Origin of the sequence: Dactylosporangium siamense, assembly GCF_016862795.1 — a bacterium.
Lineage (GTDB): Bacteria > Actinomycetota > Actinomycetes > Mycobacteriales > Micromonosporaceae > Dactylosporangium > Dactylosporangium siamense.
The window spans coordinates 1-114,138 of the sequence record NZ_BONQ01000137.1 but is presented as its reverse complement, the minus strand read 5'-3'; the positions used below and the strand labels follow the sequence as shown (position 1 = coordinate 114,138).

Below are 114,138 nucleotides of genomic sequence, written 5' to 3'. Positions count from 1 at the left end.
CGATCTCGCCGTCGCAGCGGGGGCAGCGGGCCGGCGGCTCGAACGGCACCGAGTCCGCCGGGCGCTCGTCGAGCTTGGCGCCGGTCACCTCGGGGATGACGTCGCCGGCGCGGCGGACGAACACCACGTCGCCGGGGCGGACGTTGCGCCGGACCAGGTCGTCGAAGTTGTGCAGGGTCGCGGAGGTGACGGTGACCCCGCTGATCTGGACCGCCTCGAGCACCGCCACAGGGGTGATCACACCGGTCCGGCCGATCTGCACCTCGATCTGCAGCAGCCGGGTGGTGCGGGTGTCGGCCGGGAACTTGTACGCCACGCCCCACCGCGGCGCCCGGCTCGACGAGCCCGCGGCGTCCCGGTCGGCGGGCAGGTCCGCCTTGATGACCGCGCCGTCGATGCCGAACCCGAGCGCGCCACGGCTCACGCTGAGCGTGTGCACCGCGGCGAGGACCTCCTCGATGGTGCCGCACACCGGCGTCCCGGCGACGGACCCGCCGGTCGTGGCGATCCCGAGCCGCTCCAGCTCGGTCATCGCGTCCGAGTTGGCGACCGTGGCGAAGGCCTCGCTGTGGACCGAATAGGCGAAGAACGACAGCGGCGCGTCATACGTGCGGTCCTGCGCGCGCAGCGTGCCGGCGGCGGCGCTGCGCGGGTGCGCGAACGCGGGCTCGCCCGTGCCGGTGCGCATCACGTTGGCCTGTTCGAAGTCGGCGTCGGTCATGAAGACCTCGCCGCGCACCTCGAGGGTCACCGGCTCGGCGAGCCGCTCGGGCAGCCCCGACGCGCGCCGGGCCTGCCCGGTCACGTCCTCGCCGGCGCGCCCGTCGCCGCGGGTCGCGACCTGCACGAGGCGGCCGTCGACATAGCGGGCGGCGATCGCCAGCCCGTCGATCTTCGGCTCCACCGTGAACCCGCCGGCGGGACGGCCCAGGATCCTGTCCAGCCGGGCCGCCCACTTGCGCAGCGTGTCCTCGTCGAACACGTTGTCCAGGCTGAGCATCGGCGTGCTGTGCACGACGTCGCCGACCACCCCGCCGCCGGCACCGACGACCTCGGTGGGGGACTCGTCGGCCTTCCACGCCGGCTGCGCCGCCTCCGTCGCCGCGACCCGCGCCAGCAACGCGTCATACACGGCGTCGTCCATGTCCAGATCGGACCCGCCGTAGTACGCGGTGGCGGCCTGCCGGATCGCGCCGATCGCGGCCCGATACTCCTCGACCGCCGCGAACGGCTCAGCCTTCGCAGCGTCGACGACCAGACCCGCACCCGGTTCCTGCACAACAGCCTCCATGACCTCAACGACTATGAGCAGCCTAGTCAGCGGGTACGACAATTTTCGGCCGTACCTTTAAGCTTGATCGATGTCGGTTTTCGATGATCCGGGGCATTTCGGCAAGTTGTCGGCCGCCACGTACGACAAGCGGTCACGGTCGGCGACATGGCGGACGTAGGAGTCAAAGGCCCCTACAGCCTCGTGTACCTCGTCTTCAACACTCTGTTTCAACCTCGACAAGGCGGACCGGCAGCGCGTTCGTCCCGGGGACTCCGCCACGATCCGGCTGCACCAGTACGACCGCGCCGCCCGACGCTGCATCCGCCAGACGATCACGTCAGCGTCTACCGGCGGCCGGAGTAGGGTGCCGCCCATGGCTGCCTACATCAAGTCGGTGACGTTCGACAGCGTCGACGCGCTGGTGCTGGCCCGGTTCTGGGCCGCGGCGCTCGGCACCGACGTCGACGAGGAGTCCACATCGGACAAGGCGTTCGTCGAGGCCGCCGGGTGGGGCGGGCCGAACATCTGGTTCGCCCGGGTGCCGGAGGGCAAGACCGCGAAGAACCGCGTGCACTTCGACCTACGGGCACCCGGCGCGGTGGCCGACGAGGTCGCCAGGCTGGAGGCGCTCGGCGCCACGGTCCTGCAGCCGGGCGATGAGCTGACGGTCATGGCCGACCCCGAGGGCAACGAGTTCTGCGTCGAGTAGCGGCTCCCGGGTCATCCGAACGGCCATTCCGGCCCCCAGAGCGCGGCGTACCGCCCGGCACGGCATATCGTGGCAGCGCTAACATCAACATGGGGGGAGGGCGATGCGTCCAACGAGCCAGGGCCGGGCAGCGGTCATGAACGACGTCGCGCGACTCGCCGGCGTGTCCCACCAGACCGTCTCGCGGGTGCTGAACCAGCACCCGAGCGTCAGCCCCGCCACGCGTGAGCGCGTCCTGGAGGCGGTCCGGCAGCTCAACTACCGCCCGAACGCGATGGCCCGCGGCCTCGCCGGCCGCCGGTCCCGGGTGATCGGCGTCGTCAGTTTCGACACGATCCTCTACGGGCCGGCTTCGACCCTCCTGGGCATCGAGCGCGCCGCCCGCGCCGCCGGCTACGGCGTCAGCATCGTCACCCTCGAGCAGCTCGACCACAGCGGCATGGTCAACGCCCTCGAGGCCCTCGCCGACCAGTCCGTCGCCGGGGTCGTCGTCATCGCCCCGCAGACCGCCGCCGCCGCGGCGCTGCACAGCCTCCCGCTCGGGGTCGCCGCGGTCGCCGTCGAGTCCAATGTCGGCGGCGAGATCCCCGCGATCTCCGTCGACCAGGTCACCGGCGCCCGCCTCGCCGTCCAGCACCTGCTGGGCCTCGGCCACCGCAAGGTCTGGCACCTGTCCGGCCCGCGCGACTGGCTGGAGACCCACGGCCGCATCGAAGGCTGGCGCGGCACCCTCGAGGACGCCGGCCTGCCCGCCCCACCGCTCATGACCGGCGACTGGTCCGCCCGCTCCGGCTACCAGGCGGGCCTCGAGCTCGCCCGCCGCGACGACGTCACCGCCGTCTTCGCCGGCAACGACCAGATGGCACTGGGCATGATGCGCGCCTTCCACGAGCACGGCATCCGCGTCCCCGACGACGTCAGCATCGTCGGCTTCGACGACATCCCGGAGGCCGAGTTCCTGTCGCCGCCGCTGACCACGATCCGCCAGGACTTCGACGAGGTCGGCCGCCGCTGCATCGCCGCCCTGCTCCGCGCCATCGAGGCCGACCTCCCGGAAGGCCCCGACCGCCCCGAGCCCGACCCGCACGTCGCGCCCACCCTGGTCCTGCGCCGCAGCACCGCCGCCCCGAAAAGCTGAACAGCAAGAGCACGAGCATGGCTCCGGTCCGTCGTGGGCGCGGCCGTCGCTCCCGTCAGCCACCGGTCGGCCGTGAACGGCCTCCCTGCCAGGTCCGCGGACAGTTCCGCAGCCACGACCTGCGGTCGTGACAAGCCCGCGCCCGCGATAAGCCGGCGGAGGGGTGCGACGCCGACAGGCGGGTGGCGAGCACCCGCGCCCGTGAGTAGCCGGCGCCCGTGAGTAGCCCGCGCCCGCGACAAGCCGGCGGAGGGGTGCGACGCCGACAGGCGGGTGGCGAGCACCCGCGCCCGTGAGAAGCCCGCGCCTGTGAGAAGCCTGCGCCCGCGACAAGCCGGCGGAGGGGTGCGACGCCGACAGGCGGGTGGCGAGCACCCGCGCCTGTGAGAAGCCCGCGCCCGTCAGTAGCCCGCGCCCGTGAGAAGCCTGCGCCCGTGAGTAGCCCGCGCCCGTGAGAAGCCCGCGGCCGCGACCGGTCGCCTCGCGACTTGCGGCCGCGGCGCAACCAACCCCCCGTAGTGGGCGAGACCGAAGTCCGCGCGCCGTCCGCCTCGCCCGCCGCAAGCACGCCCGTCCACCTTCCTTTGCCGGACCCGTTTCGCCACCGGCACCCACGCGGCACTGATCGAAGTCGCGTGCGGGCAGCGGGCAGCGGGCAACGAGGCTGACCCGGACCTCGGCGGTGCCGAACTGGGCGTCGACCCCGCGGCGTCGTTGCCGGAGTTCCGCAGTCCGAAGGATCCCCGCCCACCCGGTGATCCTTCGGACCTGTGGGAAACCGCCACTACCTGGTTGATGACTGGCCTCCCGCGACCACCGATCAACCAGGTAGTCGCAAGATCGCTGATCCGGTCAGAGACTGCGCGCAAGGCCGGGAGCAACGGGCGTCGGGTCAGCGGCGGCAGTCCCAGCGGAACGGTTCGATCGAGCCGCCCGTGTTCTTCGTCGCGGCGCCGCCGATGACCCGGCCGTCGGCGCTGATCGAGGTCACCTGCACATGGTCGTACCCAGGCGGCGCAGGCAAGGGCGTCAACCGGGTGCCGTCCCAGAACACCGCGTCGGTGAACCGGTTGATCACCAGCGTGCCGTCGGCGGCGACGCGCCCGGAGCCGTTGAAGACGTCTTCGGCCTCGAGGATCTCGACCGTGCCGGAGGACAGTTGCCAGCGGGCCGGCTTCGGGTCGCCGGTGCCGGCCCGCCGCCCCGTCGTCGGGTCGAAGTTCTTGACGGACAGGTAGTTGACCATGCCGGTGACCCAGTCGCCGGCGATCTGGATCGGGTGGCCGCCCGGCATCCCCGGCGGGGTCGGCAGCGCCGACCCGGTGCCGTCGGCGTTCCACAGGTACGGGGTGGCACCCTGGTCCAGGTCGCCCAGGACCCGGCCGTCGTCGGTGATTCCCCGGGCCGAGGAGGACTGGCCGGACGGGGTCGGCAGCAGCACCGGCGCGTCAAGGGCGGTGTGCCGCCACAGCACCGCGCGGAACTTCTTGCCCGGCATCGCCGCCTCGCCGACGACGTCACCGGCCGCGTTGATGCCGTACGCCCACACCCGGGCCGCTCCGGACGGCCTGGGCAGCATGGCGAGGGCACCGTCGGTGGTGGTCCGGTAGGCGTCGTTGTCCACCGCGCCGACCGCGGTCCCGGAAGCGTTCAACGCCCACGTCTGCAGCCGCCCGCCGGTGGTGTACCGCCGCACGACGACGCCGTCGCGGTACACGATCAGCAGCCCGGGATCGGGTGCGCGGGAGAACGCGACGTACCTGCCGCTCGGGTCCGTGAACGCGGCGCCGATGTCACCGTCGACGTCCACCCTCGCGACCGTGCACCCCGACGGATGCGCACTGACCGACGGCGACGGCGACGGCGAGGGCCGGGCCGGGCCGTCGTTCGGTGGGCGGACCGCGAAGGCGACGCCGGCCAGGGTGACGAGGACGACCGCCGCGGCACACCCCGCGGCGACGGCACCGCGCCGCCGGCGCACCCGGACCCGCCCGGCGGCGATGACGTCGTCGACCCGGACCCGGCTGTCCGGGACGGCCTCGCCGGCCAGGACGGAGAAGGGATTCTCGGTCATGCCTCGCTCCTTGCGAACTCGTCGAACAGCCGGCGCAGGTTTCCCAGCCCGCTGAACGTCTGCCGCTTCACGGTCCCCTCCGAGCGGTGCAGCAGCCGCGCCACCTCGGCGACCGGCAGGTCGCACAGGAACCGCAGCACCAGCACCGTGCGCTGTCCCTCCGGCAGGCGACGCAGCGCGGCCCGCAGCACCATCCGCTGCTCGACGAGCGGGTCATCGGCGGCGACCGGCACGTCCGGGGTGGTCTCGCGCAGCTGCACCTTCGCCCACCAGCGCCGCCGGTCGCTGAGGCAGGAGCGCACGAGCATCGTGTGCACGTAGGCGTCGAGGTTCTCCACGTCGTGCATCCGGCTCCAGCGCTGGTACAGCACCGTCAGCGTGTTCTGCACCGCGTCGTCGGCCCGGTCCCGGTCGCCGAGCACCTGGTACGCCACCCGGTGCAGCCGCGGTATCCGCGCCTGCGCGTACTGGCTGAAGTCATGTTCCCGATCCGGGCGCACGTGGTGGGTCCCTTCGCTGGACGTTCCACCAAGGTGATGCCACCCGGCCGATCCGGGGTTGACCGACGCGACAAGAAATTTCGGCGAGCATGGTGGCGCGGATGCGGTCCACCGTCCCGGGCGACGCGTCCACCGCGCTGACCGCGATCCCGTTGACGGTGAACACGATCGGCGGTGCGTCCGGCCGGGCCCGGCCGGACCGCGGCACAGGCGATCACAACGTTCCGCCGCCACCGCGCACGGCATGCGCGTCGGACCCGGCCGGCGTGGTCACCGAAAGGATCACCCGGCGATTCGAACACCTCCTGGAGATCAATCGGTGGCGCCGCCGTTACAGATACTGCAAAAGCCGACGGTGGCGCCGCCGGGCGGCCGGGAATAGCATCGACCAGTATCTTCGCGGAGGGCTGATGCATTCCTGCACCAGCCCACCCGCGGATCAATGATGTTCGGGATTGAGGAAGCCGGGAAAAGCGTCAGTTGGTCATATCAAAAGCGCCGTGCTTGGCGTCGGACACAAACGACTCCCAAGCCGCCGGGCTGAACCGCAATACCGGTCCGTCCGGATTCTTGCTGTCGCGGACGCCGACAGCGGAGTCAGCAACTGCGACTTCCACGCAGTTGTTGCCGCCGTTGCCGTTGCTGCGACTGCTTTTGTGCCAGCTGGCATCGGTGAATTGAGCAGACAAAACGTGCACCTCCTTCCGTTTGCGCTGAAACATGCGACTGAACGGTGGAACGCTGAGACGGCGCGCGGACAGCTCAGTCGAGCAGGCGTTCGATCAACGATATCGATGACGACTCGCTGAGGGCTCTGCTCCTCAGCCGTTCGAACTCGTCGCGGTAGCGCTTGACCTCCGCAGGCTGCTCCTCGTAGTAGTCCCCGGCAAGCCCCTCAAGGTATATGACATCCAAGTGGGCGACGTCGGGAAACTCGAGCAGCGCGACCGAACCACCCATGAAGGGGTGCTCGCCGGCGCCGTACGGCACGATCCGCATCGACACGTTGGGCAGCGCCGCGACGTCGATGAGCTTGCGCCGCTGCTCCTGCATCACTGACGGACCGCCGACGACACGGTGGATCACCGACTCGTCGATGAGGGCCACCAGCTGCAGCGGGGACGGCGCGGTCAGGCGCGCCTGGCGCATCCTGCGCAGCGCCACCCGCCGTTCGATCGTCTCCTTGCGGTCGTGCCGGCGCCCGGTGCCGATCAACGCCCGCATGTACGCCTCGGACTGCAGCAGCCCCGGCAGCACGATCGGCTCCCAGACGCGGGTGATCGAGGCGTCGGCCTCCATGCCGACGAAGTTCCCCGGCCGCATGACGTCGCGGTAGTCCGTCCACCAGGTGCGCTGTTTGCCCTGCCGGGCGAGCGCCAGCAGCGCCTCGCGGTAGTCCACGTCCCGCACCCCGTACAGGGTCAGCAGGTCGTTGACGTCCCGCGCGGTCACCGGCACGCGGGCGTTCTCAATTCTGGTGACCTTGGCCGAATGCCACTCGAAGTGCCGGGACACGGATTCCTGCGTGAATCCGGCCTCCTCGCGACTTTTCTTCAGTTCCGCTGCCAGTCGACGGCGGCGAAGCGTTGGTCCCTCGTCCTTGGCGGCGTCAATGTCCACAGCAATGATCCTATGCAATTTGCGGGATGCGCATACCCCGAGTCTAGTACTCGTTGCACTACGCGCCGTGTTGGGTACATGATGCTCGGGGACATCGAAGCCAGCACATGCGCCTGCTGGCCCGTTCACTGATGTGCTCGAGGTGCCTCGAGAAAGCGTGGTCACGATGCTTGCCAACAGCTATTACCTGATTGCCCACGACGATCGAACCGGCCGTTCCCGGCTGCACCCACGAGCGTCAGGCCTCGGCCTGGCCTCGTCCCTCCTCGGTGAATTGATGTTGTACGGGCGGCTGCGTGCCATGACCGGCGACCTCTACGTCGTCAGCCAGGAGCCGCCTGGCGACTCGCTCGCGCACCGGGTGCTGGACCTGCTGATCGCGCAGCCACAGCACCGCGAGATCCGCACCTGGCTGGCCTACCTCGCCGCCGACGCGACCGACCAGGTCGGCGAGCGGCTGCTGCGGGCCGGCGTGGTCGAGCCGGTGACCCGGCGCAAGCTGCTCAGCGCGCAGACGCTGTACCTGCCGTTGAGCGCCGAGCAGCGCAACGCCGCCGCGTGGGAGTCGATCCGGCTGTCCGAGGCGCTCGCGCACCGCCGGTCGATGGGCCTGGCCGACCGGGCGCTCATCGCGCTCGTGGTCGCCACCGGGCTGACCCGGCACGTGTTCGCGGGCGTCCAGGAGCAGCGCGAGTGCATGCGCCAACTACCGGCGATCATGGCGTCGCTGCCGGACGACGTCGTCCAGCTCGTCCAGTACACCGAGGCCGCGGTGGGCTCAGCGCTCGCCGTGGGTCGTCGGTGACATTCGGTGGGCCGCCACCACTATCACCGCGGCGCGTTGCGCACCAGCACGACTGACCGCGTGAGGAGACCGAACATGGCGCGGAGCACCGCGAGCGGGCCGGACATCGTGACCCGGGGCCTGGCCAGCAACCGCCTCGGCGTGCCGTCCGTGGTGTTCTTCGGGGTCGCGGGCGCGGCGCCGCTGACGGTGATCCTCGGTGCCATCTCGACGATCTACGCCGTGGTCGGCAACACGGCGGTGCCGCTGGTGTACTTCGTGGCGGCGCTGATCCTGTCGATCTTCACCGTCGGGTTCGTGGCGATGAGCCGGCACATCGTCAACTCCGGCGCCTTCTACTCCTACATCAGTCATGGGCTGGGCCGGGTCGCCGGCGTGGCAGCGGCGTTCGTCGCACTGCCGGCCTACGCGGCGATGCAGATCGGCCTGTTCGGCCTGCTCGGGAAGGTCGCCTCCGGCGTCCTCGAGGCGAGTGGGATCAAGGCCAGCTGGTTCGTCTGCGCGCTCGTCGGCTGGTTCCTGATCGCCGTGCTCGGCGTGCTGTGGGTCGACCTCAGCGGCAAGGTCCTCGCCGTGCTGCTCACCGCCGAGATCACCATCGTGCTCATCTACGACGCGATCATGATCGCGCACCCGGCCGGCGGCCGGGTCAGCACCGAGACCCTCGCCCCGGCCCAGCTGCTGACGCCGGAGGTCGCGGCGATGCTGGTGCTCGCGATCGCCGGCTTCGTCGGGTTCGAGGCGACCGTCGTGCTGTCCGAGGAGGCGAAGGACCCGAAGCGCACCATCGCCCGGGCCACGCACTGGGCGGTCCTGCTGCCGGGGCTGCTCTGTGGCGTCTCGGCATGGGCGATGTCGGTGAACACCGGCGCCGGCAACATCGTGCAGGCGGCCAAGGACCAGGAGACCGACCTGGTCTTCGCGCTGGTCACGCCGTACGTGCCCGAGGCGTTCATCAACGTCGGCTACGTGCTGTTCCTGACCAGTGTGTTCGCCGCGGCCCTGGCGTTCCACGCGGCGGTCGCCCGCTACCAGTTCGCCCTGGGCCGGGAGCGGGTGCTGCCGAGGCTGTGGGGTGTCGCGCACCCGCGCACCGGGGCCCCGATGCTGGGCTCGATCACCCAGAGCCTGCTCGCCCTGGTGGTCCTCTTCGTCTACTGGGCGACCCAGACCGATCCGTTGATCCACCTCTTCGCCTGGGGTACGACCGTCGGCGGGCTCGGCGTCCTGATGCTCATGTGGGGCGCGTCCGCCGCCGTCATCGCGTTCTTCATCCGGCACCGCCGGCGGGAGAACGTGTGGCGCGCGCAGATCGCCCCGCTGCTGGCGTTCCTGCTCCTCAGCGCGGTGCTCGCCGCGACCGTCATCGGGCTCGGCGACCTGCTACAGGTCGAGTCGGACTCGATCTTCAACTGGGTGTTCTCGGCGGCCTATGCCGTCTTCGCCGTGGTGGGCGTCCTCTGGGCGGTCATCATGCGCGCCGCGCGGCCCGAGTCCTACGCCGGCATCGGCCGGGGCGCCGAGCAGCAGGTCCTGCCGGAGAGCCCGAGCTTCCCGGTGTCGCACTCGCTGCCGCGCACGTCCGACGTCGCCCACCACTCCTAACCTTCCACTGTGGACACCGAAAGAGGATGGTCATGACGCATGCCATTCAGGATGTCGTCGTCCGTGACATCGAACCGGTCGACACCGACGAGATCACCGAGGTCCTCACCGCCGCGATGTGCGACGGTCCGGTCGCCCGCTGGATGGCGCCCGACCCCGATGTCCGCCGCGAGTACAGCCCCGAGTACTTCACCATCTTCACCGAGCACGCGGTGCGCTTCGGCGAGGTGTACGCCACGCTCGACCCGATCGACGGGCGGCTGTCCGGTGTCGCGCTGTGGTTCCCGCTGACCCGCGCCATCCCGCCGCCGATCGACTACGACCGGCGGCTCAAGGAGGCCTCCGGGCCGGCGTTCGACCGGGCCTGCCAGCTCGACGCGCTGCTCGACGAGGAACATCCGATCGTGCCGCACCACTACCTGGCGTTCCTCGCGGTGCGTCCGGAGCGGCAGAACCTCGGCATCGGCAGCGCCATGCTCGCCCGCCACCACAGCCGTCTCGACCGGGCCGGCCTCCCGGCGTACCTGGAGGCCAACGATTCCCGCAACCGCGAGCTGTACCTGCGGCACGGGTACCAGAGCCGCCCGCCGATCCTGCTGCCGCAGGGCCCGCCCGTATGGCCGATGTGGCGCCCGCCGTGGACGTGAGCGTCAGGCGGTAGTGCGAAAGTTACGATGCGCAATATCCTGACCACGCAGGACGAAGTGGACGGGAGGACCGGGTGGACCACCGCCGCCGAACACCGGAGCTGCTCATCGACCTCGATCGGGTGGCCGCGCAGTACCACGAGCTCACCGCGGGCCTGCCGGGCTGCACCGTGCACTACGCCATGAAGTGCAACCCGCACCCGGAGGTCCTCGCCGAGCTGCACGGCCTCGGCTGCCGCTTCGAGGTCGCCTCCGCCCCCGAGCTCGACCTGCTCGCCGCCTCCGGCGTCGACCCGGCGGACACGCTGTTCAGCAACCCCGTCAAGCCGGTCGGCCACATCGCCCGCGCGCACGCGAAAGGCTTGTGGCGCTTCGCGTTCGACTCCGAGGACGAGCTGGACAAGCTGGCCGCCGCGGCCCCCGGCGCGGCCGTCTACGTGCGGCTCGCCGCCCACCAGATCCGCAGCGGCGTGCCCAGCGAGGGCAAGTTCGGCGTCGACGTCGCGACCGCCACCGCCCTGCTGCTCGGCGCGCGGGACCGGGGGCTGCGCCCGTTCGGCGTCGCCTTCCACGTCGGCTCCCAGATGCTGCTCCCGCAGGCCTGGCGGGCCCCGCTGCGGGCCGTCGCGCAGGTGATGGACAAGCTCGCCGCGGAGCAGGTGTTTCTCCAGATGGTGAACGTCGGCGGTGGCTTCCCCGCCCGCTACGCAAGCACGGTGCCGCCCTTGTCGGATTACGCGGCGGCGATCACCACCGGCCTGGCCGGGCTGCCCTACGAGGTCCCGGTCGTGATCGAACCGGGCCGGGCGGTGGTCGCCGCGGCCGGCACCCTGCGCGCCACCGTCATCGGCACCGCGCTGCGCCACGGCCGGCGCTGGATCCACCTCGACGTCGGCGCCTTCAACGGACTGATGGAGAGCCTGGAGACCGGCAACCAGCTCCGCTTCCCGGTCACCGACTCCCGGGCGGCCCTGACCCGGGAACGCTGCCACCTCACCGGCCCGACCTGCGACAGCCAGGACACCATCATGTTCGACGTGGAGCTTTCCGCCGGCCTGCGCACCGGCGACGAGGTGTACATCGCCAGCACCGGCTCCTACACCAGCGTCTACGCCTCCTCGTTCAACGGCTTCGACCCCCCGGTCGTCCGCTGCGTGCGGGCTGTGCTTCCTTCGGCCGGCTGACGCCGGAGGCGGCCGGGGGGTTCCCACCCCGGCCCCCCATGCTCGCTTCGCTCGCACGACCTACGCCCTGACGGGCGCGGTCGCTCGAGCGCTTGCGCGTTCCCATCCGAAAGGCCGGGGGTCCAGGTTCGAGGCACTCAAGGTCTGTCGTCTTCCTCGCCCGCCATGCGCGCGAGACGACGGGGGCGGGCCAGTCCCTCCCGAAAAACCGTCGATCACCAAAGTGGGCACCGGCCCGTTCCCACAGACCAGGAAGCACGGACAGCGCCCGCGCCAATTGGACGGGCCCGCCTCCGTCGTCTCGCGCGCACAGCGGGCGAGCTGGACGAAGGACCTTGAGTGCCAGGAAACCTCAACTCCCGGTCCTTCAACTGCCACGCGCTAGCGTGTGAGTCGGCCGCGCCCGCCAGGGCGCAGGTCGTGCGAGCGGCAGCGAGCATTGGGGGTCCGGGGTGAGAATCCCCCGGCGGGACCCGCCGCGAAGCGGTGGGGCGGCGAGCCTGTAGCGAAGCTACCGGCGGGTGACCGTGCTGGCGCGGACGACCAGGGATGGGGGGAGGTGGACCGGGGCGGTGGGGGCGGGGGTGCCGGCGAGCCGGGCGACGAGCAGGTCGACGCTGCGCCGGCCGAGCTCGGCGAAGTCCTGGTGCACGGTGGTGAGCGGGGGGAGGAAGTAGCCGGACTCCGGCATGTCGTCGAAGCCGACGATGCTGGCGTCGTCAGGGACCGAACGGCCCGCCTCGTGGAACGCGCGCAGGACGCCGAGGGCGATGTGGTCGTTGCCGCAGAAGACGGCCGTGACGCCCGGGTCGGCGGCGAGGAGCTGGCCGCGCAGGTATCCGGAGCGGGCGGACCAGTCGCCGGCGGTGACCGGCGGGACCGGGGCGCCGGCCGCGTGCAGGGTCTGCCGCCAGCCGTCGATGCGGTCGCGGCCCTCCGGCCAGTCGGCCGGGCCCGGGACGTGGTGGACCGTGCGGTGGCCGAGCTCCAGCAGGTGGCGGGTGGCCAGGCAGGCGCCCCGCACGTTGTCGACCCGCAGCATCGGCACCGCGCCGTCGTCGGCCCCGCCGACCCCGACGGTCGGGGTGCCCGGGGGTGCCTGGGCGAGGGCGTCGGCGACGGAGTTCTTCGGTGCGATGGCGATGATGCCCTCGACGGCCTGCGCGCAGAGCTGCTCCACGGCGTCGAGCACGGCGTGGCGGTCCAGTGAGCGCACGGTGGCGATGCTGACGTAGTAGCCCGCCTCGCGGGCGGCCTTCTCGATGCCGTAGATCATCGAGGCGGGGCCGGCCAGGGTGGTCTCGAAGCCGATCAGGCCGATCGTGCGGGAGCGGCTGGTCACGAGGGTGCGCGCGGCGAGGTTGCGACGGTAGTTGAGGATCCGCACGGCGTCCAGGACCCGGCTGCGGGTGCCGTCGCTGACGTTCGGCAGGTCGTTGAGGACCCGCGACACGGTCTGGTGCGACACGCCCGCGAGGCGGGCCACGTCGCGCATCCCGACCTTCCGCGGTGGTGGGACGGGCACCGCGTCGGGGACGGCGCCCCCGGCGTGCGCGACCGGCCCCCGCCGGCTCCGGTCCGGCCCGGTCGGCCCCGGCACCCCCGCCCGCCGCAGCGGCGCCGACGACCCGCCACCCAAGGACCCGCCACCCAAAGTTTCGCCATCCAAAGCCCCGCCACCCGAAGACCGACTGCCCGTAGACGCGCCGCCCGAAGACCCGCTGTCCGAGGACCGTGCCGGCGACTCGGTGCCGGTCGCGGAACGCCGCCTGGCGTCCTCGCCGCCCGGGGACGGCACGCCGCCCGTGCCTGGCACCCTCGTCGCGGGCCCCCCGATGTCCGGGGACCGCCCGCGGTTGTCCGGGGACAATGCCTGGCCAGACGGAACATCACGCTCGGGAGGCGCAGTGTCACGGTCTGTGGAAGGACCGTCGCCGCGACCCCCGAAAGCGATACGTTCCGTAGGCATGACGACACGATCGGTCGAGTTTGCGGTGGCAGAGGCGGCGCGAGCGGAGGCTCCGCGGTCCCGCCCGGAGCGCGCGGGGTGGGCCAACGAGCACCTCCGGTCACGAATCGACGTCACAGACTTGACGCCGGGGATGAGAACGCTAACACTCTCGACATACAACCGCGACGGCCAATGTAACCAAGGCCGTAGCAAGGCACCCCTATCGCCACACACCCCGGCGGTGGGGCGGTCCGCCCTTGAATGTGAACGTTCACGCGAACTGCACCAGACACCCCGTTAGGAGAAGGCGTAGTGCTGAAGAAGTGGTCCGCGGCCGTGCTCAGCGGCCTGTTGGTGGTAGGCGCGCTCAGCGCGTGCGGCGGCGAGTCCGACGACGCGGGCAGTGGCAAGAAGGACGACGGCAAGATCACGATGGGCTTCGCGCAGGTCGGCGCCGAGTCCGGCTGGCGCACCGCGAACACGAAGTCGATCCAGGAGGCCGCCGCGGCCGCCGGGATCGAGCTGAAGTTCTCCGACGCGCAGCAGAAGCAGGAGAACCAGATCAAGGCGATCCGCAGCTACATCGCGCAGAAGGTGGACATCATCGCCTTCTCGCCGGTCGTCGAGTCGGGCTGGGACACCGTGCTCAAGGAGGCCAAGGACGCCAAGATCCCGGTGATCCTGACCGACCGCGCCATCGACTCCAAGGACACGACGCTCTACAAGACCTTCATCGGCTCCGACTTCGTCGTCGAGGGCAAGAAGGCCGGCGAGTGGCTGGTCAAGGAGTACGCCGGCAAGACCGACACGGTGAACCTCGTCGAGCTGCAGGGCACCACCGGCTCCGCCCCCGCCAACGACCGCAAGTCCGGCTTCGCCGACGTCATCAAGGCCGACCCGAAGTTCAAGGTCATCGCCTCGCAGACTGGTGACTTCACCCGGGCCAAGGGCAAGGAGGTCATGGAGGCCTTCCTGAAGGCCAACCCGAAGATCGACGTGCTGTACGCCCACAACGACGACATGGGTCTCGGTGCCATCGAGGCGATCGAGGCGGCCGGCAAGAAGCCCGGCGTCGACATCAAGATCATCACGGTTGACGCGGTCAAGGACGGCATGACCGCCCTCGCCGCCGGCAAGATCAACTACATCGTCGAGTGCAGCCCGCTGCTTGGCCCTCAGCTGATGGACCTCGCCAAGAAGGTGCTCAACGGCGAGACGATCCCGCAGCGCGTGCTGACCGTGGAGTCCGCGTTCACGCCGGAGCAGGCCAAGACCGAGCTTCCGAACCGTAAGTACTGAGAGGCGCAACCATGGGGACCGCACTGCTGAGCATGAGCGGCATCAGCAAGCAGTTCCCCGGCGTCAAGGCTCTAGAGGGTGTGGATTTCCGCCTGTACCAAGGGGAAATCCACGCCCTCATGGGCGAGAACGGCGCCGGGAAGTCGACGCTGATCAAGGTGCTGACCGGCGTCTACGACATCGACGAGGGCGAGATCGCACTGGATGGCCGCCCGGTCCGGTTCGCCGGGCCGCAGCAGGCCACCGAGGCCGGGATCAGCACCGTGTACCAGGAGGTCAACCTCTGCACGAACCTGTCGGTGGCGGAGAACATCTTCATCGGCCGCGAACCGACGAAGTTCGGCCGGATCCAGTGGGGCGTCATGCGGCGCCGCGCCACCGACCTGCTGCAGCGCCTCGAACTCGACCTCGACGTCACGGCCCAGCTGTCGACCTACTCCCTCGCGGTCCAGCAACTCGTCGCGATCGCCCGCGCCATCGACGTCGACGCGAAGATCCTCGTCCTGGACGAGCCGACCTCCAGCCTCGACGCCGGTGAGGTCGCCCAGCTGTTCCGGATCATGCGGCAGCTCAAGGCGCAGGGCATCGCGATCGTGTTCGTCTCGCACTTCCTCGACCAGATCTACGAGATCTGCGACCGGATGACGATCCTGCGCAACGGCCGGCTCGTCGGCGAACACCTCGTCGCCGACATCAGCCAGCTGCAGCTGGTCAGCCTGATGATCGGCAAGGAGCTGGCGCTGCTGGAGCGCCTTGAAGACGCCGGTAAGCGCTCCTTCGACGCCGCGCCGGCCGTGGCCCAGGCACACGACCTCGGCCGCAGCGGCGCGGTCGAGCCGTTCAACCTCACCATCCACCAGGGTGAGGTCGTCGGCCTCGCCGGCCTGCTCGGCTCCGGCCGCACCGAGCTCGCCAGGCTGTTCTTCGGCGCCGACAAGGCCGACACCGGCCACCTGGAAATCGACGGGAAACCCGTCACGATGCACGGCCCGCGCGCCGCCATGAACCACGACATCGCGTACTGCTCGGAGAACCGCAAGACCGAAGGCCTCGTCGAGGAACTGTCGGTCCGGGAGAACATCATCCTCGCCCTGCAGGCGGCCCGCGGCTGGACCCGGCCGTTGCCCCGCCGCAGGCAGGACGAGCTGGTCCAGAAGTACATCGACGCGCTCAACATCAACCCGAAGGACCCGGAGCTGCCGGTCCGCAACCTCAGCGGCGGCAACCAGCAGAAGGTCCTCCTCGCCAGATGGCTCATCACCGAGCCGCGGCTGCTGATCCTCGACGAACCGACCCGCGGCATCGACATCGGCGCCAAGGCCGAGATCCAGCGCCTGGTCGTCGAGCTGTCCGACGGGGGCATGGCCGTGCTGTTCATCTCCGCCGAACTGGAGGAGGTGCTGCGGCTCAGCCACCGCATCGGCGTCCTGCGCGACCGGCGCCTGGTGACCCAACTGGAGAACACCGACGCGGTCGACCTCGACCGCCTCACCGAGACGATTGCGAGCGGCACCTGATGGCGGCGATCATCAAGCACAGGCTGTTCTGGCCGGCGGTGATCCTCGTGGTGCTGCTCGTCACCAACGTGTTCTTCTCCGGCAGCTTCTTCAAGGTCGAGTTCCGCGACGGGCACCTCTACGGCAGCGTCATCGACATCCTGCGCGCCAGCGCGCCGCTCGGCCTCGTCGCGCTCGGCATGACCCTGGTCATCGCCACCGGCGGCATCGACCTGTCCGTCGGTGCCGTCGTCGCGATCGCCGGGGCGCTCGCCTGCCTGCGCATCAGCGGCCTGGACGACCAGAACAGCGTCACCGGCGTCCTCCTCGCGGTCGGCCTCGCCCTGCTGCTGTCCCTGGCGCTGGGCGTCTGGAACGGGTTCCTCGTCGCGACCGTCGGCATCCAGCCGATCATCGCCACGCTGATCCTGATGGTCGCCGGGCGAGGGCTCGCCCAGCTCATCACCGACGGGCAGATCATCACGATCAACAGCAGCCCGTACAAGATGATCGGCGCCGGCTACTGGCTCGGCCTGCCGCTGTGCGTCATCATCGCGGTCGGCGTCGCCGTGGTGGCCGGCCTCATCGTGCGCCGCTCGGCGCTGGGCCTGCTGCTGGAGTCCGTCGGCGGCAACGCCGAGGCGTCCCGGCTCGCCGGGATCAAGTCGCGCTGGCTGATCCTCATCGTCTACGTGTTCGCCGGCCTGTGCGCCGGCATCGCCGGGCTGATGATCAGCTCCAACGTGTCCAGCGCCGACGGCAACAACGCCGGCCTGCTCATCGAGCTCGACGCGATCCTCGCCGTCGTCATCGGCGGCACCTCCCTGGCGGGCGGCCGGTTCTCCATCGCCGGCACCATCCTCGGCGCCGTCATCATCAAGACCCTCGACATCACGATCTACACCGTCGGCATCCCGCCCGAGGTGACGCTGCTGTTCAAGGCGGTCGTCGTGGTCGTCCTGTGCCTCGCGCAGGCGCCGAAGTTCCGCGAGAAGTTCCAGCGCCGCCGCCCGTCCGCGCCGGCCACGCAGGCGCCGCAGCAGAAGGTGGAGGTGACGGCATGAGCGGCCGCTCATCGGGATGGCAGGTCGGCTCAGGCCGGCGCCGGAGTGCAGCGGAGGTGACGGCATGAGCACCACCTTTGAGAGCCTGCAGAAGCGGGTGATCCGGCGGCCGCAGCAACGGCACATCCCGGTCCTGGCGACCCTGGCACTGCTGTGCGTCATGTACGGCGCCGGCGTCGTGCGGTACACCGGCTTCAGCGACACCCAGATCGTGCTCAACGTCTTCATCGACAACGGCTTCCTGCTCGTCGTCGGCGTCGGCATGACGTTCGTGATCCTGACCGGCGGCATCGACCTGTCGGTCGGCGCGGTCGTCGCGCTCACCACGATGATCTTCGCGTCGCTGGTGCGCGCCGGCTGGTCGCCGATCGCGGTGCTGCCGGTGGTGCTCCTCGTCGGCGCCCTGATCGGGCTGGCGATGGGCAGCATCATCCACTTCTTCGACATCCAGCCCTTCATCGCCACGCTCGCCGGCATGTTCCTCGCCCGCGGCCTGTGCTACGTCATCAGCACCGAGGCGATCCGGATCGACAACGCGCTGTGGACCTCCCTCGCCGACTACAAGATCCGCTTCGGCGGGTTCCACATCTCGTGGAGCGTCGTCATCGCACTCGTCGTGGTGCTCGTCGGCGCGTACGTCCTGGCGTACACCAGGCTCGGCCGCAACATCTACGCCATCGGCGGCAACCAGCAGTCGGCGCTGCTCATGGGCCTGCCCGTCGGGCGGACGAAGATCGCGGTCTACACCATCAGCGGGGTGTGCTCCGCGCTCGGCGGGGTCCTGCTGACCTTCTACACCTCCTCCGGCTACGGGCTGCACGCCCTCGGCATGGAGCTCGACGCGATCGCCGCCGTCGTCATCGGCGGGACCGTCCTCACCGGCGGCTCAGGCTTCCTGTTCGGCACCGTGCTCGGCGTCCTCGTGCTCGGCCTCATCCAGACCATCATCACGTTCGAGGGCACCCTCAGCTCGTGGTGGACCAAGATCGTCATCGGCGCGCTGCTGTTCGCGTTCATCGTGTTGCAGCGGGCCGTGGCGCGGAGAACCTCATGACGAAATTTGTAGTCGGGGTCGACTACGGCACCCTGTCCGGCCGGGCCGTCGTGGTCCGGGTCGACGACGGGACCGAGGTCGGCACCGCCGTCCACGAGTACCGGCACGGCGCGGTCGAACGCACGCTGCCGGCCACCGGTGAGGTGCTGCCGCCGCACTGGGCGCTGCAGATGACCGAGGACTGGGTCGACGTGCTGCGCCACGCGGTGCCCAAGGCCCTGGAAGGTATCGACCCGGCACAGGTGGTCGGCATCGCCACGGACTTCACGGCGTGCACGTTCCTGCCGGTGCTCGCCGACGGTACCCCCCTGGGCGACGTCCTCCCCGACAGACCGCACGCCCACCCGAAACTGTGGAAGCACCACGCCGCGCAGCGCCAGGCCGACCGGATCAACCGGATCGCCGAGGAGCGTGGCGAGGCGTGGCTGGCCCGGTACGGCGGCAAGCTCTCCTCGGAGTGGCAGCTGGCGAAGGCGCTGCAGGTCCTCGAGGAGGACCCGGAGGTGTACGCGCGAGCCGACCGCTTCATCGAGGCCGCCGACTGGATCGTGTGGCAGCTGACCGGGGTGGAGACCCGCAACGCCTGCACCGCCGGTTACAAGGGCGCCTACCAGGACGGCGGGTACCCGTCCCGGGAGTTCTTCGAGGCGCTGCACCCCGGCTTCGGCACGTTCGTGGACAAGGTCGACGGCCCGCTGTCGCCGCTCGGCGGGCTGGCCGGCCGGCTCACCGCCGAGGCCGCCGCGTGGACCGGGCTGCCGGAGGGCATCGCGGTCGCCGTCGGCAACGTCGACGCGCACGTCACCGCCCCCGCCGCGCAGGCCGTCGAGGCGGGCCAGCTGGTCGCCATCATGGGCACCTCCACGTGCCACGTGATGAGCGGCGCGACCCTCGCCGACGTGCCCGGCATGTGCGGCGTCGTCGCCGACGGCATCATTCCCGGCCTGTACGGCTACGAGGCCGGCCAGTCCGGCGTCGGCGACATCTTCGGCTGGTTCGCCTCGTTCGCATCCGCACAGCACGACGAGCTCACCGCGGCTGCCGCCGCGCAGCGCCCCGGCCAGCACGGCCTGGTCGCGCTGGACTGGCACAACGGCAACCGATCGGTGCTCGTCGACCACCACCTGTCCGGCGTCATCGTCGGGCAGACCCTGGCGACGAAGCCGGAGGACCAGTACCGGGCGCTGATCGAGGCGACCGCCTACGGCACCCGCACCATCGTGGAGACCCTCGAGACCGCCGGCGTGCCGGTGACCGAGTTCATCGCCGCGGGTGGCCTGCTCAAGAACACGTTCCTCATGCAGCTCTACAGCGACGTGCTGCGCCGCCCGATCAGCGTCATCGACTCCGAGCAGGGCCCGGCGCTCGGCTCGGCGATCCACGCCGCGGTCGCCGCCGGCGAATACCCGGACGTGCGGGCCGCCGCGGCCGCGATGGGCAAGGTCAAACGGGCCGTCTACACGCCCGACGAGACCGCCGCCGACGTCTACGACCGACTCTATGCCGAGTACCAGCAGCTGCACGAGTACTTCGGAAAAGGCGGCAATGACGTGCTGCACCGCCTCCGCGACCTGCGCGAGGAGGTGGCCCGGTGATCGAGGCGATCAAGAAAGAGGTGTGCGAGCTGCACCGCGAGCTGATCCGCTGGGGCCTGGTCACCTGGACCTCGGGCAACGTCTCCGCCCGCGTCCCCGGCGAGGACCTGCTCGTCATCAAGCCGTCGGGCGTCTCCTACGACGAGCTGACCCCCGACGCGATGGTGATCTGCGACCTCGACGGCAGGCTCGTCGAGGGCGCCCACGCCCCGTCCAGCGACACCGAGGCGCACGCGTACGTGTACCGGCACATGCCGCACGTCGGCGGGGTCGTGCACACGCACAGCCCGTACGCGACGGCGTGGGCCGCCCGGGGCGAGCCGATCCCGTGCTCGCTCACCGCGATGGCCGACGAGTTCGGCGGCGACATCCCGATCGGGCCGTTCGCGCTCATCGGCTCCGACGCGATCGGCCGCGGCATCGTCGAGACGCTGACCGGGCACCCGTCGCCGGCGGTGCTGATGCTGCAGCACGGCCCGTTCACCATCGGCGCCACCGCGAAGGCCGCCGTCAAGGCGGCGGTCATGTGCGAGGACGTCGCCCGAACCATGCACTACGCCCGCCAGCTCGGGTCCGTCGACCGGCTGCCGGACCAGGCCGTCGCGTCGCTGCACGACCGCTACCAGAACGTCTACGGCCAGCCCCAGAGCGGGCAGAGGAGCACATCATGACGCACGAGGTCTGGTTCCTGACCGGCAGCCAGGGGCTGTACGGCCCCGAGACGCTCGACCAGGTCGCGGCCCAGTCGAGGCAGCTCGCCGCGACCCTGGACGAGTCGCCGGACATCGCGGTGCGCGTGGTGTGGAAGCCGGTGCTCACCAGTGCCGGCGACATCTTGAAAACCTGTCTGGAAGCCAACGCCGACCCGCAGGTGGTGGGCGTCGTCGCGTGGATGCACACGTTCTCGCCGGCCAAGATGTGGATCTCCGGCCTGGACGCGCTGCGCACGCCGCTGCTGCACCTGCACACGCAGGCGAACGTCGCGCTGCCGTGGGCGGACATCGACATGGACTTCATGAACCTGAACCAGGCCGCGCACGGCGACCGCGAGTTCGGCTACATCCAGTCCCGGCTCGGGGTGGCCCGCAAGACCGTCGCCGGGCACGTCACCGACCCCCGCGTCACCGCCCGGATCGGCGCCTGGACCCGCGCCGCTCTTGGTTACTGTGAAATGCGGTCGCTGCGGCTGGCCCGGTTCGGCGACAACATGCGCGACGTCGCGGTGACCGAGGGCGACAAGGTCGAGGCGCAGCTGCGCTTCGGCGTGTCGGTCAACACGTACGGCGTCAACGACCTCGTCGAAGCCGTCGACGCGACCCTGGACGCGGACGTGGAGAACCTGGTCAAGGAGTACCACGACACGTACCGGGTCTCCGACGCGCTGAAGACCGACCGGGCGGACTCGCTGCGCTACGCCGCCCGCATCGAGCTCGGGCTGCGCGCGTTCCTGGACGCGGGCGGGTTCAAGGCCTTCACCACGAACTTCGAGGACCTCGGCGGGCTGCGCCAGCTGCCGGGCCTGGCGGTGCAGCGGCTCATGGCCGACGGGTACGGCTTCGGCGGCGAGGGCGACTGGAAGACGTCCGTCCTGGTGCGGACGCTGAAGGCCATGTCCCCGGGCGGCGGCACGTCGTTCATGGAGGACTACACCTACGACCTGACCCCGGGCAACGAGGTCATCCTCGGCGCGCACATGCTGGAGGTGTGCCCCAGCATCGCGCTGGACACCCCGTCGTGCGAGATCCACCCGCTCGGCATCGGTGGCCGCGAGGACCCGGTCCGGCTCGTCTTCGACGCCACCCCCGGCCCCGCCGTCGTGCTCGGCCTCGCCGACCTGGGCGAGCGGTTCCGGCTCGTGGCCAACGAGATCGACGTGGTCGCCCCGACCGCACCGCTGCCTCGCCTGCCCGTCGCCCGCGCCGTGTGGAAGCCCAGGCCCGACCTGTCCACGTCGGCCGAGTCGTGGCTCACCGCGGGCGGCCCGCACCACACGGTGTTGTCGTTCGCCGTGGGTACCGAGGAGCTGCAGGACCTCGCCGACATGACGGGCACCGAGCTGCTCGTCATCGACGCCGACACGACGGTCCGGCAGTTCGCCAAGGAGGTCCGCTGGAATCAGGCGTACCATCGCCTCGCGCGGGGCTTCTGAGAGAAACCGGTTGCCGGATCTGGTGAGGTGGGTGCATGACCGTACGCATCAGGCACATCACCGTCGACTGCGCGAAGTGCTACGACCTCTCGCTGTTCTGGAGCGCCCTCACCGGCTTCCGTGAGAACCCCGACGACCCGAACCTGCCGGAGCACACCGAGGCCGTGATCGAGGCCCCGGACGGCTCGGCCGCGATGCTGTTCGTCCAGGTGCCGGAGGGCAAGGCCGGCAAGAACCGCATCCACCTGGACCTGCAGCCCACCGACGCCACCCGGGACGAGGAGGTCCAGCGGATCCTCGGGCTGGGCGCCACCGTCGTCGGGGACTTCCGCAAGGACGACGGCTCGGGCTGGGTCACCATGGCCGACCCCGAGGGCAACGAGTTCTGCGTGGAGCGCAGCGCAGCCGAGCGCGCCGCGTCCTGACCTGTCCCTGCGCCGTTTCTTGCGGGCGGCGCAGGGACAGCCGCCGCAGCCGGCAGTGGCGCAGCGGCTTGCTTCACGTTCGTTCAGGGCGGACGATGCAGCCATGCAGCGCGAGGAGCACAGCCTCACCGGTGGCGGCGGGGTCCGCATCGTCTACGACGCGTGGACGCCGGCCGACGTCGAAGGTGTCGTCGTGCTCTCCCATGGCATGGGGGAGCACGCCCGGCGCTACGACCACGTCGTGGCCCGGCTCGGCGAGCTCGGCCTGGCCGTCTATGCCCCGGACCACCGCGGCCACGGCCGCTCCGGCGGCAAGCGGATGTATGTGCGCGGCATCGACGAGTACACCGCCGACCTGCACCTGCTCTTCGGTGAGGTCGCGACCCGCCACCCCGGTCAGGTCCCGTTCCTGCTCGGGCACAGCATGGGCGCCATGATCGCGCTCGCCTACGCGCTGGACCATCAGGCGTCGCTGCGGGCCCTCGCGCTGTCCGGCACGCCGGTCGTGCCCGGCTCGGGCATCGGCAAGCCGGCGATCGCGGTCGCGAAGGTCCTCGGCCGGATCGCGCCCGCCACCCCCGTGCAGGCCCTGGACTCGAAGTTCATCTCCAAGGACCCGGCGGTCGTCGCCGCTTACGACGCCGACCCGCTCGTCTACCACGGCAAGGTCCCGGCCGGTGTCGGCGGCGCCATGCTCACCACGATGGGGATGTTCCAGCGCCGCCTGCCGGAGCTGACCCTGCCGACGCTGGTGCTGCACGGCGCCGAGGACCGCCTGGTCGACGCCGCGAGCAGCCGCCTCATCGCCGACACCGCCGGTGCGAAGGACCTCACCGTGCACATCTACGAGGGCCTGCACCACGAGGTGTTCAACGAGCCCGAGCGGGACCGCGTCCTCGACGACCTGGTCGCGTGGCTCAAGACGCACTGACGTCCCGGTCGGGCAGCGGAGGCGACGGAGACGGTGCCCGACCCGGCCGCCGCAGGACCACCGCGGCGGCCCCGCCGAGCGGGATCAGCAGCCAGCAGGACAGCAGCCGGTAGAGCAGCACGGCCGCGGCCGCGGTGATCGCCGTCGCGCCCGACGCGGTCAGGCCGGCCACCAGGGCGGTCTCGATCACGCCGATGCCGCCCGGCGACAGCGGCACCTGCCGCACGATCTGGACGCCGAGGTAGATGCCGGCGAGGGCGGGCAGGTTCACCGGCAGGCCCAGCGCGTGGGTGCACGCCGCCAGGCAGGCCAGGTCCGTCAGCCAGTTCACCGCCGCGTACCCGACCACGGCCCACCAGTCCCGCACGCGCAGCCCGGCGCCGGCCCGCCACGCGTCCCGGGCCGAGGCGAGCAGGCGCTGGACGTACCGTTGCAGCCGCCCCTGTCGCTCCGGCTGCTCGCGCTGTTCGGCGGGGCCGTCATCGAACAGCCGGCGGCCGACGACGACCGCGAGGGCCGTCAGCGCGACGATCGCCACGACGATCACGAGCGGCCGCCAGGTCAGCGACGTCGTGGTCCCGTACGCGAGCAGCGCCGCCCCACCTGCGGCGTAGACGAGGGCCAGGCCGCCGATCGACGCCAGGCCGGACACGATCGCGGTGACCGCGCCGATCTCCTTGGGCGCGCCGGCCCGCTCGTATTCCCGGATCGCATACCCGGTGGAGACCGCCGCGCCGGCCGGCACGGAGATCGAGATGGCAGTGCGGGCCAGGGTGATCGCCAGCACCCGGCGGCGGCGGATGCGGGTGCCGAGGACCGCGAACAGGTACTGCTGCTGCCCGGCGAACGCGGCGATCGACGCGGCCTGCAGCAGCACGGCGAGCACGACCCAGCCGTAGCCGGCCCCGCTCAACGCGGTGAGCAGCTCCTGCGGGTCCGGCAGCCGCCCGCGCAGCCCGATCGCGGCCAGGACCAGCACCGCGACGACCACGAGCAGCAGGCGCAGCCAGCGGCTCCGCCAGGTGCCGGGAGGCGTGGCGTCCGGCGGGTGCATCGTCTGATCCTCCCAAACCGCGCGAAGTGCACGGCCCGCACCCCCTTCGTCGGTGACCTGCAACGATCATCGAGTGACACTGACCGATCAGCTGCCGTCCGGGCGGCCGCCGGGCGACGACCACCGCGATACCGCCCGGTCGGGTCGCCACTCGGGACGGCGGCCTGGCCGAGCGCTGCTGTAGCTAATCGGTTTAGCTGCTGTCAGGCCACGGACTCGAACGTTAGGCTCGGTTGCATGCAAGTGCTGCGATCCAATGCAACAACGGGTTTCTCATGACGGCGGACAGAGCGGTCACCGTGCTCGACGAACGCGACTACCGCTACGGCACCGGGCCGCTCCGGCTGCGGGTCGAGGCGGTGGACCGCGCCGGCGCGGTCACCCTCGACGGTGAGGCGTGGCTGCCGGTGCGCGGCGTGCGGCTGCGCCGCGACGGGACCGAGGTCGGCCCGGTGCAGGTGCTCGTCCGGGCGGCCCAGCTCCCGCCGGGGTGACCTCCGGGACTTGCCGGAACGTCGATCCACCCTGATGATCATCGTCATGCCGTCGCGTGCCCGCTCCTCGGCGATGAAGGTCGCCGCCGTCCTGCTCGTCCTGCCGCTGCTGCTCGGCTGCGGCTGCTGCTCCCTGCCGGGCCTGCTCTTCGACGAGATCTTCGGCGGGCAGCGGCACACGTTCACCGAGCAGGACCTGGTCGGCGACTGGACCAGCGACTGCGGCGGCACGGTGAGCATCCGCGCCGACGGCACGGCCACCGTCATCGACCTGCCGATCCACCGCACCCGCAACGCCGCCGACGACATGGTCGAGACGAAGGCCGCCGGTGAGTACAAGTGGCACATCGAGCCGGAGACCGACGACACCGACCAGGAGGTCCGCTTCACGACCACGCTGTCCGACGAGGAGGTCTTCGCCGCCCACGCGGAACGTGACTGGACCGGTTTCGACGACCTCGAGTACTACCTGTCCACGCCGAGCGAACCCATCTACTGCGTCCTGAGCAAGTGACGTCAGGGCCGCCAGGTGAAGGTGGTGCGGTCACCGGCCGCCCGCCCGGCTTCAGCACCCGCGCCGCCGCGCTGAGCACCCGGGCCGGCTCCGGTGTCTCCCCGAGCGCGGTCACCAGGTAGACGCGAGGGACGGCTGATGAGCGGCATCGGTCTTCGCTTCTCGGTGACGCGCGACAGGGCGCGGACGGAACGGATACGCGGCGGCCGGTCAGCCGCGCGGGAACGGGGTGCGCAGGACGTGCGCGGCGAGCACGGCGTAGAACGGATACGCGGCGGTCGGTCAGCCGCGCGGGAACGGGGTGCGCAGGACGCGCGCGGCGAGCACGGCGCAGAACGGATACGCGGCGGCCGGTCAGCCGCGCGGGAATGGGGTGCGCAGGACGCGCGCGGCGAGCACGGCGCAGACCAGCGCGATCGGGATCTCGGCGAAGACCGCCATGACGATCGCAGTGGCCAGGTCCGGGCCGGTCGCCGCCGAGGTGACGTCGAACCAGGCGTCCACGAGCAGCAGCACCGCGCTGCCGACCGCGATCAGCACGCACCGGTTGTCCCGCCGCAGCAGGAACCAACCGGTGGCGAACAGCGCCACCGCCTCGCAGCCGTCCAGGCCGACCCAGGCGAGCGACCAGTGCGCGTCCCGCGCGCTGGCCGGCAGGGTGACCGAGAGGTAGAACACCCACGGGATCATCGCGAGCCCGGCCAGCACGAAGGCGGCGCCGAGCGCGCTCGGCCGGCGTCCGCCGGGGCGGTCGGCGCGGGCGTCCGGACGCCCGCGCCCCGGCCGGGGCTCGAGCTCGGACCCGATCCGGCCGAGGTCGGGGTCGCGGTCGAGGTGGTCTGTGACGGCGAGCATGGCGGTCGTCCCCTCTCCGCCCGGCGTCGGCGTCTGGTGGTGCGCCGGGCACGATCACCACTCTGGTCGCCGCGGCCCGGCGAATCAGTAGCGTGGCTTTCCGTTCCGGGGTGGTGCCAGGTACAGGCCGAAGCGGGCGCCAGCGCCATGGAGCGCCGGTCACGTGGCCGAATACCGTAGGGGCCATGAACGCCGTCCTGGCGCCGATCGGCCGCTTCCTGCTGGCGCCCTGGCGCGGGCGGGCGTGGCGCGACCTGTGGTTCGTGATCCTCTCGTCGGCGCTGAGCCTGCTGCCGCTGGGTCTGATCGGGCTGCCGTGGGCGTTCTTCGCCCCCAGCTACCTGCCGTCGATCCTCGCCTGCGCCTTCCTCCCGCTGCTGGCGGCGGTGCTGCTGGGCCCGCAGCTCACGACGCTGCGCCGGTCCGCGTACGACAAGATCCGGGGCGCCCAGATCCCCAGGGCCCCGCACACGGCCCGGGACGCGGCGTCCGCGGCCGCGCCGTTCTCCCCGCGGATGCGTGCGCGGCTGCGCCACCCGCGCACCTGGCGGCAGGCCTGCTACCACCTGATCGCGGGACCGGCGGCCAACCTGGTCGGCGTGATCGCGGGCACCATGTGGGTCTGCGGGCTCATCTGCTTCGGCTGGCTGAGCGCGGCGATCGCCTTCGGCCCGAACTGGAAATGGCTGTCCATGGCGACGTCCCTGGCGCTTTGGGGGGCGCTCGTGTGCCTGGTAGTGGTCTACCTCACGCCCTGGCTGGTCATGGCCTCGGTGCGCTGGGATCTGAAGTTCGCCACCGACCTGCTCGGCCCCAGCCGGGCGGAGCGACTGGCCCGCCGGGTGACCGACCTGACCGAGAGCCGGGCCGCGGTGGTGGACGCCGCCGACGCCGAGCGCCGCCGGATCGAGCGCGACCTGCACGACGGCGCCCAGCAGCGGCTGGTGTCCCTGGCGATGAACCTGGGCCTGGCCCGGGCGACCCTGAAGGACCTGCCCGAGGAGGCCCGGACCGCACTGGCCGAGGCGCACGAGGAGGCCAAGGAGGCCCTGGGCGAGCTGCGCAACCTCGTCCGCGGCCTGCACCCGGTGGTCCTCGAGGACCGCGGCCTGGACGCGGCGCTCTCCGGCATCGCGGCCCGCTCCCCGGTCCCGGTGCGGTTGGCGGTGGACGTGCCCCGGCGGGTCCCGCCGACGGTCGAGGCGGTGGCGTACTTCATGGTCTCGGAGGCCCTGGCCAACGTGGCCAAGCACGCCCAGGCGTCCGCGGCCCGGGTGGACGTGTGGCTGGACGGCGCCCTGCTGCGGCTGTCCGTCGCGGACGACGGGATCGGCGGCGCCGAGGCCGCCCGCGGCTCCGGGCTGACCGGCCTGGCGCAGCGGGCGGCCTCGGTGGACGGCAGGTTCGAGATAGTCAGCCCGGTCGGCGGGCCGACCACGATAATGGTGGAGCTTCCGTGCGAACTGTGATCGCCGAGGACTCGGTGCTGCTGCGCGCCGGGCTGACCAAGCTGCTGGAGACGACCGGCTTCGAGGTGGCCGCCGCGGTGGACGACGCCGCCGGGCTGCTGGCCGCGGTGGAGCGGCACCGCCCGGAACTGGTGATCGCGGACGTGCGGATGCCGCCGACCTTCACCGACGAGGGGATCCGCGCCGCCCTGGTGGTGCGGCGGCAGTGGCCCGAGGTGGCGATCATGGTGCTGTCCCAGTACGTCGAGGAGCGCTACGCCGCCGACCTGCTCTCCACGAGCACCACCGGCGTCGGCTACCTGCTCAAGGACCGGGTCGCGGACGTGGACGTCTTCCTGGAGTCGCTGCGCCGGGTGGCTGCGGGCGGCACCGCGCTGGACCCCGAGGTGGTGGCGCAGCTGCTGGTGCGGCGGCAGAACACCCCGCTGGACCGGCTCACCGGGCGGGAGCGGGAGGTGCTCGGGCTGATGGCCGAGGGGCGGTCCAACGCCGGGATCGCGGAGAAGCTCGTGGTCAGCGAGAGCGCCGTGGCCAAGCACATCAACAGCATCTTCGCCAAGCTCGACCTGCCCGCCTCGGAGGGCGATCACCGGCGGGTCCTGGCCGTGCTGCGATTCCTGGAGAGCGCGTCGCCGTCCGTGTGAAGCGTGAGGCACCCGGCACCCGGCCCCCGCGCCGCGGCGCGGGGGCCGGAACCGCAGCTGGATTCCCCACCTGCGGTTTTCTCGTTTCTCCGGCGCGCTGCGGGGATTCGCATAGTGCCTCGCGGCGCCGGTGTCGCGGACGGCGGTCGCGAACTGCCGCACCCTGTTGTCGTCGGCGAGGTGCGGCATCGTGAACCACGGATCGGCGCCGACCCGGTTCGCCAGCCGCCCCATGATCTGCGGCGCCGCGCGGTCGCTCTGCCGCGCTTCCGTTTCGGTCGGGTACTGATCCCAGGTCAGCTGGGTGGAGTTGTTCGTGTCCAGCCAGTCCATGAACCGCAGCGTCTTCATGCCCCGCAGCCGCCGCAGGTACGCCGGGTGGAACATCTCGAACTCGAACCGGTTCGCGGTCCGGTTGCTGGTCCGGCCGTCACCCCACAGCTCGACCTGGCCGCGGCCCTTCCACGTCACGACCATCTTGCCCGCCGGGCCCTTCCCTCAGGCGGCGCCGGGCTTCTGCGAGATCCAGTCCCGCGACGTGCGGAACAGGTCCACGAACGGTCACTCGGTCGTCCAGTCGACCGGCGCGTTGAGGTTCACACCGACCGACGGCGTGGCCGCCGTGACGGGGGTCGTCGCGGCGGTGGTTGCCGCTGCGGCGTGGGCCGGCACTGCGGGCAGCATCGCGGCGGCGAGCGCGGCGGCCGCGATCCGGGCCGGCACACGCGTCATGGGACCTCGTCGGTGGTTCGCAGGGACAGATCCGTCCAGATTCGGCGGCGGACGGTGGTGTACGGGCACCGTCCGGGTGTCGTCGGGTTGCTCTGGAATGCGGGGACGGCTGTCGCCGTTGCACTGGTTCATGAACGACGTCATGGCTGAGTACCGCAGGGGAGTCCTCTACTTCGACGCCGGCGACCCGATCGAGGCCGCGAAGATCCTCGCCACCGTCCTGGACGAGGAGCCCGGCAACGCGGAGGTGCGGCTGTGGCTGGCCCGCGCCTACTTCGCCTCGGCGCAGCTGCACCGCGCCGAGACGCACCTGCGCACCCTGGTGGACCGCGACCCGACCGACCACTACGCGCACCACCTGCTGGGACGCACCCTGGAGCGGCAGAACAAGCCCCGCGAGGCGCTGCCGTTCCTGCGCCTGGCCGCCGCTATGGCATCCGTCCCCGACTACGCCACGGCCGTCCAGCGCGTCGAAGGCGCCTGCTGATTGCAGGAGCGCGTGACCGCCAGGAGTTCAGCAGCTACGATGAGTAGACTACCGACTAATTATTTTTTCGGTTGTGCTAGTGTCTGGTAAAGCTGAGCGCCGACACCGGGACGACGTTGTTCGGTTCGGTGGGGTGCCGGGAGCAGCGCGGTGATGAGGACGAGGAACGCGACGACGGGGAGCCCGCTCCTGACACCGTCGAGGATGCTGTCCCAGTCGATCAGCCGGCTCCACCAACTGCCGTCGGTCCACCCGGGCGGCGCGTCCCGCGGGCCGTAACTGTAGCTGGCGAGGTCGGACTGCTCGCTCCGCCCGTATTGCTCGCCCAGCAGGGCCCGCTGGTGCAGCGCGGCCTGTTCGTTCAGGAAGTCGTGCATTTCCTGCTCGTCGAACGTGATGATCGTCGGGTAGCCGGGCTCGAACTCCACGCGGGGCTGGGGCACGCGGGCGGCCCCGCTCAGCGTGGCCGCGTGCCGTGACTGCGCCGACTGCGGTGGCTCCGGGGCGAACCGGTCCTCGCCGCCCCGCGCCCAGGCGACCGGCACGGCGAGCACGACGAGCGCGGCCGCGGCGAGCGCCACCCCACGGCGACCCGGCCGGAGCAGGTTCAGGCAGGCGGCGACGGTTGCGGCGAGCACGGCGAGGACGATCGGCACGGTCGCCAGGTACAACCCGACGCGGTCCGGGGATGCGGTGAGTGGCAGCTGCCCGTAGGTGTCCGGCTCCCACATCGGCCCCGTCGCCACCAGCACCACCAGCGTGGTGACCGCGACGCCGCCGGTCAGGGCGAGGCGGGCCCGCCACCGCCCGGCGCCGCGGCGCGGCCGGGCGGCCGGCGGCTCGGCGATCGTCCCGTGCGGCTCCAGCGTCCCGAGGTCGAGCACGACCGGCGGCTCCAGCACCCCGTGGCCGGCCACGGAAGGCGTGCCGTGTGGCTCGGCCACGGACGGCGTCCCGTGCGGCTCGGCCACGGACGGCGTCCCGTGTGGCTCCGGCGCGGACAGCATCCCGTGCGGCTCCGGCACGGACGGTGTGCGCGTGTCGGTGGCCGGCTCGGCCGAGGGTTCCGTCGAGGAGAGGTCGAGGACCCTTGTGCGCCGGTCTTCGCGCCAGGCCTCGAACCGGGCGTGCAGCGCGCGGAGTCGCTCCTCGGCGCCGTGCTCCGGCAGCAGCGCGGCCGCCGACAGCCCCGCGACCGCGACCGTGAGCAGCACCGCCTCGACGAGGGCCTGATTGTCGTTCACCGGCGCCCCGGCCCGAAAGGACGACCAGCCGCCGTGGTACTCCACCTCGGCCACCAGCAGCACCACGGCCGCCAGCCCGGACAGCAGGGCGAGGCTACGGAGGGTGCCGGTCGCTGCTCGTGCCGTGGCGGAATGGGCAACCGTGAGCAGCGACGCCGCCGCGAGCGTTGCCGACCACGGCACGGGATGGTGGGTGAGCAGGCCCCCGACGTGCACCGAAGCGAACGCGAGGACCGACCACCGTGACACGTCGTCGACCAGCACGCCGGCGATCTTGCCACCGGAACGGCGGCCTCGTTGTCGGCCGTCCAGGTGGCATGATCGCCGACCGCCGTCAGGGAAGCCGACCGCCGTCAGGGAGTCAGCCGGAACGCGCGGTGCAGAAGTCCGACCGGTAACAGCGTGACCGGCGGTCGCGGCCCGCTCAGGAGCCCCGCTCGTCGCGGAGGCGGCGGGTCTCCCGGTTCAGCTGGTTGGTGCGGGCCTGCATCGCCTCGAGGTCGAAGCGCGGGTCGCCGGCCAGGTCGAAGATGACCTTCAGGGTGGAGGGTTCGTACTTCACCTGGACGAGGTCGGCCTCGACCGGCTTGCGCTCGGCGATGTAGAACGCCTGCCGGACGTGCGCCTGGAAGGGGGCGCGGTCCTCGGGCCGGACCTCCAGCACGAAGTCGTAGCGGGGCTTCTCGTTGGAGCTGAACGTGGAGTGTTCCTTGGCGGACAGCACCAGTGCCTGGGCGGTGTGGCCGTGCTTGCGGATCCGGCGGTTGTCGAACATGGCTGCACTGTATTGATCATTTCGGGCCGGTGGTTGTCGGTGTTGTGACTCGCCAGTGCTGTGAGCGATCACAGAAGGCCATCAATCGACGGACTTCTTGACAGCGCAGTCATCGGCATCAACACTTTGTCACATCCAGGAAACATCCAGACCTTCCATGTGTACGGGAGTGTTGTGAGCGCTCACATTCAGCAGGACCGATGCGGATAGCCGTTGTGCTGGCGCTGTGCGTGACCGCGGCGGGTGTCGCCGTGGTGGTGGGCGGCGGGCCGGCCGCCGCGGCCACCGTGCCCACGGGTGCCGTGTCCCTCGAGTCCGTGAACTACCCGGGCCGCTACGTCCGGCACCTGGACTCGCTCGGCCGGATCGACCCGGTCACCACCGCGAGCACCGCGCAGACGAAGGCGGACGCCACCTTCACCGTCGTCAACGGGCTCGCGTCGCCGGGCTGCTACTCGTTCCAGACCAAGGGCGGGCTGTTCCTGCGGCACCGGGACTTCCGGCTGCGGACCGACGCCAACACCGGCGACGCCACCTTCCGCGCGGACGCCACCTTCTGCGCGGCGGACGGATCGGTCGCCGGGTCCGTCTCGTTCGTCTCCTACAACTACCCGTCCCGGCGGATCCGGCACCGGGACTTCGCGCTGTGGCTCGACCCGATCCAGAGCGTGGCCGACAGCTCGTTCCGCGTCACCGCCGCCTGGGCGCCGAAGACGAACCGGAACCCGGTGATCCCGGGCCTGTTCGCGGACCCGCAGATCGCCAGCTTCGGCGGCCGCTACTACCTGTACCCGACCACCGACGGATACGCGGGCTGGGCCGGCACCTACTACAAGGCGTTCTCTTCCACCGACCTGGTCACCTGGACCGACCACGGGGTGATCCTCGACCTCGCACCGGACGTGTCCTGGGCGGACAACTCCGCCTGGGCGCCTTCGGTCGCGAACCGGAACGGCCAGTACTACCTGTACTTCAGCGGCGGCCTCGCCACCGGCAACACCGCCAAGCAGCTCGGTGTCGCGGTGTCCGCCGCGCCGACCGGGCCGTTCCGCGACGCGCTGGGCCGGCCTCTGGTGGCCGCGGGGCAGTTCGCGGGCGGGCAGGTCATCGACCCGGCGGTGTTTACCGACGACGACGGCCGGTCCTACCTGTACTGGGGGCAGGGCGTCGCCCGCGTGGTCCCGCTGAACGGCGACATGATCTCCTACGACCCCGCCCAGGTCCGCACGATCACGCCGGCCGGCTACAACGAGGCGCCGTTCGTGTTCAAACGCAACGGCACCTACTACTTCATGTGGTCCGAGAACGACACCCGCAGCGAGGACTACCGCGTCGCGTACGCCACCGGACCGTCACCGGTGGGGCCGTGGACCAACCGCGGGGTCGTGCTGAGCAAGAGCGGGAGCGTCCGGGGGACCGGGCACCACTCGGTGGTGCGGGCTCCCGGGACCGACGTCTGGTACATCGCCTACCACCGCTTCGCCGTGCCCGCCGGCAACGGCACCAACCGCGAGACCGCCATCGACCGGATGCAGTTCAACGCCGACGGCACCATCGTGCCCGTCGTGCCCACACTCTGAAAGCGAGACTCCCATGCTGAAAAGGATGGGCACGTTCGCCGTGCTCGCCTGCCTGATCTTCGCGTCCTGGTCCGTCGCGGCACCGGGCCGGGCCGTCGCGCTCGACCCGTTCACCGGCTACCTGATGGCGCACTTCACCGGTGAGACCGCCAACGGGGAGCAGCTCTACCTCGCGCACAGCAAGGACGGCCTGCACTGGACCGACCTCAACGGCAGCGCCCCGGTGCTGCTGTCCACCGTGGGCACCCGGGGCGTGCGCGACCCCGCCATCGTCCGGTCGCCGGCCGGTGACCGGTACTGGATCATCGCCACCGACCTGCGCATCGCCAGCGGCACGTCCTGGGGCGACGCGTCCAGCCGGGGCAGCACCTCGCTGGTCGTTTGGGAGTCCCGGGACCTGGTGACCTGGTCCGCGCCGTGGCTGATCAACGTCGCCGGCGGCATCTCCGGCGCCGGCGACGCCTGGGCGCCCGAGGCGATCTGGAACCCGGCCACCAACGACTACGTCGTCTACTGGGCCACGAACTCGCTCCGCAACGGGGTCACCAAGCACCGCATCTTCTACGTCCGCACCGGCGACTTCCGCACGTTCACCGCGCCGCAGCTGTACCTGGAGCGCGGCAGCGGGCAGGGCGTCATCGACACGCAGATCATCGAGGTGCCCGGCAGCGTCGGCGGGTACCGGTACTACCGGGCCTCCGCCGACGGCCAGATCACCATCGAGGGCAGCAACACGATCCTCGGCACCTGGACCACCATCGGCAACCTGTCGCATATGGGCATCTCCAACGGCGCCACGGGAGGCAACGTGGTCGAGGGGCCGATGTGGGCGCAGTTCAACGGCCGCAACGAGTGGAACCTGTGGCTCGACCAGTACGCCACCGGCCGCGGCTACCTGCCGATCAGCTCGACGAACCTGGGCAGCACCCAGAACTTCCGCACCCGCACCGACTACAGCCTCGGCACCGACCGCAAGCGGCACGGCTCGATCCTCAACCTGACCGCCGCCGAGGAGACCAGGGTCCTGGCGAAGTGGGGTACCAAAGCCAATCGGCTCCAGTCCTACAACTTCCAGGACCGCTATGTGCGCCACGCCAACTACGACGTGCGCATCGACCCGAACGTCTCGCCCGCCGCGGACGCGCAGTTCCGGGTCGTGCCGGGCCTGGCCGACGCGTCCGGGTCCGTGTCGTTCGAGTCGGTCAACTTCCCCGGCTACTACCTGCGCCACTACGCGTTCGACTTCGTCCTCGCCGCCAACGACGGCACGTCCACCTTCGCCGGTGACGCCACGTTCCGGCAGGTCGCCGGGCTCGCCGACGCGTCGTGGTCGTCGTTCCAGTCGTACAACTACCCGGACCGCTACATCCGGCACGCCAACTACCTGCTGAAGCTGGAGACCATCACCACCGCGCAGGCCCGCGCCGACGCGACGTGGCGGGTGGTGTCGTGATGCGCAAATTGCTCGTCCTGGTCATGAGCGCGGCCCTCCTGGTGGTCCCGACCAAGGCGCAGGCCTGGAACAACGGCGTCGCCAACACTGCACCACTGGGCTGGAACAACGGAGTTGCCAGCACTGCGCCGATGGGCTGGAACAGCTACGACTCCTACAACTGGAACGTCACCGAGGCGCAGGTGAAGGCCAACGCCGACTACATGCGCGACAACCTGCGCCAGTACGGGTGGCAGTACATCGTCATCGACTGGGCCTGGTACTACCCGGGCAGCGGCACCGGCAGCCCCAACCAGGACGCCAACCTGCAGCCGCGGCTGCGGTTGGACGAGTTCGGCCGGCCGCTGCCGGACACCACCCGGTTCCCGTCCGCGACCGGCACCAACGGGTTCAAGCCGCTCGCCGACTACCTGCACGCCGGCGGGCTCAAGTTCGGCGTGCACCTGATGCGGGGCATCCCGCGCCAGGCCGTCGCCGACAACCTGCCGATCCAGGGCACCGGCTACACCGCGAACCAGATCGACAACACCACCACCGCGTCGTGGCTGAACCTCAACTGGGGCCTCGACATGAGCCACCCCGGCGCCCAGGCGTACCTCGACTCGCTGTTCCGGCTGTACGCGAGCTGGGGCGTCGACTACGTCAAGGTCGACGACATCGCCGCCCCGACCTACCGGCAGGGCGAGATCGAGGGGTACCGCCTCGCGATCGAGCGCAGCGGCCGGCCGATGGTGCTCAGCCTCTCCCCGGGACCGACGCCGCTCGCGAACGGCGCGCACGTGGCCGCCAACGCGCACCTGTGGCGCATCGTCAACGACCTGTGGGACAACTGGGCGTCCCTCGACGCGCTGTTCGACAAGCTGCGGGACTGGACGCCGTTCCGGACCACCGGGGCCTGGCCCGATCCGGACATGATCCCGATCGGCCGGCTCTCCAAGCAGGGGCCCGTCGGCTCGCCCCGCTACTCCAACCTCACCGCGGACGAGCAGCGCACCCTGATGACGCTGTGGTCGATCAACCGGTCGCCGCTCATGTGGGGCGGCAACCTCACCGAGAACCGGGCCGCCGAGCTGGCGCTCATGACCAACGCGGCGGTGCTCGGCGTCGACCAGAACAGCACCAACAACCGGCAGCTCACGGGAGGCACCCGGCAGGTCTGGGCGGCCGACGTGCCGGGGAGCAACCACCGCTACATCGCGCTGTTCAACCGGGAGTCCGCCGCCGCGACGGTCTCGTTGAACCTGGCCGACCTCGGCATCGGCTCGGCCACCGTCACCGACCTGTGGTCCGGATCCAGCCTCGGTACGGTCACCGGCGCCCTGTCCCGAAGCGTGCCGGCACACGGGGCGGCCCTGTTCCGCGTCGCGCCGCTGACCACGGTGCCGACGACACCCTCGTACACCTTGACCGCGCGGCACAGCGGCAAGCTCGCCGACGTCTACAACGGCGCCACCACCGACGGTGCGGCCGTCGTGCAGTGGGCGGCCAACGGCCAGACCAACCAGCGCTGGCAGTTCCGCGACGCCGGCGGCGGGTACTACCAGGTGGTGGGCGCCGCGAGCGGCAAGTGCCTGGACGTCAACGGCGGCACCGGCGCGACCGGTGACGGGGTGCAGGTGGTGCAGTGGACCTGCCACACCGGCACGAACCAGCAGTGGCGGCTGCAGGACGCCGGCTCCGGCTACGTCCAACTCGTCGCCCGGCACAGCGGCAAGTGCCTGGACGTGTTCAACGCCGCCACGACCGACGGCGCGCAGCTCGTCCAGTGGACCTGCGGCACCGGCACCAACCAGCAGTGGCGGCGCACCGCCGTCTGACCCCTCCCGGCCGGCGTCCACCCCCGTGCGTGGGCGCCGGCCGGGTGCTATCGGGCGCTGCCCGGAAACGTGCACCAGAACGTGGCGCCCTCACCGGGTGCGCTGTCGACGGTGAGGTCGCCGCCGTGGTCGCGGACGATCTGCCGGGCGATGGTCAGCCCGAGGCCGCTGCCGCCGGTGGCGCGGTCCCGGGCCGGGTCGGCGCGCCAGAACCGCTGGAACACGAACGGCAGGTCGGCGGCGGCGATCCCGCAGCCGGTGTCGCGGACCTCGACGACGACCCGGTCCGCGTCGGGGAACGCGCGCAACGTCACCTCGCCGCCGCGGTCGGTGTATCGGACGGCGTTGCCGATCAGGTTGCCCAGCACCTGCCGCAGCCGGTCCTGGTCCGCGTGCACTGGCAGCGGGCCGGCGGTCTCCGCGGTCAGCCGGACCCCGGCGGCGTCGGCGACGGCCAGGTGCGCGATCCGGGCGGTCTCGACGAGGTCGGCCAGGTCGAGGTCGCCGCGGCGATACGCCAGGTGCCCCGCCTCGGCGAGCGTCAGGTCCTGCAGGTCGTCCAGGATGCGCCGCTGCAGCACCGCCTCGTCGTGCAGCGAGCCGAACAGCTCCCGGCTCGGCGCGACGAGGCCGTCCTGCAGCGCCTCCAGGTAGCCGAGCAGGTTCGACAGCGGCGTGCGCAGCTCGTGGGCGACGCTGGCGACCAGCCGGCGCTGGGCCTGTTCCGAGGCTTCGAGGGCCGACGCCATCCGGTTGAACGACTCCGACAGCTGCCCGAGCTCGTCCCGCCCGACGGACGGCACCCGGGTGTCGAGGTGCCCGTCGGCGAGGCGCCGGGACGCGGCGGTGAGGTCGCGCACCGGGCGGCTCACGTGCCGGGCGATGACCGCCGTGCCGAGAATGACCAGGACGAGCACGCCACCGGCGGCGATGAGCCCGGACCGGCCGACGATGTTCGCCGCGTTGTCGGGGACAGCCCCCAGGTAGAGCTGCAGCGGCTCCGGCGCGAACGAGCCGACCCGTTCCCCGAACGCCCTGGTCAGGCACGGCGCCGGTTCCTTCTCGCCGCGGCAGCCGACGACGTAGGACATGTCGTTCATCTGTTCCAGGCTGACCGCCTGCGCGATCTGCTTGCCGCAGCCGCTGGAGTCGCCGCCGGTACCCTGGCCGACCGGGATGCCATAGCGGTTGGTGGTCAGCGGCGGCGGTGGCAGGAACTGGTCGGTGAGGCAGCGGGCGAACAGGACGGTCTGCCGGAACTCGGTGATGTTCTGCAGGGTCACCGCCTCGAGCTTGTAGCCGACCTTCACCGGGTCGCCGGCCGACATGGCCCTGGCGACCTCGTCGGACGGGAAGGTGAGCCGCGGGCGCGGGTCCACGAGGGCGGGCGAGGTGACGACCTTCCGGGCGGCGCGCCCGGCGAGGTGATCGCTGTCGACGGTCACCTGGCCGTAGAGGTTCGTCAGGCGGATCCGCTGCTGGTTGTCGGCCGACAGGCGCTGCACCACCGTGTCGATCCCGGCCCAGGTGCCGTGGTGCAGCGCGTAGGTGCGAAACGTCTCGACGGTGCTGGCCTCGCTGCGGGTCGCGGTCTGGTTCGCGTCGATGATCTGCCGGGCGGTGAGCTTGATGCTCAGCCAGGCGGTGACACCGATCGCGGTGCCCGCGACCAGCAACACCAGGCCGAACACCCGGAACCGAAAGCTCATGCGGGCTCGTTCAGCCGGTAGCCGCGGCCGTACACCGTCTGCACGTAGCGCGGCTCGGCCGGGTCGGACTCGATCTTGCGGCGCAGGTTGACCACGTGCGCGTCGACGGTGCGTTCGGAGACGTCGCGTTCGAAGCCGAAGACCCGGTTGATGATCTCGCCGCGGGTGAAGACCCGGCCGGGTTCGCCGGCGAGCAGTTCCAGGATGCCGAACTCCTTGGCGGTCAGCACCACCGCCGCGTCGTCGACCCGGACCTCGAACCGGCCGGCGTCCACCACCAGGTCACCGACGCGCAGCACCTGCTGGTGGCCGGGGCTGCCGATGCCGGAGCGGCGCAGCAGCGCCCGGACCCGCGCGGCCAGCTCCCGCGGACTGACCGGTTTCGTCATGTAGTCGTCGGCGCCGAGGTCCAGGCCCAGCAGCAGGTCGTCCTCGGTCGAGCGGGCGGTCACGAGCAGGATCGCCACGGTCGACTCGGCGCGGATGATCCGGCACACGTCCAGGCCGTCGACCAGCGGCATCATCACGTCCAGGACCAGGAGGTCCGGGCGGCGGGACCGGCACTGCTCGAGCGCCAGCCGGCCGTTGGGGACGGTCAGCACGCTGTGGCCGTCCCGCTCCAGGTACAGCCGGATCAGCTCAGCCTGCTTCGGGTCGTCGTCCGCGACCAGGATCCGTGCGCTCATCGCGGCCATTGTCGCGCGCCGACTGTGAAGAACCTGCGAAACCCCGGCCGGGTTTCGATCCGGCCCATGGTTCTTCATCAGTTCCCAACGACCGGCTCCCTACCTTCAGCGCCATGTGTGGATTCCTGGTGTTCCTGAGCGAAGACGGGACGGTTGTGGCGGATGACCTCGCCGCGGCCCTGGACCTCCTTCGCCACCGCGGCCCCGACGAGACCTCGCTGCGGGTGGACGACGGCGTGGCCTTCGGGTTTCAGCGCCTGGCCATCATCGACGTCGCCCACAGCCACCAGCCGGTGACCTGGGGCACCTGGACCGTGGTGTTCAACGGCGAGCTGTACAACTTCCGCCAGCTGCGCGCCGAACTGATCCGCGACTTCGACGCGGTCTTCGCCACCGAGGGAGAGGCGGAGGTCCTCGCGGCCGCGTTCCACCACTGGGGGCCGTCCGCGGTCCGCCGGCTGCGGGGCATGTTCGCGTTCGTCCTGCACGACCGGGCCACCGGCACCGTCCTGGCGGCCCGGGACCCGTTCGGCATCAAACCGCTCTACCACCTGCGGACCGCGGACGGGCTGTACCTGGCCAGCGAGAAGAAGGCGCTGCTGCCGTTCGCCGGGGCCGCGACCCGCCTCGACACGGCGGCGCTGTCGCACTACCTGACGTTGCAGTACGTCCCCGAGCCGGCGACCCTGCACCCGGCGGTGCGCCGGCTCGCCGCCGGGCACACCCTGACCTGGAAACCGGGGGAGGAACCGGCGATCGCGGCGTATTTCCGGCACGCGTTGCGGGCGTCGGCGCGGCCCGCCGGGGAGGCGATCGCCGCCGTGCGCGACGCGCTGCGTGACAGCGTCCACGCGCATCTGCAGTCCGAGGTGCCGCTCGGCGCGTTCCTGTCCAGTGGGATCGACTCGACGGCCGTCGTGGCGCTGGCGCGGGAGCGGCGTCCGGGGATCCGCACGTACACGGTGGGTTTCGACGACGAACGCTACAGCGAGATCGAGGCGGCCGCGGAGACCGCCGCCGCGCTCGGCGTGGACCTGACCGCGACCCTGGTCCACGACGACGACGTGATCGCCGTGCTGCCGCGCATCGTGTGGCACCTCGACGACCCCGTCGCCGACCCGGCGATCGTGCCGCTGTGGTTCCTGGCCCGCACCGCCGCCCGCGACGTCACGGTCGTGCTGTCCGGGGAGGGCGCCGACGAGCTGTTCGCCGGCTACGAGATCTACCGCGAGCCGGCCTCGCTCGCCGGCGTCGCCGCGCTGCCCGGGCCGCTGCGCCGCGGGCTGCGCGCCGTGTCGGCGGCCATGCCCGAGGGCGTGCGCGGCAAGAGCTTCCTGGACCGGGCCACCACGCCGATCGAGGAGCGCTACTACGGCAACGCCCGCATCTTCGGCACCGGCGAGAAGGCCCGCCTCATGCGGGGCCCGGCGGAGCCGCACACGACCGTGACGGCGCCGCTGTTCCGGGCGGCCGCCGACCTCGACGACGTCGCCACCATGCAGTACGTCGACCTGCACACCTGGCTGCCCGGCGACATCCTCACCAAGGCCGACCGGATCTCGATGGCGCACTCCCTCGAACTGCGGGTGCCGTTCCTGGACCGGGCCGTCTACGCCGCCGCCGCGGCGTTGCCGACGTCGTTGAAGGTGGCCAGAACCACCAAGTACGCCCTGCGGGAGGCGATGCGCGGGATCGTGCCGGACGCGGTCGTCGACCGGCCCAAGCTCGGCTTCCCCACCCCGACGAGGGTCTGGCTGCGCGGCGACATCGGCGCGTGGGCCGGTGACGTCTTCGCCGACGCGGGCGTGGACCACCTGCTGGACCTCCGCCACGTCCAGCGCCTCCTCGCGGCCCACCGCCGCGGCGACGCCGACCATTCCCGCAAGATCTGGACCGTGTTGATGTTCTGCCTCTGGTACGGCCAGCAGAACGCCCGCTCCAAGGTGACAGCCGAATCCCACGGGGAAACACACCTGACCGGTGACGGACCGTGTCGGTGATCACTTCGGGGTGAGTGGTGCGGACAGCTCGCACCGGCGGGGTGGAGGCTGAGGCGCATGAGCGCCGCCAGCGAGGTCCAGCAGCCACGCAAGTTCGCCGCGTTGCGGAACAAGGACTGCCGGCCCTACCTGTTCGGGGCGGCCCTCGCGATGATGGCCGACAACATCGAGCACGTCATCACGTACTGGGTGCTGTGGGAGAAGTTCCACTCGCCGGCGCTGTCCGGGTTCCAGGTGATCAGCCACTGGGTGCCGTTCCTGCTGTTCTCGGTGTACTTCGGGTCACTCGCCGACCGGTTTGACTGCCGGCGGGTCATCCAGGCGGCGCAGCTGCTGTTCGCGACGGTGTCGGTCGCGTGGGGCGTGTTGTTCCTGACCGGCACGTTGCAGGTCTGGCACGCGTGCGTGCTGCTGGTGCTGCACGGCCTCGCGGGGTCGCTGTGGGGGCCGGGGGAGCAGCTGATGCTGCACGACTTCGTCGGCGACGAGGACCTGCCCAGCGCGGTCCGGCTCAATGCCACGTTCCGCAGCCTCGGTGTGCTGTTCGGGCCGGTCGTCGGCTCGGCGCTGCTGCTCGGGCTCGGCCCGACCACCGGCATCTTCGTCAACGTGCTGTTCTTCCTGCCGCTGACGCTGTTCCTGTTCCGCACGAAGTTCACCGGGCACACCCGCGACCGCGGCGCGCCGCGGGCCAGGGTCGGGCTGATGGAGTCGGTGCGGGTGCTCAAGGCCGTCGGCAGCAACCACACCCTGGTCAGCATGATCATCCTGGGTGGGCTCGGGTCGTTCTTCGTCGGCGCGTCGATGCAGTCGGCGATGCCGATCTTCGCGCAGGACCTCGGGGCGGGCGGGGCGGCCTCCGGGGAGGGCATCGACGGGGCCAGCCTCGCCTACGGGGTGCTGCTGTTCGCCAACGGCGCCGGCGGGGTCCTCGGCGGCATCCTGCTCGAGGCGACCGGGCGGATCAGACCGACCGTCCTCGCCGCCGTGATCAGCACCGCGGTGTACGGCGTCACCAGCCTGTTCTTCGCCATGAGCACCAGCTATCCCCTCGCGGTGGGGCTGCTGCTCGTCGGCGGGGTGGCGAACCTGGCCTCGATGTCGATCGGGCAGACCGTCGTGCAGCTGCTGGCGCCGCCCGCGGACCGGGGGCGGGTCATCGGCGTCTACGGGGTGTCCGCCAACGGGTTGCGGGCCGGCAGCGGCTTCACCGTCGGGCTGCTCGGCGCCGCGATCGGCGTGCACTGGTCGCTGGGGCTGAGCGCGGCGGCGCTGTGCGTGGGCACCGTCCTCGCCGCCGTCTATGCGCTGCGGGGCGGAAAAGCGGTTCCCGTGGGTGGCGCGGCCCCGGTATGATCTCGGTGTCGTGCTGAGGAAGGGGGAGATCGCCATGCGGTATCGCGTCGCCGTCATCATCCCCCTGTCCCGGCACGAGGTGATCCTGGTGTCTTCCTGCCCGCTGGTGTGAGCCCGCGCGGCCGCACCGGCTGGACCCTGCCCTAGAGACGCGCCCGAAGCGGCGCCGATCAGGCGTGGGGTAATCGCGCTGCCCTGTTCAGACACCACGCTGAAAGGCCGCAGGCCGTGCGCACCCATCACCTGTCCCAGACCCGCAACATCGGCATCCTCGCCCACGTCGACGCCGGCAAGACCACCACCACCGAACGGATCCTGTTCCGCACCGGCGCCACCTACAAGCAGGGCGAGGTCCACGACGGCACCACCGTCACCGACTTCGACGCGCAGGAGCGCAAGCGGGGCATCACGATCTTCGCCGCGGCCGTCAGCTGCACCTGGGACGGCCACCGGATCAACCTCATCGACACCCCCGGGCACGTCGACTTCTCCGCCGAGGTGGAGCGCTCGCTGCGCGTCCTCGACGGTGCCGTCGCCGTGTTCGACGGGGTCGCCGGGGTCGAGCCGCAGAGCGAGTCGGTGTGGCGCCAGGCCGACCTGCACGGTGTGCCGCGCATCGCGTTCGTGAACAAGCTCGACCGCTCCGGCGCCGACCTCGACGCCGCGGTCGCCTCGATCCGGGCCCGGCTGCACGTCACGCCGCTGGTCGTCCAGCTGCCGATCGGCGCCGAGGAGCAGTTCGTGGGCGTGGTCGACCTGGTGACGCGCCGCGCGTACACCTGGGACGAGCAGTCGATGACCGAGGTCGACGTGCCCGATCCGGCCGCGCTGAACGCGCGGCGCCGGGTGCTGGAGGAGGCCGTCGCCGAGCTGCACGCCGGCGCCCTGGAGGAGTTCGTCGCCAACGACGGGCTCAAGGACGCCACGCTGCGCGACGCACTGCGGGAGGTGACCAACAACCGGACCGGCGTGGTCGTGCTGTGCGGCTCCGCGTACAAGAACCGGGGCATCGAACCGTTGCTCGACGCGGTGGTGGCGTACCTGCCGTCGCCGCTGGATGTGCCGCCGGTCCACCCGGACCGCCCGGCGACCCCGGACGCACCGTTCGCCGGCCTGGTCTTCAAGGTGCACGCCGCCACGACCGGGCGCCTCACCTACGTGCGGGTCTACTCCGGCACGATCACGAAGGGAGCCACCGTGCTCGACACCGGCACCGGACGCACCGAACGCGTCAGCCGGATCCTGCACGTCCAGGCGGACCGGCACACGGAGCTGGACGAGGCCGCCGCGGGCGACATCGTCGCGCTGGTGGGCGTCAAGCACGCGAAGGTCGGCAGCACCCTGTGCGCTCCGGATGCGCCGTTGGTGCTGGAGGCCGCCGGCACCGCGGAACCGGTCGTCTCGGTGGCGGTCGAGGCCCTCGTGGCAACGGACACCGACCGGCTGTCGGTCGCCCTGGCCAGGCTCGTCGACGAGGACCCGTCGCTGCGGGTGCGCAGCGACCCGGAGACCGGCCAGACCGTCCTGTCCGGCCTGGGCGAGCTGCACCTGGAGGTGGCGGTGGAGAAGCTGCGGCAGGCGAACGGGCTGACCGTCAACGTCGGCCGGCCCCAGGTCTCCTACCGCGAGACGGTCCTGGCCGGGGTCAGTGGAGTGCTGTACCGGCACGTCAAGCAGGACGGCGGCTCCGGGCAGTACGCGCACGTGCTCATCGACGTCACCACTTCGGATGAGGCGTTCGCGTTCGACTCGGCGGTCGTCGGCGGCCGGGTCCCGAAGGAGTACGTCAAGGCGGTCGAGGCCGGCTGCCGCGACGCGCTGCTCGAAGGCCCGCTCGGCGGTCACCCGGTGACGGGCGTCCACGTGACGCTCGTGGACGGCCAGACCCACTCGAAGGACTCCTCCGAGCTGGCCTTCCGCACCGCCGGCCGGTTCGCGCTGCAGCAGGCGCTGCGGCAGAGCGCCATGGCGGTGCTCGAACCGGTCGCGGAGGTCACCGTGACCGCTCCCGACGACACCGTCGGTGCGGTGCTCGGCGACCTCGCGGCCCGCCGCGGCCGGGTCACCGACTCCACGACCCGGGGTGGCACGGTGGTGGTGACGGCGACGGTGCCGCTCGCGGAGCTGTTCGGCTACGCGACCCGGCTGCGCAGCCGCACCCAGGGCCGGGGCACGTTCACCACCCGGCCGGCCGGCTACCAGCAGGCTCCGGAAGGCACGGCCTGAACGACAGTGGGCGCCCGCCAGGTTCGGCGGGCGCCCACTCTGCTCGTCTGGGTGGCGGCTTCAGCGCGTCATCGTCGAGTACAGGAAGCCGACGATCACCAACACGCCGATCACCCCGAAAAGGATCAACGCACCGGAGCCGCTGGTGCTGGCGCCACCCTCGTCCTGGATCTCGGACGTCTCGGGCTCTTCGTCGGAATTCACGGGATCTCCCACTTCGGACTTGCGGGACATCCTACCGTGACATACCGGCTCCCCGGAGTCAGGCCCTCCGTTCGATCGGCAGCCTGGCCCTGGTGAACAGGGCCGTGCCGAACATCGCGACCAGCGGCACGACCAGGACCGCGACGGCGATGTTCAGCCACGGGATCTGCATCGTGTACAGCGTCTCGCCCGGCCAGGTGCTCCCCGCCACGCGGTTGAGCGAGGCGAGCACCGCCCACCCGGCGCCGACGCCCGCGACGGCGCCCAGCAGCGAACCGAAACCGGCGATCACCCCGGCCTGGCTCAGCGTCAGCCGCCGGCGGACGGCGGGTGAGGCCCCGACCGCGCCGAGGGTCGCCAGGTCCGGCCGGCTGTCGACGGCGGCCAGTCCGGTCGAGATGCCGGCCGCGCCGAGGGCGATGACGGCGGCGACGATCGCCAGCACGAGCAGCTCGACGGTGGCGTCCGGCCGGTACGGGACCGCGACGCCCCCGTGGTAGTAGTTGCCGAGCGCTTCCGTGGCGGCGTTGAAGGCGCCCTCCTCGGCCTGGGTCGGCTGCCTGGTCGTGGCCACGACGATGCCCCTGACCTCGACCACCAGCCCGGCCTTGGCGACCGCCTCCGGCGAGATCGCGAGGAAGAGCCTGGACACGGCGGTGGTGCTGACGTAACCGGGGACGGTGACGGCGTGTTGCACGCCCTCCGGGTCGTCCGGGCTCGGGACGCCGAGCAGGAGCTTGCCGTCCTCGACCAGCTCCGGGTCGGCCACCACGACGCCCCCGGCGCGCAGGGTGGCCTCGGCGCGGGCGAGGTCCTCACCCTGCGCGGCGGAGACGAGCCCGACCGTGGTGCCGTCATCGACGATCGTGGTGGCGTTGCCCGCGTTGCCGGGCATCATGTACATGTCCGCTTGGCAGCGCGGGTCGCGGGCCGCCTTGCGCTCCTCCTCCTTGGTGACGTTTCCGGGACGGAACGGGCACCGCCGGTGCTCCGGCCGCAGCGGGTTCAGCCAGCACCACGCGTCCGGGGCGGCCGGCTGCTTGCACGCCACGCCGCGCAGCTCGACGGTCCGCGACACGGGCAGGGTCGACGTGGCCGCCTCCACGAGGCGCTGGGTGGGCAGCGGGTCGGCCCGCTCGCCCTGATTGCCGACGCCGCGGGTGATCTCGGCGTAGCCGTCCGGCAGCGCGGCGACCTGCATGTCACGCTGCCGCTGGAAGTCGCTGGCGAGGTACACCCCGACCGTCATGGCGCCGAGCACGGCGGCCATCACCGCGGAGATCGCCGGGGCGGTCGAGGAGCGGTTGCGGGCCAGGTCGCGCACGGCGATGCGGGGCGCGAGCGGGAGCCGCCGGCCGAGCCGGGCGATCAGCCCGACGAGCGTCGGCGTGCACACGACCAGGCCCAGCTCGGCCAGGACGAGGCCGGCCATGACGACGGTCGAGTCGATCGCGACGATGCCGTAGCCCGCGGCGGCCGCGCCGGCGCCGAGGGTGCACAGCCCCGCGACGAGCCAGCGACGGCCGGGCCCGGTCCGGTTGCGCCGCCCGGCGAGGGCCGCGACCACATCGGTGCGCGCGGCCGTGAACGCCGGGACCAGCGCCGCGCCGACCCCGGCGACGAAGGCGAGCCCGGCGATGCCGAGCAGGGCCATGGGGAACACCCGGTAGGCGCCGGCCCGGGCGTGGGCGACGTGCTCCTCGAACACGCCCCGCAGCGCGAACGCGAGCGCGATCGCGACGACGGTGCCGATGACACCGGACACCACGCCGAGCAGCACCCCGTCGGCCAGGACGATCCGGCGCAGCTGCGCCGGGGTGCCGCCGTTGGCGGCCACGAGGGCCAGCTCGCGGCGCCGCCGGCGGGCACCGACCGCGAACGCCGGGCCGGCGAGGAGCACGATCTCCAGGACGCCGAGGCCGAAGACGAGGACGCCGAGGCCGAAGACGTTCTGGCTGCTGCTCGGCCAGGTCAGGGCGTCCGGCGGCGGGTCGAGCACGACGACCCGGGACCGCACGATCACGCCGTGCTGGTTGAGCTCACGCACCTGCGCCCAGGTGACCGGGCCGGGCGCGTCGACCAGCCACTCGGTGCTGGAGCTGAGCTCCGGCGCGGGCAGGGTGCCGGGCCGCAGCACGGCGGCGGGTCGCAGCGTGTCGGGGAACTCGATCTCCGCGACGACCCGCGCGCTGCCCTGCCCGGGCAGCTGGACGGTGCCGCCGAGCCGCACGCCGACCAGGTCCATCGCGGCCCTGTTCAGCGCGATCTCGCCGCTGGACGCGGGTGCGGTGCCGCGCCGGACCGAGACCCGGTTGTGGTACGCGACGTCGGCGAGGTCGAGCTGGTGACCGGTGAGCTTCTGCTCGCCGTTGCCTCCGCGCAACCGGATCTCCCGCGTGTCGACCTGGGCCACGCGCGAGCCGGCCGGCAGCAGCGCGAGCAGCCCCTCAGTGGTCGGCGTCGAGGGCTTGCCCCGCTCGACGCTGTCCATGCCGTAGCCGTCGGCGTCCTGCCTGATCTTGCCGTCGGTCACCCAGCGTGCCGAGGCCTCGAAGCTGCCCAGCTCGCGGTCCAGCTGCTCGGACTTGGTGAGGGTGAACATGTCGTACATGACGGCGGCGAACGACAGTCCCAGCACCGGCAGCATGATCAGCGCCAGCACCAGCGCGGTGCGGCCCTTCGCCCGGCGCGCCTCCCGCCGGGCGATCCGCAACGAGACGAGCCAGCCCGTCACGACGAGGCCCCGTCCAGCAGGTGCTCCGGCTCGGCCAGGGGGCCGGACGTGTCCACGACGACGCCGTCGCGCAGGAACACCACCCGGTCGGCCCACGCCGCGTGCCGGGCCTCGTGGGTGACGAGCACCCCGGCGGCGCCGGCGTCGACCTTGGCCCGCAGCAGCCGCAGGACGGCCTCGCCCGTCTGCGAGTCCAGGGCGCCGGTCGGCTCGTCGGCGAGGATGAGCCGCCGCTGCCCGACGAGCGCCCGGGCGATCGCGACCCGCTGCTGCTGGCCGCCCGACATCTCGTCGGGGAAGCGTTGGGCGTACCCCTCCAGATCGACCTCGGCGAGCGACGTCAACGCGGCCCGGCGGGCCCGCCGCACCCCGACGCCGTCCAGCTCCAGGGGCAGCGCGATGTTCTCCGCCGCGGTGAGGCTCGGCAGCAGGTTGAGGTCCTGGAACACGTAGCCGATGCTGTGCCGGCGCAGCACGGCGAGGGCCTTGCGGTTGAGCCCGCCGAGGACGGTGCCCTCGACGGCGACCTCGCCCTGCGTCGGGCCGTCCAGCCCGCCGGCCAGGTTGAGCAGCGTCGACTTGCCAGACCCGGAGGGCCCCATGACCGCGACCAGCTCACCGGGCCGGACGATCATCGACACGCCGCGCAGGGCCAGGACCGTCGCCTCGCCGCTGCCGTGGATGCGGTGCACGTCCCGCAGTTCCAGCACGCTCATGCGGTCTTCTCCTTGTCGTGGACCGTTTCCGGCGCCGTCGCCGGGGGAGGGGTCGGCAGCGGCGCGTGCCGGGCCAGGCTGGCCTCGCAGTGGTCCAGCCACCGCACCTCGGCCTCCGCCTGGAAGATCATGGATTCGAGCACGAGCCGCCAGGACAGGTCCGCCGGGCCTGCCGTGCGTTGCTTCATCCGCGTGTACTCCTGCAGCATCCGCATGGTCGCGGTGCGCTGCGCCTGGATGATGCCGGGCACGTCGACGCCGGGCGTCGTCAGCGCGAGGGCCAGCTTGATCGCCAGCTCGTCCCGGGGTCGGTCGCCGCGGCCGATCGGGGTGGCGAACCACGTGGCGAGCTCCGCACGTCCGGCGTCGGTGATCTCGTACGGTCGCTGCCCCCCGTCGTGCTCCGGCAGCGACCGCACGAGATCGTCGCGTTCGAGCCGCGACAGGGTCGTGTAGACCTGCCCGATGTTCAGCGGCCACGTCCCGCCGGTCGACTCCTCGAACGAGGTCCGCAGCTGGTAGCCGTACATCGTGCCGCGCTGCAGCAGTGCCAGCAGACCGTACTTGATGGACATAGATACGGAGTATGCATACCCGGTATGCGAGGCGCAAGCACCTTGCCCTCGCGGGGTGGGCGACGGTGCGCCGGATAGGGTCGTCTGCATGGGGGATGTTGAGCTGGACGACGGGCGGATGCTGCACACGTACGACACCGGCGGCGGCGATTTCGTGATCCTCTGGCATCACGGCACGCCCAACATCGGTGCGCCGCCCGCCCCGCTCTCCGCCGAGTCGGAGCGGCTCGGCATCCGCTGGATCTCCTACGACCGGCCCGGCTACGGCGGGTCCACCCCGAGCCCGGACCGCACCGTCGCCTCGGCCGCCACCGACGCCGCCGCGGTCGCCGACGCGCACGGCGTGGACCGGTTCGCGGTGATGGGCCACTCCGGCGGCGGCCCGCACGCCCTCGCCTGCGCCGCCCTGCTGCCCGACCGGGTCACCGCCGCCGTGAGCGTGTCGGCGCTCAGCCCGCACACCGCTGACGGCTACTTCGACGGCATGGCGCCGGCGGGGGTCGCCTCGCTGGGCGCCGCCCTCGCCGGCCGCGCGGCCAGGGAGCACCACGCGCTGGCGCCGGGCGACGACGACATCGGTTTCCTTCCCGCCGACTGGGAGGCCCTGTCGTCGGACTGGTCCTGGTTCGGCGGGATCGTGGCCGCGGGGCAGGCGGCCGGCCCGGGCCCGCAGGTCGACGACGACCTGGCGTTCGTGCGCCCGTGGGGCTTCCCCCTCGCCGCCGTGACCGCGCCGGTCCTGCTGCTGCACGGCGCCGCCGACCGCATGGTGCCGAGCGTCCACGCCGCCCGCCTCGCCGCCCAGCTGCCCACCGCCGAGTCCCGGATCATCCCGTCGGAAGGCCACATCACCGTCATGCGCCACGCCGCCGACGCCCTGCGCTGGCTGGTCACCCGATGAGCGACCGCTCCCGCGACGGCTACGACCTGTTCACCGACCCCGCCCGCGTCGACGTCGACGCGGTGCACCGCTGGCTGTCGCAGGAGTCCTACTGGGCCGCCGGCCGGGCCCGCGACCTCGTGGCCCGGTCGATCGCGGGTTCGCTGCCCTACTCCGTGTGGCGCGACGATGCCCAGGTCGCCTTCGCCCGCGTCGTCACCGACGGGGCCACGTTCGCCTGGATCTGCGACGTCTTCGTCGACTCCGGCCACCGCGGTCACGGCCTCGGCCAGTGGCTCATCGACAGCATCGTCGCCGACCTGTCCGCCGATGGCCTGCAACGCTTCCTGCTCGCCACCCGGGACGCCCACGAGGTGTACCGCCGCTCCGGCTTCGGACCCATCGCCGGCCCGAGCCGCTTCATGGAGATCGACCGCCGCCCCACCCGCAACACCATCCTCGCCGCCCTCCCCGACGCCGAGTAGCCCGCCTCCCCGCCGCCGCCCCGCGCCGACCTCGAGGCCGCACGCCTCGATGACAGGTGATGGTTTCGGGGCCGGGGTCACGAATGCTCTACGCGTTGGTCGGCGGGCAGGTGGGGCTCGTCGAAAACACGCACGAGCCGGGGGCCCGTACACGCGAGATGCCAGGACGGCATCGCACCTGTGGAAAACGGCGGGAAGGTCAGTCCTCGCCGAGGAGGGTGGTGATGTAGCGGCCGATGGTGGTGACGGTCTCCGCGGTGGGTTTGACGAACTCGATGCCGACCTCGCCGGCGGTGTCGGTGTCGAGGTGGCGCACGGCGCGGCCCTGCAGGGGGATGCGTTCGCCGCCGAGGAGCAGGGTGAGGTCCAGGACGGTCTCGAGGGCGGGGCGCCAGCCGGACTTCGCCGCGCAGCGCAGGCCGGAGATGCTCAGGTCGAGCAGGTCCGCCTCGGCCTGCTGGGCGCCCTGGCTGAGCAGGACGGTGCCTTCGACGGCGGCGCGGTTGTGGCGGCGGCGTTCGAGGCGGTCGGTGACCTGGGCCAGGCTCTCGATGCGGCTGATCGCGGTGTGGAGCGCGCCGACGAGCTGCTCCACGGAGGCGCGCTGGCGGGCGGCGACCGCGGTGAGCTGGGCGGTGACGTCGCCGACGGCGTTGACGCCCTGGCTCATGTCGGTGATGACGCCGGCCATGGCGGAGGCGTCGGCGCCGAGCGCCTCGACGGTGCTGGTGATCTCGCCGGTGGACTCCTTCGTCTTCGTGGCCAGGTTCTTCACCTCGCCGGCGACGACGCTGAAGCCGCGGCCGGCCTCACCCGCGCGGGCCGCCTCGATGGTGGCGTTGAGGGCGAGGAGGTTGGTCTGCCCGGCGACGCCGGCGATGAGGTTGGCGATGCCGTCGACGCGGCCGAGGCTGGTGGTGACGGCGTTGATGGCGGAGTCGGCGTCGGCGGCACGGTCCACGACGGTGCGGGTGACCCGGTCCGCGGCGGCGGCCTGCTGCTCGATCGCGTCGGCGGCGGCGAGGACGTCGTCGGCCTCCGACATGACGATGCGCAGCTCGGCGAGGGCCGACGCGCTGGTCTCGTCGATGACCTCGCCCGCGCGGCGGCGGACGGTCTGCTCGGCCAGCTGCTGGCGGACGTTCGTCGTCATGAGCTGCGCCTCCTTGGCGAGGCGCTCGTCGGCGAGGCTGCGCTCCTGCTCCTGCAGGGCGTCGAGCATGGCGTCGACGGCCCGCCCGAGCTCGGCGATGTCGTCGGTGCCGGACGGGTTGATGCGCAGCTCGTGGTCGCCGGAGGCGACGATCTGCTCGGTGGTGCGGCGCAGCGGGCCGACCCGCCGGCGCAGCGCCGCCCGCACCGCGAACAACACCCCGACGACGAGCAGCACGGTGGCGACCGCGACGAAGATGAACAGCTTGACCGCGGTCGCGCTGGCGGCGGCGTGGATCGGGCGGGTGGCGACGACCTCGAGCACGACGCTGCCGCCGTTGACGGTGTCGATGACGGCGTCGACCGCGATGTGATCGGCGCCGAGGACCTTCGTGCCGATGCGCAGGTCGCCGAGTTCGCTGTGCAGCGTCGGCTGCGGGTCGGCGCCCTGGCGGGCCTGCGGGGCGAGCCGCAGCGGCAGGTCCAGCGCCGTGCCGAGCCGGGCGACCCGGGCGTCGTCGAGGCGTTTGAGCAGGATCATCCCGCCGGACGGGGCGCCCTCGCCGCTGCTCTGGAACGCGCCGACGCCGCAGAACAGATACGGCGCGTCCGCGGACACGACGCCGCAGCGCGACACGCCGGGATCGGCGCCGGGGTCGAACAGCTGCTTGAGCACCGCCGGGTCCCGCAGCTGCGGGGGAGGGGTGCCGTGGGTCGGTGCGTCGGTCGTCATCCCGCCGACCCGCAGCGTGCCGTCGGCGCCGATGCCGAACATGCCGTCGATGTCGTTCGCGGAGCTCTGCGCCTCGGGCGGGAAGTCGGCGGCGAAGCCGTCCTTGTCGCTGTTGCCGATGTCGTTGTACGCGTTGTCCCACACCGCGTTCGTCGCGCCGAAGGCGGTGAGCAGCTGCGCCTGCGAGTTCAGCCCGATCCGGATGCGGTCCGCGTCCTGAGCGACCTGGCGCGCCTCGAGCTGCTCGAACGCCCCGGTGGTGATCAGCTGCATCACCAGGAACGCGGCGGCAAGCCCGGAGAACCCGCCTGCTACCGGCAAGAGCAGGCGGGACAACCGACGCACGTTGGGACCCACGATGACCAGTTCGGCACCGGAGGTCCGGACCTTATGCGATCAACCGCAGAGAGATCGTGTGTGCGGTCTCGCAGGCCGCGAAGGCGTCGTTGCCGGGTTACGCCGCCTTCGCTGTCCGTCCAGCTACCGCGAGCCGAGGTGCGCCATCATCGGCGCGGGGTAGCGCGAGCCGCGGGCGGAGTCCGCCGGCACCGCGGCCTCGATCGCGGCCAGGTCCTCGGCGGTCAGGGTGACCGGGGTGATCGCCTCGGCGAGCCGCTCGCGGGTCCGCGCGCCGACCAGCGGGACGATGTCGGCGCCCTGCGCGGCGACCCACCCGATCGCCAGCTGCGCGACGGTGACGCCCTTCGCCGACGCGACCCGGCGCAGCGCCTCGACCAGCGCCAGGTTGTGCCCCACGTTCTCGGGCGCGAAGCGCGGGCCGTGCGCCCGGAAGTCGCCGGGCGGCATGGCGCGGTCCGCCCGCCAGTGCCCGGACAGCAGCCCGCGTGACAGCACCCCGTAGGCCGTCATCCCGATGCCGAGCTCCCGCAGCGTGGGCAGCACGTCGTCCTCGACCCCGCGGGAGAGCAGCGAATACTCGATCTGCAGGTCGGCGATCGGGTGTACGGCGTGGGCCCGGCGGATGACGTCGGCGCCGACCTCGGACAGCCCGATCTTCCGGATGTATCCGTCTTTGACGAGGTCGGACAGCGCGCCGATGGTCTCCTCGATGGGCACCGCCGGGTCCAGGCGGGCCGGGCGGTACACGTCGATGTGGTCGACGCCGAGCCGGACCAGGGTGTACCCGAGGAAGTTGCGGATCGCGGCCGGCCGCGTGTCCATGCCGCCCCACGCGTTGTCCGGGCCGCGCAGCGCGCCGAACTTCACGCTCAGCTCGACCTTGTCCCGGTCGCCGGGCCGCAGGGCGTCGCGGATGAGCAGCTCGTTGTGGCCCATGCCGTAGAAGTCGCCGGTGTCGATCAGGGTCACGCCGGCGTCGATCGCGGCGTGGATGGTGGCGATGCTCTCGGCGCGGTCCGACGGGCCGTACATGCCCGACATGCCCATCGCGCCGAGGCCGATGATGGTGTTCTGCATGCCTCGACAGTGCCCCCGACGCGGCGGCGGTGGCAGCGGAGCGCTCTTCGTAGGAGCGGCGGTCCCTGGCTGCGCCCGGGCCGGAAGCGCGACGATGGGCGCATGCAACGTGACGACCTCGCCGACTTCCTGCGCCGCCGCCGGCTCGCGATCCGCCCCGCGGACGTCGGGCTGGCCGAGGGCCCCCGCCGGCGCACGGCGGGGCTGCGCCGCGAGGAGGTCGCGCTGCTGGCCGGCATGTCCACCGACTACGTCGTGCGCCTGGAGCAGGGCCGCAGCGCGCAGCCGTCGGTGCAGATGCTGTCGGCCCTGGCCCGGGCGTTGCGGCTGTCCGAGGACGAGCGCGACCACCTGTTCCACCTGGCGGGGCAGCAGCCGCCGCGGGCCGCCGGCGGGGTCACCCACGCGCGGCCGGGGCTGCTGCGGATGCTCGACCTGCTCGGCGACACGCCGGCCACGATCGGGTCGGACCTGGGGGAGACCCTCGCCCAGAACCGGATGGCGATGCTGCTGCTGGGCGACCAGACCCGGTTGCGGGGTGACCTGCGCTTCCACGTGTGGCGCTGGTTCATGGACGCGGACTGGCGCGCGGTGTATCCGGCCGAGGACGCCGAGCACCACAGCCGCGTCACGGTGGCGGATCTGCGGGCCACCGCCGCCCGCCGGCATGGCGACGCCGACGTCGACGGTCTGGTGCGGCGGCTGCTGGCGGCGAGCCCGGAGTTCGCGGCGGTGTGGGGCGAGCACGAGGTGAAGGTCCGCCGCTCGGACCGCAAGCGCATCGTCAACCGGCAGGTCGGCGTCGTCCACGTCGACTGCGAGACCCTGGTGACCCCGGACCAGCGGCAGAAGCTGCTGGTCCTCACGCCGCAGCCCGGCACGGACGCGGCGGAGAAGCTGGCGTTGCTCTCGGTGGTCGGATTGCAACATTTCAGTGTGTGAATACCCGCTGGTATCGACTTTCTTCGAGACTTGCATTGACATCCGATAGTTAACTTTCCTATCGTTTCAGCCACCTGTCATCGTGCCGGTGGCACCGCTTCTCGATTGGTCCCGGGCATCCCACCCTGCCCGTACGCCGCCGGCCGACCATCCGAAGGAGCACCCGTTGTCCTCCTCTCAGCCGGAATCCGGGGCCGCCCGCCCCGGACGCCACCGGGCCAGGCGCTCGGCGTTCGCCGCCGGGGCCATCGCCCTCGCCACCGCCGCCGTCGGGGGCATCGTCGCCCTCGCCAGCCAGCCCGCCGCCGACGCCGCGACCCTGCCCAACGGGTTCAAGAGCGTCGGCTACATGCCGTCGTGGGCGGGCAGCGCCAACGCCATCCAGTACAGCAAGCTGACCCACATCAACTACGCGTTCGTGCTGCCCAACAGCAACGGCAGCCTGCAGGGCCTCGACAACCCGTCGAAGCTGCAGTCGATCGTGTCCCTCGGCCACGCCGCCGGGGTCAAGGTCTCCATCGCCGTCGGCGGCTGGAACGACGGCAACGACTCCGGCTTCGAAGGCCTCGCCGGCAACGCGACCGCCCGGACCGCGTTCGTCAACAACATCGTGAACCTGGTCAACCAGTACAACCTCGACGGTGTCGACATCGACTGGGAGTACCCCGACCCGGGCACGTCCGGCAACAACTACACCGCGCTGATGTCGCAGCTGAGCACCGCCATGCACAGCCGCGGCAAGCTGCTCACCGCCGCCGTCGTCTCCGAGGGCGGCACGGCCAACGGCGTCCAGCCGGCCGTGTTCGGCTACGTCGACTGGCTCAACATCATGGCCTACGACGGCGGCAGCCCGCACGCCAACTACGACTGGTCCATCGCCGCCGTCAACTTCTGGAAGGGCCGCGGCCTGCCCGCGTCCAAGGCGGTCCTCGGCGTGCCGTTCTACTCGCGGCCCGGGTACTTCACCTACGTCGACCTGGTGAACCGCGACCCGGCCAACGCCAACCGCGACTGCACCACGATCAACGGCGTCCAGGAGTGCTACAACGGCCTGCCGACGATCCGTCGCAAGACCACCTGGGCCATGGCCAACGCCGGCGGCATCATGAACTGGGAGCTGTCCCAGGACGCCTCCGGCGCCAACTCCCTCGTGAGCGCCATCTACACCACGGCGACCGGCGGCACCCAGCCGACCAACAACCCGACGACGAACAACCCCGGCGGGCGCACCGGCCGCATCACCGGCATCGCCGGCAAGTGCGTCGACGTGGCCGCCGCCTCCACCGCCAACGGCACCGCCGTGCAGATCTACACCTGCAACGGCACCAACGCCCAGACGTGGACCGTCGGCGGCGACGGCACCCTGCGCGCCCTCGGCAAGTGCATGGACGTCACCAGCGCCGGCACCGCCAACGGCACGAAGATCCAGCTGTGGGACTGCAACGGCTCAGGCGCCCAGGTCTGGCAGGCCCAGTCCAACGGCACCCTGCTCAACCCCGTGTCCAACAAGTGCCTCGACGTGACCGGCAACGTCTCCACCGACGGCGCCCGGCTGCAGATCTGGGACTGCTTCGCCGGCGCGAACCAGCGCTGGGTCCTTCCCTAACACCGCGTCGGCCACGCTCCCCTTCCGCTACAACTGGACGGGGAGCGTGGTCGTGCCGTGGATCAGGACGCCGGGGCGCCAGATCAGCTCGGACGCGGGCACGGTCAGGCGCATGCCGGGGAACGCGGCCAGCAGGTCGCGGAACGCGATCTGGGCCTCGAGGCGGGCCAGGGGAGCGCCCAGGCAGTAGTGGATGCCGTGGCCGAACGCCAGGTGCTGGTTGTCGGGGCGGCCCAGGTCGACCGCCGCCGGGTCCGGGAAGCGCGCCGGGTCGCGGTCGGCGCTGAGGATCGAGATGGCGACCACGCCGCCGGCCGGGATGGTGACGCCGCCGTAGGTGACCGGCTCCATCGCCACCCGGAACGTCGCGGTCTCGACCGGGGACTCCAGGCGGAGGAACTCCTCGACGGCGCTCGGGATCAGCGACGGGTCCTCCAGCAGGCGGCGGTGCTCGTCGGGCCGGGTCAGCAGGGTCCACATGCCGTTGCCGATGAGGTTGACGGTGGTCTCGTGCCCCGCGATGAGCAGCAGGAACACCATCGACGTGAGCTCGTCCTCGTCGAGGCGGTCCCCCTCGTCGGTGCTCGTGATGAGCGCGCTGAGCAGGTCGTCGGCCGGGTTGGCGCGCTTGGTGGCGATCAGGGTCCGCAGGTAGCCGAGGAACTGCGCGGCGGCCGCCGGCACGCCGGAGCGGTCGACGGAGCCCGCGACCAGGACCCCGGTCCAGCTCCGGAACGCGACCTGGTCCTCCTGCGGGATGCCGAGCAGCTCGCAGATGACCTGGATCGGCAGTTGCACGGCGTAGTCGTCGATGACGTCGGCGCGCTCGCCGGTCCGCATGCCGGCGATCAGCGCCGCGCTGAGCTCCTCCACCCGGGCCCGCAGCTGCTCGACCCGCCGGGCCGTGAACGCCTTCGCCACGAGACGGCGCAGCCGGGTGTGATCCGGCGGGTCGTTGGCGAGCAGGTGCCTGGTCAGCGGGGCGCTGATCTGCGGGGCGAGGGCTGCCGCGTTCGCGGTGGCGCCGGCCCGCTTCGACAGCCGCGGGTCACCGAGCGCCGCCCTGGCGTCCGCATACCGCGTGACCAGCCACATCTCCATGCCGGTCGGGAGCTGCAGCCGGTGCACCGGAGCCTGCTCGCGCATCGCGGCGTAGACCGGGTGCGGGTCGTCCCAGAAGTCCTGCGTGAACATCGGCGTGCTGGGCGCTGTAGTCACCGATTCACGGTAGCCAATTCTCACGCGTTTCGTTGTCCCGGTCACGGTAGGTGACGGCGACCTAGAGCGCCGCGTTGACGATCTGGATGTCGTCGATGTAGCCGCGGAAGGTGCCGGTGGAGCCGGGCTGGTCGTAGCCGACGCGGAGCTGGTCGACGGTGCCGCCGGCCAGGGCGCCGAGCTTGACCTGCACCAGGTTCCACTGGTTGACCACGAGCCGGCGGCCGTCGCCCTGGAACTGGGGGTGGGCCCGGACGCCGAACTGGTCCACGGCGCCGGAGTCCCGCAGCGAACGGCCGTCGGTGAGGGCCAGGTCGATCGCGACGTACGTGCCGTTGACGGACTGCGGATAGATCCAGTAGCTCAGCGTGGTGCCCGCGGTGAGTGGGAGGTGCACGTCGAACACGCGGTTGTACGAATACGACCCGGCCGCGCTGGTGTCGTTGCCCGAGTACATGAGGGCGTAGGTGCCGCCGTGCGCGAGCTCGGCCCGGCGGGCGGACTCCATCGAGGTGAGGCCGCAGCAGTATCCGGTGACGTTGAGGGCGGCATGGACCGTGCTGGTCCAGGTGAGCGGCGGGGCGGCGGCGCCGAAGTCGGTGCGGAACAGCGGCCACGCCCGGCCGGCGCCGAGGACCGGCTGCAGCGCGGAATACCAGACGTCGGCGAGCTTCAGGTAGCCGCCGTCGGTGGGGTGGATGCGGTCGGGACCGATGTCGGCGAGGGTCAGGTTGGCGTAGAAGTCGGCGAGCCGGACCTTCTTGCCGGCCGCCGCCTTGGCCTGCACGATGCCGGGCAGCTGGGCGTTGTACGCGCGGACCCGGCTCTCCACGGTCGCGTCCGGGTTCGGCACCAGCGTCGACACCACCACCGTCGCGGCCGGCGCGGCGCGCAGGACCTGGTCGATGAGGGCGCTGAGGCGGGCGGGCGCGTTGGGCAGGTCGTAGTTCTGCAGCATGTCGTTGGTGCCGACGTTGAGCAGCACCACGTCGGGGCGCGCGGCGGCCACCCAGGCGTCGGCGCCGGCCGCGATGCCGTCGACACGGTATCCGGGATGGCCCTCGTTGTCGTTGTCCGCGGCGGTGCCGGAGCGCTGCGAGCCGACCAGGTCGACCGCCAGGCCCGCGTCGTCGACGAGGTGCTTGCGCAGCGCCTCGCGGTAGCCGTTGCCGTCGGTGGAGCTGGTGCCCCAGGTGATCGACGCGCCCAGCGGCATGATCCGGACGGGCGTCGCCGCCCTGGCCACGGCGGGGAACAGCACGGCGCCGACGGTGGTGGCGGCGGCCACGACGACGGTCATGACGCGGGTGTACGAGCGCACGCGGGCTCCTTGCTCGGGCTGGCTGGCGGACCGGACCGGCGAAACTGCGTACAGCTAAGGGCATCGATGCCGCGTATGTCAACGATGTCAGCTCGACACCCCTCGTGATCCGGAGGACCTTGTGCACCCCTGACTGCACAAGGCCTTCCGGATCGCGGGAAGGGTTATGAGAAGGGCGTGAGCCAGGCGCGGATGCCGGTGAAGGTCGCCGGACCGTAGTCGCCGGTGACGTCCCGGGCGAGATCGGCGATCGTGACCCCGCGCAGCGCCGCCCGCCAGGCCTCGTCGGCGGCGGCCATCGCCCGGCTGATCGCGCACGGGGTCGTGCAGGCCTCCGCCGGGGTGGCGAGCGGCCCGCGCTGGCGGATCTCCGTGCACACGAACGCCGGCTGCGCCCCGTCGACCGCCGTCACCACGTCCAGCACGGTGATCTCCTGCGGGGGGCGGGTCAGCACGTATCCACCGGCGTGCCCCTGCACCGAGTGCACCAGGCCGGCCCGGGACAGGCTCTGCAGCTGCTTCGCCAGGTAGCTGCCGGAGACGTCGTGCAGCTCGGCGAGGCGTGCGGCGGGCACCGGTGCCGGCGCCGCGGTGAGCACCACGCAGCAGTGCAGCGCCCACTCCACCCCGCCTGACATCTTCACCCGCCCATCCTACTTGACTCGGACACCGGGTGTCCGGGTACAGTCGGAGTCGTCCCGGACAAAACTTGTCCGAGTTAGGAGCACGGCCATGAAGTTCGTCATCATCGGCGGGAGCGGCCTCATCGGCGGCAAGCTCGTCCACCTGCTGCGCGCCGCCGGCCACGACGTCGTCCCGGCGTCCCCGGCGACCGGCGTGAACACCGTCACCGGCGAGGGCCTCGCCGCCGCGCTGGAGGGCGCCCAGGTCGTGGTCGACGTGGCGAACTCACCGTCGTTCGAGGACGCCGCCGTCCTGGCGTTCTTCCAGGCCTCGGCCGGCAACCTCGTGTCGGCCGCCCGCGCCGCCGGGGTGGCGCACGTCGTCGCGCTGTCCGTCGTCGGCGCCGACCGGAACCCGGACAGCGGCTACCTGCGGGCCAAGGTCGCGCAGGAGGCCGCCGTCACCGCCGGCGGCGTGCCCTTCACGATCGTGCGGGCCACGCAGTTCTACGAGTTCTCCCACGCCATCGCGCAGTCGTCCGTCGTCGGCGACACGGTCCGGCTCCCTCCGGCCCTGTTCCAGCCGGTCGCCGCCGACGACGTCGCCGCGACCCTGGCCGACGTGGCCCAGGCGGCGCCGCACAACGGCGTCGTCGAGCTCGCCGGCCCCGAGCCCGTCCGCATGGACGAGCACATCCGCCGGTTCCTGGCCGCCACCGAGGGCTCGGAGCCGATCCAGGACGTGACGACCGACCCGCACGCCCGCTACTTCGGCGCCGAGCTCGACGACACCTCCCTGACCCCCGGCCCGGGCGCCCGCCTCGGTGCCATCCACTTCGTCGACTGGCTCGGCAAGAGCTGACCCGAGGCCCTGGGTCTCGAGACTCTAGGCCAGTCCGGCGGTGACCTTCGGCTGGGCGGTGCGGGTCACCTCGACGAGCATGTCGCGCAGCTGCTGTTTCTGCCCGGCGGTCCAGCCGACCTCGTCCTGCCGGTCGACGGTGAGCCGCAGCTGCCAGGTCAGGTTGTCGTCGCGGTAGCCGACGATCAGCGTCATGATTCGTTTCGAGACGGCCATCTCGAAGACCACCGCCTCCTGTCCGAGGCCGGTGAGCGGCTCCGGACGGGTGTTGAGGGCGGCGGTGTCGCCGACCATCATCCGGTAGTCGGTGGCGGCCTGCTCCCTCGACGGGGTGACCCTGATGGCGGCGGAGAGCGTGGCGCGGACGGTGCCGTGCAGGCGCACGGTGTTGCACGTCGCGTCGCTGCCGGTGGACGTGATCTGGCGGGTCGGTCTCAGGGGGCTTTCCATCGTCTCGTACAGGGTGGCGAACGGCGTCAGGTCCACACTGGCGCAGAGGTCGTTCGGCAGCTTCGTGTGGTCGTAGCGCACGGCCTGGGTGGACGGTCCGCCGCCGTCGGGCGACTGGTCGCCGCCGTCGTCCTGCAGCTGGGAGATGAGCAGGGCGGCGCCGGCGAGCACGACGGCGACCGCGGCGGCCGCGAGGACCCGGGTCCGCCACCCGCGCCGCGCCCGGACCGGCGCGGGCGTGCCGGCGCCGGACCGTTCCGGCGCAACGGTTTCCGGCGCGGTGACGGCTCCGGGCGCGGTTTCCGGTGCGGGTTCCGGTGCGGTGACGGTTTCCGGCGCACCGGCGGTGAAGGTGCTGGTGGCCGAGGCACCCGAAGCCCGGACGGCAGCGGCGGAGGTGCCGGTGGCGGAGGCGGTGGCGGCACCGGGCAGCGCGCCCTCCGCCACCACCAGCTCCGGCTGCTCGGCGACCACCGGCGCGATCCCCAGCGCCTCGTGCAGCATCGTCGCCACGAGGGGGATCCGGCTCGAACCGCCGACCAGGAACAGCCCGGCGATCTCCGTCCGCTCGACCCCCGCGTCGGCCAGCAGCGACCGGGTCATCGCGACGCTCGGCCGCAGCACCGGCCGCATCAGCCCTTCCAGCTGCTCCCGCCCGAGCGGCACCTCCCGGCCGAGCGCCGGGACCATGACCACGGTGCCGCTGGCCCGCGACAGCATCTCCTTCGCCGTGCGCACGTCGTCCCACAGCTGCCGGCGGGTCGCCGGGTCGGTCCACAGCGTCCCGTACGTCGCCTGGAGGAACCCGACCACGGCCGCGTCGACGTCGAGGCCGCCCAGGTCGTTGAGGCCTCCGGAAGCGATCGGCTCGAACCCGGAAGGAGCACGGCGCAGCAGCGTCACGTCGTAGGTGCCGGCGCCCAGGTCGTACACCACGACGCAGGAACCGACGGGCACGTCCTGCGTGGCGGCGAGGTAGGTGGCGGCGGCGACGGGCTCCGGGACCAGGTCGACGTCGGTGAACCCGGCCAGCCCGGCGGCCCGCACGAGCAGCGCGCGGCGACCGGAGCCCCAGTCCGCGGGGTGGGTCAGCGTCACGGTGTCGACGGGGCCGGCGACCCGCTCCGCCTCGACCGCCACCCGCCGCAGCACCGCCGCGATCAGGTCCCGGACGGAGATCTCGCGGTCGCCGAGCAGGACCGTGACCTCGTCGGCGCGGCGCTTCGGGTTGGGCTCGAAGCGTTCCGGGGCGCTGCGGGCCAGGTGCGCGGCGTCCCGGCCGGTGTGCAGGCGGCCGTCGGGGCCGAGCAGGACCGCGGAGGACAGCAGCGGCGAACCGTCGAACAGCAGCTGCTGGACCCGCCCGTCGGGGCGGCGCAGCACCGCGATCGTCGTGGACGTGCCGAAGTCGATGCCCAGCCGGAACCGCGCACGCGTCATGGCGCGCGACAGTAGCGTATCGGCGCGGGGCCGCCCACCACCGAACCGGGCATACTTCGGGGATGGATCATGTGGCGCAGCGGCAGGCGATGCTCGACGCGGTCGGCGAGCAGGTGGGCCCGGTCCGGGCCGTCCGGACCGTGCGGGATCTCGACGCGGACGGTGTCCCGGTCCGCCTGTACCAGGACGGCGCCGACCCGGCGACGCCGGTGCTGCTCTACGCGCACGGCGGCGGCTGGGTCCTCGGCGACCTCGCCACCCACGACGGGCTGTGCCGGCTCCTGGCCGCCGAGACCGGTTGGGCGGTCCTCGCCGTCGACTACCGCAGGGCCCCGGAGGCACCCTTCCCGGCCGCGTTCGAGGACATCGACGTGGTCATCCGTTGGCTGCGGGGGCACGGCCAGCAGTACGCCCTCGACCCCACGACGGTGGCCGTCGCCGGCGACTCGGCCGGCGGGCTCCTCGCCGCCGTCACCGCCCGCCGGGAACGCGACGCCGGCCGGGACCTCGCCGCCCAGGTGCTCATCTGCCCCGTGCTGAGCCCGGTGACGGACTACCCGGACCTCGGCAACGAGTGGCTGGAGCCGCAGGAGATGACCGGCTTCTGGGACGCGTTCGCCCCGCCCGGCGTGCAGCGGCACCAGCCCGACCTGGACCCGTTCCTGGCCGACCCGGCCGGCCTGCCCCCGGCCGTCATCGTCACCGCCGAGCTCGACATCCTGCGCGACGAGGCGGAACGCTACGCGGCGCGGCTCGCGGCGGCGGGCGTGCCGGTCATCGCCACCCGCTATCAGGGCACCTTCCACAACTTCCCGAGGAAGCTGGCCCTGACCCATGACGCCGCGGTCGCCGTGGCCCAGATCGCCGCCGCGCTGCGCGCGCTCACGCGCCGTCAGTAGGTGCCGTAGCGGCACCAGGCCCGGGCGGCCCGGGTGTTGAGCAGGACCAGGAACAGCACCGGCAGGGCGGCACTCACGATCGTGGACATGGTCAGCAGCGACGTCTGGTACACCTGCCAAACGACCGACACGAGACTGAGGGTGTTGAGAATGATCAGCACCACCCGCGCCCAGTTGCGCCCGCGCTGCACCTTGCGGCCCAGGACGATCGCGATGAGACCCACGACGACGAACACGGCACCGATGGCCACGATGATCGGGGTCACGTCGACCGAGCGGCCCAGGGAGGCGGAGTCCAGGGCCGACTGCCAGCGGGGCACGACGTCGAACGCGGCCAGACCGAACAACGCGCCGATGCCGAGCGTCACGAGCCCGCCGAGGTACTGGAAGATCGCGACGACGTGGAGGGAGACGGGCGCCGTGGTACGCATCGCGTACGCCGGCTGCGGAGGGTATGCGTAAGCCATGCGGACAGCCTGCGCCGGTGCGGGCTGCCCGCGAATCGCACGTTCATGCCAACCGGCGTCCTCAGCAGTTCGGGGTCGCCCGGTACAGGTGGACCGACACCGTGACGAGCCACGCCCAGATCACCAGGACCGCCGCGACGAACCCGAGCGTGAACCCGGGGGCGCTGTTGCCGGACGCGATCCCCACGAACCCGGCCAGGAACAGCACACCGGACACCAACGAGTAGACGGCCAGTCCCCGCCGCCCGTCCCGCGCGAACCGCCGCCCCATGACCAGGCACGCAGCGATGACGCACAGGAACCCGACCCCGCCGGCCGCGAAGTGCCCGATGCCGTGCCAGCTGACGGTGCCGGGCCCGTCCGGGGTGCCGGCGGGAAAGCCGAGCCCCGGATCGGCCCGCAGCGCACCGGCCGCGACCAGGCTGGCGCCGTACACGCCGACGAGCCGGCCGACCCAGGGCGAGGACGGCAGCGCCCGGTGCAGGCCGACGGCGGCGGCGATGACCATCAGCCCGGTGAGCACGAAGTTGGTGATCTGGATCCAGCCGAGCCCACCGTTGGACAGCAGGCTCCACGCGTGCCGGGTCACGTCGAAGCCCTCGCGGGTGAACGCCTGCGCGAGGCTCACCGTCACGTAGAACGGGCCGGCGATGACGCCGTAGCCGAGCAGGGAGCGGGTGACCTGGTTGGGAAGCATGGCGATCGGTCCTTCCGGGGCGGATGTGGTTGCCTTCACCGGAACCTCGAACGGGCCACCCGCGATCCGACATCCCCGGCGAGAAATTTCTTGGAGCGACCGGCGCGCTCTCAGGCCAGGTCGAACAGGTGCCCGCTCGGGCTGTAGTCGATCTTCCAGTCGGTGTACACGCCGCAGTGGCCGTCGGTCAGGCAGCGCATCCCGACGGAGACCCAGCGCACGTCGCCGTCGTCGCGCAGGGCGTAGCCGACGGCGATCTCGAACGTCTCGCCGCCGCACGGGCAGCCGGCCTCGTCGCCGTCCTGCTCGTCGGTGGTGTCGGCGCTGTCCAGCAGGTCGAACTCGTCCTCGCACGCCTCGCACCGCCGGGCCGCGTATCCGACCTCGTCGTCCACCCACAACCGGAACTCGGTGCCGCCGCAGGTGCCGCAGACCGACCGTTCGACCCGGTCCACGTCGTAGCCGCCGGCGCGGTAGGACCGCAGGTACGCGTCGAGCTCCACGATCACAGATGCTAGGCGGTGAGGGCCCGGAAGCAGGCGCGGACCTCGGCGACGAACAGGTCCGGCTGCTCGAACGCGGCGAAGTGCCCGCCCAGCGCCGGTTCGCTCCAGTACCGGATGTCGGTGAACCGCCGGGCGGCCCACCGCCGGGACGGCCGGGGGATCTCCTTCGGGAAGACCGAGCCGCCCACGGGCACGGTCACCTCGTCCGTGGTGGACCCCGCGAAGCGCTGCTGGACGGCTTTGAAGCTCTCCCAGTACAGCCGCGCCGCGGACGCCCCGGTCCCGGGCAGCCAGTACAGCATCAGGTTGTCCAGCAGGTCGTCGTCGGTGAACGTGCGGTGCTCCCAGTCGGTCCAGGCCCGGAACTTCTCCACGATCCAGGCGCACAGCGCGGCGGGGGAGTCCACCAGGCCGTAGCCGATGGTCTGCGGGCGGGTCGACTGCTCGAGGGAGTACCCGTCCTCGACCGCGCCGGCCCGCTCCAGGTCCGCGAGGCTGCGGCGTTCCGCGTCCGTGAGGTCGTCCAGCGTCGCGGGATCGGGTGCGGCGAGTGGGGGTACCAGATGCAGACCGATGACACGGTCCGGGGCGTGCTGCGCGATGGCGGTGCTGACACTCGTGCCCCAGTCGTGCCCCTGCGCGGCGAAGCGCTCGTAGCCGAGCCCCGCCATCAGCTCGACCCAGGCCCGCCCGACGCGTTCGACCCCCCAGCCGGGACCCGTGGGCTTGTCGCTGAAGCCGTACCCGGGCAGCGACGGGCACACCACATGGAACGCCGGTGCGTCCCCGGCGGCCGGCTCGGTGAGCGGGCCGATGACCTTCAGGAACTCGATCACCGAGCCGGGCCACCCGTGGGTCATGACCAGCGGGATCGCGTCCGGGTCGGGGGAGCGCACGTGCAGGTGGTGGATCCACAGCCCGTCGACCTCGGTCCGGTACTGGGGCAGCGCGTTCAGCCTCGCCTCGGTGGCGCGCCAATCGTAGCCGTCGGCCCAGTGCCGGCACAGCTCCCGCACCCGGTCCAGGGGCACGCCCTGCGACCAGTCCGGCACGGTCTGCGCCTCGGGCCAGCGGGTCGCCCGCAACCGCCGCCGCAGGTCGTCGAGCACCTCATCGGCGATGTCAACCCGGAACGGCACGCTCTCGCCCATGCCGATCATCTTCCCCCGGCGTCTGGTTCGGCGGATCATGGGGTTCTTGAGCGAGTGGTACTACGATTCGCCGCGCACCGTGGCCGGCGCGCTGCAGCGCGGGCTCGGGCGGGGCGCCGTGCGGGCGGGGCCCGATGACGTGTTCGCCTGTGTCCGGCGGGACTACCGCTGGAACTGGTCGGTCGACGAGCGCGCCGTGTACCTCGCGCGCCTGGTTCGCGACCTGCGGCTGCCGGTCGGACGGCTGGTCGACCTGCTCCGCGAGGACCACGGTGAGGACGACGACAACGCCTTCGGCAACACCCGCGAGGTCCTGACAGTCCTCGGCCGGGCCGGCGACCCGACCGCGCTCGACGCGCTGCCGGCGTATGTCCGCGACGGACCCGGCTGGCTCGACGTCCTGCACGACATCGCCCACGATTGGCCCCGCGAGCTGTGGGACGACCTGCTGCCGCTGGTCGCGCCCCGGATGGCCGGCGTCGAGGACATGATCTTCTGGGCCGGGCCGCCGTGGACGGACTGGGCCGAGCGGGACGGCTGGATCGCCGCGCGGGTCGCCGCGTCCCGGCCCGGCCCACCGCGACCGGTCAGCGACGACACGGTCGAGGACCTCCTTGCCGCGGTCCGCACGGGTGATCGCGCCGCGCTGCGGGAACTGGACCGGCGGGGCCCGCAGCCGGCGCTGCTCGACCTCGCCGACGCGGTGCCGGCGGACCTGCACGGATCGTTCGGCAGCGCCGTGTGCAAGATCGGCGCGCCGGCCGTCCCGCACGCCCGGACCTGGGCCGCGCGGCCGGAGCATCCGTTGTTCTGGTCCGCGTGCCTGATCCTCGCGGAGCACGGCGACGAGTCCGACGGGCCCGCGCTGCTGCGGGCGTGGGCGTGGCTGGACGGCCGCGACGGCATGCTCTGCGGATTCGAGGACCTCGCGAAGGGCTTCGCGCGCATCGGCGTCCGGGCCGGGCTGCCGAAGCTGCGCCGCGCCTGGTGCACGCCGCACACGTTCGAGCGGGCCGCGTACCTGCGGGCGCTCGTCGCGCTCGATCCCGGCGGCGCCGAACGGTTCCTCACGGAGGGGCTGTGGGACTGCGAGGGCGACGTCCGCGAGTTCGCCGCCGCGCATGTGCCGCTGAGCGCCGTGATCCGTCGCCGGCTCGACGTCCTGCGCGACGACCCGATGGAGACGCCTGAGGTCCGTGCCGCCGCGGCCGCCCGGATCGGGGGCCCTTAGCCGACGGCCGCCGGGTGGGCCGCGTTCAGGTGGGCCGGCAGGTCCTCGGCGGGCATCGGGCGGCCGAAGTGGTAGCCCTGGGCGTAGCGGTACCCGAGCCGCAGCAGCACGTCCGCCTGCGCCTGGGTCTCCACGCCCTCGGCGACGGCGCGCAGGCGCAGACCGTCGCTGATGCCGATGAGGGCCTCGGCGATCACGGAACGCTCGCCCTGGTCGGTGATGTTGTCGATGAAGGACTTGTCGACCTTCAGCAGGTCGACCGGGCAGGTGCGCAGCAGACCGAGCGACGAGTGGCCGGTGCCGAAGTCGTCGAGGGCGACGTTGACGCCGAGGCGCTTGAGCTGGTGCAGCTCCTCCAGGCCGGAGCCGCCGTCGAACACGGCCGTCTCGGTGACCTCGACGGTGAGGTGCCGCGGGTGCAGGCCGAAGCGGAGCAGGGTCGCCTGGACCTGCGCGGCGAACCCGGCCTCGCGCAGCTGCCGCGGCGACACGTTGACCGACACGTATTCCAGCGCGCCGAGCTCGTCGCGCCAGCGGGCGGCCTGGCGGCAGGCCTCGGTCAGCACCCACTGGCCGACGGGGACGATGAGGCCGGTGCGTTCCGCGGCCGGGATGAACAGGTCCGGGCGGATCATGCCCCGCTCCGGGTGATGCCACCGCACGAGCGCCTCCACGGCGACGGTCTGGGCGTCGGACAGCCGCACGATCGGCTGGTAGTGCAGCCGCAGCTGCCCGGTGTCCAGCGCGACGCGTAGGTCGGCGGCGGTGCGGGCCTGTTCGGCGCTGTGCTGGTCCAGCGCCGGCTCGTAGGTGACCCGGCGCCCCTTGCCCTGGGCCTTCGCCTCGTACATGGCGACGTCCGCGCGGCGCAGCAGCTCCTCCGCGGTCACGGGGTCCTGCTGCTCCTGCTGCTCGTGCCGCTCCTGCCGCTCCTGCCGCTCGTGCCGCTCGTGCCGCTCTTGCCGCTCCTGTCGCTCCTGCCCCGACAGCGCTAGGCCGATGCTGGCCTCCACCACCAGGGCGTGCCCGGCGGCGTCGAGGGGCCGGCGCAGCTCCGTGGTCAGCTCGGCGAGGACCTGCCGGGCCCGCGCCTCGTCATCGGTGCGGAAGACCAGCGCGTACTCGTCGCCGCCGAGCCGGGCGACCAGGCCCCCGTCGGGCCGCAGCTGCGACAGCCGGGCCGCGACCGCGCTGAGCAGGGCGTCGCCGACGGCGTGGCCGAGGTCGTCGTTGATGCCTTTGAAGTCGTCGACGTCGATCAGTGCCACCGCGACCGGACCCGTCCGCAGGGTTTCGCCGGTGTACTGCATGAGCAACCGCCGGTTCGCCAGCCCGGTCAGGGCGTCATGGGTGGCCTGCCAGGCGAGGGTCTGCTGGTACTCCTCGAGCTCCCGCAGCCGGCTGTCGAGCGTGTCGACGAGCACGGCGTTGTCGCGCAGCGCGGCGGCCTGCCGGGCGGCGACGAGCAGGACGAGCACCACCGTGCCGCAGGCCACGCCGAACACGTCGTCGCCCTGGTCGGCCGCGTCGGCCAGCAGCAGCATCCCGGTGGCGAAGACCGCCAGGTACGGCACGAACGGCCGCCGCTCGCGCCGCACCGCCGCCGCCGGCTCGACCCCGGCCGCGCGCCGCTGCCGGTCCGCGGCCAGGCACAGGATGAAACAGGTCAGGGGCAGGACGACGGGCGTGCCGTTGAGATACGGCCGGTCGGTCAGCAGCGGCGTCAACGCCCCGCCGGTCGCGCCCGCGCCGCCGGCGAGCGCCAGCAGGTAGAGGCTTGGCCGGTCGAGAGGGCCGGTGCCGGTGAAGGCCACCTTGACGAAGGCGAACACGCACACCGCCCCGGTCGCCACGATCGACAGGACCGCCCAGGTGCCGGTGGTGTTCCCGCCGGACCATCGCTCCCAGTGCTGGAAGACGAAGTGCCACGCGAAGGTGATCACGGTGACCAGGACCGTCGCGGTGTCCAGGCCGAACCGCAGCCACTCGCCGCGGCTGCGGTGCGCGCCGGGGATCCGCAGCAGACCCCAGAGGATGAACAGCAGGCCAGCCATGTAGATCGCGGACGTGAGGGTGCTCACGTGCTGCGGCGCGACGTATCCGAGAATCGTGTCGAAGGCGTTGCTGACGCCGCCGAGCCCGATCACGGCCATGCCGATCCCGATGTGGCGCCAGAACCGCCGGGCGCCCGGCGCCAGGTCGGGCGCGGCGCTCGTCGTCCAGCAAGCCAGCACCGCGAACCCGACCGCCGGAGGCATCGCGAGCCAGCTCACCAGCTGCGGCGTCGGCCGCGTCAACCCCACCACGAACCACGCCTCGGCGAGCACCAGCACGGCGCCGGCCGCGAGCAACAGTCGGGTCGGACGCCAGGCAGCCACACCGCTCACACAGGTCGGCATCGGCACGCCGCCCCCGATCATGAATCAAATCTCAGCCGGCACTCAGCGGATCCACAGATCCGTGACGCACAGTTGAGTCGACGTCCCACCCGGTCACTGGAGGCACCACATGGGTCTTGTTCTCGGCATCGTGAGTCTGGTGCTGCTGCTGATGCAGGTGTTGCTGATCGCGCGCGCCGTCCTCGACTGGAGCGTCGTGCTCGCCGGCCCGTCCGCGCACGGCTCGGTCAGGTCCCGGGCGACCGCGGGCGTCTTCGCGGTCACCGAGCCGATCCTGGCGCCGGTCCGCCGCGTCCTGCCCCCGCTGCGCCTGGGCGGCATGGCGATCGACCTGGCGTTCATCGTGGTGTTCCTGGCGATCGTGATCCTGCGCGCCGTCATCTGACCCTGTCGCTCACCCCGCGCCCGCCGCATTTTGCGGCGGGCGCTTCGCTGTCCGGCGCCGGGAAAACGTGTCGTACCCCGGCGATAGGTTCCTGGGCATGACGGGGATCGACGGCTGTGGCAAATGTCAAGTATTGACAGAACTCGGTGGAGCGACGAACCTTCACGGCAGGAAGCCTCGCAACCTTCCGCCGGATTCGATTGAGCACGCACCTCGGTATCGGCGGCCGAGGGCGGTGACCCCCGCTCGCCCGCCCACCCCCGAGTAGCCCAAAGCCATCCCCCACAGCGACCGGCCACGCAACGGCGCACCGCCAGACGGGTGCTGCCGGCGGTGGTGCTCGCCCTGGGGCACCTGATCGGAGCGTTTGTGAGAAGACTGCGGTTCAGCACACTGCTGGTGGCGGTCGCGGCGGCGGTCGCCGGCCTGCCCGCGCTGCCGGCGCACGCGGCCGTGCCGACGGACCTGACCACGCTGGTCAACCCGATGATCGGCACCCAGAAGGAGGGCAACACCTTCCCCGGTGCGGCGCTGCCGTTCGGCATGGTGCAGGTCAGCCCGGACACCGGCCACGGCACCGGCTACAACTACGACCACACCAAGGTCTGGGGCTTCTCCAACACCCACCTGTCCGGTGTCGGCTGCCCGGTGCAGGGTGAGGTGCCGCTGATGCCGACCGTCGGGGCGGTCAACTCCGCCGACCCCAACACCTATGGGCAGACGCTCAACCACGCCCAGGAGCAGGCGACGGCCGGCTACTACCGGCTCGCGACGCCCAACGGGGTCACCACCGAGCTGACGGCGACGCTGCGCAGCGGCTGGCAGCGATACACGTTCCCGTCGAGCACCCAGGCCAACGTGCTGTTCAACACCGCGCAGGCGCGGGGCAGCGGCACCGGCGCGCAGTCCTCGTCGATCTCGATCGTCAACAGCGACACCGTCGAGGGGTCGGTGACGACGGCCGGGTTCTGCGCCACGGCACCGGCGCACACGGTGTATTTCTCGGCCAAGTTCAGCCGGCCGTTCGCGTCGTTCGGCACGTGGTCGGGCACCACGTTCACCGGCGGCAGCCGCACCTCCAGCGGCACCGGCGCCAAGGGCGGCTGGGTCCGCTTCGACACCTCGTCGGACCGCGTCGTCACGGCCAAGGTCGGGCTCTCCTACACCGGGATCGCCGGCGCGCAGGCCAACCTCACCGCGGAGACCAGCGCCGCCGGGTTCAACTTCGACACGATCCGCAACGCCGCGCGCGACACCTGGAACGCGAAGCTGCACAAGGCCGAGGTCGACGGCGGCACCACCGACCGGCAGGTCGCGTTCTACACGTCGCTGTATCACTCGCTGCTGCACCCGAACCTCGCCGGCGACGTCAACGGGCAGTATCGCGGCTTCGACAACGTGGTGCGCACCGCGTCCGGCTACACGCCGTATCAGACGTTCTCGCTGTGGGACACGTATCGGGCGCAGAACCAGCTGGTCGCCCTGCTCGAACCGCAGGTCGCCCGGGACTACGGGCTGTCGCTGCTCGCGGTCGACCGTGAGCTCGGCTGGCTGCCGAAGTGGTCCCTCGCCAACACCGAGACGAACACGATGACCGGCGACCCCGTCACGCCGTTCCTCGTCGACCTGTGGGCGCGGGGGCTGCTCAACGGCTACGAGACGCAGATCTACACCGCGCTCCGCAAGAATGCCACCGCGGTGCCGACGAACATCAACGGCCGCAACGGCAACCCGTACTACGCGTCGCTGGGCTACATCCCGACCGGCGTCACGTGCGGCCCGGTGCTGCCGATGGACCACGACTGCAAGTTCCCGAGCTCGGCCACCCTCGAATACGCGGCGGCGGACTCGTCGCTGGCGATCATGGCCCGGGCGCTGGGCAACACCGCCGACGCCACCATGTTCGAGGCCCGCGGTCAGAACTACCGCAACCTGTTCGACCCGTCGGTCGGCACCTTCCGCCCCCGCAACGCCAACGGCGCGTGGGGCAGCCCGTATTCGCCGACGGACGGCTCGCACACGTTCCACGAGGCCGGCGCGTACCAGTACCAGTGGCTCGTCCCGCAGGACCCGGACGGCCTCGTGTCGCTGCTCGGCGGCAAGACCGCCACGAACAACCGGCTCGACAGCTTCTTCGCCTACAGCAACCTGCTGACCGACCCGTCGGGGACCGCGCACAACACCTGGGTCAACGGCGCCTACGACTACTACAGCTTCACCACGTACAACCCGAACAACGAGCCGGACCTGCTCGCGCCGTACACGTACCTGTGGACGGGCCAGCCGTACAAGACCTCGACGGTGCTGCGGGCCGCCTACACCCTGTTCACCAACGGGCCGAACGGCGTGACCGGCAACGACGACCTGGGCACCATGTCCGCCTGGTACGTGTTCTCGTCGCTGGGCCTCTACCCGCTGATGAACGGCGCCAACTTCTACGGGGTCAGCACCCCGCAGTTCCCGTCGGCGAAGGTCACCATCGGTTCGTATGGCAGCCAGCAGGGCGGCACGCTGAACATCACCGCACCGTCGGTCAGCGACAGCAACCGCTACATCGGCACGGCGTCGTGGAACGGCACCGGCTTCAGCCGCACCTGGCTGTCCCAGGCCGACATCGCGCACGGCGGCAACCTCGCCTACACGGTGACGGGCACGCCCGGCACGTGGGGCACCGGCGCCGGCGACACCCCGCCGTCGTCGAACCACACCACGCCGCCCGCCCCGCAGACGAACCTGGCGCTCGGCAAGGCCGCGAGCGGCTCCACCGCGTGCGCCGCCGACGAGTCCGCGGCCAAGGCCGTCAACGGCAGCGTCACCGGCGGCAACACCGACAAGTTCTGCTCCACCGTCGCGGGCGCCTATGTGCAGGTCGACCTCGGCTCCACCCAGACGGTGAACAAGGTCGTCGTCAAGCACGCCGGCGCCGGCGCGGAACCGGCCACCTTGAACACCAAGGCGTTCACCGTGCAGCTGTCCACGGACGGCAGCAGCTGGTCGACCCCGGCGACCGTCACCAACAACGCCGACCCGGTCACCATCCACCAGTTCGCGTCGACGTCGGCGCGATACGTGCGGATCAACGTCACCACCCCGACCCAGACCACCGACGGCGCGACGCGGATCTACGAGCTGGAGGCGTATGGCTCCGCCACGGCACCCGTGAACCTCGCGCTCAACCGCCCCGCCACCGGCAGCACCGCCTGCGGCGCCACCGAGGGCCCCGAGAAGGCCGTCAACGGCAGCACCTCCGGCGGCAACAGCGACAAGTTCTGCTCCGGCGTCGCCGGCGCGTGGCTGCAGGTCGACCTCGGCTCCACCAAGGCGATCAGCCGCTTCGAGGTGGCGCACGCCCAGGCCGGTGGCGAGTCGGCGGACTACAACACGAAGGCGTTCACCATCCAGGTCTCCAACGACGGCACCACCTGGACCACGCCGGTGACCGTCACCGCCAACACCGCGGCCAACACCACGCACACCGTGAGCGGGGTCTCGGGCCGCTACGTCCGGCTCAACATCACCACCCCGACGCAGACAACCGACACCGCGACCCGGATCTACGAGCTGCGCGCGTTCGGCTGAGCCCCCTGGGGCGGGGGAACGCCCCGGCACGGTTTCCTGGGGGACCGTGCCGGGGCGCCGCACTGTCCGGCGCGAGTGTCCGGCGTGTCCGTTGCCGGGGCCGGGCCTGAGCCGCCCGTGTCGTTGAAGCGTGGAGCCCAGGGGTCGCCCGCACGCCCCCACTCCTACACACATTCCCGAACTGCGGGAAACCGCAGCCACCTGGTTGATCGGTGGCGTTCCAGAGCCAGTCATCAACCAGGTAGTAGCAAGATCAGCGGTGCTGCCACCCGACTCTCGGGGCATGTGCCCGAGGGTTCTTCGGCTTGTGGGAATCCGGCAATGACGCCAAACGCCCGCCATCTGATCCTGTGCCGCGCGGCCGGTGCGCGACTTCGATCAGCGGGCCGCTTCGATCAGCGGGCCGCTCCGATCAGCGGGGGCCGCGGGCTGTGGGGCCACGGGCTACGGCTGTCGGGCTGTGGGCCCTCGGGCTGTGGGGCGGAGGGCTGTGGGGCGGCGGTGAGTGTGGGGCCGTCGGAACCGGGGTCAGCCGGTGATCGGGCGGCTGCGGGTGAGGGTGACCCCGACCGCGGTGAGCCCGGCGGCGAGGAGGCCGAGGCCGAGCAGCATCAGGGTGCTGGTCAGGTCGCGGCGTTCGCTGGTCCGGCCGGCGGCCGCGGCGATCTCGGGCGCGTCGGCGGCGCCGCGGGGCAGGCCCAGCCGGCCGCCGAGCGTGCCGTTCGGTGCCTTGCCGGCCGCCTCGCCGGTGTCGTGGGCCGGGCCGGTGTCGTGGGCCTTGCCCGAACCGCGGACCTTGTCGATGTCACGGGACTTGCCGGTGCCCCGTGCCGCGTCGGTGTTGCGGGTGGTGTCGGTGTTGCGGGCCGTGCCGGTGCGCGGCACCACCTTCAGCGAGCCGAGCGCGGTCCTGACCGGGGTGCCGGTGGTGCCGGCCCTGGCGGCGCCCGGGACGGCGAGGAGCCCGTCGGTGAGGCCGGTGACCGCCGCGGGCGCGGACGCGGCGCTCGGTGCGGAGTCGCCGGCGCCGGGCACGCCGATCGCGCGGACCGTGAACGTGTACGTGGCCCCCGGCGCCACCGACGGCACCTCGCAGCTCGTGGCGGCGTTCGTGCGGGTCCGGCAGGTCTTCGTGGCGTCCTCGGTGGCCGTCGCGACGAAGTGGTCGACGATGCCGGTCGCGCTGACGTCGACCGTCCACGACACGGTCAGCACGGACGTGGTCGAGCTGCTGGGGGTGACCGTGGTGGTGACCGCCGTCGGTGCGGCGGGCGGGCCGGCGGCGACCGGGGCCGTCGCGACGGTGGCCGTGCCGTCCAGGTCGGTGACGGGTGCCGTCCGTGGCGCCTTCCACGTCGCCTTCGTCTTGGCCTTGGTCCGGTTCGGCTGCGTGACCCGGTTCCGCTGCGCGACCGCGGCGTTTGCCTTGGCCTTGGCTTTCGCCTTGGCCTTCGCCTTGGCGGTCGTCTTGGGTTTGGCCGGAGTCTTGGCGGGTGTCTTGGCTGGGGGCTTCGCGGCGATCCGGCCGGTCCCGCGGTCGTTGGCGGTCCGGTCGCCGCCGGCCGCCTGGACGCCGTGTGTCCGCACCTCCGCGCCGCCGTCGGGGCTCGGCCGGTTGAACTGGCCGAGGCCCGCGAACGCCGATCCGCCGGTCGCGCCGACGACGGCGACCCCGACGGCCGCCAGCACGAGACCGGCCCGGACGGCTCGTCCCGCACCGAGCGGGCCACGGCGGACGGGACGCGGGACGGATCTGGTCAGCACGAGAACTCCTATTCCGGACATATACCTACCGATAGCAATTTAGCGGTTACTCGGCGTGTCGGGGCGACATTCGCCACCATTGCTGGAGATGCAACCCGCGGTGCGTGTCGGCGGTCAGACCAACATGAAGCGCATCGGGCTCGGCCTGCTCGCCACCGTCCTGCTCGCCGGCTGCGGCGGTAAGCCGGCAACCCCGGCAAACCCGGCAAACCCGGCAACCCCGGCGGCGACCCGAGCGGCGGAACCACAGCAGCAGGCGGCACCCAGCCCGACCGACCGGCGCTGCGCCGACCCCGACCTCAACGACAAGCAGGTGGCGTTCCCGGGCACCGGCGGGTTCCTCACCGGCCTGCTGCTCGGCACCGGCCGCACCGTGCTCGTCCTCGCGCCGCAGGCCTCCGCCGACGCCTGCTCCTGGCTGTCCTGGGCCCGCCAGGAGGCCGCTGCCGGCTACCGCGTCCTCGCGCTCGACTTCGCCGGCGAGGGCCGCTCGCAGCGCGGCACCGGCGGCAAGGCGTCCGCCGACGTGCTGTCGGCGGTGGCATACGTGCGGAGCCTGGGCGTCGAGCGGGTCGTGCTCATCGGCGCGTCCCGCGGCGGCACCGCCGTCCTCGTCGCGGCGGCGGCTGCCGACCCGCCGGTGACCGCCGTGGTGAGCCTGTCCGCCCCCGACACCTACGCGGGCGAGAGTGCCGCCGCCGCAGCGCCCCGGATCACCGTCCCGGTCCTGTACGTGGCCGCCACCGGCGAGTCCGCCTTCGCCGCGGCGGCCCAGACGATGTACGACGCCACCACCGATCCTCGCCGCCGGATCGCCCTCGTCCCTGGCAGCCTGCACGGCACGTCGCTGCTGACCATCACCGCCGCCGGCGCCGTGGAGGCCACCAAGGCCGTCACCGACTTCCTGACCCAGACCGCTCCAAGCTGACCCGGGTCAACGGAACCAGGCGACCGGGACGCCGGGACCCATGCGGCCCGGGACACCTGCCCGGCACGGTCACTGCCATGGACAACGTGAACAAGGCAACCAGGGCCTGGGCCCTGACCGGCGCCGCCGGAGGGCTCATCGGGCTCGTCGGGCTCTTCCTCGGCGCGAACCTGACCGCCGACGTCGGCGACGGCATCAAGGACAACGCCCAACTCGTCGCCGCGATCGCCGGGCAGCGCGATCTCGTCTGGCTGTACCAGGTCAGTTGCGTGGCCGCGGCGGTCTGCCTGGTCGTGTTCGCCGCCGGGTTACGCCGGCATCTCGCGGTGCAGGAGCCGGCCGGCAGCCTCGTGCCCGCGGTCGCGGCCGCCGGGGTGGGGCTGGTCGCGGCCGCGACGCTCATCGGCGGTGGCATCTGCACCGAGCTGTACTGGGCGCTCGGCGAACCCGACCGCTGGGACCCCGACACGATCGCGGCGATGGTCGAGGTCTACAACACGGTCCCCTGGCTGTGGGCGGGCGCCGGGCTGGCCGCCGCGGCGGTCGCCGTGGGCGGGTTCCGGCACGGGTCGGTGAGCCGGTGGCTGGCGGGCGTCAGCGTCCTGCTCGCGCTGCTCGTCGCCGCGACCCAGGCGTTCCCGGCCCAGTACGGCGCGCTGTTCCCCGGCGCCCTGTGGGTCATCGTCGCCGGGCTCGGCCTGGGTGTGGGCGGGACAATGTCCCGCGACGGCGGGACACCGTGATCGTTAGGGTCTGAGGCGATGCACCGTGCAGCCTGGGCCACCCTCGCCGTCGCGGGCGTGGCGGGCTGGCTGGCCATCGGCAACGGCGCCCCGCCCGCCGGCGTCAGCCACCTGCTGTCCGTCGCCGCCTGCGCGGTGGCGGGCGGGCTGGTGCTGCGGCAGCGGCCGGCCAACCCCCTCGGCCGGCTGCTGCTGCTCGGCGCCGCGGGTTTCGCGCTCCTGGAGGCGTTCGGCCAGTACGCGATCCGCGGCCTGCCGGGCGCGACCGCGGCGGCGTGGCCGCAGACCTGGCTGTGGGTGCCGGCGAACCTGGCGCTCGCCGCGCTGCCCGCCTTCTTCCCCGGCGAACGGCCCGGGAAGTGGATGACCCGGGCGCTGTGGGCGGTCGCCGCGCTCGGGGTGGTCGCGGCGGTCACCGGGGCGCTGCGACCCGGGCACAACGACCAGGTCGGCCCCGACGGCCTGCCGAACCCGATCGGCGTCGCCGGGTTCGAGACAGCGGCCGGCGTCGCGGAGGCAGGGTTCACCGTCAGCGCCGGGGTGCTGTTCGTCGCCGGCGCGGCCGGGGTCGTCTTCGAGGCGGCCACCGCGACCGGCGCGAGACGGGCCCGGGCGCGCTGGCTGGCGTACTCGATCGGGCTCGTCGCGCTCGTCGTCGTCGGCCGGCTCGCCGCCGGGCTCACCGACGGGGACCCGGATCGGATCTGGCCCGCCGAGGCCGGCTGGTGGGACCTCGCCGGCAGCGTCTCCCTCGCGTCCGTCCCGGCCGGCATCGGCGTCGCCGTGCTGCGGCACCGGCTGTTCGACATCGACCTGCTCATCAGCCGCACCGCGGTGTTCGTCGTGCTGACCGGCGGGGTCGGCGGCGCGTACCTCGTCATCGTCGGCTACCTGGGTGCCTCGTCCGTGGTGGCCGCGGTCGCCGCCGCCCTCGTCTTCGGCGCGGCCCGCCAACGGTTGCAGCGTCGCGTGAACCTGCTGGTGTACGGCGAGCGCGACGACCCGTACACCGTGCTCACCAGGCTCGGCGAGCGGCTCGCGCAGGTCCAGGATCCCCTGGCCGTCCTGGCCACGAGCACCGCCACCGTCCGTGAGGCGCTCCAGCTGTCCTACGTGCGCATCGACGCGGACGGCGGGCGCACCGCCGAGACCGGCACCCGCCCCGCGCACCCGGCGCGCCTGCCGCTCGTGGCCGGCGGGGTCACGGTCGGCGAGCTGCTGATCGGCCCGCGCCCGGGCGAGGCCGCACTCGGCCCCCGGGACCTGCGGCTGCTGACCGACGTGGCCCGGCACATCGGCCCGGCCGTGCAGGCGGGACGCTACGCCGCGGACCTGCAGCGGTCCCGGGAGCAGCTGGTCCAGGCCCGGGAGGAGGAGCGCCGCCGGCTGCGCCGGGACCTGCACGACGGGCTCGGCCCGACCCTCGCCGGCCTTACCATGCGCGCCGAGGCGGCCCTGGCACTGGGCGCCGGTGCGGCCGCCGCGCCGCTGCTGGAGGAGATCGTCCGGGACGCGGAGACCGCCGTCGCCGACGTGCGGCGGCTCGTCGAGGGACTCCGCCCGCCGGCCCTGGACACGCTCGGGTTGTCCGGCGCGCTCACCGCCCACCTGGCGGGCTGGCCGGCCGGTGGCCCGCAGGTCGACGTCAAGGCGCCGACCGACCTGCCGGCGCTGCCCGCGGCGGTGGAGGTCGCCGCGTACCGGATCGCGATCGAGGCCCTCGCCAACGCCCGCCGCCACGCCGGCGCCACCGAGGTCCGGCTGGTGTTACGGCTGGACGGCGGATGGCTGCGCCTGTCGGTCACCGACAACGGGCGCTTCCCCACGGCGACCGGAACGGCCGGGGTCGGCATGCACTCGATGCGCGAACGCGCCGCCGAGCTCGGCGGCACCCTCGACGTCACGGCAACGGAGACCGGCACCACCGTCAGCGCCCAGCTGCCGATGGGGGAGGAAGCATGACCGGCCAGCGAAGCGTCTCGGGCCGGTCATCATGTGGCAGGTTTGGGGCAGGCTGTCGCCGGAGCGCAGCGGAGGTGGCGGGATGACCGGCCAGCGAAGCGTCTCGGGCCGGTCATCATGTGGCAGGTTTGGGGCAGGCCGTCGCCGGAGCGCAGCGGAGGTGGCGGCATGACCGTGCGGGTGCTGATCGTGGACGACCACGCCCAGTTCCGGGCCGGGCTGCGGGCGCTGCTCGCCACCGCCGAGGAGGTCGAGGTCTGCGGCGAGGCGGCCAGCGGCGAGGAGGCCCTCACCGCGCTGGCCCGGCACCAGCCCGACGTGGTGCTGCTCGACCTCGCGATGCCCGGCATGGGCGGGATCGCCGCCACCCAGCGGATCCTGGAGACCAACCCGCACGTGCGGGTCCTGGTGCTGAGCATGGCCGACGACGACGACTCGGTCTTCGCCGCGCTGCGCGCCGGGGCCCGCGGCTACGTGCTCAAGGGCGCCCGGCGGGTCGAGATCATCCGCGCGATCCGGGTCGTCGCCGACGGCGAGGCGATCTTCGGCCCGGCGATCGCGACCCGGCTGATGGGCTACTTCGCCAGCGTCGACCGGGAGCCGCCGGCCGCCACCATCCCCGGCCTGACCCAGCGCGAGCACGAGATCCTCGCGCTCGTCGCCCAGCACCTGACGAACCCGCAGATCGCCGCCCGGCTCGGGCTGAGCCAGAAGACGGTCCGCAACCACGTCTCCAACATCTTCGCCAAGCTGCGGGTCGCCGACCGGGCCCAGGCGATCGACCTGGCCCGAGAGGCCGGCCTGTGATCATCTATTCGCCGGTTCCGCGGCGGTGCCGCCGGTAGGCTCGCTGGTGCCGGCTCCCCTTCTGGTTTGGACCTCGACCCACCATCGGAGGAGGTCTCAGCCCATGCACACCGCAGCCTCGACCCCGAACGCCAACTACGGCTACCCGGTCCCCGGTCCGCAGCAGCCGACCGGACAGAACGTGATGGACAACGTCTTCTTCGTCGGCGCCGACGACTGGGACCGCATCCGCGCGCAGGAACGCTTCGACCACATCGTCATCGGCACGGGCCCGTGCGGCCTCGCCTTCGCCGAGCAGGTCCTGCAACGGCGGCCCGACGCCAGGATCCTGATGCTGGAACGCGGGACGTTCTTCCTCGCCGAGCACTTCCAGAACCTGCCGCTGCCCTACGAGCAGACCCTGGGCGGGCTGTCCGAGACGTTCCCGTGGACGCTGTCGTCGCGGACGGTCAACGGCAAGCACATCCGCTGGCAGCACGGCATGGTGCCGTTCGTCGGCGGCCGGTCCATCATGTGGAGCGCATGGTGCCCACGGCCGACGGAGGCGGAGATGGCCGGCTGGCCACGGCCGGTCATCGACGTCGCCCACGAATACTTCGAGTCGGCCGAGCGCCTGCTCAACGTGGTGTCCGCCAACAACATCGACAGCGGGCCGACAGCGCCGCCGCCCGGGTACCGTCCGATCTTCGGCGTGCTGCAGCACCGGCTCACCGAACGGCTCGGCGCCGAGCTCGGCCGGATCCCGGCCGCGACGCGGGTCATGGCCGCGCCCCTCGCGGTCGGCGCCCCCGACCTGCACGGCCTGGACTTCGACAAGTTCGCCACGCCCGGCCCGCTGCTCGGTCTCGTCGACCGGCAGCACAAGCTCGCCGTCGAGGGGCACGGCAGCCCGCTGCACATCCTCACGGACTGCACCGTGCGGCGGATCGTGTCGCAGGACGGCCGGGCGACCGCCCTGGACACCAGCCGGGGCATGGTCACCGTCGGCGACGCCGATGTCGTGCTCGCCATGGGCACGCTGCCGCCGACCACCCTGATGCTCAACTCGTTCCCGCAGCTGGAGCGCCCCGGCGAGCGGTTCACCGCGCACTTCATCACCGCCGTCGTCGCCAGGGTGCCGCGCCAGGACTACCCGTACCACGGCGAGATCGGCGACCTGGAGCTCGGCGCGATCTACCTGGCCGGCCTCGACGAGCGCAGCCAGGGGCAGTTCCACGTGCAGCTGACCGTCCTCTCGGACCGCGACCCGCAGCGCAACGCGCAGACCGCGGCCCGGCACATGCCCGACGTCGTCGCGACCGCGACCCCCGAGCAGCTGCGCTCCTCGACCGACCACGTGGTGTTCGTCTGCGCGGTCCTCGGCGAGCTCGACGCCGACAACCCCGACAACTGGCTGCACCGGCACCCCGACGGCCCCACCGCCGCGGACCCGACCAGCAACGTGCTGCTCCAGGTCGTGCAGAACGACCGCGACGCCTCCACCTGGGACACGATGGACACCGCGACGTTCGCGATGCTCGAGGAGGTCCTGTCGATCAAGGGCCCGGACCGGGTCGAGTACTGGCACGTCGACCCCGACGGCCGGCACGGCCGCTGGCTGCCGCAACGCCCGTCCACCGAGCAGATCCGGGTCCCGGCCCTGGTCCACGAGGGCTCCACCATGTGGATCGGCGAGCACGACGACGCCCCGGTCGGCCTGGACTACCGGCCCCGCGGCGTCGACAACGTCTACGTCACCGGCGGCTCGCTGTGGCCGCGCGGCGGGTCGTGGAACCCGACGATGACGATGGTCGCGCTCGCCCAGCACCTCGCCGATCTGCGCACCGACGAGGCGAAGAACCGGGTGCGCGACCCTTACGGTTCCCTCGAACAGCGGCACACCCCGTACACCATGTCCTAGGGCATCTATCCTTCAGCGGTGGACTGGCTCGATTACCTCGGCTGGGCCGGCTCGGCGGTGCTCGTCTGGTCGCTGTCCCAGGCCCGGATCCTGCGGCTGCGGGTGCTGAACCTGATCGGGTCCGTCGTCCTCGTCGTCTACAACGCCGCGTTGAGTGTCTGGCCGATGGTCGGCCTCAACGTGGCGATGACCGGCATCAACGCCTATCACCTGTACAAGATGCTGAGGACCCGCCACGACGACGCGACGTACACCGTCGTGCAGGTCGGCACCGACGACACGTTCCTCGCCCACGTGCTGCGGGTGCACTGGGCCGACCTGGCGAAGTTCAACCCGTCGTTCCGCTTCGACGACGCCCCCGACCGGGCCGCGTTCCTGACCATGCGCGGCGACGAGGTGGTCGGGGTGCTGTTCCTGCGCCCCGCCGGCGACGGCGTCGCCCAGATCGAGCTCGACTACGTCACGAAACGCTTCCGCGACCTCAGCCCCGGCGAGTTCGTCTTCCGCGACAGCGGCCTGCTCACCAGCCGGGGCTACCGCCGCGTGCTGACCCCGCCGGGCATGGTCGCCCCGTACTACGGCCGGCTCGGCTTCCAGCGCCACGGCGATCACTACGAGCTGGAGCTGTCTGCGCCCGATCAGGCAGGGCAGCGCGGAACCGCCTGACCTGACGCACTCAGGAGCCCTTCGGGGCGGGCAGCCCGGCCGACCTCGGCGGCCTGCCCGCCTGAGCGTGGCTCAGGAGCTTTTCGGGGCGGGCATGCCGGCGGCCTCGGCGGCGAGGCGGGCCTGGCCGTCGAAGAGGGCGTCGCGGCCGGCCTCGTCGATCCAGTCGAAGTGCCCGTAGGCCTCCAGGCAGGCGAAGCCGTGCAGCGTCGACCAGGTGTGCAGCATCGCCTGGAACGTCTCCGCGGGGATCTCCGTGGCGAGGTGCTGGTTCTTCTGGTCGGCGCAGGCGGCGATCGCCGGGTGCACGTCGCGCAGCCGGGGCGGGGCGAGCACGCCGAGGTCGATGGCCTCCACGAACAACAGGGACAACTGTGACATCGCCCGCTGGGCGGCCTCGGTGGTCGGGCCGTCAACCGGGGCGACGTAGCCGGCTACGGGCAGGCCGAAGATGAGCGCGAACTGCTGGGGCTCCTGCCGCGCCCACTGCCGGTAGGACCGGGCGATCGCGAGGAACCGCGCGCCGATGTCGTCGGCCGGGACGGCGTCGCGCGCCTCCGCCACGTAGCGGCCGACGTCGTCGTACGCGTCGGCGATGAGCGCACTGAGCAGTTCGTCGCGGTCGGCGAAGTAGCGGTACAGCGCCGGCGGCGTCATCTCCATGGCCCGGGCGATGTCGGCGAAGCGGATGTCGAGTGTGCCCGTCTCCCGCATGTGGGTGAGTGCGGTGAGCTTGATCTCGTCGATGGTGGCCGCCCGCGCCTTCTCACGTCGTGGTGCCGACCGCGCTGGCGTGCTCATGAAGTCCTCCAGATGACCGTTGCGTTAAGCATCGTTACAGACGTGAAGCCGCTTGACAAGTGATGCTGCGTCGTGTTGGTTAATAGTCGTAACGCTACTGATGCCCATTTACCCTTGAGCCCAAACAAGGCGGGGAACCCCATGACCGAACAGAAACCCCAACCGGGTCCGCTCGGGCGCCTCGCCCGGGTGGCGTACCGGCGCCGCGGCCGGACGATCATCGCCTGGGTCGTCGCGCTCGTCGCGGCCGTCGCGCTGTCCATCAACTTCGGCGGCGAGTTCGCCGCCGACTACTCCGCGCCGGGCTCGGACTCCAAGCAGGCGCAGCAGCTGCTCGCCGAGCGCTTCGCGGCCCAGTCCGGGGCAACCGTCACCGTCGTGGTCCGCGCCGGCGACGGCGTCGAGGGTGCGAAGAGCGACGTGCAGGCCCTGCTGGCCAAGCTCGCCACCGCGCCGCACGTGGCCGGCGTCGCCGACCCGTTCCAGAACCCGGGCGGGATCTCCGCGGACGGCCGCACCGCCGTCGCCGACCTGCGCCTGGACTACGTCAACCCCGACGACATGCCGATCGAGGACAGCCAGCGGCTGCTCGACATCGCCGGCGAGTTCGACCGGGACGGCCTGGTCGTCGCGCTCGGCGGGCAGAGCATCCAGCGCGCGGAGCAGGGCGAGATCGGCTCCGAGGGCATCGGCCTGGCCGCCGCCATCATCATCCTGCTGCTCATGTTCGGCTCGGTGATCGCCGCCGGCCTGCCGGTCCTCGTCGCCGTCGCCGGCCTCGCCGTCAGCAGCACCCTGACCGGCCTGCTGATCCGCTTCGTCGACGCGCCCGACTGGTCCACCTCCCTGGCCACGATGATGGGCATCGGCATCGGCATCGACTACGTGCTGCTGATGGTCACCCGCTTCCGCGAGTGGCGGGCCGCCGGCCTGGACCCCGAGGCCGCGACCGTCGCGACCCTGGACACCGCGGGCCGCTCCGTCATGGTCGCCGGCAGCACCGTCGTGGTCAGCATGCTCGGCCTGTTCGCGATGGGCCTGTCCTTCATGCGCGGCGCCGCCCTCGTCACCATCCTCGGCGTCGTGGTCGTCCTGGCCGCCAGCGTCACCCTCTTCCCGGCGCTGCTGGGCTACCTCGGCAAGCACGTCGACCGGCTCCGCCTCCCGCTCGGCCGCCGCGCCGAGGTCACCGTCGCCGCCGGCGGCCACGTCGAGCCCGGCCGTGGCTGGCTGCGCTGGAGTGGTCTGATCCAGCGGCACCGGTACGTGTCCGCCCTGCTCGGCGTCGCCATCCTGCTCGCGCTCGCGGCGCCGTTCCTCGGCGTCCGCTTCGGCTTCCCCGACGCCGGCAACAACCGCGAGGAGACCAGCACCCGCCAGGCGTACGACCTCGTGGCCAAGGGCTTCGGCCCGGGCGCCAACGGGCCGCTCGTCGTCGCCGTCCAGCTGCCCCGCGCCGGCGACAAGGCCGCGCTGGACAAGCTCGCCGCGACGCTGCCCGGCGTCGACGGGGTGGCGGCCGCCATGCCCGCGCAGCTCAACCAGGACGGGACCACCGCGGTCATCACCGTGCTGCCGCGCACCGGCCCGCAGGACGCCCGCACCGAGGACCTCGTCGAGCGGCTCCGCGACACGCTGCCGCAGACCCTCGCCGGCACCGGCGCCACCGCCCACGTCGGCGGCATGACCGCCACCGCCATCGACAGCACCGCCAACATCGCCCGGCGGATCCCGCTGCTCATCGGCGGCGTGGTCCTGCTGTCCATGCTGCTGCTCCTGGTCTCCTTCCGCAGCGTCGCCGTCGCCGTCAAGGCGGCCGTGATGAACCTGCTGTCCGTCGCCGCCTCCTACGGCGTCATCGCACTGGTCCTGCAGGGCGGCTGGGCCGGCCAGCTCATCGGCATCGACACCGAGACCCCGCTGCCGGCGTTCATCCCGGTGCTGATGTTCGCGGTGCTGTTCGGCCTCTCCATGGACTACGAGGTGTTCCTGGTCAGCCGGATGCGCGAGGTCTGGACCCGGACGCACGACAACGGCCGCTCCGTCACCGACGGCCTGGCCGGCACCGCCCGCGTCATCACCGCGGCGGCCGCCATCATGATCGCGGTGTTCGCCGCCTTCATCCCCAGCCCCGACCTGGTCCTCAAGGTCATCGGCGTGGGCATGGCCGCGGCGATCCTGCTCGACGCGACCGTCGTGCGCCTGCTGCTGGTGCCGGCCGTCATGCACATCCTCGGCCGGGTCAACTGGTGGATGCCGCAGTGGCTGGTCCGGGTCCTGCCCGAGCTGCACGTCGAGGGCAAGGCCCACGAGCACCTGCCGGCCGAGCCGAAGGAACTGGTCACCACGAGCTGACCGACGCGCGAAAGGGGGTGCTCCGGCACCCCCTTTTTGTACTCAGCCGGTTGTGAGTAGTGGCACGCATCCACATCGGGCTCCGGAACGGCAGAGTGTGCGCATGCATGCTTCGCGTCTCATGGTCCGGTGGTGGGCGACGGTCGTGGTGGGCGCCGCGGCCGCGTTGCTGTTCGCCTGGCTGGGCCGGGTGGCGGGGGTCTCCCCGCAGACCCTGGTGACGATCGGCGCCGGCCTCGCCGCGCTGATGTGGACAATCGTGCTCGTCACCTGGCCGTGGAACCTGTACTTCGACGCGCGGCAGGTCACCGCCGAGAACGCGGTCTCCCGCGAGCGTGGCATCGCCGTGCCGGAGTCGCGGGACGAGGAGGCCCGGCGGATCGCGCGGTGGATGCTGCGGTTCGCGATCGGCGGGCACCTCGGCACCGCCGCCGTCACGGCCGTGTTCGCCGCCGTGTCCGGCGAGCTGACCGGGTACTACCTCGCCGGCTTCTACCTGCTCTCCACGCTGGTGCGGCCCGCGGTCGCCTACTTCGGGCACCTGCGCGACCGGATCACCTCGCTGCGCCGGGACAGCACCCACCCCCGCGACGACGTCGTGACCCTGACCGCGACCGTGACCTCGCTGACCGAGGCCGTCGAGAAGGTCCAGCGGGAGCTCGACGAGGCACGCACGGCCGCCGCCGACGACCTGGCGAACCTGCGCCGGCAGGCGACGACCGACCTGACCCGCCTGGAGGACGCGCAGGCGGCCGACCGGGCCGCCGCCCGCGACCGCGACGAGGCGCTGAAGGCCCGCATCGAGCACATGGCGCGCCGGATCGAGGGCACCCTCGACGGGATCAGCGACCACCAGGAGCTGCTGACCGGCATCCGGGCCCTGGTCCGGATGATCAGGACGGACCCGGCGTAGCCCGCTCGTGCCAGGCGGCCAGCACGGCCGGGAAGTCGGGGTGGCCGCCGTCGGCGAGGTGCTGCAGCTTGTGCCGGGCCAGGGCCATGCCGAGGCGGACCCCGTCGTACAGGTGGCTGCCCTCGGCGAGCGCGGCGAGGACGCCGGCGGCGTAGACGTCGCCGGCGCCGGTCGCGTCCAGCACCAGGTCCGCGGTCAGGAACTGCTGCGGGTGGAACCGGGCGCGCAGCAGCGGACCGGAGCGGGTGAACGTGGTGACCCCCGCCGGGCGTTTGACGTGCACGACCCGGCCGGGCCGGCCGACCCGCAGGATGCGGTCCGCGGCCCAGGTGTCGTCGCCGGTCGTGCCGAGCGCCTGCAGCTCCCGCTCGTTGAGCAGGACGTGGTCGGCCATCCCGGCGAGGGCCGCGACCGGGGCCGAGTGGCTCGCCGCCCACACGTGCCCCGGGTCGAACGACAGCACCGTCTCCGGGCTGCGGTCACGGACCGCGGCGAGCACGTCGGCGAGGACCGCCGGGGTCCGCGCGTCCAGGAACGACGTCACGTGCACGATCCTCGCCGCCGACAGATACTCCACGACCTCCTCGAACCGCGACTCCAGGTGCTCGGCCATCCGGTCGTTCGCGCCCGGATGGACCAGCAGCGTCCGCTCGCCGTCCTCGACCAGCGACAGGCAGACGCCACTGAGCTCGCCGGGCACGACACGCAGGTGCTCGGTGTCGACGCCGAGACGGTGCAGCCGCTCCAGGATCGGGGCGCCCGGCACCGGCAGCCGCCCCGCCACGCCGACGTAGCCGAGCCGCAGCCCGGCGCCGGTGTGTGCGAGCGCGGCGACCGTGTTGTACGCGGACCCGCCGACCGCGACCCGGACCGCGGCGGCGTGGACCGTGCGCATCGCCGCGTCCACCGTCGCCGCGCCGACCCGGCACTCGGCGCCCCAGTCGACGCCGCCGCGCAGCAGGTTGCGCGCGGCGGCCGAGACCGGGGCGATCGAGTCGAAGTTGAGCGCACCGACGCCCACGACGTCGAACCGGAAGCCCATCCGCTACCCGATCGGTGCGGCCGCGCGGGCCCCGACGCGGGTCGGCGCGGCGGGTTCGAAGGCCGCCTCCACCGCGACCCGCTCCATCTCCAGCGCGAGGGCCACGATGTCGGCCGGGGCGAGCCGGTGCGTGTCGGCGCAGATCGTCACGTCGACCGCGTCGGGCGCGGCGTCGACGCTGATGTTGAGCGCGGCGTCCAGCACCTCGACCTTCCGGTTCCACCAGCTCGTCGACCGCGGCAGCGCGTCCGCCAGCTGCCGCCGGGTGGGCAGCTCACCGTCGTCCGGCGCGCCGTCGCGGGACTGCCGGTCGTTCACGATGATCGAGAAGTCCACGTCGCCGCGGTCGCCCCGCACCCGCTCCAGCAGCGCGGTCAGCGCCACGGGGTCGAAGTGCCCGTGCATGTACGCGTTCGTCGCCGCGGTCCACGCCCGCCCCACCACCTCGTCGAAGGTCGTGTCGGCGACGTCGACGGCGCAGATGCTCAACTGGGCCAGCTGGCTGACCGAGTCGGCGCAGCCCGGCCGGAACCGGTTGCTCACCACCAGCTGCGCGACGCTCGGGCTGCGTCCGGTCAGCCTGGCCAGGCCGACGGCGTAGGCGGCGAGGACCACGTAGCCCACCCCGGCGCCGGTGCGGTGCGCGATCAGCCGCATCGCCAGCTGCATCGCCGGCGAGCGGTGCGTGATCTCCCAGTACCGCGGCGTCTGCGGATCACCGGACCAGCCGAAGCGCTCCGCCGGAATCGTGCGCAGCAGGTGCTCCCAGTGCCGCAGCGACTTCTCGCTCTGCCGCCGTCCCGACGGGGTGTCCTGCTTCGCGGCGAGCTCGAGCGGGGTCAGGCCCGGCACCGGCGCGGTCGTCGTCCCGGTCGCGGGGTCCAGCTCCGCCATGTCCCGCACGATCGCGTCGATGCCGAACCCGTCGACGGCCACGTGGCAGTACAGCACCACGACGTGAGTGACCTCGCCGCCGTGCCGTACCACACCCATCCGCACCGGCCACTCGGTCTCGTAGGCGAACGGTTCGGCCTCGTATCGCCGCCGTAGCTCCTCGGCGGCGGCCGCGGGCTCCTCGTCGGTGTCGACGACCTCGAGGGGCAGCTCGCCCGCCTCGGACACGACCTGCCGGGTGACGCCGCCGGGCTCGAACCGCAGCCTGGTCCGCAGCGCCTGGTGGCGGCTCACCAGATACCGCAGCAACGTCTCCATGGCCGGCACCGACGTGCCGGCCGGCATCGGCACGGTCCCGCCGATGTTCATGCTGAGCCCGGTGTCGCGCATCGTCTGCCAGATCCCGAGCTGCGCCCACGTCAGGTCGGCGACCCCTGCGCCTGTTCCGCGGAACGGCACGAGGATGCGACTTGTGCTACTGCCCATCGCTATTCCCTTCTGAGACCGCCCATGGAAATTGTGGGCGTGCATCCGAAGATGTCAATGGGCCTTCCGGTGAATGGTCAATGCCCGCCATTCACCCGTTTCCGTCATAGACGGTGTGCGATCTACGCGCCGCTTGCGAAAAGGGGTGGAACGCACACCGTCTCCGCGGAACCCCGGGTCAGGGGGTCATGGAGGCGCGGCGGGCGGCCCGCGAGCGGCGCACGGCGACGACACCGATCACGATCAGCAGGGCGCCGAACACGCCGATGCCGGCCACGATCATCGTCAGGTCACGCAACGTGAGGTCGGACAGGAGATCGTCGGTGCCCGCCGGGGCCGCCGAGGCGGCCGAGGGGAACGCCGTCAACACCACGAGTGCCACCGCCGGCACGACAACCCACCGCATTCGTCGCAACATGGCGGCAAGTCTGCCAGCTACCCGCCCGTGACGTTGCCCGGCGCTGTTCGCAGGGTGGTCGCCGGGGTGGTCGCCGGGGTGGTCGCCGGGGTGGTCGCGGGGGTGGTCGCGGGGTGCGAGCTTCGGCCGGCCCGCGGCCACCCGGGCCGGCCGTCTCGCTTCCGGTGAGCTTGTGCGATCGCATGCTTCGCTTCCGGTAGCACCAGTCTCGGCGACCGGTGCGCCGGACGGGAGCGAACCGCCGCGACACCACCCGATCGATGGAAGGCCCGTGCTGGTTTTCATCCATCGATGGTGCAAGATGTCCCGATGGGTGAGCTGCTGCTCGGGAGCCGCTACCGCCTCGAGGAGCTGCTCGGCTCGGGCGGCATGTCGGTCGTGTGGCAGGCCCGCGACGAGGTGCTCGACCGCCCGGTCGCGGTCAAGGTGCTGCACCTGCGCGACGACGCCGCCCGCGACCGGATCCGGGGCGAGGCCCGCGCCGCGGCCGCGCTGTCCCACCCCAACCTGGCCCAGGTGCACGACTTCGGCGACGACGGCTTCCCGTTCCTGGTGATGGAGCTGGTCGTGGGCCGCACCCTCCAGCAGCACATCGACGACGACCCGCTGCCCCCGCCGGAGGTGTTCCGGGTCTGCGCCGCCGTCGCCGCCGGCCTCGCCGCCGCGCACGCGGCCGGGCTGGTGCACCAGGACGTCAAACCGGCCAACATCATGGTCACCGCGACCGGCGCGAAGCTCGTCGACTTCGGCCTCGCCGCCCCCGCCGGCCCGCAGCCGCTCGAGGACGTGCTCGGCACCCCCGCGTATCTGGCCCCGGAGCGCCTGACCGGGCACGTCGCGCCCCCGTCGGACGTCTACGCCCTCGGTGTGCTGCTGTACCTGCTGCTCGCCGGCACGCTGCCCTGGCCGGCGGACACGACGACCCAGCTGATCCGCGACCACGTCTTCACGCCGCCGGTGCCGCTGCCCCCGCTGCCGGCCGTGCCCGACGAGGTGGCCCAGCTGTGCATCGCCTGCCTGGACAAGGCCCCGGACGCGCGCCCTTCCGCCGAGGCTGCCGCCGGTGTACTGGCAACCGCCGCAACGATCTCCGCGGTGCCTCCGCCGTCTTCTCCGGCCTCTTCCACAGTGGCGTCCTCCACTGCGGCGTCTTCCGTTCCGGTGTCCTCCGCCGCGGCGTCTTCCGTCGCGGCGTCCTCCACCGCGGCGTCTTCCGCTCCGGTGTCTTTCGTCGGGGGTGGCCTGTCTCGCTTCCGCCGATACGCTCTCGCGGCCCTCGTCCTGCTCGTCGCCGCGGTGCTGCCGTGGCTGATCGCCGGGCTGGACCGCGCCGACCGGCAGGCAGGCACCGGGCCGGGCCTCGCTCCGTCCGGGTCGGTCGTTCCGCTCGGGTCCACGCCGGGCGCCGCCCGGTCCGGCACCGCACAGCCCGGCCCGGCCCAGCCAGCTGGCGGGCTGCCGCCTCGCGGTGGCGGCTCGTCCACCACACCACCCGCCCCCACCGGCCCGCCGACTCCTACCGGCCCGGTCGCGTTCACCACCGAGGCCGGCACCGTGCAGGCCGCGTGCGCCGGCGAAGGTCGGGTCAGGGTGGTCACGTCGGCGGCGAGCAGGCCGTACAAGACGCAATCCCAGCAGGCCGGTCCCGCCTCGATCGCCTACGTCGAGTTCCGGCACGGCAACGACCTCATCCGGATGGCCTTCACCTGCCCCACCACCGCCCCGGTCATGAATGTGACACGCGGCACCCGATGATTCGCACTCCTGTGTACTTCTACCTATGAATCGTCGTGGATCAATGGTCGTCTGGGCGGATGACAGGCCATTCCACGCACGCGGTGGTCCTCGGCGCCAGCATCGCCGGGCTCCTCGCCGCCCGCGCGTTGAGCGACACCTTCGACACCGTGACCGTCCTTGACCGTGACGACCTCACCGGCACCGGCGTCCGCAAGGGCGTCCCACAGGGCCGGCACGCGCACATGCTGTTCGCCAAGGGGCGAGAGGTCCTCGAGGACCTGTTCCCCGGGCTCACCGACGAACTCGTCGCCACCGGCGCCCTCACCGTCGACATCCACGCCGGGTTCGCCTGGCACAACGGCCCGACCCCGATGGCCCGCGCCGCCTCCGACCTGATCGTCCTGGCCGCCAGCCGGCCCGCGCTGGAGGACTACGTCCGGTCCCGGGTCGGCAAGCTGCCCAACGTCGAGATCCGCGGCGGGCTCGAGGCGACCGGCCTGCTGCACGACGGCGGCACCGTCACCGGCGCCCGGGTCGTCACCGCCGGCGCCGGCCCCGGCGGCAGCACCACGGACCTGCCCGCGGACCTGGTCGTCGACGCGACCGGCCGCGGCAACCGGGGCACCACCTGGCTCGCCGAGCTCGGCTACGCGCCGCCGGAGCAGGACAGCGTCATGGCCGGTGTCGTCTACGCCACCCGCGAATACGAGCGGACCCCCCTCGCCAGCGGCATGCTCGGCGTCCTGACCGGCGTGACACCGCGACACCCGTTCGGCGCGGCCCTGCTGCCCATGGAGGGCGACCGCTGGATCCTCACGCTCGCCGGACTCGGCGACGACCTGCCACCCACCGACGAGGAGGGTTTCGCCGCCTACGCGACCCGCCTGCCCATCGCCGACCTCGCCGAGGTCGTGCACCGCTCCCGCCCACTCACCCCGCCACGGCCGTTCCGGGTCCCGGCAAGCGTTCGCCGCCGGTACGAGCGACTCACCCACCACCCGGAGGGCTTCCTCGCCTTCGGCGACGCCATCTGCGCCTTCAACCCGATCTACGGCCAGGGCATGACCGTCGCCGCGCTGGAGGCCCTGGAACTGCGCGCGGCCCTCACCGATGGTCTCACCGGCCTGCCGAAGCGCTTCTACGCCAAGGCGTCCACCGTCATCGACACGCCGTGGGACATGGCCGTGGGCGGCGACCTCGCGTTCCCGTCCGTGCCGGGGGAGCGGACCGCCAAGGTGCGGTTCTTCAACTGGTACATCGCGAAACTGCTCCACGCCGCGGAGACATCCCCGGAGGTAGCGATCGCCTTCCACCGCACCGTGAACCTGACCGCCCCACCCCAGAGCCTGTTCGCCCCAGCAATCCTGCGCCGCGTGCTCTTCCCACCCCGCGCCACCTGACGCCCAGCCCGCTGACGCCGGTGGCTCGCTCGTGTCGTTGGCTCGCTCGTTGTCGTAGGCGCGCCGGATCACGAGCGAGCCACCGCATCCCGGCCGCTGTGATCGAAGGCGTGGTCTGGTCGTCCGGGGCGGCCCCGGCACGACGTTGACCACGGTGGAGGTCGTGCTGTGGCGATCCAGGCCGTGGCCCGGACGTCCGGCGGGCCGGCGCGATCACGGGACGACGTTGATCGCGCTGGACATCGCAAGCCGTGCGCCGCGCGCAGTGTTCGGAATGTCTCCGGAACGGTCAGCCACGTGGGCGACCGGTCGCGTCCACGGAGGTGGTGTACGGCTGTGCGGGCCCGCCCGCTTCGGCAGCCACGGTTGCGGAGTGATGGCAGACCCGCCGCACTTCGGCCACACCTCCGTTCCGTGCTGTGGGCCGCGCACGCGGCCGTGACACCTGCTCACGGCTGGATCGAAGTCGTCTCGTGGCCTGTCGGGACGGCCAGTCCGCACCGTCGAGCCAGCGGGCGGTGACGCGACAAGCGGAACGATGTCCGGGGTCAGGGGCCCGGGGATCCTTCCGGTTGTGGAGAAAATCCGGCAACGACGCCGGGCACACGATCCGGCGCTGCGGAGGCCCCGGATCAGCCTGTTCGCCTGCTTGTCCCCCCGCCGGGAGCGGATCTTCCTGGTGATCGACGTCGCGGGCTGGCTGTCCGCACCGCCCGTGCACAACCGCGATCTGCCCGCCCGCCGGCTCGACCGCTCGACCCGCGCGGCAGGCGACGGACGTCACGAGCGGTCACCGTGCCGGCATCGACCGAGGGCCTGGGACGGGACGTCGCACGGATGTTCGCCGGACAGCGTGAAACGGGTGTGGGGCGTGCAGACGCCTTCCGCGCTTTCACCGAGACGCGGCGGCGGATGCGCCTGATCGTTCGTGATCCAAGGCGCTACCAGGCCAGGCCACTCGAACACCGCGACAGCGGACGCGCTGGCGGGCTGGCGGGCTGGAGCGCTGGCGGCTGGCCGCGCCGCCAGCCGGTCTGTCCCCTCGGCTGTCAGAAGGCTCGCGCACGTCTGGTGGCCTGCGGGCGCCGGTCTCCACGCCGCAGCGCGGGTCAGGCCGCCTGCCAGCGCCCGTGAGCCAACTGGGCGCCCGCGAGCCAACTGGGCGCCCGTGAGCCAAGGGCGCCCGCAGGCTAAAGACGCCCGTGAGCCAGCAGACGACCGCGGGCCAGTGGGCGGCCGGGAGTCAGACCTCGATGGCCAGGCCGCGGCGGCCGGTTGCGTTGAGCTGGTCGACCGTGGTCCTGTCCGCCCAGGTCCGCTCGTAGTGCTCCTCCGGGAAGTCCGCGGGGCTGGACCCTGTCAGGAACGCCGAGCGCACCGATCCGCTATACGCCTCGTTGCGTGGGCACCACGGCGCGGCGGGGATGTACATGACGTTGCCCCAGCCCTGCTGGTCGCGGACCGGCGCCACCGAGTGGATCATGTCGCAGTGCCACCAGACGGAGTCGCCGGCGCGCACGTCGGGGATGCCGCTCAGGGCCCGCAGCAGCAGGCCGTGCCGGCGCTCGTCGGCGGCGGGGAACGCCCGGTTGACCGTGACGCCGCACATGTCGTCGTCGGCGACATCGTCCAGGAGTGGGCGCAGCATCAGATATGCCATGGCGCCCGGGATCGGCACCGTGTGCAGCACTCCCTGGTCGTGGTCCATGTCCGACAGCGCCGTCCAGCCCTGGAAGGTGCGGAAGGCGGAGCACATCGTCGAGCCCGGATACTGCGGACCGGCGGTGCGGTAGGCGGCGTCCCAAGGGTCGTACTGCTCGACGCTGCCGTCGAACAGGTGCCGGAACGCCCGCTGATACGCCTGCGTCATCCACAGATCGAGCGTGCCGGGGTCCAGGTGCGCGCCCAGCCCGCCTGAGGTCGCGCCCGGTGGGCGGCGCCGGATGCGGTCGGGATACATCGCGTCGCGCTCCGGGTCGAACCACTGGACGCCCTCCGACTCGTGCTTCCACAGCCGGTTGAGAAAGGTCTGCACGGCCGCCATCCGGTCGCTCTGCCGGGCCTGCACCTGCGGCTGCGACCAGTAGATCGGGTAGATCTCGGGCTTGGAGCTCACGCTGCTGAAGAAGTCGTCGGCCGGGCCGCGGTAGTGCTCGAAGAAGGCGTTGCGCTCGACATACGAGACGATCTCGCGGTCCCAGCCGAGCGCCTGCTCGCGGTCGAAGTGGCCACGCACGACGAGACATCCGCGGCGGCGCAGCAGTGCCAGGTCGGCGGCGGACACGGTGCCCGCGGCGATGTCCGCGTAGTCGATGACCGGCCAGACCGCCTCGCCGCGCTCGCGGGCCGTCTCGATCGCGCGGACCTCGGCCTCGATGCCCCGCTCGACGACGGCGAAGACCTCCTCGACGGTGCGGCCCGACGCCGCGATCCGGGCCCGGATCGCGGCCTTGACCTCGCGGGTCGCGGCGCCCAGATCGGCAGGCATGGTCTCCCAGTGCGGCAGTGCGGTCTGGACCGGCATGGCCTCAAGCTCCTTCTTTGCCGAGAAAGCTTCTAGTCAGGACTCCTTACTAGAAGACCATACGGCGGGTCGCTGATTTGGGCAAGAGTCCTGACTAGAGTTGGCGCGTGACGCCGGTCAAACCCTCGCTGGAGCTGCTGCGCTCCCTGTCCGACGAGCACGTCCTGCGGGCCCTGATGCGCGCCGGCCGGCTGACCAGGGCGGAGCTCGCCGTTCAGGCCGGGATCTCCAAGCCCACCGTGTCGGAGAGCATGCGCCGGCTCACCGAGGCGGGGCTGGTCGTCGACACCGGCGACCGCACCACCGGGCGCGGGCGGATCGGCACGTACTACGGCCTCGCCCCGTCCGCGGGCACCGCGCTCGCCATCAGCATCGCCCCCGCCGGAGTCGTCGCGGAGCGCCTCGACGCGCACGGCACGGTCCTGACCCGGACCACCCGGCCGCTGACCCGGCCGGCCCGGCCGGAGCTCGTCGCCGCCGCGCTGACCGCCGCGGTCGAGGCCGTCCGGTCCGCGGTGGGTCCGGCGCGGGTGGCCACGGTCAGCGCCGCCGACCCCGTGGACCGGGTCACCGGGCGGCTCGTGCACCTGCCGGACGCGCCGTTCCTCGTCGGCGAGCTGGACCCGGTCGACCTGCTCGCGGCGTACGTCACCGGTCCCGTCACCGTCGACAACGACGTCAACTGGGCCGCCCGCGCCGAGCGCGACCAGGGCGCCGCCGGCGACGACTTCGCCTACGTGTACCTCGGTGAGGGCCTCGGCTGCGCGGTCGTCAGCGCCGGCGAGGTGCTGCGCGGCCACGCCGGTCTCGCCGGCGAGATCGCCCACCTGATCACCGTCGGGCCCGGCGGTCGCGCGATGCCGTTCACCGAGGTGTTCGCCGCGCTGCGCCTGCGGCAGCCGTCCTCGACCGCGATCGACGTCCCGGCGCTGCTCGGCGCGGGTGCGGACGTCCTCGCCGTGATCGGCACGGCGGTCGCGGGCGTGCTGGCCGCGACGGTCGCCCTCGCCGACCCGGCCCACATCGTGCTCGGCGGTCCGTGGGGGAGCGAGGTGCCCGACGTGGTGGGGGCGGCGTTCGCCCACCTCCCGCGGCACGTCCCGGTCCGTCCCGCCGCGGTCGCCGACGAGGCCTCCCTCGCCGGCGTCCGCGCCCACGCCCTGCGGTCCCTGCGCGACGCGATCATCGCCGCCCGGACCTGATCCACCTGCTGGGGTCAATCAGTGGAGTAGGCGATCGGCAGGCGGGTCGGTCCGTACACCGCCTCCGTCGGGGGGAGCCACTCGGCCGGGCCGTCCGGGCGTGGGGCCCGCAACGCCGCCGCCAGCCGGGGCAGGGACTCCTGCAGCTCGACCCGGGCGAGGGCGGCGCCGAGGCAGAAGTGGATGCCACCGCCGTAGGTCAGGTGGGGTGCGCCGGACCGGGTGATGTCGAACGTGGCGGCCGCCGGGAAGGTGAGCGGGTCGCGGTTGGCGGCGCCGGTGACCGGCAGGACGCAGCTGCCGGCGCGGAAGAGCAGGCCGTTGATCGTCACGTCCGACTTCGCGATCCGGGGTACGCCGAGCAGTGCCGACGGGCAGTACCGCACGACCTCCTCGGCGGTGCGGGCGGCGAGGTCGGGACGGTCGCCCAGCAGGCGCCACTGCTCCGGGTTGGCCAGGAACGTCGCCATGGCGTTGCCGAGCTGGTGCTGCACCGTGCCCTGGCCCGCCGACATCAGCGTGACGACCATCGAGCGCAGCTCCACGTCGGTGAGCCGGCCGTCGGTGACCAGCGCACTGAGCAGGTCGTCGCGCGGAACCGCGCGCCGCTGCGCCAGCAGGTCGTCGAGGAACGCGTCAAGGTGGGCGATGGCCGTCGTGATGCGGTCACCGTTGGCAACCACGTCCATCCCGAAGAGCAGGCCGACGTCCGAGGTCCACTGCTGGACATCTGCGGAGAGCGGGATACCGACGAAGGTGTGCAGCACCCGCAGCGCGAACGGCTGCGCGAAGTCGCGCACGAAGTCGCACCGGTCCGTCGCGGCCAGAGCCGACACCAGCTCCGCGGCGATCCCCGCGACGACGGGCCGGAACGCCTCGACCCGCCGGGTCGTGAACGCCCCGCTGACCAGGCGGCGGACCCGGGCGTGGTCGTCGCCGTCGGTGTTGAGCAGGAAGCCGCGCATGGTGTCGACGAGCAGGCCGTCGGTGATGCCCTGCAGCGCGAGGAAGTCCGCGCCCGGGGTGCGCAGCTCCCGCAGCTGCAGCAGCTGCTGCACCTCGGCGTGGCGCAGGACGGCGGTGCCGATCGCCGTCTGCGCGTGCCAGCTCAGGTCCCGCAGCCGGGCGAGCTCGGCGTACGGGTCGGTGCGGAACGCCGCACCGTACAGGTCGAGCGACGTCATTCATCGACGGTAATGGTTACCGGTCGTCGCGCGACACGGCCGTCACCCGATCGGGACGGACGGTGAGCAGGGAACGCAGCGACACGACCGCCCACACCGCCTCCAGCAGCAGGAAGCCCCAGTTGTGCCCGATCGCGGCCTCGACCGCGAGGACGGACGAACCGATGAGGTTGAGCCACGTGTACCAGAGCGAGGCGGACGTCAGCCGGCCCAGCTGGACCAGCACGAAGGGGACCAGCACACACAGCGAACCGAGGACCTGGACGAACATGGCGCACTCCCGAACACCACGCCGTCTTGTCGGGCCGGGTACGACGTGACTCGTCCGGGACGGCGCCAGTGCGCACCGCCACCCCCCGACTATCGCACGCATCCCAGCTCACCGGCCACCCGAGCGGGTGAGGTGCGGCGGTTCTCACCACCCTGCAACCTCACCCTGCTTCGCTGATCCCATGATCAGGAAGAAGGCGGCGGCGGTCATCGCCGGCGTGCTGCTCGCCGGCGGCGCGAACCCCGCGGTGGCCGCCACCCCGGGCAACTGGCCGCAGCACGGCGGCGCCGCCGCCAACGACAACTACCAGCCGGACACCGGGGGGCTCGACGTGCGCCGCCAGGTCTGGCAGCGGCAGGCGGGCGGCGACGACACCGTCGGCGGCGCGGCCGTCGCCGGCGGCAAGCTCACGGTCGCTTACGGCAAGGGTGCCCTGCGCCGCGTCGACGTGCGCACCGGCGCGGTCACCGTCGTCGGGAAGCTCACCGGCCGCCGCCCGCAGCAGCTCGCCGACGTCGACGGCGCCCTGTACGTGCGCAGCCTCGACGCCGACGGCACCCGCAGCCGGCTCGCCTCCTACGACCGTGCGGGCGCCCGCCGCTGGGAGGTGACGCTGCCCGCCGACGACGCGATCCTGCCCTTCACCGTCGCGGCGGGCCTCGTCCTGGTCACCAGCGGCCCGAAGTGCCGCGAGCTGTGCACCGGCTACCACCTGCGCGCGTACCGCACGCGCAACGGCACCCTCGCCTGGTCCGGCGCGGTGGACGGGGACGCGGGCGGTGCCCCGGCGGTGGCCGGCGACACGGTCGTGCAGGGCGCCTACGGCCCGGTCCGCGGCACCGGCGACGGCAGCGGCGGGGCCAACCTGCTGTTCGCGTTCAACGTCCGCACCGGCGTGCGCCAGTGGACCCGGATCCGGCCCGGCCTGTCCGTGGTCGGCCACCGCGGCTCGCTGCTCGTCTCCGGCTTCGGCCCCGACGCCCTCTGCTCGCTCGACCCGGCCACCGGCGGTGCCCGCTGGTGCCAGGGCACCCCCGCCGCCGACGAGTGGGTCGACGGCCTGTCCGCCGGCGGCGGCGCCGTGTTCGGCTACGGTCTCACCGGGACCGTGCGCCGCTACCATCCCACCACCGGCGCCACGGCGTGGTCGACCCCGCTCGCGCTGCCCGGCTACGAGTACAACGCCCTGCACGCGGCGCTCGTCAGTGGTGGCGGGTTCGTCTACGCGGCCGTGCACCATGGCAACTTCACCCCGGAGTCGGAGTTCACCGAGATCGTCGTGCTGCGGGCCGCCGACGGCCACGTCGTGCGCCGGTTGCGGCTGGCCGGATACGACGACACCGCCGCCGAGCTCATGCTCGCCTCCGGCCGCCTCCTGCTGGTCGGCGACCACACGATCCGCGCATTCGGGTAAGCAACCCGGCTTTAAGTGGCGACCAAGTGGCCGGGGGTCTCCTCAGGGAAGAACCACTGACCTGAGGAGCCAACACCATGCCGAACCTTGTCGGAATCACGGTCAACCACCGGTCCATGCGCGGCGACGCGCACCGCTTCGCCGACCTGCTGCGGGACATCGCGAGCGGGGCGACGACCAACCCGCCGGAGCGGGCCAGGGCGATCGCCGGCTACCTGGAGACGCTCTGCGACGGGATCCACCACCACCATCAGGCCGAGGACGACGTGCTGTGGCCGGTGCTGGAGGCGAGCGCCGGCGCGGAGGTCGACCTGCGGGAGCTCACCGACGACCACCGACAGCTCGACCCGCTGCTCGAGGCGATCCGCCGCGACGCCCGGACCCTCGCCGCCGCCCCGGCCGACCGGGCCGCCGCGCGCCGGCTCGCGGACGTGCTCGGCACGCTGCGGGACCTGCTCGACGAGCACATCGACGACGAGGAGCGCACGGTGTTTCCGGTGATCCAGCGCTACGTCTCCGACGCCGACTGGGCGAAGGTCGAGGCGGCCGTGCGCAAGGGCGGCAAGATGGGCTTCGAGCTGCCCCGCATCGAGCGCTACGCCACGCCGGCCGAGCTGGCCGAGCTCAAGCGGATGGCGGGCCCGGTGCTGAAGGTGCTGCTCGCCGTGACCCGCCGCGGGTTCGCCCGGCGGGAGGCGGTCATCTTCCCCTGAGCCACGGGACGGCACCGGCGGCGGCCGCGAGCGCGTGCCCGGCCGCCCGGTGGGCCAGGGCGGCCGCCGGGTCGTCGAGGACGTCGGCGAGGTCGGCCAGGACCAGGTCGACCGGCGGGCCCGCAAGGGAGCCACTGGCCAGTCCGACGAACTGACCGGCCCAGGGCAGCAGCGCCGCGTACACCTCGCGACAATGCGACTCGCTGCGCAGCGCGGCGGCGTTCAGCCCACGCAGGCCGGTCCACGCGAGCCAGTAGTAGTCCTCACGGACCGCGACGGCGTCCGGCGACCACAGCGTCCTGGCCTCCTCGACCCGCCCGCCGTCCAGCAGGGCCCGCACCATCAAGTCGTTGAGCGCGTCGGGCAGCCGCTCGTGCACCGGCTGCAGCATCGGCAACAGCGTGTCCGTGGTGCCGGCGGCGAGATGCACGAAGAACACCCCGGCCAGACCGACGAGCGCGGCGTTCGGCTGGCCGGTGCGGGCGATGCGGGCCGTGAGGTCGGCGTAGAGCCGTTCGGCGGTGCCGAGGTCCCCGGCGAACAGCGCCCGCACCGCGGCGAACAGCGCCAGCACCGACAGGGCGACGCCGAGCTGCCCGGCGGTCGCGTGCCGCACCGCCCGGTCCACGTGCTCCTGGGCGGCGGCGAGGTCGTTGCGTTCGAGGGCGACCTGAAACAGCACGTGGTGCGCCTGCGCCTGGAACTGCACCAGCCCCGCCGCCGTCGCCACCTCCAGCAGCTGCGCGCCGACGGCCGGCAGCTCGTGCCGGCGGGCCGGGTTGAGCACGGCGAAGTAGCGGGCGTTCAGGGCGTGGCAGCGCAGCAGCGGGTCGTCCCCGGCGAGGGTGAGGGCCTCGGCGCTGGCCGCGTCGCAGCGGGCCAGGTCGTCGCCCTCCAGCTCGTACACCAGCGCCACCAGCAGCCGGCAGCGGTCCGATTTGTCCGCTTCAACCAGCGCGGCCTCGAGCGAGGCGACGAGCGCGACGTCCACCGCCCGATCCGCCCGAATTGTCCAGGCGACCGGCGCGTCATACGAGGTCAGCGCTTTGACGGTGACCCCGGACGACAGTGCCTCGGCCCGGGCGGAACGGGCGGCGAGCACGTCACCGGCGTTGGCGAGCGCCGACGTCAGCCCGCACAGCAGGTCGTGCCGCAGCGCCGGCGGCAGCGGCCCGGCGTCGAGCGCGCCCCGGAACAGGGTCGCCGCCTCGCGGTGCGCGTACAGGCCCGCGGCCTGCCGGGCCGCCGCGGCGGCGTACCCGGCCGCCCGGGTCGCGGTCGCCGGGGTGGCGGCGGCGAGGGCGTGGTGCCCGAGGGCGGCGACGTCTGGGGACCCGGCCTCCTCCAGCGCCGCGAGCACCCGGGCGTGCAGGCGGCGCCGGCGCAGCAGGGGCATGTCGTCATACAGCACGTCGCGCAGCAGCGCGTGGGTGAACCGGACCTGGCCCGCCGCCGGCTCCTCGAGCAGCCCCGAGACGACCCCGGCCTCCAGCGCGTCGAGCACCGCGTCCTCACTGGACCCGTCGGCGGCGGCGAGCAGGTCGATGTCGACGTCACGGCCGAGGACGGCGGCGTGGCGCAGCACCGTCTGCGCGGTCGCGGGCAGCCGGGCCAGGCGCCGCCGCAGCACGTGCCCGATCCCGGACGGGATGGCCCGCACGGCGCTGTCCGCGCCCTCGGCGGACACCAGCCGGGCGGTCTCGGTGAGGAACAGCGGGTTGCCACCGGTCCGCTCGACGACCACGTCGACGGCGTCGCCGGGCACGCCGAGGCTGCGCAGCAGCGCCCGCCCGGCGTCCGGGTCGAGCCCGCCGAGGTCGACGTCGACGGCCCGGTGCCCGGCGAGGGCGGCCCGGACCGGGTCGAGGTGCGGCCGCGACTCACCGGGCCGGTGCGTGGCGAGCACCAGCAGCGGCCGGTCCGTGAACGCGACCGCCACGTGCCGCAACACCTGCAGCGTCTCCCCGTCGGCGCGGTGCACGTCGTCGAGCACGACGAGCAGCGGCCCGAACCCGGCGAGATGCTCCCCGACGGCCTGCGCGAGGGCGAACTGCCCACCCGCCGGCGCGTCCCGGGTGCCGGGGCTCAACAGCTGCGCGAGCCGGACGTCGGCGTCGTGCGGCAGGTCCCGCAGCACTTCGCGCATCACCTCGCTCCAGGCCCACGCCGGCGGCGCCCCGTCCACCTCCGGGCACCGCCCCCACGCGACCCGCCAGCCGAGCCGCGCCGCGAACATCCGCACCAGCGTCGTCTTCCCCGCGCCGGCCTCCCCACCGACCCAGACGACCCGCAACCCGCCCCGCACGACGTCCTCGGCCACCCGGGCGAGGATCCCGAGCTCCCGTTCGCGTCCGAAGCCCTTCGCGTTCGCATTTTCGGCGGGGGTACCGCGGAGCCCCTCATTTCCGGATCCGGGGCGGGACCGGTGCGGGGCCGCAGCTGCCTCCCGCCATGGCCCGTCCGGTGCGTCGGCCCGCGGGCCGGACCCACCCTGCCCCGCGCCACCCCCAGCCCGACGCGTCACATCCCCCTGCGCCAGACCCGCGCCACCCCCGGTCCCATGCGTCGCATCCCCGTGCGCCGGGCCCGCGTCACCACCGGCCCGATTCGTCGCATCCCTGTGCGCCAGGCCCGCGTCGCTTTCGGCCCCGTGCCATCGCCCCGCGTCCAGGTGCGGCGCCTGCGCCAGGACATCCACCTCCAGGGCCCGCAGCCCCGGCCCCGGGTCCACCCCCAGCTCCTGCGCCAGCCGCTCCCGCGCCCCCCGCAACACCGCGAGAGCATCCCCCTGCCGCCCCGCCGCGTACAACGCCGAAGCCAGCAGATGCACCGCCTCCTCACGCAGCGGATGCGCCAGGACATGCCGCTCCAGGGCCGGCACGACCAGCGCGGCCCGGCCGAGGCGCACCGCGACCCGCCCGCCCGCCTCGACGCACACCAGCCGCAGCTCCTCCAGCCGCCCCGCCTCCGGCACCGCCCATGACTCGTCGGCGAACTCCGCGTACGCCGGTCCGGCCCACACCGCGAGCGCCTCCCGCAGCAGCCCGTCGGCCCGGGCCGGGTCCCGCTCCGCGAGCGCGCTACCGTCGCGCAGCAGCGCCTCGAACCGCCACGCGTCCACGTCCGCGAGCGGCAGGTGCAGGGCATACCCGGGCGCCGCGGTCACCAGCACAGTCGCCGGGGTGCGGGGTGCGCGGCCGGGTTCCAGGGCGCGGCGCAGGTTCGACACGTACACCTGCAGCGCCGCCAGGGCCTTCGGCGGTGGCACCCCCTGCCACAGGTCGTCGATGAAGCGGTCCGTCGGCACGACGTGGCCGCCCGCGGCGACGAGCCGGGCCAGGACCGCCCGCTGCCGGGGCCCGCCGAGGTCCACGGGCCGGCCGCCGATCCCGGCCCGCAACGGCCCGAGGACCCCGACGTCCGGCGGGCCGGCTGGCGTCGCCAACGTCAGTGGAACAGCGAGCTGACCGACTCGCCGTTGTGGATGCGGCGCATCGCCTCCGCCATCGCCGGGGCGATGGACAGCAGGCGAAGCTTCGGGACCCATTTCTCCTTCGGGATCGGCACACTGTTGGTGCAGACGATCTCGAGCACGTCGGGCTGGGCCGCGAGCCGGTCCAGGGCACCGTCGGTGAACAGCCCGTGCGTGCACGCGACCCTGATGCTGGCCACGTTGCGCTCGCGGAGCCGGTCGATGAGCTCGATGACGGTGCTGCCGCGGGCGATCTCGTCGTCCAGGACGATGACGTCCTTGCCCTCGATGTCACCGATGACGGCGCTGATCACCACGCGGTCGTCGCTGAAGCGCTGCTTGGCGCCGGCGGCCACCGGCACCCCCAACATCCGGGCGAACGCGGAGGCCGCCTTCGCGTTGCCGAGGTCGGGGGAGACGACCACGCTGTTGGTGAGGTCCAGGCCACGGAAGTGCGCGGCGAGCTCCCGCAGCGCGTGCAGGTGGTCGACGGGCACGCTGAAGAACCCGTGCACCTGCGGCGAGTGCAGGGTCAGCGTCAGCACCCGGGACGCGCCGGCGGCACTGAGCAGGTCCGCGACGAGCCGGCCGCCGATGGAGATGCGCGGCTCGTCCTTCTTGTCCGAGCGGGCGTAGGCGTAGTGCGACATCACGACGGTCGTGCGGGCCGCCGACGCGCCGCGGGCCGCGTCGAGCATCAGCAGCAGCTCGACGAGGTGCTCCTGGACCGGCGGCACGAGCGGCTGGATGAGGAACACGTCCCGCTCGCGGCAGTTGGCCTGCAGCTGCACCTCGAGGCAGTCGTTGGCGAAGCGGTCGACCCGCACGGGCAGCAGCGGCACCTCCAACTGGGTGCAGATCTCCTCCGCCAGCTCCGGGTGTGCGCTACCACTGAACACGGCGATGTCCCGCACAGGCTCTGCTCCTTGGTGTGGTCGTCATGGTGTTGATACCACACGGCCAAGGTCATCCTAGCCTGCCCCGACCCGCACCTTCCGGCGCTGCACGCGGCGGTCCTCGGCTGGGCAGGAGCCGCGGGCGACGTACCGCTCGGTGAACTCCGCGACCGCGTCGCGGACGGCGAGGGGGGCACCCTGCCGTTGCAGGACTTCACCCGCGGCGGTGAAGCAGGCGAGGGCCGCGGCGCCGAGCGCCGGGTCGGCGAGACCCTCGCGGGCGGCGCCGACCCAGTCGCGGTGCCGGCGCAGCGGGGAGCGCAGCGGCTCGGTCGCCGCAGCCGCGGCCTCGGCGCCCTGCGGGTCGTCGAGCAGTGCGGTGACGACCGCGACGGGGACGGTCCAGCCGTCGCCGGGCTGCTGGTCGATCATCCGCAGCTCCAGGTAGCCGCGCGGGCGCACCGGCGGGACGAGGGTGCCGAGGTGCCGCTCCAGGTCCTCCAGGGTGGCCGGGCGGGGGCCGTGGCCGCGCAGCCAGGCCCGCATCGTCAGCCCGGCCGGCACGTGCCAGCGGCCGGGGCCGGCGACCATGGCGACCTTCGCGGCCAAGGCGTAGCGGGACCAGGCGGCGCGGGGGTCGTCGTCGCGCCGCGGCGCCCTGGTGCGGCTGGCGTCGGTGCCGAAGCGCAGCCCCTGCCGGTGCGACACCCAGCGCCGCCCCGACTTGGAGCGGTGCGGCGAGTTGGCGAACGCGGCCATCACCACCGGGCCGATCGCGTCGGCGAGCCACCAGCGCCGCTTGTATCCGCCCCAGTCCTCCTCGTCGTCGCTGCCCGCGTCGAGACACACCTGGATCGAGGCGGAGTTGCACATGACGTCGAGCCCCTTCGGCCCGGACCGGTCGTGATACTCGGCGAGCGCCACGTAGCGCGGGTGGTCGGTGACGAGCAGCGGCGCGCGGACGTCGTCGAGGCCGGTGCCGTCCAGGATCAGGCCGTGGCCGGCCAGCACACCACGCACGAGGGCGAGGTCGCGGGTGAGGGCGGCGACGCAGTCGGCCATCGACGCGCCGACCGCCGAGGACAGCTCCAGCTGGCCGCCGGGCTCGATGGTGACGCCGCTGCCGCCGGGCAGCGGGTTGCCCAGGTGGGCGAGCAGCTCGAGCAGGTGGTCCGGTTCGGGCCGGTGCATCGGTTTGCTCAGGTCCCGCACGCAGTACTCCAGCTCGACACCGACACGACCGACCGGACCGACCCGGAACCCGGCGGCGGCCACGTACGCGGCGGCGGTGGCCTCGGTGAGGATGGCGGAAGTCGTGTCGTTCACGGCGGGCCTCCCGGAAGAAGGGTGCGAGCTACCCAGGTGGTGATGCAGGTGACGTTGTGACGCTCGAGGCGCCGGATGCCGTTGTACGAGCCGTGGGCGGACGCGCGGCGCGGCCCGGCGGGGTGGATGTCGTGCGGGAATGCTGGAAAGTGCGGCGGCTCGTTGCGTTGTGCGACGGGACGTTGCGTTGTGCGACGGGACGTGCGGGTGGGGCAGGTGCTGCGGCGGCCGCCGGGTTGCGGGTCCGGCGGGGTGCATTCCATTAGGCGGTCCGGCGCCCGTTCTGTCCAGCCCAGCCGGGCAACGCATGGTGAACCCTGGCTGTGAACTGGCTGAATCCCGCAAGATCTGCGGAAGCTCCCCTTCTCGTATGCAGATCTTGCGGCCCGCGCCAATTTTGGCGCCGCGGCAAAACAAGATCGACTGTTATGGTTTTGTCGTCGCTTTCCAACGACGATTCCGCGACGTTTGGAGGAAAGAGCGTCATGCCTATTCCGACCGAGAACGTCGGCTCGCTGCCCCGCCCGACGCGCCTGCAGGAAATGATCGCGAAATACGACGCGGGCGAGATCGAATTCGACGCGTTGCACGCCGAGCAGGACGCCGCGTGCCGCGATTCGATCACCCGCATGGAGGCCACCGGATCGCCCGTCGTGTCCGACGGGGAGCAGCGCGCGTCGAGTTTCGCCACGTATCCGCTCACCGACACCCTCGCGGGCACCGGCCTCGCCGACACTCTGGCGGCCGACGGTCAGTACTTCGCGATCTTCGACGACGGCCATCACCGTCAGCTGCCCCGGCTCGCCCGCGGCCCGTTCCGCTACCGCGCCTACGCCGCCGACTACCTGCGCCAGGCGGTGCCGATGGCGACGAAGCCGCTCAAGCAGGCGGTCATCGCGCCGTCGATGCTGTCGTTGCTGTACCCCCTGGACGCCACCGTCGACGGCTACACCCGCGAGCAGTTCCACGACGACCTGGTCGACGAGTGCGAGAAGGACATCCGGCAGTGCTTCGCCACCGGTGCGGTCCGCGTCTCGATCGACTTCACCGAAGGGCGCCTGGCCCGCAAGAACGACCCCCGCAACCCGTGGACGGGCCGCGACATGCTGCGCGCGTTCATCGACCTCAACAACCGGGTGCTGGACCGCTTCACCGCGCAGGAGCGGCGCGACATCGGCATCCACACGTGCCCCGGCGGCGACATGGACTCCGTGCACAGCCTGGACGTCGACTACGCCGAGCTGCTGCCGCACATGTTCCGGATGCGCGCGGGATACTTCTTGATCCAGCTCGCCAGCGAGAAGGACAAGGAGCGGGTGTACCAGCTGGTCGGCGAGCACAGCACCGCCGAGCAGGTCTGCTTCGTCGGGGTGATCGACCCGCTCAACCCCGTGGTGGAGACGCCCGAACAGGTCCGCGACGCCCTGATCTCGGCGGCGGAGTCGATCCCGCGGGAGCGGCTCGGCGCGACCGACGACTGCGGGTTCTCGCCGTTCAGCATCGACCGCAAGCCGAAGCACGGCTCGCCGGACGTGGCGCGGGACATCGCGTTCCAGAAGATCCGGGCGCGGGTGGAGGGCGCGGCGCTGGCCTCCGCGATCCTGGGTGTCTGACGTCGCTTGACGAGTTCCCGCGGGCGGTCGTCGGTGCCCGCGGGAACGCTCGTCCTGCGCTTCAGCGTGGGCTGGGTTTCGGCCTGGGCCGGGTTTCAGCGTGGGCCGGGTTTCAGCGTGGGCCGGTTTCAGCATGGGCCGGTTTCAGCGTGCGCCGGTTTCAGCGTGGGCTGGCGAAGTCCTGGGTCCAGTACGGCACGCCCCGGCCGTTGTACGCCACCGCGACCCCGACGTTGCGGAACCGGCAGTTCAGGATGTTCGCCCGGTGACCCGGGCTGCGCATCCAGTCGCCCATGACCTCGTTCGCGTTGCGCTGCCCCCAGGCGATGTTCTCGCCGTAGGACGACCACCGGTAGCCGACCGAGTTCACCCGCGAACCGGGCGAGCTTCCGCCCGGAGACCCGTGGGAGAAGTAGCCCCGGCCCGCCATGTCCCTCGAGTGCAGCCACGCGGCGTAGCTCAGCCGCGGGCTCAGTGTGACCGGGCCGCAGCCCGCCCGGGCACGAGCGTTGTTGGTCAGGGCGACCACGCCGCGGACCGAGCTGTAGTCGGTCGCGAACGCGGGAACGGCCTGGACCGCGGCACCGGCCGCGACGGCGGCCGCCACCACGGTGACGGCGACACCCTTTCGGATTCCCATCTCACCTCCACGAAGTAGGGCAGATGAGCCGAAACTAGAGGACCGCCCTGACGGTGTTGCCAATCTGACAAAACTCGCATTTTCGGGCGGTTCGTGCGCTACGACACGCTCAGCGACGGCGCCGTCCGGCCGTCGGTATCACCCGAACGGGTGACCCCTTTCGGGCGCGTTCACGCGTCGCCGGGCCCGTCCACGGCGGTCCGGACCCGGTCCGCTGGGACCCCGGCGGCCTCGATCCGGGGCAGCGTGCCGGCAACCGTCGCCGGGTCACCGGCGGCGAACGCGTCGTGCCTGGTCCAGTCCTCGTCCCCCGCCGCGAAGCGGTCACGGATCACGACGGTGCCTTCCGGGGCGAGGTCCGCCAGGCGGTACAGGTCCCGTTCCACGGCGGCCGGCCAGAACACCGTCACCGCCCGCCGGTCCCCGGCCGCCCGCAACGCACCCAGCAGCGCCCGCACCGGTGCCACCGCGTCCCGCGCCGCGACCACCAGCAGCGGCCTGGTCGCGCCCGGGTCCACCGCCGGCACCCCGACGGCCGGCCGCAACCGCAGCACGTCGCCGACCCCGGTCCGCTCGACCAGCTCCGCCCCGGCCGGGTCCGCCCGGTGCGGGACGACGTGCAACTCCACCACGTTGTCCCCGGCCGGGACGTTGCCGACCCAGCAGCGCCGCCACCGCCCCGGCAGCCGGCTCGACTCGACCACCGCGAGCTGCCCCGGCAGGCACGGATACGGCAGGTACGTCCGCACCGCCACCACCGCCGCATCCGCCCGCCGCCGCTCATGCCGCACGACCGTGGCACTCCAGGACGCCGGCTCGTGGGCACCGGCCGCGGCCCCGTCCGCCATCCACCGCGACACCAGCCGCCCCGTGGTCGCCCACGCCTCCTCCTGGTCGCGGCGCACCACGACACCGGGCGGGTTCGCCCGCAGCATGTCCACGAACAACACCGCCAGGTTCTCCAGCCGCTGCGGTGCCACCCCGAGCTGCGCCACCACCGGCCCGAGCTCCGCACACCGCGCCGCCAGCACCTGCGGCTGGTCGACGTGCGCCACCAGCCACCCGACCGCGTCCCGCAGCACCTCCCGCTGCGCCCCCGGCTCACCCGGCAACAACGCCCGCAACTCCTCCACCGGCGCCCCCATCCGCCCCTGCTCCCCACCCCGCCCGACCACCGACATGAGCGCCGCCGCCGCTGTCCTGGACGGCACCACACCCCCGACCGTGGTCCCGGACACCGCAAGCGACGCCGTCCCAGGCGGTGGTGGCGGCGCGGTCCCGGGCGGTGGTGGTGGCGGCACGGTCCCAGGTGGTAGCGGCGGTGTGGTTCCGGGCAGCAGCGGTGGTGCCGTCCCAGGTGGTGGTGGTCCGGGCGGCGGTGGTGGCGGCGCAGTTCCCGGTAGCGGCGGTGTCGGTCCGGGCGGCAGTGGAGGCCCGGGCTGTGGTGGGGGCGTAGTCCCGGGTAGCGGCGGTGTCGTTCCCGGTGGCGGCGTCCCGGGCGGTGTCGGTCCGGGCGGCAGTGGAGGCCCGGGCTGTGGTGGCGGCGTGGTCCCGGGTAACGGCGGTGGTGGAGGCCCGGGCGGTGACGGTGTGGTCCCGCCGGATGGGGTGGGAGCCGGCGCCCGCCCGGCCGGCGGGGTGGCGGTCGGGGGCAGGTCCCGCACCGGCAACATCCAGCCGGTGCCGGGAGAGGTCACGCCAGACCGTGGCAAACCCGGCCCGTCTGGGGATGGCCCGCCTGGTTGGCCGGGGCCGGCGGGCGGTGGGGGTGCGGTGGGTCCGTTGCGGGGTGGCGTGGGGATGCCGGAAGGGCCGGATGTGGCCGGGCCCGTCGGAACGGTCGGCGGGCGCTGCAGATGGGCGACGAAGCTGTCGACGACGGCGGCCAGGGCGCCCGGCTGGCTCAAGGTCTCGGCCAGCAGAAGGCGCAACGCCGGCATCGTCAGGAACGCGCCGCCCAGCGGCCCGTCCAGACCCCGGACCGCGACACCCACCGGCACCGCGCCTCCAGGCGACGGTGACGGCTGCGACGGTGACGGGGGCGGGGGTGGGACGGCGGGGCGGGCCGGTGTCGCCGGCCGGGCCGGATGCGGTGTCGCCGCCGGGTCGGGGCCGATCATCGTCACCCTCCGAGTGTGGCCCGGTGCGCACCGCGTCCGCGGGGCGTTCGCGACCATCGAGTTGACCTTGGAGACTTTGGCCCGCCAGGACGTGTCAAAGTCTCCAAGGTCAACCAGAGGGGTGGGCCAGCGCGAGGTCGCCGGCGGAGCCGGACAGGTCGAGCAGTTCGTCGACGGGGGTGCGGGTGCCGAAGCGGTACGCCCGGTCGAACGCCGTCTCGCCGAGCGCGGCCCGCAGCGACTGCTCCGTCTCCTGACGGGCCGGCACCTCGCAGGCCGGTGTCGGGGCGCCGATCTCGCGCCGGATCACGTCGGCGGCGCCGAGCAGGGCCGCCGCGTGGGCCGGGTCGGCGAGGCGGCGGCGGGCCTCGGCGAAGGCCTCCAGGACGCTCGCGGAGCGCCACCGGTCACCGACCCGGCGATGGATGGACAGGCTGGCGCGCAACCGTTCGGCGGCGGACGGGACGGCGGCGTCGGCGAGGTCGACCCGGCCGAGGAGGTCCTGCGCCCAGCCGATGCCCTCCGGAAACGACAGCTCCGTGAACCGGTCCAGGGCCTCGACCAGATGGCGGCGCGCCCCGCGCTGGTCGCCGCCGAAGTGGGCGACCGCGCCGAGGTGGGTCAGGGTCGAGGCGACCGACTCGTCGTCGGCCAGGTCACGGAACGCGGCCAGGCTCGTGTCCAGCAGCGTGGCCGCCGCGGTGAAGTCGCCGGACAGCCATGCCGTCGCGCCGGCCAGTTGTGCGGCGCGGCCCTCGCCCCAGGCGTCGCCGGCCGTGCGGTACAGGGTCAGGGCCTCGTCGAGGTAGCGCCGGGAGCGCGGGTAGTCGGCGCGTTCCCGTTCGACGCTGCCCAGCAGGGTGAGCAGCCGGCCCCGGACCCGCACGTCGTCGGCCGGGGTGCCGGCGGCAAGGGCGCGCTCGGCGAGGGCGGCGGCGGCCGGGTAGTCGCAGTCGAGCATGGCCAGGGTCGCGGCGGCCGAGCAGGCGGCGGCGTGGGTCTCCGGTGCTGCGTCGGGGCGGCGGGCCAGGGCGGTTGACAGCCAGTCGCGGCCCTGGCGGTACACCCCGGTGAAATGCTGGAACGGTGCCAATGCCGTGGCCAGTCGCAGATCCTCGGCGGCGCCGCGACCAGGCCGGCGGGCGAGCCACGTCATGGCCGCGCGGAGGTTGTCCTGCTCAAGGGTGAGAATCCGCAGCAGGTCGCGCTGGCCTGGGCCGCGGATCCCGGCGGCGGCCTGCTCGGCGAGGTCGAGGAAGAACGCGGCGTGCGCGTCGCGGGCCGCGGCATCCTCGGCGGGGACGTCGGCGAGGCGGGTGGCGGCGTACGCGGCGACCGTCTGCAGCATCCGGCCCCGGGCATCCTGCGGGTCGATCAGGCACCGTTCGGCGAGGGCGTCGAGCAGCCCGGGACGAAACGCGGGCAGGACGGCGGCGGCCGCCGGGCTCCAACCGCCCTGGAAGACGGCGAGCTGCCGCAGCAGGGCCTGTTTGTCCGGCGACAGCAGTTGGTACGACCAGTCGAGCGCTGCCCGAAGCGTCCGATGATGCTCGGGGCCGGTCGCCTTCGCGTCGGCGAGGACCCGGAACCGGTCGGTGAGCAGGCGGTGCACCTCGGGCACCGACAGCAGCGCGGCGCGGGCGGCGGCGAGCTCGACGGCAAGCGGCAACCCGTCCAGCGCCCGGCAGATCGCGGCCGCTCCGGCCCGGTGCGCGGGCGGCAGCGGCCGGCCGGTGCGTTCGAACATCCGGGTCTCGAACAGCCGCAGCGCCGTCACGTCGTCCAGCGGCGCGACCGTCGCCACGGTCTCCTCGGGCAGGCCGAGCGGCTGCCGGCTGGTGACGAGGATCCGCAGGCCGGGCAGGATGGCGAGGAGCTGACCGGCGAGCGCGGCGACGGGGCCGGTGACGTGTTCGCAGTTGTCGAACAGGAGCAGCGGCTCCTCGGTCTCGGCCGGCTTCCCGGGTTCGGGCGGCTTCCCGGGTTCGGGCGGCTTCCCGGGTTCGGGCGGCTCGTTGCGGGTGAGCACGGCGGCCAGCGTGTCGACGGCGTCGAGGTCAGGGCGCCTCGCCGCGCCGAACGCGTCGAGCACGAACCCGGCCGCATCGCCCGCGGGGTCCTGGCGGTCGGTGTGCCCGCCGGTACGCATCGTGGTGAGATCGACGAACCAGACCGGCGCCGTCGCGGCGGCGGCGACCGCGACGGCGAGCCGGGTCTTGCCGCTCCCGGCCGCGCCGACGAGTGACACCAGCCGATGGCCGGCGGTGAGCAGGCGGCCGGCGGCACGCACCTCCGCGTCCCGTCCGACCAGGCTGGTCAGCGGGGCGGGCAGGGCCGCGGACTCCATCCGGGCACTGTACCGGCCCTGTTCAACCACCGGCACCAGCCGAAACGTCGCTGCGTGTCGCTGGCCGTCGGGGTCCTCACAAGGGTATTGATTGCGGGAGACCAACCGGGCCGACACATGACGGAGTTCGCGACGATGGCGTTTCTGGTGGAGATGCCCGACGGCGGGTTCCTGGAGGTCGAGGAGCGCGTTGACGTGGCACCCGACGACCTGTCCGTGATCGGCATCCTGGGCGCGTCGCCGCTGGAGGGGACGGGGCTGATCACGTTCGGGGCGGTGATCCGGGCCGGGCTCGACGAGGACCAGCAGGACGACTTCGCCGACTGGATTTTCGACCGGGTGATGCTGTTCGCCGAGCTCGGCGGCGAGGTCGACGGCTGGGAGCGGCTGGACGACGGCACCTGGCGGGTCGAGGCCCGCCGGCGCGAAGACTGAGGCCTCTCCAGGGGCCTGCCTCGCGGCCCGTCCGGGGCTGGTTCGGGGCCCGCAGCGTGAGGCATTGACGGCTATCACGCAAGGTGTGTCGGTGAGGTGTCCGGCACATGAACCCGGGTCACCTTCGAGGACGACCCGGGTTAGGCTGGACGTCGATGACGATCGAGGTCCGTGGCGCCGGGCGCCACTTGCAGGTCGGCACCGCCACCGATATCGGCCGGCGGTATCCGGCCAATTTCGACGTGCTGCACACCGCGGAGCTGCAGCGCAGGCCCGGGCTGTGCGCGGTTGTCGCCGACGGCATGGGCGCCGGCGAGGGCAGCCGCACCGCCGGACGGACCGCCGTGGACGTCTTCACCACCGCCGTGCAGGAGCACCGGGGCCCGTTCGCCCCGCCGCCGCTGTTCGCCGCGGTCGCCGACGCCCAGCGGCAGGTCCGCGCCGCCGGCCGGACGCTGCGGGAGCTGACCGGCTGCACCCTGACGGCGCTGGTCGCCGACGCCACCGGCGCGTGGGTGACGCAGATCGGCGATTCCAGGGTGTACCGACTTCGCGGCGGGCTGCTCGAACTGCTCACCATCGACCACACCGAGGCGTGGCTCGGCGCCGTGCACGGCTGGTATCCCGCGGATTCCCCGCAGGCCGAGGCGGCCCGCTACCAGCTGCACCGGTTCATCGGCCACCCCGGCCTGCCGGAGCCCGACGTCCTGAGCGTCACGATGTTCCCCGGCGACGTCTACTGCCTGTGCACCGACGGGATCGCCGAGCAGGTGCCGTATCAGCACATGGAGCGCACCCTGGGCTCCAACGCGTCACCTGACGTGATGGCCTCGGCCCTGGTCGCCGCATCCCTGGAAGCCGGCGGCCGCGACAACGCCACGGCCGTGGTCGTCAAGGTCTACTGATCCCGGCTCGGTCCACCGACCGGCGACTGGCCGTCCGGCCACGACGGGGCCGCCTGGCCGCGGCACTGGCTGTTCGGCCGCGACGGTGACTGCCTCAATGCGCGCTTGGGCCGCCCCGCCTCACCGGCGCGACCGGCACGGTGAGTGCCTCGACGTGCCGGTGCGGCGCTGGGTCGTGGGTGTCGGGGTGGCCGTTGGCGTGGTTCAGATGACCAGTTCGGCGGGTGGCCGTTCGGCGGTCACGGTGAGTGCCTCGACGTGCCGGTGCGGCGCCGGCCCGTCCGCGTCGGGGGTGGCGTCGGCCTCGTCGGCCACGACCTCGAGCGCCGCCCACAGCACGGCGAGGGCGTCAGCGGAGCCGCTGACGTGCAGTGCCGGCCCGCCACGCAGCTGCACGGCGAGTGCACCGTCGCCGCGCTGCTGGACCAACGCGCCGTTGCGGATGCGCTGCTCGAACACGTCGCCGGCGGCCCGCAGCCGCCCGGCCAGGTCCCGCAGCGCGGCCGGCGGACCGGCCAGGTCGAACACGTCACCCGCGACCCGCAGGCGGCACGGCAGCTGATCATCCACGCCGCCCAACGTAACGTACGCCGCTCGTGCGGAGCCACGACGGCTCGCCGGACCTCTATGACCGTGGACCACCGCTGTCGCGCGCGACCGCGTGTCACGCGCGCAAGAGCGGCCACGTCCCGTCCCGTTGCTCCATCTCGAGTCACGACCGACGTGATCGAAGTCGTCGGGCGGCCGGTGCGCGACCTCGATCACGGCCGGGACAAGCCGGTGGGGTTCGCGGTTCGATCATGGACGGTTGATCGAGGTCGCCGCGCGGTCGCCCGGACAGCCGGTGCGCGGCTTCGATCACGGCGGCACGCCGAGCGGCGGACCCGGCGCCCTCGACACGGTCAGCGCCGTCGACACGGTCAGCGCCGTCGACACGGTCAGCGCCGTCGACAC

At 72.5% G+C, this 114,138-nt stretch carries 95 protein-coding genes and 1 riboswitch (1 of these 96 only partly in view); of the genes, 52 read left to right on the top strand and 43 right to left on the bottom strand.

Annotation, left to right across the window (positions count from 1 at the left end; all coding sequences use genetic code 11):
- Positions 1-1,291, bottom strand: partial view of an NAD-dependent DNA ligase LigA gene (ligA, locus tag Dsi01nite_RS43750; RefSeq protein WP_203852342.1) — the 5' portion only. It extends 863 nt beyond the left edge of the window; 1,291 of the gene's 2,154 nt are visible here — the first part of the coding sequence; the start codon lies at positions 1,289-1,291; its stop codon lies off the left edge, out of view.
- Positions 1,292-1,646: 355 nt separating this feature from the next.
- On the opposite strand from ligA, the gene Dsi01nite_RS43745 reads away from it, so the two are divergent.
- Together Dsi01nite_RS43745 and Dsi01nite_RS43740 are read left to right on the top strand one after the other, a co-directional pair.
- Positions 1,647-1,982 (top strand): VOC family protein, encoded by a 336-nt coding sequence (locus tag Dsi01nite_RS43745; RefSeq protein WP_203852341.1) that lies wholly within the window; start codon positions 1,647-1,649, stop codon positions 1,980-1,982.
- 136 nt (positions 1,983-2,118) lie between these two features.
- A complete protein-coding gene (locus Dsi01nite_RS43740; RefSeq protein ID WP_203852340.1) occupies positions 2,119-3,120 on the top strand; it encodes a LacI family DNA-binding transcriptional regulator in 1,002 nt (333 codons plus the stop codon).
- Positions 3,121-4,012: 892 nt separating this feature from the next.
- Here Dsi01nite_RS43740 and Dsi01nite_RS43735 read toward each other — a convergent pair.
- The 4 genes from Dsi01nite_RS43735 to Dsi01nite_RS43720 all read right to left on the bottom strand — a co-directional run bounded on the left by Dsi01nite_RS43735 (position 4,013) and on the right by Dsi01nite_RS43720 (position 7,314).
- Positions 4,013-5,194, bottom strand: coding sequence for a hypothetical protein (locus Dsi01nite_RS43735; RefSeq protein ID WP_203852339.1), 1,182 nt, complete (start codon positions 5,192-5,194; stop codon positions 4,013-4,015).
- Positions 5,191-5,694, bottom strand: a complete 504-nt coding sequence (locus Dsi01nite_RS43730; protein WP_239136608.1) for a SigE family RNA polymerase sigma factor — start codon at positions 5,692-5,694, stop codon at positions 5,191-5,193. The genes Dsi01nite_RS43735 and Dsi01nite_RS43730 overlap by 4 nt, the downstream gene beginning before the upstream one ends.
- Before the next feature lie 476 nt (positions 5,695-6,170).
- Positions 6,171-6,416, bottom strand: a complete 246-nt coding sequence (locus Dsi01nite_RS43725; RefSeq protein ID WP_203852337.1) for a DUF397 domain-containing protein — start codon at positions 6,414-6,416, stop codon at positions 6,171-6,173.
- A gap of 40 nt (positions 6,417-6,456) precedes the next feature.
- Positions 6,457-7,314: a helix-turn-helix domain-containing protein gene (locus tag Dsi01nite_RS43720; RefSeq protein WP_275423460.1), complete on the bottom strand. Its 858-nt coding sequence runs from the start codon at positions 7,312-7,314 to the stop codon at positions 6,457-6,459.
- 166 nt (positions 7,315-7,480) lie between these two features.
- Between Dsi01nite_RS43720 and Dsi01nite_RS43715 the strand changes: the two genes are divergently transcribed.
- The 4 genes from Dsi01nite_RS43715 to Dsi01nite_RS43700 all read left to right on the top strand — a co-directional run bounded on the left by Dsi01nite_RS43715 (position 7,481) and on the right by Dsi01nite_RS43700 (position 11,555).
- Positions 7,481-8,119 (top strand): GOLPH3/VPS74 family protein, encoded by a 639-nt coding sequence (locus Dsi01nite_RS43715; protein WP_203852352.1) that lies wholly within the window; start codon positions 7,481-7,483, stop codon positions 8,117-8,119.
- Between the two features lie 75 nt (positions 8,120-8,194).
- Entirely contained in the window at positions 8,195-9,724 is a 1,530-nt protein-coding gene (locus Dsi01nite_RS43710) for an APC family permease (RefSeq protein WP_203852336.1), read from the top strand.
- A 32-nt stretch (positions 9,725-9,756) separates the two neighbouring features.
- Positions 9,757-10,371 (top strand): GNAT family N-acetyltransferase, encoded by a 615-nt coding sequence (locus Dsi01nite_RS43705; protein WP_203852335.1) that lies wholly within the window; start codon positions 9,757-9,759, stop codon positions 10,369-10,371.
- 74 nt (positions 10,372-10,445) lie between these two features.
- Entirely contained in the window at positions 10,446-11,555 is a 1,110-nt protein-coding gene (locus Dsi01nite_RS43700; protein WP_203852334.1) for a type III PLP-dependent enzyme, read from the top strand.
- A 511-nt stretch (positions 11,556-12,066) separates the two neighbouring features.
- Here the strand turns inward: Dsi01nite_RS43700 and Dsi01nite_RS43695 are convergent.
- Positions 12,067-13,050 carry a LacI family DNA-binding transcriptional regulator gene (locus tag Dsi01nite_RS43695; RefSeq protein ID WP_203852351.1) on the bottom strand — a complete coding sequence of 328 codons (984 nt, stop codon included), beginning with the start codon at positions 13,048-13,050 and terminating at the stop codon, positions 12,067-12,069.
- Positions 13,051-13,818: 768 nt separating this feature from the next.
- Here Dsi01nite_RS43695 and Dsi01nite_RS43690 point away from each other — a divergent pair.
- The 9 genes from Dsi01nite_RS43690 (at position 13,819) to Dsi01nite_RS43650 (ending at position 23,519) form a co-directional block, all read left to right on the top strand.
- Positions 13,819-14,805, top strand: coding sequence for an ABC transporter substrate-binding protein (locus tag Dsi01nite_RS43690; protein ID WP_203852333.1), 987 nt, complete (start codon positions 13,819-13,821; stop codon positions 14,803-14,805).
- Positions 14,806-14,816: 11 nt separating this feature from the next.
- The gene (locus tag Dsi01nite_RS43685) at positions 14,817-16,322 is read left to right on the top strand and encodes a sugar ABC transporter ATP-binding protein (protein ID WP_203852332.1); all 1,506 of its coding nucleotides are present in this window, start codon (positions 14,817-14,819) and stop codon (positions 16,320-16,322) included.
- Complete coding sequence (locus tag Dsi01nite_RS43680) at positions 16,322-17,365, top strand: ABC transporter permease (RefSeq protein WP_203852331.1); 1,044 nt, start codon at positions 16,322-16,324, stop codon at positions 17,363-17,365. The genes Dsi01nite_RS43685 and Dsi01nite_RS43680 overlap by 1 nt, the downstream gene beginning before the upstream one ends.
- 64 nt (positions 17,366-17,429) lie before the next feature.
- On the top strand, positions 17,430-18,419 hold the full coding sequence (gene yjfF, locus Dsi01nite_RS43675; protein ID WP_203852330.1) for a galactofuranose ABC transporter, permease protein YjfF: 990 nt from the start codon (positions 17,430-17,432) through the stop codon (positions 18,417-18,419).
- The gene (locus tag Dsi01nite_RS43670) at positions 18,416-20,014 is read left to right on the top strand and encodes a ribulokinase (protein WP_203852329.1); all 1,599 of its coding nucleotides are present in this window, start codon (positions 18,416-18,418) and stop codon (positions 20,012-20,014) included. Before yjfF ends, Dsi01nite_RS43670 begins: the two co-directional genes overlap by 4 nt.
- Positions 20,011-20,685, top strand: a complete 675-nt coding sequence (locus Dsi01nite_RS43665) for an L-ribulose-5-phosphate 4-epimerase (protein ID WP_203852328.1) — start codon at positions 20,011-20,013, stop codon at positions 20,683-20,685. The genes Dsi01nite_RS43670 and Dsi01nite_RS43665 overlap by 4 nt, the downstream gene beginning before the upstream one ends.
- Positions 20,682-22,163 (top strand): L-arabinose isomerase, encoded by a 1,482-nt coding sequence (araA, locus tag Dsi01nite_RS43660; RefSeq protein ID WP_203852327.1) that lies wholly within the window; start codon positions 20,682-20,684, stop codon positions 22,161-22,163. The genes Dsi01nite_RS43665 and araA overlap by 4 nt, the downstream gene beginning before the upstream one ends.
- Before the next feature lie 35 nt (positions 22,164-22,198).
- Positions 22,199-22,588, top strand: a complete 390-nt coding sequence (locus tag Dsi01nite_RS43655) for a VOC family protein (protein ID WP_203852326.1) — start codon at positions 22,199-22,201, stop codon at positions 22,586-22,588.
- 103 nt (positions 22,589-22,691) lie between these two features.
- Positions 22,692-23,519: an alpha/beta hydrolase gene (locus tag Dsi01nite_RS43650; protein WP_203852325.1), complete on the top strand. Its 828-nt coding sequence runs from the start codon at positions 22,692-22,694 to the stop codon at positions 23,517-23,519.
- Here Dsi01nite_RS43650 and Dsi01nite_RS43645 read toward each other — a convergent pair.
- Positions 23,506-24,573 (bottom strand): lysylphosphatidylglycerol synthase transmembrane domain-containing protein, encoded by a 1,068-nt coding sequence (locus tag Dsi01nite_RS43645; protein ID WP_203852324.1) that lies wholly within the window; start codon positions 24,571-24,573, stop codon positions 23,506-23,508. The genes Dsi01nite_RS43650 and Dsi01nite_RS43645 overlap by 14 nt on opposite strands.
- Positions 24,574-24,848: 275 nt before the next feature.
- Here Dsi01nite_RS43645 and Dsi01nite_RS43640 point away from each other — a divergent pair, with 275 nt between their 5' ends.
- Positions 24,849-25,067 (top strand): hypothetical protein, encoded by a 219-nt coding sequence (locus Dsi01nite_RS43640; protein ID WP_203852323.1) that lies wholly within the window; start codon positions 24,849-24,851, stop codon positions 25,065-25,067.
- 46 nt (positions 25,068-25,113) lie between these two features.
- Positions 25,114-25,581 carry a hypothetical protein gene (locus tag Dsi01nite_RS43635; protein ID WP_203852322.1) on the top strand — a complete coding sequence of 156 codons (468 nt, stop codon included), beginning with the start codon at positions 25,114-25,116 and terminating at the stop codon, positions 25,579-25,581.
- Positions 25,582-25,935: 354 nt separating this feature from the next.
- On the opposite strand, the gene Dsi01nite_RS43630 is transcribed toward Dsi01nite_RS43635, so the two are convergent.
- Positions 25,936-26,436: a hypothetical protein gene (locus Dsi01nite_RS43630; RefSeq protein WP_203852321.1), complete on the bottom strand. Its 501-nt coding sequence runs from the start codon at positions 26,434-26,436 to the stop codon at positions 25,936-25,938.
- 185 nt (positions 26,437-26,621) lie between these two features.
- Between Dsi01nite_RS43630 and Dsi01nite_RS43625 the strand changes: the two genes are divergently transcribed.
- Together Dsi01nite_RS43625 and Dsi01nite_RS43620 are read left to right on the top strand one after the other, a co-directional pair.
- Positions 26,622-27,905, top strand: coding sequence for a sensor histidine kinase (locus Dsi01nite_RS43625; protein WP_239136606.1), 1,284 nt, complete (start codon positions 26,622-26,624; stop codon positions 27,903-27,905).
- The gene (locus Dsi01nite_RS43620) at positions 27,893-28,549 is read left to right on the top strand and encodes a response regulator transcription factor (RefSeq protein ID WP_203852320.1); all 657 of its coding nucleotides are present in this window, start codon (positions 27,893-27,895) and stop codon (positions 28,547-28,549) included. The genes Dsi01nite_RS43625 and Dsi01nite_RS43620 overlap by 13 nt, the downstream gene beginning before the upstream one ends.
- A gap of 561 nt (positions 28,550-29,110) precedes the next feature.
- On the opposite strand, the gene Dsi01nite_RS43615 is transcribed toward Dsi01nite_RS43620, so the two are convergent.
- Positions 29,111-29,281, bottom strand: a complete 171-nt coding sequence (locus Dsi01nite_RS43615; RefSeq protein WP_203852319.1) for a hypothetical protein — start codon at positions 29,279-29,281, stop codon at positions 29,111-29,113.
- 130 nt (positions 29,282-29,411) lie between these two features.
- Here Dsi01nite_RS43615 and Dsi01nite_RS43610 point away from each other — a divergent pair, with 130 nt between their 5' ends.
- Complete coding sequence (locus tag Dsi01nite_RS43610) at positions 29,412-29,768, top strand: tetratricopeptide repeat protein (RefSeq protein WP_203852318.1); 357 nt, start codon at positions 29,412-29,414, stop codon at positions 29,766-29,768.
- Between the two features lie 59 nt (positions 29,769-29,827).
- Here Dsi01nite_RS43610 and Dsi01nite_RS43605 read toward each other — a convergent pair whose 3' ends face one another.
- Together Dsi01nite_RS43605 and Dsi01nite_RS43600 are read right to left on the bottom strand one after the other, a co-directional pair.
- Positions 29,828-31,276: a hypothetical protein gene (locus tag Dsi01nite_RS43605; RefSeq protein ID WP_203852317.1), complete on the bottom strand. Its 1,449-nt coding sequence runs from the start codon at positions 31,274-31,276 to the stop codon at positions 29,828-29,830.
- 160 nt (positions 31,277-31,436) lie between these two features.
- Positions 31,437-31,787 (bottom strand): hypothetical protein, encoded by a 351-nt coding sequence (locus tag Dsi01nite_RS43600; RefSeq protein WP_203852316.1) that lies wholly within the window; start codon positions 31,785-31,787, stop codon positions 31,437-31,439.
- A 200-nt stretch (positions 31,788-31,987) separates the two neighbouring features.
- On the opposite strand from Dsi01nite_RS43600, the gene Dsi01nite_RS43595 reads away from it, so the two are divergent.
- From Dsi01nite_RS43595 to Dsi01nite_RS43585, 3 genes are read left to right on the top strand one after another with little or no spacing between them, the layout of a single operon-like run.
- Positions 31,988-33,367 carry a family 43 glycosylhydrolase gene (locus Dsi01nite_RS43595; RefSeq protein ID WP_203852315.1) on the top strand — a complete coding sequence of 460 codons (1,380 nt, stop codon included), beginning with the start codon at positions 31,988-31,990 and terminating at the stop codon, positions 33,365-33,367.
- A 13-nt stretch (positions 33,368-33,380) separates the two neighbouring features.
- Complete coding sequence (locus Dsi01nite_RS43590) at positions 33,381-34,820, top strand: glycoside hydrolase family 43 protein (protein WP_203852314.1); 1,440 nt, start codon at positions 33,381-33,383, stop codon at positions 34,818-34,820.
- Complete coding sequence (locus Dsi01nite_RS43585; protein WP_203852313.1) at positions 34,820-36,637, top strand: alpha-galactosidase; 1,818 nt, start codon at positions 34,820-34,822, stop codon at positions 36,635-36,637. The genes Dsi01nite_RS43590 and Dsi01nite_RS43585 overlap by 1 nt, the downstream gene beginning before the upstream one ends.
- Before the next feature lie 47 nt (positions 36,638-36,684).
- Here the strand turns inward: Dsi01nite_RS43585 and Dsi01nite_RS43580 are convergent, their stop codons facing one another.
- Together Dsi01nite_RS43580 and Dsi01nite_RS43575 are read right to left on the bottom strand one after the other, a co-directional pair.
- Complete coding sequence (locus Dsi01nite_RS43580) at positions 36,685-38,346, bottom strand: sensor histidine kinase (RefSeq protein WP_203852312.1); 1,662 nt, start codon at positions 38,344-38,346, stop codon at positions 36,685-36,687.
- Positions 38,343-39,041 carry a response regulator transcription factor gene (locus Dsi01nite_RS43575; RefSeq protein WP_203852311.1) on the bottom strand — a complete coding sequence of 233 codons (699 nt, stop codon included), beginning with the start codon at positions 39,039-39,041 and terminating at the stop codon, positions 38,343-38,345. The genes Dsi01nite_RS43580 and Dsi01nite_RS43575 overlap by 4 nt, the downstream gene beginning before the upstream one ends.
- 104 nt (positions 39,042-39,145) lie before the next feature.
- Between Dsi01nite_RS43575 and asnB the strand changes: the two genes are divergently transcribed.
- From asnB to fusA, 3 genes are all read left to right on the top strand, one after another.
- Positions 39,146-41,032 (top strand): asparagine synthase (glutamine-hydrolyzing), encoded by a 1,887-nt coding sequence (gene asnB / locus Dsi01nite_RS43570; protein WP_203852310.1) that lies wholly within the window; start codon positions 39,146-39,148, stop codon positions 41,030-41,032.
- A gap of 57 nt (positions 41,033-41,089) precedes the next feature.
- Entirely contained in the window at positions 41,090-42,388 is a 1,299-nt protein-coding gene (locus Dsi01nite_RS43565; protein WP_203852309.1) for an MFS transporter, read from the top strand.
- 228 nt (positions 42,389-42,616) lie between these two features.
- A complete protein-coding gene (gene fusA / locus Dsi01nite_RS43560; RefSeq protein WP_239136605.1) occupies positions 42,617-44,614 on the top strand; it encodes an elongation factor G in 1,998 nt (665 codons plus the stop codon).
- A gap of 60 nt (positions 44,615-44,674) precedes the next feature.
- On the opposite strand, the gene Dsi01nite_RS43555 is transcribed toward fusA, so the two are convergent.
- Genes Dsi01nite_RS43555 through Dsi01nite_RS43540 form a run of 4 tightly spaced genes read right to left on the bottom strand, consistent with a single transcriptional unit; the run spans position 44,675 to position 48,843 of the window.
- On the bottom strand, positions 44,675-44,818 hold the full coding sequence (locus Dsi01nite_RS43555; RefSeq protein WP_203852308.1) for a hypothetical protein: 144 nt from the start codon (positions 44,816-44,818) through the stop codon (positions 44,675-44,677).
- A 58-nt stretch (positions 44,819-44,876) separates the two neighbouring features.
- A complete protein-coding gene (locus Dsi01nite_RS43550) occupies positions 44,877-47,552 on the bottom strand; it encodes an ABC transporter permease (RefSeq protein WP_203852307.1) in 2,676 nt (891 codons plus the stop codon).
- Positions 47,549-48,268, bottom strand: coding sequence for an ABC transporter ATP-binding protein (locus tag Dsi01nite_RS43545; protein ID WP_203852306.1), 720 nt, complete (start codon positions 48,266-48,268; stop codon positions 47,549-47,551). Before Dsi01nite_RS43545 ends, Dsi01nite_RS43550 begins: the two co-directional genes overlap by 4 nt.
- On the bottom strand, positions 48,265-48,843 hold the full coding sequence (locus tag Dsi01nite_RS43540; RefSeq protein WP_203852305.1) for a PadR family transcriptional regulator: 579 nt from the start codon (positions 48,841-48,843) through the stop codon (positions 48,265-48,267). The genes Dsi01nite_RS43545 and Dsi01nite_RS43540 overlap by 4 nt, the downstream gene beginning before the upstream one ends.
- A gap of 88 nt (positions 48,844-48,931) precedes the next feature.
- On the opposite strand from Dsi01nite_RS43540, the gene Dsi01nite_RS43535 reads away from it, so the two are divergent.
- Both Dsi01nite_RS43535 and Dsi01nite_RS43530 read left to right on the top strand, forming a co-directional pair.
- Complete coding sequence (locus Dsi01nite_RS43535; RefSeq protein ID WP_203852304.1) at positions 48,932-49,744, top strand: alpha/beta fold hydrolase; 813 nt, start codon at positions 48,932-48,934, stop codon at positions 49,742-49,744.
- The gene (locus tag Dsi01nite_RS43530) at positions 49,741-50,208 is read left to right on the top strand and encodes a GNAT family N-acetyltransferase (RefSeq protein WP_203852303.1); all 468 of its coding nucleotides are present in this window, start codon (positions 49,741-49,743) and stop codon (positions 50,206-50,208) included. Before Dsi01nite_RS43535 ends, Dsi01nite_RS43530 begins: the two co-directional genes overlap by 4 nt.
- 199 nt (positions 50,209-50,407) lie before the next feature.
- Here Dsi01nite_RS43530 and Dsi01nite_RS43525 read toward each other — a convergent pair whose 3' ends face one another.
- Entirely contained in the window at positions 50,408-52,429 is a 2,022-nt protein-coding gene (locus Dsi01nite_RS43525; protein ID WP_203852302.1) for a methyl-accepting chemotaxis protein, read from the bottom strand.
- Positions 52,430-52,573: 144 nt separating this feature from the next.
- Entirely contained in the window at positions 52,574-53,530 is a 957-nt protein-coding gene (locus Dsi01nite_RS43520; RefSeq protein WP_203852301.1) for an aldo/keto reductase family protein, read from the bottom strand.
- Between the two features lie 102 nt (positions 53,531-53,632).
- On the opposite strand from Dsi01nite_RS43520, the gene Dsi01nite_RS43515 reads away from it, so the two are divergent.
- Together Dsi01nite_RS43515 and Dsi01nite_RS43510 are read left to right on the top strand one after the other, a co-directional pair.
- Positions 53,633-54,472, top strand: coding sequence for a helix-turn-helix transcriptional regulator (locus tag Dsi01nite_RS43515; protein WP_203852300.1), 840 nt, complete (start codon positions 53,633-53,635; stop codon positions 54,470-54,472).
- Between the two features lie 166 nt (positions 54,473-54,638).
- Positions 54,639-56,078: a glycosyl hydrolase family 18 protein gene (locus Dsi01nite_RS43510; protein WP_373318934.1), complete on the top strand. Its 1,440-nt coding sequence runs from the start codon at positions 54,639-54,641 to the stop codon at positions 56,076-56,078.
- Positions 56,079-56,105: 27 nt separating this feature from the next.
- Here Dsi01nite_RS43510 and Dsi01nite_RS43505 read toward each other — a convergent pair whose 3' ends face one another.
- From Dsi01nite_RS43505 to Dsi01nite_RS43495, 3 genes are all read right to left on the bottom strand, one after another.
- The gene (locus tag Dsi01nite_RS43505; RefSeq protein WP_239136604.1) at positions 56,106-57,296 is read right to left on the bottom strand and encodes a cytochrome P450 family protein; all 1,191 of its coding nucleotides are present in this window, start codon (positions 57,294-57,296) and stop codon (positions 56,106-56,108) included.
- Positions 57,297-57,357: 61 nt separating this feature from the next.
- Positions 57,358-58,617: a GDSL-type esterase/lipase family protein gene (locus tag Dsi01nite_RS43500; RefSeq protein WP_203852299.1), complete on the bottom strand. Its 1,260-nt coding sequence runs from the start codon at positions 58,615-58,617 to the stop codon at positions 57,358-57,360.
- A 164-nt stretch (positions 58,618-58,781) separates the two neighbouring features.
- Positions 58,782-59,255 carry an RrF2 family transcriptional regulator gene (locus tag Dsi01nite_RS43495; RefSeq protein ID WP_203852346.1) on the bottom strand — a complete coding sequence of 158 codons (474 nt, stop codon included), beginning with the start codon at positions 59,253-59,255 and terminating at the stop codon, positions 58,782-58,784.
- 94 nt (positions 59,256-59,349) lie between these two features.
- On the opposite strand from Dsi01nite_RS43495, the gene Dsi01nite_RS43490 reads away from it, so the two are divergent.
- Positions 59,350-60,102: an SDR family oxidoreductase gene (locus Dsi01nite_RS43490; protein WP_203852298.1), complete on the top strand. Its 753-nt coding sequence runs from the start codon at positions 59,350-59,352 to the stop codon at positions 60,100-60,102.
- 24 nt (positions 60,103-60,126) lie between these two features.
- Here Dsi01nite_RS43490 and Dsi01nite_RS43485 read toward each other — a convergent pair whose 3' ends face one another.
- Positions 60,127-61,992 carry an Hsp70 family protein gene (locus Dsi01nite_RS43485; protein WP_203852297.1) on the bottom strand — a complete coding sequence of 622 codons (1,866 nt, stop codon included), beginning with the start codon at positions 61,990-61,992 and terminating at the stop codon, positions 60,127-60,129.
- Between the two features lie 62 nt (positions 61,993-62,054).
- Between Dsi01nite_RS43485 and Dsi01nite_RS43480 the strand changes: the two genes are divergently transcribed.
- Positions 62,055-62,891 carry an alpha/beta hydrolase gene (locus tag Dsi01nite_RS43480; protein WP_203852296.1) on the top strand — a complete coding sequence of 279 codons (837 nt, stop codon included), beginning with the start codon at positions 62,055-62,057 and terminating at the stop codon, positions 62,889-62,891.
- On the opposite strand, the gene Dsi01nite_RS43475 is transcribed toward Dsi01nite_RS43480, so the two are convergent.
- The 4 genes from Dsi01nite_RS43475 to Dsi01nite_RS43460 form a co-directional block, all read right to left on the bottom strand.
- Entirely contained in the window at positions 62,885-63,358 is a 474-nt protein-coding gene (locus tag Dsi01nite_RS43475) for a hypothetical protein (RefSeq protein ID WP_203852295.1), read from the bottom strand. The genes Dsi01nite_RS43480 and Dsi01nite_RS43475 overlap by 7 nt on opposite strands.
- A gap of 61 nt (positions 63,359-63,419) precedes the next feature.
- Positions 63,420-64,055: a DUF998 domain-containing protein gene (locus Dsi01nite_RS43470; RefSeq protein ID WP_203852294.1), complete on the bottom strand. Its 636-nt coding sequence runs from the start codon at positions 64,053-64,055 to the stop codon at positions 63,420-63,422.
- A 110-nt stretch (positions 64,056-64,165) separates the two neighbouring features.
- Positions 64,166-64,558: a hypothetical protein gene (locus Dsi01nite_RS43465; protein ID WP_203852293.1), complete on the bottom strand. Its 393-nt coding sequence runs from the start codon at positions 64,556-64,558 to the stop codon at positions 64,166-64,168.
- An 11-nt stretch (positions 64,559-64,569) separates the two neighbouring features.
- Positions 64,570-65,712 (bottom strand): epoxide hydrolase family protein, encoded by a 1,143-nt coding sequence (locus tag Dsi01nite_RS43460; RefSeq protein ID WP_203852292.1) that lies wholly within the window; start codon positions 65,710-65,712, stop codon positions 64,570-64,572.
- A 46-nt stretch (positions 65,713-65,758) separates the two neighbouring features.
- Between Dsi01nite_RS43460 and Dsi01nite_RS43455 the strand changes: the two genes are divergently transcribed.
- Positions 65,759-66,943 carry a hypothetical protein gene (locus Dsi01nite_RS43455; RefSeq protein WP_203852291.1) on the top strand — a complete coding sequence of 395 codons (1,185 nt, stop codon included), beginning with the start codon at positions 65,759-65,761 and terminating at the stop codon, positions 66,941-66,943.
- Here Dsi01nite_RS43455 and Dsi01nite_RS43450 read toward each other — a convergent pair.
- Positions 66,940-69,321 (bottom strand): putative bifunctional diguanylate cyclase/phosphodiesterase, encoded by a 2,382-nt coding sequence (locus tag Dsi01nite_RS43450; RefSeq protein WP_203852290.1) that lies wholly within the window; start codon positions 69,319-69,321, stop codon positions 66,940-66,942. The two genes, Dsi01nite_RS43455 and Dsi01nite_RS43450, sit on opposite strands and share 4 nt — an antisense overlap.
- Before the next feature lie 130 nt (positions 69,322-69,451).
- On the opposite strand from Dsi01nite_RS43450, the gene Dsi01nite_RS43445 reads away from it, so the two are divergent.
- Positions 69,452-69,727, top strand: coding sequence for a YggT family protein (locus tag Dsi01nite_RS43445; RefSeq protein WP_203852289.1), 276 nt, complete (start codon positions 69,452-69,454; stop codon positions 69,725-69,727).
- 369 nt (positions 69,728-70,096) lie between these two features.
- Positions 70,097-73,306 (top strand): GH92 family glycosyl hydrolase, encoded by a 3,210-nt coding sequence (locus Dsi01nite_RS43440; RefSeq protein ID WP_203852288.1) that lies wholly within the window; start codon positions 70,097-70,099, stop codon positions 73,304-73,306.
- 528 nt (positions 73,307-73,834) lie between these two features.
- Here Dsi01nite_RS43440 and Dsi01nite_RS43435 read toward each other — a convergent pair.
- Positions 73,835-75,070, bottom strand: a complete 1,236-nt coding sequence (locus Dsi01nite_RS43435; RefSeq protein ID WP_203852287.1) for a fibronectin type III domain-containing protein — start codon at positions 75,068-75,070, stop codon at positions 73,835-73,837.
- Between the two features lie 88 nt (positions 75,071-75,158).
- On the opposite strand from Dsi01nite_RS43435, the gene Dsi01nite_RS43430 reads away from it, so the two are divergent.
- The 6 genes from Dsi01nite_RS43430 to Dsi01nite_RS43405 all read left to right on the top strand — a co-directional run bounded on the left by Dsi01nite_RS43430 (position 75,159) and on the right by Dsi01nite_RS43405 (position 82,076).
- Positions 75,159-75,998 (top strand): alpha/beta hydrolase family protein, encoded by an 840-nt coding sequence (locus Dsi01nite_RS43430; protein WP_203852286.1) that lies wholly within the window; start codon positions 75,159-75,161, stop codon positions 75,996-75,998.
- Between the two features lie 77 nt (positions 75,999-76,075).
- Entirely contained in the window at positions 76,076-76,741 is a 666-nt protein-coding gene (locus Dsi01nite_RS43425; protein ID WP_203852285.1) for a hypothetical protein, read from the top strand.
- Between the two features lie 18 nt (positions 76,742-76,759).
- On the top strand, positions 76,760-78,703 hold the full coding sequence (locus Dsi01nite_RS43420) for a sensor histidine kinase (RefSeq protein WP_203852284.1): 1,944 nt from the start codon (positions 76,760-76,762) through the stop codon (positions 78,701-78,703).
- Positions 78,704-78,871: 168 nt separating this feature from the next.
- Positions 78,872-79,510, top strand: a complete 639-nt coding sequence (locus Dsi01nite_RS43415) for a response regulator (protein WP_203852283.1) — start codon at positions 78,872-78,874, stop codon at positions 79,508-79,510.
- A gap of 103 nt (positions 79,511-79,613) precedes the next feature.
- Positions 79,614-81,410, top strand: a complete 1,797-nt coding sequence (locus Dsi01nite_RS43410; RefSeq protein ID WP_203852282.1) for a GMC oxidoreductase — start codon at positions 79,614-79,616, stop codon at positions 81,408-81,410.
- A gap of 18 nt (positions 81,411-81,428) precedes the next feature.
- Complete coding sequence (locus Dsi01nite_RS43405) at positions 81,429-82,076, top strand: YgjV family protein (protein WP_203852281.1); 648 nt, start codon at positions 81,429-81,431, stop codon at positions 82,074-82,076.
- 72 nt (positions 82,077-82,148) lie between these two features.
- Here the strand turns inward: Dsi01nite_RS43405 and Dsi01nite_RS43400 are convergent, their stop codons facing one another.
- Positions 82,149-82,877: a TetR/AcrR family transcriptional regulator gene (locus Dsi01nite_RS43400; RefSeq protein WP_203852280.1), complete on the bottom strand. Its 729-nt coding sequence runs from the start codon at positions 82,875-82,877 to the stop codon at positions 82,149-82,151.
- A 141-nt stretch (positions 82,878-83,018) separates the two neighbouring features.
- On the opposite strand from Dsi01nite_RS43400, the gene Dsi01nite_RS43395 reads away from it, so the two are divergent.
- Both Dsi01nite_RS43395 and Dsi01nite_RS43390 read left to right on the top strand, forming a co-directional pair.
- Positions 83,019-85,232 carry an MMPL family transporter gene (locus Dsi01nite_RS43395; protein WP_203852279.1) on the top strand — a complete coding sequence of 738 codons (2,214 nt, stop codon included), beginning with the start codon at positions 83,019-83,021 and terminating at the stop codon, positions 85,230-85,232.
- A gap of 103 nt (positions 85,233-85,335) precedes the next feature.
- Positions 85,336-86,145, top strand: coding sequence for a hypothetical protein (locus Dsi01nite_RS43390; RefSeq protein ID WP_203852278.1), 810 nt, complete (start codon positions 85,336-85,338; stop codon positions 86,143-86,145).
- Here Dsi01nite_RS43390 and Dsi01nite_RS43385 read toward each other — a convergent pair.
- From Dsi01nite_RS43385 to Dsi01nite_RS43375, 3 genes are all read right to left on the bottom strand, one after another.
- A complete protein-coding gene (locus tag Dsi01nite_RS43385) occupies positions 86,126-87,187 on the bottom strand; it encodes a carbohydrate kinase family protein (RefSeq protein WP_203852277.1) in 1,062 nt (353 codons plus the stop codon). The two genes, Dsi01nite_RS43390 and Dsi01nite_RS43385, sit on opposite strands and share 20 nt — an antisense overlap.
- 3 nt (positions 87,188-87,190) lie before the next feature.
- On the bottom strand, positions 87,191-88,567 hold the full coding sequence (locus Dsi01nite_RS43380; RefSeq protein ID WP_203852276.1) for a condensation domain-containing protein: 1,377 nt from the start codon (positions 88,565-88,567) through the stop codon (positions 87,191-87,193).
- 178 nt (positions 88,568-88,745) lie between these two features.
- Positions 88,746-88,973 (bottom strand): hypothetical protein, encoded by a 228-nt coding sequence (locus tag Dsi01nite_RS43375; RefSeq protein ID WP_203852275.1) that lies wholly within the window; start codon positions 88,971-88,973, stop codon positions 88,746-88,748.
- Between the two features lie 303 nt (positions 88,974-89,276).
- On the opposite strand from Dsi01nite_RS43375, the gene Dsi01nite_RS43370 reads away from it, so the two are divergent.
- Complete coding sequence (locus Dsi01nite_RS43370) at positions 89,277-90,740, top strand: serine/threonine-protein kinase (RefSeq protein WP_203852274.1); 1,464 nt, start codon at positions 89,277-89,279, stop codon at positions 90,738-90,740.
- Between the two features lie 59 nt (positions 90,741-90,799).
- On the top strand, positions 90,800-92,122 hold the full coding sequence (locus Dsi01nite_RS43365) for an FAD-dependent oxidoreductase (protein ID WP_203852273.1): 1,323 nt from the start codon (positions 90,800-90,802) through the stop codon (positions 92,120-92,122).
- Between the two features lie 1,243 nt (positions 92,123-93,365).
- Here Dsi01nite_RS43365 and Dsi01nite_RS43360 read toward each other — a convergent pair.
- Positions 93,366-94,646, bottom strand: a complete 1,281-nt coding sequence (locus tag Dsi01nite_RS43360; RefSeq protein ID WP_203852272.1) for a DUF1479 domain-containing protein — start codon at positions 94,644-94,646, stop codon at positions 93,366-93,368.
- Between the two features lie 107 nt (positions 94,647-94,753).
- Here Dsi01nite_RS43360 and Dsi01nite_RS43355 point away from each other — a divergent pair, with 107 nt between their 5' ends.
- Positions 94,754-95,848 carry an ROK family transcriptional regulator gene (locus tag Dsi01nite_RS43355; RefSeq protein WP_203852271.1) on the top strand — a complete coding sequence of 365 codons (1,095 nt, stop codon included), beginning with the start codon at positions 94,754-94,756 and terminating at the stop codon, positions 95,846-95,848.
- Positions 95,849-95,862: 14 nt separating this feature from the next.
- Here Dsi01nite_RS43355 and Dsi01nite_RS43350 read toward each other — a convergent pair whose 3' ends face one another.
- A complete protein-coding gene (locus Dsi01nite_RS43350; RefSeq protein WP_203852270.1) occupies positions 95,863-97,032 on the bottom strand; it encodes a cytochrome P450 in 1,170 nt (389 codons plus the stop codon).
- 16 nt (positions 97,033-97,048) lie between these two features.
- Positions 97,049-97,303, bottom strand: a complete 255-nt coding sequence (locus Dsi01nite_RS43345) for a CBU_0592 family membrane protein (protein ID WP_203852269.1) — start codon at positions 97,301-97,303, stop codon at positions 97,049-97,051.
- Between the two features lie 15 nt (positions 97,304-97,318).
- A riboswitch (guanidine-III (ykkC-III) riboswitch) is annotated at positions 97,319-97,385 on the bottom strand.
- A gap of 99 nt (positions 97,386-97,484) precedes the next feature.
- Here Dsi01nite_RS43345 and Dsi01nite_RS43340 point away from each other — a divergent pair.
- Positions 97,485-98,717: an outer membrane protein assembly factor BamB family protein gene (locus Dsi01nite_RS43340; protein WP_203852268.1), complete on the top strand. Its 1,233-nt coding sequence runs from the start codon at positions 97,485-97,487 to the stop codon at positions 98,715-98,717.
- A gap of 77 nt (positions 98,718-98,794) precedes the next feature.
- The gene (locus tag Dsi01nite_RS43335; protein WP_203852267.1) at positions 98,795-99,430 is read left to right on the top strand and encodes a hemerythrin domain-containing protein; all 636 of its coding nucleotides are present in this window, start codon (positions 98,795-98,797) and stop codon (positions 99,428-99,430) included.
- Here Dsi01nite_RS43335 and Dsi01nite_RS43330 read toward each other — a convergent pair.
- Genes Dsi01nite_RS43330 through Dsi01nite_RS43320 form a run of 3 tightly spaced genes read right to left on the bottom strand, consistent with a single transcriptional unit; the run spans position 99,417 to position 105,124 of the window.
- Positions 99,417-102,875 (bottom strand): ATP-binding protein, encoded by a 3,459-nt coding sequence (locus Dsi01nite_RS43330; protein ID WP_203852266.1) that lies wholly within the window; start codon positions 102,873-102,875, stop codon positions 99,417-99,419. The genes Dsi01nite_RS43335 and Dsi01nite_RS43330 overlap by 14 nt on opposite strands.
- A gap of 2 nt (positions 102,876-102,877) precedes the next feature.
- Positions 102,878-103,816 (bottom strand): ribose-phosphate diphosphokinase, encoded by a 939-nt coding sequence (locus tag Dsi01nite_RS43325; RefSeq protein ID WP_203852265.1) that lies wholly within the window; start codon positions 103,814-103,816, stop codon positions 102,878-102,880.
- A 57-nt stretch (positions 103,817-103,873) separates the two neighbouring features.
- Positions 103,874-105,124 (bottom strand): glutamate-cysteine ligase family protein, encoded by a 1,251-nt coding sequence (locus tag Dsi01nite_RS43320; RefSeq protein ID WP_203852264.1) that lies wholly within the window; start codon positions 105,122-105,124, stop codon positions 103,874-103,876.
- Between the two features lie 485 nt (positions 105,125-105,609).
- Here Dsi01nite_RS43320 and Dsi01nite_RS43315 point away from each other — a divergent pair, with 485 nt between their 5' ends.
- Positions 105,610-106,737 carry a uroporphyrinogen decarboxylase/cobalamine-independent methonine synthase family protein gene (locus Dsi01nite_RS43315; RefSeq protein WP_203852263.1) on the top strand — a complete coding sequence of 376 codons (1,128 nt, stop codon included), beginning with the start codon at positions 105,610-105,612 and terminating at the stop codon, positions 106,735-106,737.
- Between the two features lie 160 nt (positions 106,738-106,897).
- Here Dsi01nite_RS43315 and Dsi01nite_RS43310 read toward each other — a convergent pair whose 3' ends face one another.
- Both Dsi01nite_RS43310 and Dsi01nite_RS43305 read right to left on the bottom strand, forming a co-directional pair.
- The gene (locus Dsi01nite_RS43310; RefSeq protein WP_203852262.1) at positions 106,898-107,377 is read right to left on the bottom strand and encodes a CAP domain-containing protein; all 480 of its coding nucleotides are present in this window, start codon (positions 107,375-107,377) and stop codon (positions 106,898-106,900) included.
- A gap of 170 nt (positions 107,378-107,547) precedes the next feature.
- On the bottom strand, positions 107,548-108,591 hold the full coding sequence (locus Dsi01nite_RS43305) for a hypothetical protein (RefSeq protein WP_203852261.1): 1,044 nt from the start codon (positions 108,589-108,591) through the stop codon (positions 107,548-107,550).
- Positions 108,592-109,233: 642 nt separating this feature from the next.
- Between Dsi01nite_RS43305 and Dsi01nite_RS43300 the strand changes: the two genes are divergently transcribed.
- The gene (locus Dsi01nite_RS43300; RefSeq protein ID WP_203852260.1) at positions 109,234-109,398 is read left to right on the top strand and encodes a hypothetical protein; all 165 of its coding nucleotides are present in this window, start codon (positions 109,234-109,236) and stop codon (positions 109,396-109,398) included.
- Between the two features lie 208 nt (positions 109,399-109,606).
- Here the strand turns inward: Dsi01nite_RS43300 and Dsi01nite_RS43295 are convergent, their stop codons facing one another.
- Complete coding sequence (locus tag Dsi01nite_RS43295) at positions 109,607-111,844, bottom strand: ATP-binding protein (protein ID WP_203852259.1); 2,238 nt, start codon at positions 111,842-111,844, stop codon at positions 109,607-109,609.
- Between the two features lie 117 nt (positions 111,845-111,961).
- Between Dsi01nite_RS43295 and Dsi01nite_RS43290 the strand changes: the two genes are divergently transcribed.
- The gene (locus tag Dsi01nite_RS43290; protein ID WP_203852258.1) at positions 111,962-112,279 is read left to right on the top strand and encodes a hypothetical protein; all 318 of its coding nucleotides are present in this window, start codon (positions 111,962-111,964) and stop codon (positions 112,277-112,279) included.
- 155 nt (positions 112,280-112,434) lie between these two features.
- Positions 112,435-113,184, top strand: a complete 750-nt coding sequence (locus Dsi01nite_RS43285) for a PP2C family protein-serine/threonine phosphatase (RefSeq protein WP_203852257.1) — start codon at positions 112,435-112,437, stop codon at positions 113,182-113,184.
- A gap of 204 nt (positions 113,185-113,388) precedes the next feature.
- On the opposite strand, the gene Dsi01nite_RS43280 is transcribed toward Dsi01nite_RS43285, so the two are convergent.
- The gene (locus tag Dsi01nite_RS43280) at positions 113,389-113,754 is read right to left on the bottom strand and encodes a hypothetical protein (RefSeq protein WP_203852256.1); all 366 of its coding nucleotides are present in this window, start codon (positions 113,752-113,754) and stop codon (positions 113,389-113,391) included.
- Positions 113,755-114,138: the final 384 nt, after the last annotated feature.

Excerpts from the sequence above, each read along its gene's own strand:
- Dsi01nite_RS43430 (WP_203852286.1), top strand. The coding sequence starts at position 75,159 with ATGCAACCCGCGGTGCGTGTCGGCGGTCAGACCAACATGAAGCGCATC.
- Dsi01nite_RS43635 (WP_203852322.1), top strand. The coding sequence starts at position 25,114 with ATGCCGTCGCGTGCCCGCTCCTCGGCGATGAAGGTCGCCGCCGTCCTG.
- Dsi01nite_RS43735 (WP_203852339.1), bottom strand. The coding sequence starts at position 5,194 with ATGACCGAGAATCCCTTCTCCGTCCTGGCCGGCGAGGCCGTCCCGGAC.
- Dsi01nite_RS43300 (WP_203852260.1), top strand. The coding sequence starts at position 109,234 with ATGGGCGACGAAGCTGTCGACGACGGCGGCCAGGGCGCCCGGCTGGCT.
- Dsi01nite_RS43335 (WP_203852267.1), top strand. The coding sequence starts at position 98,795 with ATGCCGAACCTTGTCGGAATCACGGTCAACCACCGGTCCATGCGCGGC.
- Dsi01nite_RS43715 (WP_203852352.1), top strand. The coding sequence starts at position 7,481 with ATGCTTGCCAACAGCTATTACCTGATTGCCCACGACGATCGAACCGGC.
- Dsi01nite_RS43640 (WP_203852323.1), top strand. The coding sequence starts at position 24,849 with ATGACGGCGGACAGAGCGGTCACCGTGCTCGACGAACGCGACTACCGC.
- Dsi01nite_RS43710 (WP_203852336.1), top strand. The coding sequence starts at position 8,195 with ATGGCGCGGAGCACCGCGAGCGGGCCGGACATCGTGACCCGGGGCCTG.
- Dsi01nite_RS43520 (WP_203852301.1), bottom strand. The coding sequence starts at position 53,530 with ATGCAGAACACCATCATCGGCCTCGGCGCGATGGGCATGTCGGGCATG.
- Dsi01nite_RS43725 (WP_203852337.1), bottom strand. The coding sequence starts at position 6,416 with ATGTTTCAGCGCAAACGGAAGGAGGTGCACGTTTTGTCTGCTCAATTC.
- Dsi01nite_RS43490 (WP_203852298.1), top strand. The coding sequence starts at position 59,350 with ATGAAGTTCGTCATCATCGGCGGGAGCGGCCTCATCGGCGGCAAGCTC.
- Dsi01nite_RS43705 (WP_203852335.1), top strand. The coding sequence starts at position 9,757 with ATGACGCATGCCATTCAGGATGTCGTCGTCCGTGACATCGAACCGGTC.
- Dsi01nite_RS43565 (WP_203852309.1), top strand. The coding sequence starts at position 41,090 with ATGAGCGCCGCCAGCGAGGTCCAGCAGCCACGCAAGTTCGCCGCGTTG.
- Dsi01nite_RS43655 (WP_203852326.1), top strand. The coding sequence starts at position 22,199 with ATGACCGTACGCATCAGGCACATCACCGTCGACTGCGCGAAGTGCTAC.
- Dsi01nite_RS43625 (WP_239136606.1), top strand. The coding sequence starts at position 26,622 with ATGAACGCCGTCCTGGCGCCGATCGGCCGCTTCCTGCTGGCGCCCTGG.
- Dsi01nite_RS43345 (WP_203852269.1), bottom strand. The coding sequence starts at position 97,303 with ATGTTCGTCCAGGTCCTCGGTTCGCTGTGTGTGCTGGTCCCCTTCGTG.
- Dsi01nite_RS43410 (WP_203852282.1), top strand. The coding sequence starts at position 79,614 with ATGCACACCGCAGCCTCGACCCCGAACGCCAACTACGGCTACCCGGTC.
- Dsi01nite_RS43475 (WP_203852295.1), bottom strand. The coding sequence starts at position 63,358 with ATGGCTTACGCATACCCTCCGCAGCCGGCGTACGCGATGCGTACCACG.
- Dsi01nite_RS43295 (WP_203852259.1), bottom strand. The coding sequence starts at position 111,844 with ATGGAGTCCGCGGCCCTGCCCGCCCCGCTGACCAGCCTGGTCGGACGG.
- Dsi01nite_RS43745 (WP_203852341.1), top strand. The coding sequence starts at position 1,647 with ATGGCTGCCTACATCAAGTCGGTGACGTTCGACAGCGTCGACGCGCTG.
- Dsi01nite_RS43290 (WP_203852258.1), top strand. The coding sequence starts at position 111,962 with ATGACGGAGTTCGCGACGATGGCGTTTCTGGTGGAGATGCCCGACGGC.
- Dsi01nite_RS43395 (WP_203852279.1), top strand. The coding sequence starts at position 83,019 with ATGACCGAACAGAAACCCCAACCGGGTCCGCTCGGGCGCCTCGCCCGG.
- Dsi01nite_RS43480 (WP_203852296.1), top strand. The coding sequence starts at position 62,055 with ATGGATCATGTGGCGCAGCGGCAGGCGATGCTCGACGCGGTCGGCGAG.
- Dsi01nite_RS43460 (WP_203852292.1), bottom strand. The coding sequence starts at position 65,712 with ATGGGCGAGAGCGTGCCGTTCCGGGTTGACATCGCCGATGAGGTGCTC.
- araA (WP_203852327.1), top strand. The coding sequence starts at position 20,682 with ATGACGCACGAGGTCTGGTTCCTGACCGGCAGCCAGGGGCTGTACGGC.
- Dsi01nite_RS43680 (WP_203852331.1), top strand. The coding sequence starts at position 16,322 with ATGGCGGCGATCATCAAGCACAGGCTGTTCTGGCCGGCGGTGATCCTC.
- Dsi01nite_RS43350 (WP_203852270.1), bottom strand. The coding sequence starts at position 97,032 with ATGACGTCGCTCGACCTGTACGGTGCGGCGTTCCGCACCGACCCGTAC.
- Dsi01nite_RS43445 (WP_203852289.1), top strand. The coding sequence starts at position 69,452 with ATGGGTCTTGTTCTCGGCATCGTGAGTCTGGTGCTGCTGCTGATGCAG.
- Dsi01nite_RS43365 (WP_203852273.1), top strand. The coding sequence starts at position 90,800 with ATGACAGGCCATTCCACGCACGCGGTGGTCCTCGGCGCCAGCATCGCC.
- Dsi01nite_RS43575 (WP_203852311.1), bottom strand. The coding sequence starts at position 39,041 with ATGGCCGCGATGAGCGCACGGATCCTGGTCGCGGACGACGACCCGAAG.
- Dsi01nite_RS43375 (WP_203852275.1), bottom strand. The coding sequence starts at position 88,973 with ATGCGGTGGGTTGTCGTGCCGGCGGTGGCACTCGTGGTGTTGACGGCG.
- Dsi01nite_RS43420 (WP_203852284.1), top strand. The coding sequence starts at position 76,760 with ATGCACCGTGCAGCCTGGGCCACCCTCGCCGTCGCGGGCGTGGCGGGC.
- Dsi01nite_RS43650 (WP_203852325.1), top strand. The coding sequence starts at position 22,692 with ATGCAGCGCGAGGAGCACAGCCTCACCGGTGGCGGCGGGGTCCGCATC.
- Dsi01nite_RS43590 (WP_203852314.1), top strand. The coding sequence starts at position 33,381 with ATGCTGAAAAGGATGGGCACGTTCGCCGTGCTCGCCTGCCTGATCTTC.
- Dsi01nite_RS43285 (WP_203852257.1), top strand. The coding sequence starts at position 112,435 with ATGACGATCGAGGTCCGTGGCGCCGGGCGCCACTTGCAGGTCGGCACC.
- Dsi01nite_RS43585 (WP_203852313.1), top strand. The coding sequence starts at position 34,820 with ATGCGCAAATTGCTCGTCCTGGTCATGAGCGCGGCCCTCCTGGTGGTC.
- Dsi01nite_RS43530 (WP_203852303.1), top strand. The coding sequence starts at position 49,741 with ATGAGCGACCGCTCCCGCGACGGCTACGACCTGTTCACCGACCCCGCC.
- Dsi01nite_RS43580 (WP_203852312.1), bottom strand. The coding sequence starts at position 38,346 with ATGAGCTTTCGGTTCCGGGTGTTCGGCCTGGTGTTGCTGGTCGCGGGC.
- Dsi01nite_RS43400 (WP_203852280.1), bottom strand. The coding sequence starts at position 82,877 with ATGAGCACGCCAGCGCGGTCGGCACCACGACGTGAGAAGGCGCGGGCG.
- Dsi01nite_RS43645 (WP_203852324.1), bottom strand. The coding sequence starts at position 24,573 with ATGCACCCGCCGGACGCCACGCCTCCCGGCACCTGGCGGAGCCGCTGG.
- Dsi01nite_RS43545 (WP_203852306.1), bottom strand. The coding sequence starts at position 48,268 with ATGAGCGTGCTGGAACTGCGGGACGTGCACCGCATCCACGGCAGCGGC.
- Dsi01nite_RS43485 (WP_203852297.1), bottom strand. The coding sequence starts at position 61,992 with ATGACGCGTGCGCGGTTCCGGCTGGGCATCGACTTCGGCACGTCCACG.
- asnB (WP_203852310.1), top strand. The coding sequence starts at position 39,146 with ATGTGTGGATTCCTGGTGTTCCTGAGCGAAGACGGGACGGTTGTGGCG.
- Dsi01nite_RS43600 (WP_203852316.1), bottom strand. The coding sequence starts at position 31,787 with ATGTTCGACAACCGCCGGATCCGCAAGCACGGCCACACCGCCCAGGCA.
- Dsi01nite_RS43495 (WP_203852346.1), bottom strand. The coding sequence starts at position 59,255 with ATGTCAGGCGGGGTGGAGTGGGCGCTGCACTGCTGCGTGGTGCTCACC.
- Dsi01nite_RS43630 (WP_203852321.1), bottom strand. The coding sequence starts at position 26,436 with ATGCTCGCCGTCACAGACCACCTCGACCGCGACCCCGACCTCGGCCGG.
- Dsi01nite_RS43360 (WP_203852272.1), bottom strand. The coding sequence starts at position 94,646 with ATGCCGGTCCAGACCGCACTGCCGCACTGGGAGACCATGCCTGCCGAT.
- Dsi01nite_RS43540 (WP_203852305.1), bottom strand. The coding sequence starts at position 48,843 with ATGTCCATCAAGTACGGTCTGCTGGCACTGCTGCAGCGCGGCACGATG.
- Dsi01nite_RS43695 (WP_203852351.1), bottom strand. The coding sequence starts at position 13,050 with ATGCGCGACGTGGCCCGCCTCGCGGGCGTGTCGCACCAGACCGTGTCG.
- Dsi01nite_RS43610 (WP_203852318.1), top strand. The coding sequence starts at position 29,412 with ATGAACGACGTCATGGCTGAGTACCGCAGGGGAGTCCTCTACTTCGAC.
- Dsi01nite_RS43595 (WP_203852315.1), top strand. The coding sequence starts at position 31,988 with ATGCGGATAGCCGTTGTGCTGGCGCTGTGCGTGACCGCGGCGGGTGTC.
- Dsi01nite_RS43385 (WP_203852277.1), bottom strand. The coding sequence starts at position 87,187 with ATGGGCTTCCGGTTCGACGTCGTGGGCGTCGGTGCGCTCAACTTCGAC.
- Dsi01nite_RS43470 (WP_203852294.1), bottom strand. The coding sequence starts at position 64,055 with ATGCTTCCCAACCAGGTCACCCGCTCCCTGCTCGGCTACGGCGTCATC.
- Dsi01nite_RS43370 (WP_203852274.1), top strand. The coding sequence starts at position 89,277 with ATGGTGCAAGATGTCCCGATGGGTGAGCTGCTGCTCGGGAGCCGCTAC.
- Dsi01nite_RS43315 (WP_203852263.1), top strand. The coding sequence starts at position 105,610 with ATGCCTATTCCGACCGAGAACGTCGGCTCGCTGCCCCGCCCGACGCGC.
- Dsi01nite_RS43515 (WP_203852300.1), top strand. The coding sequence starts at position 53,633 with ATGCAACGTGACGACCTCGCCGACTTCCTGCGCCGCCGCCGGCTCGCG.
- Dsi01nite_RS43340 (WP_203852268.1), top strand. The coding sequence starts at position 97,485 with ATGATCAGGAAGAAGGCGGCGGCGGTCATCGCCGGCGTGCTGCTCGCC.
- Dsi01nite_RS43310 (WP_203852262.1), bottom strand. The coding sequence starts at position 107,377 with ATGGGAATCCGAAAGGGTGTCGCCGTCACCGTGGTGGCGGCCGCCGTC.
- Dsi01nite_RS43740 (WP_203852340.1), top strand. The coding sequence starts at position 2,119 with ATGAACGACGTCGCGCGACTCGCCGGCGTGTCCCACCAGACCGTCTCG.
- Dsi01nite_RS43615 (WP_203852319.1), bottom strand. The coding sequence starts at position 29,281 with ATGACGCGTGTGCCGGCCCGGATCGCGGCCGCCGCGCTCGCCGCCGCG.
- yjfF (WP_203852330.1), top strand. The coding sequence starts at position 17,430 with ATGAGCACCACCTTTGAGAGCCTGCAGAAGCGGGTGATCCGGCGGCCG.
- Dsi01nite_RS43415 (WP_203852283.1), top strand. The coding sequence starts at position 78,872 with ATGACCGTGCGGGTGCTGATCGTGGACGACCACGCCCAGTTCCGGGCC.
- Dsi01nite_RS43685 (WP_203852332.1), top strand. The coding sequence starts at position 14,817 with ATGGGGACCGCACTGCTGAGCATGAGCGGCATCAGCAAGCAGTTCCCC.
- Dsi01nite_RS43390 (WP_203852278.1), top strand. The coding sequence starts at position 85,336 with ATGCATGCTTCGCGTCTCATGGTCCGGTGGTGGGCGACGGTCGTGGTG.
- Dsi01nite_RS43425 (WP_203852285.1), top strand. The coding sequence starts at position 76,076 with ATGGACAACGTGAACAAGGCAACCAGGGCCTGGGCCCTGACCGGCGCC.
- Dsi01nite_RS43380 (WP_203852276.1), bottom strand. The coding sequence starts at position 88,567 with ATGGGCAGTAGCACAAGTCGCATCCTCGTGCCGTTCCGCGGAACAGGC.
- Dsi01nite_RS43670 (WP_203852329.1), top strand. The coding sequence starts at position 18,416 with ATGACGAAATTTGTAGTCGGGGTCGACTACGGCACCCTGTCCGGCCGG.
- Dsi01nite_RS43535 (WP_203852304.1), top strand. The coding sequence starts at position 48,932 with ATGGGGGATGTTGAGCTGGACGACGGGCGGATGCTGCACACGTACGAC.